Genomic DNA, 110,758 nt, shown 5'->3' with positions numbered 1-110,758 from the left:
ACAAAAGGAATATTTAGCCGAATATGGAACATCCCTTTCCGGCCTGATGGCCGTCCACAACATGGATCCGGCGGAATTTCTGGATTATGTTCATGATGTTGACCTGACTGCCTTGGAACCTGACCCGGCTCTTAGAGCAGCGATTGAAAACCTCCCTGGCAAAAAGTGGATTTTCACCAATGGCTCGCGCGGCCACGCAAAAAATATCGCGACTCATCTAAATCTGTTTGATTTGTTCGACGGTCATTTCGGCATTGATGATGTCGACTATATCCCCAAACCCAAACGCAGTCCCTTTATCAAATTCTGTGATTTTTTCGAAATTGACCCCAAAAAGGCGATCTTTTTCGAAGACAGCGTAAGAAACCTCGAAGTTCCAAAACATATGGGCATGACCACTGTCCTTGTCTCGTCTGACGCCGATTGGTCACATGAGCCCGAAGACGTGCGGCCCGCCGGACAGACCACGAAAGCCAAATGGGTCGACTACACAACGAATGACCTGCCGGGATGGCTGGCTGAAAATACAAACCTCAGCCGGCAAGAAGCCGGACTTGAAACCAAATAAATCGTCCCCATTTTAAAAGTATGAAGGATAAAACCAAACCGGCTATTGCCCTTAATCTGAACGCGGTGAACTGTCCGAAATGTTCCACGCGCCAACCTCAAATGCGTTTTCCACGCAATTTCCGCCAGTTTTTCTTTGGCGGATGGACATGTGAGCGTTGCCATACAGAGATGGACCGCTTTGGACGGGTTATTTTTTAGCCCCTTCCCTTTCAGCCCCACATCTTGACCTCAGCCGCAGGCGCGCTTACCTTTAGCCCATGGCTATAAGACCTATTTTGACCGTCCCGAACCCGATCTTGAAACAGGTTTCCGAACCTGTTGAAAAGGTGACGGATGAAACACGCGCTCTCATGGATGACATGCTGGAGACGATGTATGACGCGCCCGGCATCGGCCTCGCCGCCGTACAGATCGGCGTTCCGGTAAATGTTATCGTAATGGATCTGGCGCGTGACGGCGAAGAGCCGCAGCCGCAATACTTCGTAAACCCCGAAATCTTGGAAGATGTCGAAGACGTTCAGCCCTATGATGAGGGTTGTTTGTCTGTGCCAGATATTTTTGACACAGTGGAGCGGGCGGAACGGGTTAAAATTACCTATCTGGATTATAACGGCGAGAGGGTCACCGAATGGGCCGAGGGGCTTTATGCAGTCTGTATCCAGCATGAAATGGATCACCTCAAAGGCATTGTCTTTATTGATTACCTCTCACGCTTAAAGCGTGACCGCGCCGTCAAGAAAGTGATGAAAGCCGAGAAGCTGAAAGCGGCGGGCTAGTCTTATATCTTGTCATTCCGCTTAAGGCTGATATGCCGCAGCAGCCGAATGACAGAAAAACGAGACGAATTTATTCATGACCCTCAATGTTGTATTTATGGGCACGCCAGATTTTGCCGTGCCGTCTCTCGCCGAATTGCTTTCCAACGGATTTAATGTCGTGCGGGTTTATACTCAGCCGCCGCGCAAATCAGGCCGTGGACAAAAGCTGACGAAATCCCCCGTTCACCAATTTGCAGAGCTGATGGGCGTTCCGGTCGAAACGCCGGAAAGCTTCCGAAAACCCTCTGTCATCGACGGCCTGGAAGCCCTCAACGCAGATGTGGCCTGCGTCGTCGCTTATGGCCAAATTCTCCCACAGCGCGCGCTTGATGCGCCAAAAGAGGGATGCCTCAACCTCCACGGTTCTTTACTCCCCCGATGGCGAGGCGCTGCCCCTGTGCAGCGCGCGATAATGGCCGGCGACGCCCAGACCGGCGTCCAGATCATGGAAATGGAAAAAGGGCTGGATACGGGCGATATTCTCCTCTCGGAAACTGTTGATATTCTGCCCAGTGATACCGCAGGCAGTTTGTCTGAACGTCTTTCGCGCACGGGGGCCGGTCTATGGCCCCGCGCTCTGGCGGCGCTCTCCAGAGGCGGCCTGACGCCGAGTCCTCAGCAGGGCGAACCCACCTATGCCCATAAGATTGACAAGGCCGAAGCCCGCCTCGATTGGACTCAGCCTGCAAAAACGTTAGACTGCCATATTCGCGGCTTGGCACCTTTTCCGGGTGCGTGGTGCGAAGTGGATGGCGAAAGACTAAAGATACACCTCGCCGAACCGGCCGAAGGAGACGGTGAGGCCGGAGAAATTCTGGACGACGCCGCGCTTATTGCCTGCGGGGACGGGGCTCTAAGACTGAAAACAGTTCAGCCTGCCGGAAAGCCGAAAATGTCGGCAGAAGATTTTTTGAGAGGCACAACGATCAAGGAAGGGACAATTTTGATCTAAGGAGAGAGGCTATGGCGCTCAAGCGTGAAGACATTCAATATCGCGGACACCGCATAATTGCGAATAAAACGGGGGCCATGGTTTACCCTGACAAACAGGGAATAGAGGGGAATTCTCTGGAAAATGCTCTCGAAGAAGCCCGGGAATGGGTCGACACCAAATATCAGGCCCGTCACAAAGACCGGCGCAAACCTCATATCGGAACGGTGGATGACTACGCCGAAGCTTTTGGCGCTATTTCCCTCGGCGCACATGAGCAGGCCATGCTCAAAGCACATCGAAACGCGCCGGAGCGTAAACTGACCGCACCGGAGCTTGCCAAAGCCGCTGGATGGGACGGCGCCGGACCGGCCAATATACATTACGGCAATTTGGGCCGGAAGGTCGCAGAGTATTTGGGCCTGAATCTGACCGAAGAGGATGACAGACCGTGGACCGAAGCCCTCGCGGACTATCATGAAGAAACGAGCGAATGGCACCTTTATGAAGAGGCGGCTGAAGCACTGGACCGTTTAAATCTCAGCTAGGGTCTGGACACAGCTTCATAATCAAATACTGCCCGTTAAATGCCGAGATATAAACTTACCATAGAATATGACGGGGCGCCGTATCAGGGCTGGCAGTGGCAGGACCATGGTCCGTCCGTTCAGGGCGCAATCGAAGCCGCCGGAGCTAAGCTCAACTCCGCCCCTGTGACCGTTTACGGGTCTGGTAGAACGGATAGCGGCGTTCACGCTCTCGCCCAGATAGCTCATATGGATCTGGATAAGGATATTCGATCTGACAAAGTGCGCGACGCGCTTAATTTTCACCTCGGCGAACATCCTATCAGTATTCTGGATGCCGAACGGGTGGAGAGCGAATGGCATGCCCGATTTGACGCAATCGAACGGCGTTATCTCTACCGAATTGTTGATCGTCGTCCGCGTTTGGCGCTGGATCGGGGCCGCGTCTGGCGAATTCCCGTAAGGCTTGATGTCGATGCCATGAACGACGCCGCACAGGTCCTGATCGGCAAACATGATTTCTCAACTTTTCGCGACACGCAATGTCAGGCGAAAAGCCCGATAAAGACTCTCGACGAAATCACGGTTTTACGAGCGGCACATGAAATTCACTGCCATTTCCGGGCGAGATCTTTCCTCCACAAACAGGTGCGAAGTTTAGTGGGCTCACTCGTCGAAGTGGGTCTCGATAAGTGGGACGCAGAAGACATGCAGGCCGCCCTGGACGCGCGGGACAGATGCGAATGCGGCCCTGTCGCCCCGCCAGACGGGCTTTATCTGACGCAGGTTATTTATTAGCCAAATTGTGACACGCCTGTGAGCAATAGACTTAAACCCGTCACCGTAATCAAACAGGCGGCCAGGGTCGCGGCGCCCCAATCAAAACCGCCAATACGCTGCGCCAGCCGAATATCGATAAAAAGCAGACCTATATAAGCCGCAAACGCCACGCCATAAGCCGCCGGAAGCGGTAACAAATTAATTTTAAACAGGACAAAACCCAACAGGACGAAACCGGCGAGAAAGAAAACGCACCAATGCCTCACAATTGTCCAAGCCCGAAAACGGTCTTGTTTGTCAAAAACCATAGCAAGAATATAGGCTAAGGCTGAAAAACTTAAGAGATATACCAAACCAATAATAAGCACAGGCGCAAGCTGGATCGAGGGCGCCGTCACGCCAAGCATTTCGGCCCGCCCTTCACTCGAAATTTTTGCGATAAAATAAAACCCGGGAAGAATGACGATTTGGGAGAAAAACGAATATCTCAATCCACGCCGTGACAGATCAAAATAGCGTTCCCAATTCGGAAGACGGCCTATCGCCGCCATAACGCCAATCAAATAGGAAAACTGGCGCATTAAATGAGCTTTCGAATAATCATGACTATGATTTAAAAGACTATGAGCCAGACGCAAGGCAAGTCATAAGAATAATGGGAAACTGACGGCTATATTACCGCAAGCGTAATTTTAGACTAACGTTAGGAACCATAAGCAGAAAAATCATTACACGCCGTAAAACTCTCGGTACCAATTGACGAAATTCGCAATGCCTTCCTGCAGACCCACTTTTGGTTCAAACTCAAAATCCCGTTTGGCGGCGCGAATATCGGCATAGGTTGAGGTTACGTCGCCTTTTTGTTGCTCTTTTACCGCCGTCTGGGCTTTGACGCCGCAGGCCGCTTCCACTGCGCCGACCAGATCCATCAGACGGTTCGGGCGGGAATTTCCGAGATTATATATTTTATGGAGAGCTTCTCCCGAGGGAGGGCTGGCCAGCAATTTGGGAAGAATTGAAACAATATCGTCTACATAGGTGAAATCGCGGCGCATGATATCCGGGGCGAAAAGCGTAATCGGCTCGCCGGCCAAAATCTTTTTGGTAAAGATAAAATAGGCCATATCCGGGCGGCCCCACGGGCCGTAAACCGTGAAAAATCTGAGACCTGTCTGCGGAATTTTATAAAGCTGCGCATAACTCTCGGCGAGCATCTCTCCGCCCAGTTTCGTGGCCGCATAGAGAGAGGCCGGGCGCCGGACGATATCACTTTCGGAAAACGGGCCGCCTTCCCTTTCCCCATAAACGGAAGAAGAACTGGCATAAGCGACATGTTCAAGACTGTCTGAATGACGCGCATATTCAAGGATATTCAAATGCCCCATCACATTGGAGGCGACATAAGCGCGGGGGTTTTCAAGACTGTAGCGCACGCCGGCCTGCGCCGCCAAATTCAGAATATGCGTGATTTTCGTATTACCCAGAGCTTTCTCAAGAGCGCCTTCCTGGGCAATGTCGAGTTTAAAAAACCGGAACCCTTTTTGAGCTTCAAGATGGGCCAAGCGGGCTTTCTTCAAATTCACATCGTAATAATCGTTCAGGTCATCAACACCGACAACCTCATGCCCTTCAGACAACAGAATTTGCGCCGAATGATATCCGATAAATCCGGCCGCGCCTGTTAATAAAACTCTCATGTCCTTCCTGTAGACGCTTCGTCACAGGGAAGAAAGTTAAAGCTGAAAATCAGGTTACGCGGCGCCAGTCATTATGAATTTTTCTTTAAAAAATAGTGCTGACCGACTGAAGTCTTGGTGCATCGATGCGGCGCTGCCTTATTGGGCGGATAGAGCGCGTTTTCCGGATGGGTCATGGGTGGAACACCTGCATCTGGACGGAAGCCCGGATAGAGATGCAGAGCGCCGGTGGCGCATATTGGCGCGGCAGGTTTATGTTTACTCAACAGCGACGCGGCTCGGATGGTATGACGGCGAAGACATTGCTCGCAGCACCTATCAGGCCATGCGTGACAAGGGGCTCAGTCTCATGATGGATGACGGTTATGTTCACCGCATTCTCCCCGACGGCACAATCTCCAATGATATGCGGGATTTTTATGATCATGCCTTTTACCTTTTGGCCAGCGCCTCGCTTTACCACCTGACAGAGGAAGAAAATTATCTTTTCGACGCCTATGACATCCGCACTTTTGTGGATCGCCGACTCTCCGCCGAAACCGGGGGATGGTTTGAATCTCTCCCTTTGAACTCAAAGCATTTAAGACGTCAAAATCCGCATATGCATTGGTTTGAGGCCAATATGGCCCTGTATAGAGCCAGTCGAGACGAAACCGACCTCGCCCCTGCACGCGCGGTTTATAAACTTTTCAAAGACAGATTCTTCGACCGAAAAACACACCGCATTCGAGAATATTTTCAAACTGACTGGGATATTGCGCCCGCCCCTAAAGGCGATACGGCAGAGCCCGGGCATTCGGCGGAATGGGTCTGGCTTTTAGGGGAATATACAAAGCTCTCAGGGGTGGAAACCTTTGACGACGCCGCAAAACTTTACGATACGCTTCATTACCAGCGAAGCCCGTTTTTAAACGATGAAGAAAACCATTCAGGCGAGGTCCGGCGCGAAACCAAACGTCTCTGGGTCCAGACAGAAGCAATCAAAGCGCATCTTTCCATGGCGGAATTAGGCGTGCCGGGAGCCGCCGAAAGCGCGTCCGCCCTGATAAGCGGATTATTTGAAACCTATCTTAAGCCTGATGGGAGCTGGGCCGATCAGTTAAATGCCTGCGGGGCAAATATTGCCAAAACCATTCCCGTCAGTACTTTCTATCATATTTTGGGGATGACGGCTGAAGCCAAGCGGGTTAGTCAGTTATAGACCTGATTTAATTCAGAACCTCAATTTTAAATCGGGAAATATCCATTTCGCGTTGCTCGCCTTCTTCATCCGGCCAGACCCCAAAATAATCCAGATCGGGTTCGTCATTGGGCAGAGGCGGCGTAAATGTGAAGCTGAAATCCTGAAACTCCGGCGTCAATTCAAAGCTTTGCCAGCCGCTATCACCCGGCCCTGCCGTAAAATAGCCCATTTTGAAGGTCTCCACCGGATTGGCGCTGCCTTGCCGCGCCGTAAGCGTCATACGGAGGTTTTTTCCGGCAAAAACCCGTTCGTAATCCGATCCTAATGGGGCAAAGACGCCAGCGGATGGAGGCGCGGCAGAGCGCGCCAAATGCGCCGACGCGGTAACAAAAGCCAGTTCACGGGATGTTTCTCCCACAAAAGAGACGGTTGTCCCCGGAGACGCCTCTATCAGGGCCAGATCATCGCCTTGGGCAATGTATCCTTGTGTACGAATGTCAATGTCTGTGAGGCTCTCACGGCAGCTGGGCAGCATGGCAATAGTTACAATAACCACGGTGAGCAAAGCGATCAGTGGATAGAAAAATCGGTCCCGTATCATGTCTTGTCTAAAGCGTGGAATGAGCCGCCGTGCAAGTGCCTTGCAGTAAAAATTACCGCGCACCAGGCTAACCGCAATTTAAAGAGACCTGATTGGAAATTTATGATTAAATAAGTGTGAACCTTAATCTGGAGGCTATAATGCGTTCCTTTTTCCTAATTTCAGCCTTTCTGTTGACGGCTTGCGCCGGTCCTGCCTTGGCCGCGGATCACCCTCATAAGAAAACCTCAGAGGAAAGTGAGAGCGAAAATTCGGACTTTGCCAGAAAACTCAAAGAGCGTCTGTCGGCCTATGATATGATAGAAACCGAAGCCGGAGACAACAAAACATCCGAAAAACAGGTACGTGTTTATAAATTCAAATCGGGCGATGAGATGCGCGAAAAATCCAGAGAACTGGAAGAGATGATCGTCGAGTCCGGTGTTTTGTCCAATCTTGCGGATATGATGGCAGACTTCGCCGAAGATATAGAAGTCGAGAAAAGCGAAAATAGTTTCTCTTTCCATTTTGACGGAGACACGGTCGGAGAAGTCCGCCGCGACGAAGAAGACCGCGTTGTCTTGAAATCTATGGATAAGGAAATGACTGTTGAAAAAGAAACCTATGTGGAAAACGGTAAAACCAGGACCCGTATCGTTATCGACATGGAGGGCGACGGATCGGACGTGGATCTGGATGATGTGCTGACGAAGGAATACCCCTAGATCAAGAACAATACGGCGCGTTCGTCGGCCCGTTCAACGAGGGCGCGCTCCAACATATCGGTCAGCTCCAAGCTGAAACGCTCCGCTGCCGCATCGTCCCAGGCTTTGGACACAGCTCTTATCAAATCAGGGCGCTGCCTCTTGGCCGCCGCTCTGACGCGGGCATCGGTCAATATTTGCCGCGCGACGACAGGGAGCTTGGATTTACGCATTTTCCCGGAAATCGCCTTTCGGCCAAAGAGGTAGCCACCGCCCAACAGGGCTCCTCCGACAATTATACCGACTGGATTTACGAACAGGGCTGCGAACAAATTTACTTTGGCCAGAAGCGCGCTGATCAGGAGGGCGCTCACCCCTGTCCCGACCAGCGCTGTATCGGACTCGAGGGACGCCATTCCGGGGGCAGAGACGGATAAGCCTTCCAAATGACGGGACACGTGCTCACTCCCGTCGAGACTCAGTACCATGGCGGGCAAGCCGTGCGCGCGGCAAAGCGGGTCGGTATGGGCTTCAATATCGCGCTGTAGATTGGCAAACCAACTATCAATAATGGGCCGAAGACTTTCCTGGGCCTTGTCCGATTCCAGCCAGGCTTTGACTTTCTCTTCCAAGACGTCTTCGACCTCGTCCAATGACTTTACGGCTCCGCTGCGCCATTCCTGGAAAGCCGGCAGAATACAGTCTTCGATCATGGCATCGACCAGAACCGGCGCAATTAATCCGCCAAGAGATCGCGCTTTTTCCTGAGCCCGTAATGTTACCTCGCCGTCCTCTGCCAGCAGACCCGCCGTTTCCATTTTGAAATTTGCATGTAAATATTCAAACCTGCCCAGCCAGGCTAGACCTCGCGCAATGGCAAATTCCGGTTCTGCCCCGCGAATAACACGCGCTTTGGGGAAGGCTTTCTGCGTGGCCGGAAGCACTAAAGGCAATCGCGACGCCCCGCCTGTGAGCAGAACTGTATTCGGCGCCCGGCCGCCCAGTGTCTCTATCGTTTCTTTGAGAGCGTAATCAAACGCGTCTTTCCAGCTAAACCCATTAAGGGCGTCCAGAGGCGTTTCCAGAATTTTCTTCGCGTCTTTTTTGTCTATACGAATTTCAAAAAAGACACGCTTTCCGGCGGGAAGGCGTTTAATCATTTCAACCGGAATATCATCACCGGTAAAATAGGCTTCCTTCGCCTGGCGGCACCAGTAAGTCAGAATAGCCTTGTAATGCGGGAAAGCCTCGATCAGCTTTTCGATCTCTTTTTTGGATTTTTGACGCTCAAGATTGAGCTTGAAAATCTCATCATCCAAGAGGCCCGACCCCAATTCATTGTGGCCCACATCATCGGCGTCGAGATCACGGCAATAGGTAAAGTCTGTCGTCGAAGAACCAATATCAATAATCAGAACCGATGCACGGGTATCTTCTATGGAGACATAACCCTGTTCCAGTGCCGTCATCAAAGCCGCGCGGCTTTCGGGGACAATACGAACGGTTTTCAATCCCGCCTGTTCAAAGACATTGCGGTATGCCTCCCGGGTCTGCGTGTCCCATCCAGACGGGCACCCGATCACAAAACGGCTGTTTTTCGGCCCGCGTATGGTCTTTTCCTCAGACAGTCCGTCTATCAAAGCCTGGGTGAAATAAGTGATCGGCTCCGCCGTTTTGGCGTCAAGGTGGCGGCTTTTGAATTTCAGCCAGACCTCAGGCTTGTGCGCCGCGAAGGAAAGGCTGAGCGCATCGGCTCCGATCTTGATGTCTTTGCCGTCTTTGGCTACGGCAGTCACAAAACTGCGCTGACCGCGATATTCCAGAATTTCCGGCTCCCGCACGGTCGCGCCGTAAGCCCGGCCCAGTGCGGTTTCGCCGTGCCCCAGATCAAAGCCGATAAATTCCTCATCGGTTTGAAGACGTGTCTTAGGAGCCTTACTCATTTTCGTACCCAGACTGTCCCACGCCGCAAAAGACGGCCCTCCTGTCCGACCAGAGCCGGAGCCGCCATTTCCAAGGCGGGGTCGCCTTCATTGACGATCAAAGCCGGCATTTCATCAAACATATGAGACGTTGACTTTGTATAATCCACTGTCTCGATACCCGCAGACGCCAAGACGCTTTTCATTTCTTTATCCACGAGCTGCAGAGCGTAATTGCCGTCAGAAGCGGCCCCGGCTTCCAAGAGGTTCTGCAGAACAGCCATTAATGACGGATCGTCGCGCCAATGGGATTGCCGTTCTGTCTGCACCATACGGGCCAGAATATGATCTGCTGTGGCGAGCGCGTCGCTGATCTGATTGATAAACCCGGCGCTGTCCGTTCGGATGAAGGCTTCGGCGCGCATGTTTTTGCCTTCTGGCGATGGCAGGGCTTTGGGCTTTGGCATAAAGGGCAAGCGAGAAAAAAAGCTAAGTTTGAATGTTGAAAGCGCATGCAGGCCCGCCAAGCTGAGCGATGTAATTACGACCAGGCCAACTCCCTGAACGAGACCCGCTGTAAACAGGCCCGCCGCCGCGATATAGAACAGACCCGGCCGCCAATCTTTCCACCCGTCAAAAAGCCCGGATTTTGGAGCTGTTTCGACAAGAGTCACATCGGCATGGGTCGCGCGGTCCAAAACCCCCGCTCCGGATTTAATAATTTCCAAAAGCCATAATCCTGCCTTTTGAACCTGAGGGTCAGTCACGCTGCGCGTAAAGCTTAGCCCCGTACGGTCAAGCGCCCGCCGGGTCTCTCCGACAACCTGAGACGGAGATAAATCCTTATTCAGTGTCTGACGCAGGCTTTGACGCTCCTGCGCAAAATGATGCGCAAGCGACGGCGGGGGAATGAGAGACTTTGTTTCCATTAATTTTATTATGTCGTGTTGGCTCGGGTCAGAGTCAAGCCATGGACACGGCTTCTCTCTTTCTGCCCTCGGAACCAGATGCCAAAATGAGCGTAAATTAAATTGAGTTGGTATTGTTACCTAAAACCTCATTTCTTATAACCCTATCGAGACTTGTCATGAGCCAGACGCCTCCTGCTGAAACTCAAATTCAGATCAATATTCTGAACGACATCACTCAGACAATGATCGACAGCTATAATGGTTATAAAACCTGTTTGCAGGACTTTCAGAACGACAATGCTCTTTACGTCCGTTTTACCGAGCGGGCCAATAGCCGCTCTCAAATAATTTCTGAATTCCAGAGCGCGGTGGAAGAACTGGGCGGGGAGCCGAAAACTGAAGGGTCTATTTCAGGGGCAGCGCATCGAGGGTTGATAAAATTCACCACACTCTTTCAAGACGACGCGAAGGCTGCTTGTCAGGCCATTGATGACGGAGAAGCTTTTCTGGCAGAGAAAATTAAAGAGGCCCTGAGAACACCTGAATTACTTCCGCGCACAGAAACCTTACTCAACAAAGCCCTGAAAGGCGCTCAGCAAGGCGAGCTATTTGCAAATGTTTTGGAAAGCTCTCTCTAAGATCAATACCTTAAACCTTATTGTCTGGCCGAGATAGCTTAGTAGAGAAAAAAGTGGCTCTGCCAGAACGAGAATTCCCCCGAAGACTGACATTCTGACAGAGCCTTTTCAGAGCCGTCTCGCTCTCCCGTAAGGGGGCGGTCCGACGCACTCTGAATGTAATAGATCATCAAAATTCGTTTTGTGATCTACTCCCCCTCCAAGAGGACTATGTTCATAATTACCCAAGGTAAGATGAATAAGATATGAATATTACAATTCCGACAGGTCAGCACAAGGGCGGATTCTATAATAATCACGAAACACGCTCACAAAAATTTGCGCTTACAATTATTCGGTTTTGTGGTTTACTCTGAGAAGGAGAGAGACATGAAAACATTTCTGAACATACTCGCTTGGTTGGCCGCGCTTTTTATAAGCGTTATTTTTCTGGACTCGCTACGTTTCAAATTTACGGAGCACCCGACGCCAGAGCATATTTTTACAACACTTCGGGACTGGTCTGGCATTGGACTCTTTTTCCCAGCCGGACCGTGGATAATTGGTGTAGCTGAAGCGTTAGCGGCCCTCTGTTTAATTGTTCTTCCGGCCATCTTCCTTTTGACCAAGAAACAGGGCTCTGCTCGTAACACTCAAATGTTCGGCGCCTTGATTGCGATTGGCGTCATGAGCGGAGCCATCATCTTTCACCTTTTCACTCCGCTGGGCATTTCTACGCCGACGGAATGGATCGATGGAGAGCCTGCCGCCTTTTCGCCTGCTCTCTTTATTTCCGCCTGCGTAAGCTGGCTTTGCGCCGCCTTCCTCCTTGTTTTTCGAGGGAAGCAAAGGCCCTAAACTCCGTAAAACAAAAAAGCCCCGCTTTAACGGCGGGACTTTATCTAAATAAATAACATCATATCTGTTACAATCCGCTCATTTAGATGATGCAAATACAGCAGCGGTGGACAAGTTTATGAAGCCTTTAAACTACCTCGTGCAAGAAGCAAAATCGTAGAGGGGCGGCTGCTTTCCGATGAGGTTCTTGTCTTCTTCGTTTGATTGCGTACATGCTAACTGACAGGTATTTACACGAACTTTTTCCTGAAAACCCAAATCTGCGGTGATTTGCCATTGCCAGACCGTTGTTGATTTAGTTTTAAATTCATTCTCGGTCGTACATTTGTTTTCGTTGCTTTTTTGACTAGATGTGCTGTTGCTGATGGCATTGGAAAGTGCGGTTGATACGCCAGCCGTCATCGTAACATCACCACTTGGTCCTCCGGGGATAGCATATCCAGCACTTACACTGGACTCGATTGAAGCTCCCACATCTTTTGTTTTCGTACTTTCTGTTCCGCTCCCGAGATCCACAGAAGACGTGACTTCAGAGCCACATTTTTGAGTATTGCTACAGCCAATCACCCAGCGCCCTTCAGGCTTGGCCAAGACGTTTGACGATTGCGTTTCCTCATAATCCTTTCGAGTCACGGTGCGAGAATTCGTCCAGTTACTATCATCATTATCCAACCAAATATTGTCGAATCCAAACCGATAAAAATCGCCCGTTATGGTTTTCTTACCATCGAGCCATGCTTGTGTTTGCGGGAATGTGGGAGTTCCTTTTTCTAAAGTCGGCCCAACCACATAAGCGAAGGAGACTTGCCACCCGTCATTTCCTTCCAGGGACAAGGTGATATCCTTGATCCGGCCAATTGTTTTGTCCGTCGAGATTTTATACCAACGTCCATCACCTTTTTCGAAATCATCGTAATCGCCACTGCTGTCGAGTTCAATTTTAGCAGTATCATCCCCCATACCGTGTAACTGGATAAATACATCACCATCTGTATCGGCATCATTGTCCGTTCCGGTTTTGAGATGGACATAATAATCAACGGTTGCCGCGAAAGCGCTGGCAGGCATAATTACTGCTAAGGCAGTGAAACTCGCTAAGGCTAGCTTTATGCTGTTTCCAATTGTGATAGATTTTCTTAGATTCAAATTCATAATTTACCCCGTATTCGGTTGCTAAAACAACTTATTACTCACCTTAATAAAAAATTTTGGTGACTCATTTCTCAAGACGATTTCTTGAACTGTTACATTACTGAACGAAACAATATGAACACAAGATGAAAAAAATTTATTTTCGAAAATAGATTCTCTTGAAACCAATTAAGCCATCTTAGATGGGTTAGACTTAACCAAAAAAGGCCCTCTCAGAGGCCTTTTGAATTCTATATTTTCTATTTTCATAAAGCCTTCGACACACTGCCGTGAAAACAGCTAAAATAAATTTCTTCCGTCAATGTTAAACATCAAAGTGCTGAATTTAACATCTAGAGAGAAATCTATTCCGCCGCCTCGGCGTTATCAGCCGGAGGCGTCCACCGTAAAACCGGATTTCGCGCCGCTCTGGTTTCATCGAGTCGGCGCATCGGCGCATAGACAGGCGCTTGTTTGAAGCTCTCCGCCTCCCCGGCTTTCGCTCGTTCCACCAGAGACCGCATAGACTGGATGAAGCGGTCTAATTCGCCTTTGGACTCAGACTCAGTTGGCTCGATGAGCATCGCGCCGTGAACGACGAGCGGGAAATACATCGTCATCGGGTGATAGCCCTCGTCAATCATTGCCTTGGCAAAGTCGAGCGTATCAACACCTGTGTCTTTGAGGAAGCGATCATCAAAGAGCGCTTCATGCATGCAGGTGCCTTCGAACGCGACGGTCATCACATCCGCAAGGGAGGCTTGGATATAATTGGCGTTCAGGACAGCGTCTTCCGTTGCCTGTTTCAATCCGTCCGAGCCGTGGCTCATCATATAGGTCAGGGCGCGTGTATACATGCCCATCTGGCCGTGAAAGGCGCACATACGTCCAAAGCTAGCTGCGGCGTCTCCGCCTTCATGTTCGACCAATTTCAAGCCTTCGCCGTCTTTGACGACAAATGGTAGAGGCGCGAAATCCTTCAACGCTTCAGATAAAACAGTCGGGCCGGACCCTGGACCGCCACCGCCGTGAGGCGTTGAAAACGTCTTGTGCAGATTAATGTGCATCGCGTCGACGCCGAGATCGCCTGGGCGAACACGCCCGACGAGAGCGTTGAAATTTGCGCCGTCGCAATAGAAATATCCGCCTGCCGCATGGATGAGGTCCGCAATTTCGACGATGTCACGTTCAAACAGACCACATGTATTTGGATTGGTCAGCATGATACCGGCAACATCATCGCTTTTTTCAAGCTTCTCGCGAAGCGCGTCCATATTGACGCGGCCGTCCCCCGACGCCGGAATTTCATCCACGGTAAACCCGCACTGCACGGCCGTTGCCGGGTTCGTTCCATGGGCGCTTTCCGGCACCAACACGCGGCGGCGTTGTGACTGACCATCGGCGTCGAGACGTGCGCGGATGGCCATCATACCGCAAAGTTCGCCATGCGCCCCGGCTTTCGGGGTCAGGGCCACGGCCGGCATATTGCAGAGCGTCATGAGCCAATGCGATAATTGCTCCATAAGCTCCAAAGCGCCTTGCACTGTACTGATGGGCTGCAAAGGGTGCACATCCGCAAAACCCGGCATACGCGCGACTTTTTCATTCAGACGCGGATTATGTTTCATGGTGCAGGAGCCCAGCGGGTAAATACCCAGATCAATCGCATAGTTCTTTTGACTCAGGCGCACATAATGGCGCATGGTTTCCGGCTCTGACAGGCCGGGCAAACCGATTTCGCCTTTGCGCTCATGTCCGCCAAGACGAGAGGCGCGGCCTTTAGGTTCAGGCAGGTCAATGCCTGTACGGCGCGGCGTACCGACTTCGAAAATCAGCTTCACGGCCTGTTCCAGACCTTTGGAGCCGGAGACCGTGTCAGGGCGGTTCATATTCGCCGCAACGGGCGTTGTGGGGCGACCTTCGTTTTTCATGACAAGACCTCCTTCAAAGCTGCTTCAAAGGCATGGATATCCTCTTCACTAGAAGTCTCCGTAGCGCAGACGAGGAGCAAATCTTCATTGCCTTCCGTCAGACGCGACACAGGAACGCCGCCCAGCACGCCTTTTTCAGCGAGCGCTTCGACCACTTCCGCGGCGGGTTTATTTAATTTGACCGTAAACTCGTTAAAGAAAGTTTCGTTCATGACTTCCGCGCCGTTTATTCCGTCGATCACGTCGGCAAGATGGCAGGCGGCTTCATGATTGAGCGCCGCCAGACGTTTCAGTCCGGCATCGCCGAGCAAGCTCATATGGATGGTGAACGCCAGACAGCAAAGTCCGGAATTGGTGCAGATATTTGACGTCGCTTTTTCGCGGCGGATATGCTGCTCCCGCGTAGAGAGCGTCAGCACAAATCCGCGTTCGCCATTGGCATCCACGGTTTCGCCGCAAAGACGACCCGGCATTTGCCGCACAAGCTTTTTTGTACAAGCAAACAGCCCGACATGCGGCCCGCCAAAATTAAGGCCTACGCCGAGGCCCTGCCCTTCACCCACAACAATATCCGCGCCTTGCTCGCCCGGAGATTTAATTGCGCCGAGGGCAACAGGTTCCGTGAAGACGGCAATTAGAAGGGCCTTATGTTTATGTGCTTTTTCAGCGATTGGAGCGAGGTCGATGATTTCGCCAAACACATTGGGGGATTGTACGACAACGCAGGCTGTATCGTCATTGATATGGTCAATAACATGATCGTCACGGCCGGGGCGACAATCGCGCTCGTCAATCTGAATGTCGAGCGTTGAGGCCAAAGTCTGGGTCGCGGCGGCGTAATGCGGGTGCAGACCGGGCGCGAGGATAGCTCTGGATTTACGCGTCACGCGTTTGGCCATGACCACCGCTTCGGCGCAGGCTGTCGAGCCATCATACATGGAGGCGTTGGCGACATCCATGCCGGTCAGGAGCGCGACTTGTGTCTGGAATTCGAACAGGGACTGAAGTGTGCCCTGGCTGATTTCCGGCTGGTAAGGCGTATAGGCCGTCAAAAATTCTGAGCGCTGTATCAGATGGTCCACGGTTGCAGGTATATGGTGCTTATACGCTCCAGCCCCGCAGAAAAATGGCACGGACCCGGCTGACACCGATTTCGCCGAGAGCTTCGCCATATGGCGTTCAACCGCTTGTTCAGACTGATGCTTCGGAAGATCGACAAGTGATTTAAGACGCGCCTTTTCTGGCACATCCTGAAACAGCTCATCAATGGACTCGGCGCCAATGACGTCGAGCATCGCGGCTCGGTCATTTTCATTTAATGGCAAATAACGCATTTAATTATCCTCATTGTCGTGTTCGACATCATTACTTTTGGAATTCTTTCGGCCCGAATTTGCAGCGCCCAGAGCGACGCCTACTGCGACGCCAACGGAGAGCCAAAGGGCGAGATTGTCTGTTGCCACTCCAATGGCCGTGCCTATCCCAATGCCAATAGCGAGAGTGGCTCCAAAATTCGATCCACCAGCCATCTAGTTTCTTTCATCCTCGTCGTAATCGACTTCTGAAGTTCCGCGGCCTGGCCTTCCGGTAATCATCTTGCGCGAAAGATAAGCCACAAGAATGAACAGGCCGATGGTAATAATCCAGAATATCGGGTTTGTAACGCTCATGGCTTATGTTCCATTTTTATCTTTATAGTTTTGAAGCAGGGGCCGGATCACCAGAACCCACAGTAGTAATACGACGAGACATAAGCCCATGATGGCAAATAAAGGCAGGTTCATTAGAGTTGTCCTTTTTGCCCATGTAACCCGAGAACGAAATCCTACAGGCTTTCGCAGTAAGCTTTATATTTTGTTTCATCCATCAAGCCGTCCAATTCAGACGCGTCTTTGATTTTCAGCTTGAGGAACCAGCCGTCTCCATCCGGCGATGCATTGACGGTTTCGGGCGCGGCTTCTAGCGTTTCATTAACTTCCGTCACCTCGCCGCTAACGGGCGCGTAAACTTCGGACGCGGCTTTTACGGATTCGACCACGGCGGCTTCATCCCCTTTTTCCATCTCCGCGCCGATTTCCGGAAGCTCGACGAAAACAACGTCGCCAAGTTGTTTCGTGGCATAGGCGGAAATCCCGATTGTGGCGATCTCGCCGTCCACTTTAATCCATTCGTGATCTTCGGTGTATTTTACTGACATGGCTAGTTTCCTCTGAAGTAATTATGCGGCGCGAAAGGCAGTTTCACGACCGTGGCAGGGCGGGGTTTTCCCCGGACAAGAAGCTGAACGGGCGTGCCCGCTTTGAAAAATTTCCGGGCGACATAGCCCATCGCGACCGGGCCATCGACTGTGGGGCCATAGCCGCCGCTGGTGATTTCGCCGATCGTGTTTCCGTCCATATCCTGGACTTCGGTGTGCTCCCGGGCCGGGGCCTTACCGTCCGGCTTAATTCCGACCAGACGTTTCGTGGACTTATCCGCCAGATCAGAGGCGACGCGCTCCGCGCCGAGATAGCCGGCGTCCGCGCTGCGGCGGTGTTTTTGCACGGACCAGATTAATCCGGCTTCGATCGGAGACACGCTTGTATCTATATCATGTCCGTAAAGGCAGAGCCCCGCCTCGAGACGCAGGCTATCGCGCGCGCCAAGGCCGATAGGCTCAACATCGTCATAACTTAGCAACTCCTCGACCAAACGCACCATATCGTCATGTTTCGCGGAAATTTCATATCCGTCTTCGCCCGTATAGCCGGAACGGGACACATGCGCCCAGACGGGGGCGCCCAATGTGCCTTTCAGCTCCAGATCGGTATGCGTCATGAAAGTCAGTTTTTCGACGTCCGGCGCAAGACAGGCCAGAACATGAGCGGCGCGTGGACCTTGCAAGGCAATCAAAGAAAGTGTGTCGTCCTTGACGGAGACCTTCACATTGTCCGGCATATGTTTTTCGAGATGGGCATAATCCGCATCCTTGCAGCCGGCATTGACGACTAGATAAAGCACATGGTCATAGCCCTCCATTCCGAGGCGGGAGATCATCAAATCATCCAGAATGCCGCCGTCTTCGTTCAGAAACTGGGAATAGCGCTGCTGTCCGGGCTCAAGGCTCTGAATATCGGCAGGCACAAGTTTTTCGAGAGCCTTTGCGGCCGTCTCGAAATTTTTGTCCTCCGGCGTCAGGAAAACCTGCCCCATATGGGAGACATCAAACAATCCGGCCTTTTCCCGCGTATGGAGATGCTCGCCTTTGACGCCGAGCGGATACTGGACAGGCATATCATAGCCGGCAAAAGGGACCATTTTGGCGCCGAGATCGACATGCTGGCTGTGAAGCGCTGTTTTTTTGAGCTCGCTCATAAGTCACACTTTCGTAGCGCGGATAAACCGCAGGAAGTGCCACCTGCTGTCTCTTTGGGCCTGAGAGATTGACGACAATTGTTCATACAAACAATCAGCGCTTACTCCGTCGGCGGGGCCTCTCACCATGCCCCCTAGAGGGCGGCCCGCTTTCCAGCGTATTGACGTCCAAACGGTCCGTTGACCTGAGCGTTTCCGGGGCGGTTGCGCCTTCGGTGGCGGCCCCTTTTTTGTAAGGGTTTTTCCGCACTCTCCCATCTGGACGGGATGGCCGTTACATGTGCGATTTTACCGATTGAGTCAATCAGAAGCTATCAGATTGACGTGTAGGAATTCTGTTAAACCTTCTGTGCTAATCCCTGTGCGAACCTGCAAAATAGAGGATAAAAAATGTCCGGTAAGTCCAAAGAAGAAATCGCCTTCGAACTTGTGTCCAAACTCAAGGGCGTCGGCGTGTGGGGGGAAAACAATATGGGGCAGATTCTGGATATGTATGCAGAATGTCTGGAAGCCACCTCTGGTCTGCGGAACAAAAAAGCTGCGGCGCCGCAGACCGGAGCCCAAAATCCGGTGAGGCAGCCTGCCCCGCCTCAATTCGCGCCGCAACAACAGCCGCAGAGTGCGGCCTCGGCGCAGCCCCTTCATCAACACGCCCAACAGGCTGCGCCCTACAATACGCTAAACGCCCCTCAGCGTTAAACGCACTCATCCTTACATTCGCTCGGGCGTCTCGATTCCCAAAATCGTGAGTCCCTTTTCGAGCTGACGCAAGGTGAGTTCCGCCAGAGCCAGTCGAGAGGCTTTGACCTCTTCCGGAATGTCTTCGGCAAGTATGGGGCAGTCTGAATAAAACCGCGAAAAACTTTGCGCGACGCGGTAAATATGATCGCAGAGAATATGCGGGGCATATTTCTCCGCTGAACTTGCGACAGCTCTTCCAAAGGCATCCAATGACAAAAGAAGCTGCGCCTCTTTCGGATCCGAGATTTTTATTTTGCCGGGAGACACATCTTCATCCTTGGCGCGGCGAAGAATGGATTTGATGCGAACGGCCGCGTAAAGCAGGTATGGGCCAGTCTTGCCTTCAAATGAGGTGAAGCGCTCCGGATCAAAGACATAATTGGTCAGACGCTGATTTTGAAGATCCGCAAATTTCAGCGCAGCCAATCCCACTTTTCGGGCAATTTCGCGTCTTTCAGACGCTTCGTAATCTGCCCCGATACCGGATTCCTCCAGCCTGTCTGCGGCAGCCTCATTCATGATTTTCAGCAAATCCTCGAGACGTAAAACGCCGCCTTCGCGCGTTTTAAACGGTTTCCCATCCTTGCCGTTCATTGTGCCAAATCCGGCGTGGTAAAGCTGATCCCGTTTATACCACTCGGCTTTTACGGCGGCCCGGAAAACCTGCTCAAAATGGAGCGCCTGACGCTGATCCACGACATAAATTATCAAGTCAGGGTCAATCTCGTTTTTTCGGTCCACTAAGGTCGCCAGATCTGTCGTATGGTAAAGGACAGCGCCTGAACTCGCCAAAAGCATAACAGGCGGGACGTCTTTGGTTTCATCTTCTTCCTCGACGCGAATAATCAGGGCGCCGTCATCATCTTCGGCAATATTCTTACGGCGAAATTCTTCAATCATTTCCGGAATGAGATGATCCACGCAGGCTTCGCCGTTCCAGAGATCGAACTCCACACCCAAATCGCCATATCCGACTTTCAGCGCCGCCACCGAGACGTCGATAAAGTGATGAAGCAAGGCCATATATCCTGCCCGTCCGGCCTGAAGTTCCGCCGTCGCGAGTCGGGAGCGCTCCATACGCGCTTCATCATTTTTCGCCGCATTACTGGCCTGCGGGTAAAGCCGAGCAAGATCGTCCATGGTCACAGGGGAGTCTTCCGGAAAATCCTCGAGTTTGTCTTCGTCAAAATAGGGGAGATCCGGCTCCTCGCTTTCCAACTCGGAAATCAGATGCCCCATTTGCAGGCCCCAATCGCCCATATGGACATCGCCGATCACCTTATGACCCAAAGCACGGTAAAGTCGTTTAATGGCCTCGCCAATGACGGCGGAGCGAAGATGGCCGACATGCATCGGCTTGGCGACATTCGCGCCGCCATAATCGACCACAATCGTTCGCGGCTCGACCTGCTCAATGCCTAAATGCTCACTGCCGGACAAGTCTCTCGCCCGTTTGGACAGAGCCTCTTCTGTGGGGGCAATATTGATAAATCCTGGTCCGCCAATTTCAATTGACTTGACGGCGTCATGCTTTTTCACGGCATCGGCAACGGACTGCGCAATATCACGCGGATTGACTTTTTCGCCTTGTTTTTTGGCCTGCCCCGCCGCCGCCATGGCGCCGTTGCACTGAAAAGGCGCCAAATCAGGTCGGTCCGACTCTCTCACTGCCCCTAGGTCAGGTGAAAATCCCAAATCCGAAAAGGCGTTTTGGAAAGCCTCTTCCAGACTCTGTAAAATAGAAGACATGAGCGTGTTTATTCTTGGCCAGCAGAAAGTCTGAAACGGCGCCCTTCGGCGTTAAAGGCGCGTTGAGCCTCCGTCAGCTCAAATCCGATCACGATTTCAAAGTTAAGCCCTGACGTCGTGGGGGTTGCTCGCGGGATAATGATTTCTTCGACCTCTTCGACAACCCGGACGCGGTCCTGCCCAGCCGGGAAGGTCACCTGCATGGGAAAGACTTCCTTATTGATCACATCGACATTTTTACGGGTCACGGCGACGAAATATTCATAAGTGGCGGTATTCTGGCTCGCGGCAGGACCCCGGCCAAGGTCAAAAGTAATTTCGAGATTGGCGTCAATCGGTTCAGCATTATAATAACGGCACAGGCTGCGTACGCTGTGAACCTCCCCGGTAAAACCGACATTTTCGAAACGTTGCTCGTCATCACGAAACTCCACGATTCGGGCGGCCTCATAAAGCGCGAATGCCCGGGGGCAGGGTCCGGCATTTTGTTTCGTGGCTGCGTCGCCGATATTCAGGGCGTCTGCTGTACTTTTACAGGCGTTCAGTCCGAACGCTGAACCGGCCCCAATAAGTAATGTCAAAATAACGGTCTGAAAACGCATAATAATAATCCCATTAGACGGCCTTCAAAAAGACCCCATTCGCTCCCTATATATAAGGGTAACGGGCGGTGGCGATATCTCCTCCGCTCTGCTAAGGCAGGTCATAGACAGATAAGCGCCTTGCCGCAACGTCAAGATGACAGCAAGCCCATTGCGTGAGGAGAAATTAATGTCCGATATTACGGCTCCGATAGAAAAGCCCCCCTCGGCGACGCTGGGTAATGAGGGCCGCTTGCACAAAACCGTTCTGCTCGCCGCGCCGCGCGGTTTTTGTGCCGGCGTGGACCGGGCCATTCAGATTGTTGAAAAATCCATCGAAACCTTTGGCGCGCCGGTCTATGTGCGCCATGAAATCGTTCACAACCGGCATGTCGTTGACCGTCTGTCAGAACTCGGCGCTGTTTTTGTGGAAGAGTTGGATGAATGCCCTGATGACCGCCCGGTTGTGTTTTCCGCTCACGGCGTTCCAAAATCGGTACCCCGCGCGGCCGAAGCGCGGAATTTGAATTTTCTGGACGCTACCTGCCCCCTTGTTTCCAAAGTCCATGTCGAAGCTGAGCGTCATGCCAAGAACGGACGTCATATCCTTTTGATTGGTCATAAGGGCCACCCCGAAGTTATCGGCACGATGGGGCAGCTCCCGGAAGGCGATATTTCCTTAATCGAAACAGAAGAAGATGCCTGGAGTTTTTCTCCAAAAGATCCTGAAAATCTCGCCCTTGTCACTCAGACGACTTTGAGTGTGGATGATACCGCCGGGCTTATCGCAATTTTGCAGGAGCGTTTCCCGTCTATTGCTCTACCTTTCAAAGAAGATATCTGTTACGCCACAACCAATCGCCAAGCGGCCATCAAGGCCATTGCCGAGAAATGCGACCTCCTCTTGGTCATCGGGTCCAATACGTCTTCCAATTCCAAACGGCTTGTCGAAGTCGGCGCAAAAGCCGGATCAGACGAAGCCCTGCTCATCTCAGATGCGAACAGTCTTGACTGGAACCGGATTAAAAAAGCGCAAACGATTGGATTATCTGCGGGGGCGAGCGCGCCGGAATATCTAATCGACGGCGTCTTGGCGGCACTGCGCTCCCGATATGACGTGACCGTCAAAGAGGTCGAGGTAACGAAAGAAAAAGTTATTTTCCGCCTGCCCCGTCAGCTCTTGAGCGCCTAATTTGCCCCGCAAAAGTAAAAAGCTGGAAGCCGGCGCACTTGAGGGCGCGCTTGTTATCTATACTGACGGCGCCTGCTCCGGCAATCCGGGTCCGGGCGGCTGGGGAGCGGTAATGTATCACGGCAGCCGCTCCAAAGAATTGTTTGGCGGTGAAAAGGAAACCACGAATAACCGTATGGAACTTATGGGCGCGATCAAGGCCCTGGAAGCTGTGAAGCCCGGGTTTAAAGGTCCGGTGGTCCTGTTCACGGATTCCACCTATGTCCTTAAGGGCATCACAGAGTGGATTCATGGCTGGAAAAAACGTGACTGGAAAAAAGGCGATAAAAAGCCGGTCGTGAATAAAGACCTCTGGCAACGCCTCGACGCCCTCAACGCCTCCCGCGACGTTCGGTGGGAGTGGGTCAAGGGCCACGCTGGAGATATTGGCAATGAGATGGCCGACGAATTGGCGCGCCGGGGCATACCAAAATAAGTCAGGCCAACTCTATATCTATCTTGAGCGTATCTTGATTATTTCCTGTTTCCCCGGAATAAAAATCATCTCCGGCAGAGCACTTTCCTAAAACTAGCCCTTTAGAGCCTCAAGCATATGTTCGGCAGAGCTAACTTTAAACTCGCCCGGCCCTTCGACAAAGAGATGCTCGACCACGCCGTCATTAACGACCATGGCGTAACGTTGCGACCGAAGGCCCATTCCAAAACCGGACCCATCCATTGTCAGGCCGATATCCTTGGCAAAATCGCCGTTCCCATCCGCGAGCATCTGGATATCTTCTCCAATTTCCTGTTGCTCGCCCCATGCCCCCATAACGAAAATATCATTCACCGATGTACAAGCGATGGTGTCTATACCGGCCGATTTCAATTCCTCGGCTTTCTGCACGAAACCCGGCAGGTGTTTTGCCGAGCAGGTTGGGGTGAAGGCGCCAGGCACCGCAAACAAGGCAACACGTTTGCCGGCAAAAACTTCATCCGTTGTTTTCGGGGCAGGCCCTTCTTCTCCGAATGTCATGAAGCTGGCTTGCGGAAGTTTTTCACCGGTTTTGATTGTCATCTTGTCTCTCTCAATTTTGATTGTCTCTATGTTTGATATGGGGCGCTCACATTGTTTTGACAAGACAGGTTGAAACGAAAACCCTTTCTGCCCATTTAATCTTCATGAGCAAATCAAAAAAATCCGATTCTACCCCCCTCAACCCTGGAAAAAAGAGTGAGGCAAAGACAGACGAGAAGAAAAATGTCGCCTACATGTCAGGTCGGTTTCTATTGGCTACCCCGGCAATGGGCGACCCCCGGTTCAAGAACACTCTCATTTATGTCTGTTCTCACGACGCACACGGCGCGATGGGCATTATTGTCAATAAATCGAAAGGCGGACTTCTGATATCCGACCTGCTCGAGCAGATTGGCGTCGAAGGGGACGTTCGCGTGGCCGACACGCCCGTCTTGAATGGCGGCCCTGTCGATATTGATCGCGGGTTTGTGCTGCATTCCTCGGATTATCATAAAGACGAGACCAGCCTGAAATTATCCGACACGCTGACTTTAACATCGACCAAAGATGTCTTGGAAGCACTTGTCAGTGATGAAGCCCCGGAAAAAGCCATGCTCGCCATTGGTTATTGCGGATGGGGCGAAGGACAGCTCGAGTCTGAAATCATGCAAAATGGCTGGCTGGTCGTCGACGCGGATGAAACCATGATATTTGGCGAAGACCTGGACACAAAACGCAAAAAAGCCTTCGACGCGCTCGGCGTCTCCCCCGAAACGCTCTCTTTTCTGGGCGGCACAGCTTAAAAAAGCTGCTTTAATCAGAACTGAGCTTGGCGAAGATAATATGATCCCGCCAGGTTTTATCGATTTTTAAATAGCCTCTGGCCGTGCCTTCACGCTCGAAATTTTGTGACTCCAGGACTGTGATAGAGGCCGCATTTTCAGGCTGCACCGCCGCCTCTATCCTGTGTAGCCCCAAAGTTTCAAACCCGAATTGGGTGACCGCACTGACAGCCGCCCGTGCAAATCCCTGTTTTGTAAATCTCTCTGCCACCCAATAGCCCAAGCGCGCCGATTGAGAACTGCCGCGCTCAATATGGGTGAGGTTACAGGCTCCGATTAAGGTTTCCTGCGCGCCGTAATAAAGGTGAAAGGGATAAGCCTGTCCATTTTGCACCAGCTTTTTATATTTCGAAAGCTGCGTTCGATAAGTCACGCGGCTCAGCACAGAGTCCGACCAACCCGGCTCCCATGGACTTAGCCATTCCTTGTTATCCTTGCGTAAAATGGACCAGGTCTCAAAATCAGCCCAGCGCGGATGACGCAGGGTGAGAGGGCCGCCAGCCGCATGAGCCTTTAAAACAGTATGTATCGTGGCATTTGCCATGACCGTCTCACCTCATTCAAAGTCTGGTTACTGAAACTTCAGCCGACCTGCCCGTTTATGCAGCAGAAGATAAATAATGATGAAAATGATCGCGAATGACCACCAGGTCAGCATGTAATCAAAATGATTATTGGCAATTTTCGGACGGCGGACAGGTAAATCATCGGCGCTCTCCGAAGGCTCTACATCTATGTAATATCCTTCAATCACTTGCCCCGGCAGCCCGTCATACCAATCGCCTGTCTGATTAAAATGAAAATACCGATTCGTGTCTGCATTGGCTTTGGATTTGACCCAGCCTTCGACGCGGCCCATGTCATATGTTTTACGAACATAGCCTGTATAATTATTTCTCTCTGAAACGAACGGAAGCTCTGCTTGATTCTCTTTCTGATCGGCATTTAGTGTTTCCGTTTTAGCCAGAATTGTCAGCGCCCCTTGTGACAGGGGTTCGACGATATCCCAATAAATACCGCCTTGTTGGGATTTATAGAGATGAAACTCAGGACCGCCTTCGACCGTGCTGGCCTCGAATTGGATGCGGCGAAAATCGATGGGGTCGCCGGCTTGGATCGCCGCATTTAAATCCGATAGCGATCTTAGAGGCGGGGCCGTCACGGAGGCGTCTACCTCTGAGAGCAGGGCCGTTTTCCACTGCAAACGCTGATATTGCCAAATCCCAAGCGAGATTAATATGGCGACGCTGATCGCCAAAATAACCGTGAGAACCGGCATGGGTCTGAAAACAAGCTTGGCCATTATTGCCTCGCGTCCTGATCGCGTCTTATCTTGGCATTCCGAAACTCACGCGCTTTGTTTGCCCAAGCCAGATTAAACATAACGCCCCGCAGAAGCCGGAGTAAAAACAGGCAGACTAGAATAATTATCGGGATCCATATTGTTAGGGTCAGCCAGGTCGGTGCGTTGGTGATAAGCTGAAACGCCAGAGCCATCGGAATAATAAAAATACCGACAATAAAAATGACAAAGACTGTAGGGCCGTCTCCGGCGTCTTCATCCCTGAAATCCGCGCCGCAGGCCTCGCACCCATTCGAGAACTTTAAAAAGCCATTGAAAAGCTGGCCCTCTCCGCAGTCCGGGCACCGGCCTTTTAGGCCGGAGCTGACGGGAGGGGGTCTTCGGGCCATTCAGAAATCCGTCCTGAGACGGGCGTTAAGCGCCCGTCGCAAAGACAATGTAAACGAAAGCAAAGAGGAAGAGCCAAACAACATCGACAAAATGCCAGTACCAAGCCGCGGCTTCGAGGCCGAAATGTTTGTCAGACCGCAATCCGCCCTTCATGAGGCGGCCCCAGCAGACAAGCAGGAAGATCGCGCCGATCAGAACGTGCAGACCATGAAAGCCTGTAGCGAGGAAGAAAGCGGAGCCATAAGCCGTATTGGCAAGCCAAGGCGCAATGCCTTCGCCGCGCTCATGGAAGAGCTCTGCATATTCGAAGCCTTGTACACCGATAAAGAGGAAACCCAGGGCGCAGGTCAGGAACAGCCCCCATTTCGCGCCTTTGCGGTCGCCGTGAACCAAAGCGTGGTGAGCCCAGGTTACGGTTGTGCCGGAGAGCAATAGGATAAGCGTGTTCATCAAAGGCAGGTGCCATGGATCAACAGAGGTCACGCCGGGAGCCATATTGGTCGCATATTCTGCCGCGTTGGGAAGAACATCCGTATTCCAAGACGCGCGGAATTTGTGGAACAATCCTGTCTCAAAGAACATCCAGAACCAGCCGACAAAGAACATGGCTTCCTGCATGATAAACATAATCATACCGTAACGAAGACCGATATCGACAACAGGTGTGTGATCACCGGCGGCGGATTCGCGGGCAACGTCCCGCCACCAGCCGAACATGACAAAGGCGGCGAACAAGGAACCAATAAGAAGGATGATCCAACCGCCGGAAACGGAGCCGTCCCCGGTCAAAGTGGACGTCCAGGTATCAAGGCCCTTCGCAAAGAAGAACTCCATCATATTATTGTCGCCCGTGCGCGGCACGAGTCCGGCAAAAAAGACAACCATGCCGGTGCCCCAGATGAGGGCGGCGAGTCCAGACAGGAAAGGCCAAGGGCTGGGAGGAATAAGGTGATAGTCGTGTTCGACGGCGTGTCCGGCCATTTTAAAATCCCTTTTGGGTCAGTCTGTCGGCCGCTTTAGAAGCGGACCTGATTTTCAATTTACAGCCTATAGCCAAGCCCGCCTCACAAAACAATATCAATCCTGTCGCAGGCAGGTCCCGCATGAGACTTAATTCAGTGTTTTTTCGGCGTTTGATCCGGTGGTTTGCGTATCGAGTTGGGCTGTGGCGTCTGATTCAAAAAATGTATAGCTCAAGGTGATTTCTTTCACCTCATCCATTCGCTTATCTTCATCCAATTGAGGATCAATAAAAAACAGAACGGGCAGCGGAAGTTCTTCGCCTGGTTCGACGCGTTGTTCGGTAAAACAGAAACAATCCGTTTTCACGAAAAACGGCCCGGCTTTGATCGGCGTGACATTAAAATTGGCAACACCAATAATCGGCTCTGTACCTGTATTCTTAACGGTATAATAAGCCAGACCGGACTGACCGAGCTGGACGTCCATCTCTTTTTGCTGGGGCTTGAAAACCCAGGGCAAATTATCCGCCACATTTGAATCGAATTTGATCGTAACTTTGCGGTCAATGACCTCGGACAGGTTTTCCTCGGCTTGCTGCGTCGTCCCGCCATAGCCCGTGATCTTGCAGAACGTATTATAGATTTTCGACGAAGACATTCCCAAAGCCAGCATGCCAAAGCCGACCGCGATTAAAATCAGGAGCGTCTTTTTGTTCGAATTCATGCCTATGCGGCTCCGCGGGTTATCATCGTCACAAAAACAAATATCATAAATGCCACCAAGGCGACGGCGATGCCTATATTACGACGTCCGCGCGCCTTTAGCTCTGCGGCATTTGGTTCCACGAATTCTTTGGGTTTGTCGCGATACTCGGTCATAGGGCATACCCTCTCAATAATCCTTCGGCGGCAAGTACGCCAAAGATAGCAAAAAGATAGAGGATTGAATAAGCAAAGAGGTTTCGCGCCGCTCTATCGCCCTTCTGCACCTCGTAAAGAGACGCCTCATCAGAGGCTTCTTCCCGCTCTCCGGCGCGTGATCGCCACACTTTAAAGGCCAGAGCAAGGAACCCGGCATTCAGGCCGATAGCCGCCACGGCGTAGAAAGCGCCGCCAAGCCCTGTGAAAATAGGCGCCAGACAAACGGCAAAGAGAATTAGCGCATACACAAAAATTTGAAGACGCGTGCTTTTCGCGCCGGCAATATTCGGCATCATCGGTATCCCCACCCGTCCGTAATCGCCGGTCTTGTAGAGTGCGAGCGCCCAAAAATGCGGCGGCGTCCACATGAAAATTATCATAAAAAGAATGATGCTATTGAGCGTAATGGACCCCGTTACGGCGGCATACCCAATCATGGGAGGAAAAGCCCCGGCCGCGCCGCCAATGACGATATTTTGCGGCGTGCTGCGCTTGAGCCACATTGTGTAGATAACCAGATAAAAGAATATCGTGAAGGCGAGTAGCGCCGCCGCCTGCCAATTCGCGGCAATATAGAGCATCCAGGTCGCGGCGACGGACACAATAATGCCGAAGCCAAGCGCATTTCTCGGGCTCATTTTCCCTTGCGGCAAAGGGCGTTTTTTCGTGCGGGACATTTGCGCATCTATATCGGCGTCATACCACATATTCAGCGCGCCTGAGGCCCCAGCCCCGGCGGCAATACAGATGATGGAGGCAATGGCTTTCCAGACCGGCATAACGCCTGGCGCGCAGACCAATCCGGCCCAGGCCGTAAACACCACAAGGCTCATCACGCGCGGTTTCATCAGCGCAAAATAGTCGCGCGGCTCGGCAAGACTCATCCCGGCCGGTTGCGATACCGGAAGATACTCTTCTGCCTCTGTTACTGTGCTGACCTCGGTCATCTTCGCCCTTGTGCTTACGCAGCCATTAACTGAGCCCCCATATCCCCTATAGCGGCGCCCACGACAAGCGCGACTCTCATAACAAGAAAAAAAGCCGCAGTCTCAAAAGACCGCGGCTTTTATAAATTGGGAGACTAAACGCTCTTAATGCATCTTCTCCGGGTCATGCTCGGCCGGATCATCTTCAATGCGCGGAAGCGTATTGAATTGGTGATATGGCGGCGGAGAGGACAATGTCCATTCCAGCGTCGTCGCGCCTTCGCCCCAATAATTTTCACCGACCTTACGGCGAACAATAAAAGCCTCAATCAGCATAAGGAAGAAGAAGCCAACACCGGCAAGCGTAATAAGCGCGCCAATTGTGGAAACCTGATTCCAGAGAGCAAACTCTTCGGGGTAATCCACGTAACGACGCGGCATCCCGTTCAAGCCGAGGAAATGCTGCGGGAAGAAGATCACGTTCACGCCGATAAAGAAGAGCCAGAAATGCGCCGCAGCGATGAATTTATTGTACATCACACCGAACATTTTCCCGAACCAGTAATAGAAGCCGGCAAAAATACCAAAGACGGCGCCCATAGACAGAACGTAGTGGAAGTGAGCGACAACATAATATGTATCATGAAGATATGTATCGACCCCCGCATTGGCGAGAACCACACCGGTCACGCCGCCAATTACGAAGAGAAAGATAAAAGCCAAAGCCCACTGCATCGGGATGGTGAACCGGATAGAACCGCCCCACATCGTCGCTAGCCATGAGAAGATTTTGACGCCGGTCGGAACCGCAATCACGAGGGTCGCCGCGAGGAAGTAAGCTTTCAAATTTACGTCCATGCCGATTGTGTACATGTGGTGAGCCCACACAACGAAGCCGACGACGCCAATCGCAACCATCGCATAGGCCATACCAAGATAACCAAAGATAGGTTTCTTGGAGAAGGTCGACACAATGTGAGACACGATACCGAAGGCCGGCAGGATCATGATGTAAACCTCAGGGTGTCCGAAGAACCAGAACAAATGCTGGAACATTTGCGGATCGCCGCCGCGAGCCGGATCAAAGAAACCCGTGCCGCCGTCAATCCGGTCCGTGAACAACATGAACAAGGCGGCCGCCAGGACCGGCAAAGCCAAGAGCAGAAGGAAGGCCGTTACGAGCACGGACCACGCAAATAAAGGCATTTTGTGCATGGTCATACCCGGCGCGCGCATGTTCAAAATAGTCGTGATAAAGTTGATCGCGCCAAAGATAGACGAGAAGCCCGCCGCTAAAAGGCCGATGATGATAAAGTCAAAGGACGGCCCCGGAGAGCCGGTTGTCGAGAGCGGCGGATACATAACCCAGGCCCCGCCGAACCCGTCGCCGCTGGCCGATCCCGGCACAACGAAACTGACCAACAGACAGATAAGTGCTGTCGGCAGAAGCCAGAAAGACAAGTTATTCATACGCGGGAAGGCCATATCCGGCGCGCCGATCATAATTGGTACGAACCAGTTCCCGAACCCGCCAATCAAGGCGGGCATGACCATGAAGAAGATCATGATAAGACCATGCATGGACACGAACACAAGATATTGATGCTCGTTCGTAAAGAACTGGATGCCGGGCTCGCCGAGCTCCATCCGCATCATAAAGGACAAAAAGCCCCCGATGAGGCCGGAGATAATCCCGAATATCAGGTAAAGCGTCCCGATATCCTTATGGTTGGTCGAGTAGAACCAACGTGCAAAAAAGCTCGGCTTATCGTCGCCGTAAGACCCTGTGTCATTGCCACTAATCGCAACCATGATGTCTTTCCTTCGTTTCTAACGTCTTTTGCGTCAGTTAATTAATCGCGAGCGGCGAGTGTGGCCGCACCTGTTGTACTGGCTGTCGTTTCAGCGACCGCTTCGGTGAAGCTCCCGCCATTGGAGACCCATTGGTTAAAGTCGGCCTTGCTGACCGCCAAAACCTCAATCGGCATTTTATAATGGCGAATACCGCAAATCTCGGAACACTGACCGTAATAAGTGCCTTCTTCGTAGATTTCGAACCAGGTCTCATTCACCAATCCAGGGACGGCGTCCATTTTAACGCCAAAGCTTGGAACGGCCCAGCTATGCATATTATTCACTGACGTCACCAAAACCTTCACTTTCGTTCCGATGGGAACCACGAGAGGCGCGTCAGTCGCCAGAAGGTAAGGCACGCCCTCTTCGCGCGCCTGAACTTCTTCAATCGGGTTGGAAATAATTTCGTCAATATCTTCATAATCCGGATAGCTATATTGCCAGTTCCAGGTATTGCCGACGACTTTGACCGTCATTTCGGTCTCAGGCAGACGATCCTGATAATAAAGGAGCTGCATACTCGGCACAACCATAATCAAAAGAAGAATAACCGGAGCTATCGTCCAGATAATCTCGATCATCGTATTGTGAGAGGTTTTGGACGGAACAGGGTTCGCTTTTTCGCGGAAGCGGATCATGATGTAGAGCATCAGGATCATTACCAAAGCAACAATAGCGCAGATAATTATGAAAACGAGGCGATGCACGTCCAGCAGTTGATCCATAACGGGTGTAGCAGCTTCTTGGAACCAAAACCCGTCCTGTGACGGTCTGCCAAGCGCGTCTTGCGCCTGAGCCGCGAAAGCGCTCAGTCCTGCTAAGGCCGTTCCGCCTGTAATTGCTTTTAAAAACCGCATCTGGTCCTCTTTAACACTGTATCGGGATGTGTAATCCGATCGACATCATATTTCATAAAGGCAACAGCGCCAAAAGTCGTGAACAGACTTCGGCACCTATTGTCGCATTTGGGCGGTTGTCTATCCTGACAGAGCGCTTAGATAAAGAGGGAATAGCCACAGAAAGCTCCGTAAATGTCAGATTTTGTCTTTGAAGACAGTGAATTGAACGCCGCAACCGCCCAGACCTTGCTCGATGACACTCTTCGAGGGGCCGATGACGGCGAATTATTTGTCGAGCGCTCCGCCTCAGAATCGCTCACTTTTGATGATGGGCGGCTGAAAAATGCCAGTTTCGACACGTCGCGGGGGTTCGGCCTGCGATGCGTCGCCGGAGACACGTCCGGTTTTGCTCAAGGGACCGAGATGAGTCCTGGGGCGCTGGCCCGCGCGGCCAAAGCCGTCAATATGGCCAAACAGGGATATGACGGTACATTGTCAGAGCCGCCGCAGCGCACCAATAACAAACTCTATCCGGATGTAGACCCTGTGGCCGATCCGGGATTTGGCGTCAAAGTCAGCCTGCTAGAGGAAATTGATGCTTTTTGCCGGGCGCTGGATCCGTCCGTGGTGCAAGTCACCGCGACCCTCTCCGGCAATCGCCGCGCCATCGCTATTTTGCGCGGCGATGGAGAACGCTATGACGATATTCGCCCTCTTGTCCGGCTGAATATTTCCATCGTGGCCGAAAAAGACGGTCGCCGCGAAAGCGGCTATGCCGGCGCCGGCGGACGCGAAGCCTATGACGGATATGTCAAACCTGAGTTCTGGAAACCGCTGGCAAAAGAGGCGCTGCGTCAGGCGAAGGTCAATTTGGGCTCGGTTCCCGCCCCGGCGGGACAGATGGATGTGGTGCTCGGCCCGGGCTGGCCTGGCATCTTGCTACATGAAGCTATGGGCCACGGCCTTGAGGGCGATTTTATCCGAAAAGGCACAAGCGCCTTTGCCGGGATGATGGGCCAGCGCGTCGCCGCGCCGGGCGTCACCATTGTCGATGACGGCACGATTAAAGGCCGCCGCGGCTCTCTGACCATTGACGATGAAGGGACGCCGACCTCGCGCACCGTTTTGATCGAAGACGGTATCTTGAAAGGTTTCATGCAGGACCGGATGAACGCGCGCCTGATGGGCGTGAAGGCAACCGGAAATGGGCGCCGCGAAAGTTTTGCTCACTCGCCCATGCCGCGTATGACCAACACCTATATGCTCGGCGGTAAAAAGGATCCGGACGAAATGCTCTCTGAGTTGAAAGACGGAATTTACGCGACCAATTTTGGCGGCGGGCAGGTTGATATCACCAGCGGTAAATTCGTCTTCCAATGCACAGAAGCTTACCGCGTGAAAAATGGTAAAATCGGCGAGGCGCTGAAGGGCGTCACCCTGATCGGCGACGGTCCCAGCGTGCTCAAACAAATTCGCCATGTCGGAAATGACATGGCGCTCGATCCGGGCATAGGTGTCTGCGGCAAGGCCGGGCAAGGCGTGCCCGTCGGCGTGGGCCAACCCAGCCTTTACGTCGAGAACTTAACGGTCGGCGGAAGTGCGGCCTAAGATTATATTGCAACCTTTACAGAGCGGCTGACGTTACTATTAAAATTAATAAGTGGGGTCTTCATGTCAACTTTTGCAATTTATCTTATCGGCTTTATCGTGTTTATTGGCGGTCTGGCGATCGGCGCTTTTCTGCTGGGCGTACCGCCCGTCTGGATCGCCGTTGGCGCACTCGTTCTGATAGGCCTGGGTATTTTCTCAGGTGTCGGCAAAACCCGTCACCGCGATGACGGCTGATCAAGGCAGCGCGCTTAGCACCTCCAAAGCCGGAGCCGCGAGCGCCTGAACCTGTTCATTTCCGCTATTTACGGCATTGATGTAAATCGCATTGGCGAACGCCTTTGTGTTGTGCAGCTTCGCCAGCCCTTTTTGTGACTGATAGACGTCGCTCCAATCTTTAAAAGGCGCCGGGTCAGACAGTTCCTGCATCCAGGCCGCCCAGTCCTGTTCATTAAAAGCGCCTTTTAGCGCCAAATATAATATTGGCCTCGCCAAACGCTCGGGTTCTCCATAAATGTAAAAATGCGTCTCATTAGGATTTATCTGCGACCTTACGGCGTCTCTTATTTGTTTTTGCTGCGGCGCGTTTAAAGCCTCATTCAAAGAGAGCTGCATCAGCAAGTCTGCCGCATGCGCGACGCCGTGCCTCCAGCCGATATTTGCGTCATATCCGCGATAGTCTTCTATACCTCGAATGTAATCTGTCGCAGCGTCGAGAAGTTGCTGTCTCTCCTCCGGCGTGAGAGTTTCCTTTAAACGGTCCTGGCGAGCCAGCTCCGCCAGAACCAAGGCGGCAAATGGTTTTTTAACGCCGTAGACCGCTTCCGTCTCGGACGACAGATTTTCTATAAGCCTGGTTCTCAAACTCTGAAGCGTCGCGTCGGATAGACGGTCCCTTCTCAAAAAATTGACGTAGCCTTCATAGGCAAATTTATCTCGCAGATCAGGGTCGGGATCTGAAAGGCAGGGCAACATCTCCAACGCTATTTGATCCGCCTGCTCAGGTTCTTTGAAGTGATACTCCGCCTGCCGCAGCGCCATCAGCCCGTTTTTGTCATACCCTTCAATGCGGCAAGTGTCCGGCGACGGCTCGGCCGCAATGTCGTTATGAATAAATATTGCAGCCGACAACAATGAAATGCTGACAATGAAATTACGACCCCAGAATAGCGACATAATTAATCCCTTTTAAAAAGAGACTTATAGCTGATATATATTTTCGGCAAATAAAAAGCCCGCTCAATTGAGCGGGCTTTTTTTGATGGATCTTAAGAAGATTTATTTTTTCTTTTCTTCTTCTGTATGGACGCCAGCAGCGGCAGGCTCGCCGATCATAGACTGACCTGCTAGGCTGCCATCAACATCATCATCTTTCAAAGTATCCAAATGCATCATGCGTTTGATAATTGGCGATACAATAAAGACAAAAATCCCGAATCCGATCGCATAATACCCCATGGTTTGATACCCTGAAATATAATCCGCTTTGAGACCAGTTTCGGCAACTTCCTGAGCAATAATTGCTGATAGAGCATTCCCGCCTGCAGAACCAAGGAACCAAGTTCCCATCATCAATCCGACCATAGATGGTACTGACAATCGGGTCATAGCGGAGAGTCCGACGGGAGACAAACAAAGTTCACCAGTAGTGTGTAAGAGATAAATAAGGAATACAAATATTACCGGGGTCAGGTCGCCAGTTGTTGCGCCCCAGACAAGGACCAAATAACCCAACCCTACCTGAACAATACCAAGCCCGAATTTGGCTGGAGCCGAAGGATCCATTCCTCGCTTTCCAAGCCAAACCCAAAGCGCAGCAAAGACCGGACCAAATAAGAGAATGAAGCCAGCATTAACTGATTGGAACATGGAGGCCGGAACGTCCCAACCGAGCATATTCCGATTTACGTGCTCATCCGTGAATAAGTTCAGGGAGGAGGAAGCTTGTTCAAACAGCGACCAAAACACCACTTGCACCAGAATAAGAAAAACAGCCGCAAAAATACGGTTTCTTGGTTCCTTTGGAAGCGTAATTACGGATCGCAGAATAATGTAGATGAAAGTTAAAGCGCCTGTAATGGCGAGCAGTGTATTCACCGTACCTTGATATCGGACTAATTGCCAGCACACGAGAACCATTACCGCCGTTCCGATATAGATCAGAGTTTGTGGTGACATCCCTGCGAAAACTGGAGTTTTCAATTTTGCTAAATCAGCGGGTTCGCCCGCTCCTCTAAGGTCGTTTTTACCCCAGACAAAAACGACGAGACCGAGAAGCATGCCGACCCCGGCGGCACCGAACCCCCAAGCCCAGCCATAAGTCTGCCCCAAGAAACCGGCAATCAGTGAGCCAAGGAACGCCCCCATATTAATCCCGACATAGAAAATCGTGTAGGCAGAATCCCGTCGGACATCTGTTTTGGGATACAGCTCCCCAACCATTGTGGAAATATTGGCTTTTAGGAAGCCTACCCCCGCGATGATAAAAGCAAGTGACAGGTAAAATATATTAAGAATGAATGGGTCTGCCGTTCCACCTTCTGGAACAGGGCTGCCTTCAAAAGCCATACCAAAATGCCCTATCACCAGTAATGTCGCCCCCAACATAACTGCACGTCTCGCCCCTAAAAACTGATCGGCAAGCATTCCTCCGATAACAGGCGTGATATAAACCAATGTAATGTAAGCCCCTAAAATGCCTAGTGCATCTCCACGCTCAAAAAGAAAATGCTGAGTTAGATAAAAAATTAACAATCCGCGCATTCCATAATAAGAAAAACGCTCCCACATTTCTGCAAAAAACAAAACGAAGAGTCCCCTAGGGTGACCCAGTATGGTTTTCTCTTCTCCATACATCTCTAATTTTGATGCCATTATATAAAACTCCCCTTTCGAGCTTATTTTTGTTGCCCGCCCCTCAGAGTAAGCAAATTCAGCCTTTGCTTTGGCACAAAGATTTTGGAGGCGCAAACCTCTGTTTTATGGATTACAGTGGGTTAAGAGGTAAAATTTACCAAAGCGAGGTCTTTTTTAGGGTTGAGGCATGGGGGATACCCGCTTAAGGCGAAGAAAAACATAAATAGGTTGGGGCTTTATTTTGCGACTTTTCGCGCATTTACTATTATCTGGAACTGCCCTCTGGGCCGGGGCGGCTTATGGGCAGACGCCATTGCCAGAAGAGGACGACAGTCCAGAGATATCGTCTACCCCGGCAGAAAGCGTTATAGAAGGCAACTCCGGAACCGCTCCGCAAGTTTACACCCCGGATTATTTCGAGAAATTCAACCCCAATACGGCCCGCGATATGGTGGCCCGCCTTCCCGGTTTCACCTTACAGGGCGGAGAAGGCTCAGAACGCGGCTTTGGCCAGGCCTCTCTGAATATTCTCATCAATGGCCGCCGGCCCTCGTCAAAATCCTCCGACGCCAGCGAAATTTTGCGGCGCATTCCGGCCGATACGGTGACTCGAATAGAGATAGTCGATGGCGCCTCTCTTGATATTCCCGGACTGTCCGGACAAGTCGCCAATATCATCGCCACCTCCGGCACATTGTCCGGAAGCTGGCGCTATTCTGCCCGATTCGAGGAAGGGACAGAACCTCAATTGCTCGAAGGATCCCTCAATTTATCCGGGAAAAAGGGTCAACTTGAATATGTTCTGGGTCTGTCACTTGAACAGTTCACCTTTACGGAAAATGGGCCTGAGCAATATTTTAATGGAAGCGGGACACTGATCGAGGATCGGATTGAAGACGGGGCCTTTCAAAATCAGGAACCGGAACTTGACCTGAATCTGACTTATAATCGTTTAAATGGAGATGTCGCCAATCTAAATCTCGCCGGATCCCTTCAAAACCTGAATAGCGGCCTCAATGAGTTTTTTGAAGCCGTAACCCCTGAAGGGACTTCGGGACAGTCCCGGAGCAATACGGGCGAGGATGAATATAAGTATGAAATCGGCGGCGATTATTCAACTGATCTCTCCCTATTTGGCACGGACGGACGGTTAAAACTTATCGGTCTCCATAATCTGGATAATTCGGATATCAGTAGCGTTTTCGAATTTCAGAGGTTTGGCGCTCCGCTCAGGACAACCCGTTTCTTGCGGGAAGATGTCACAACCGAATATATCGCCCGCGGAGAATATACGTGGAAGACAGGGGAAAAAAGAGACTGGACAGCCTCTCTCGAAGGCGCCTTCAACAAACTGGACAGCGAGACAGCACTTTTGATTAATGATCGTCCGGCCATCCCGGATGATGTGCAAGTCGAGGAAAAACGAATTCAAGCGAACGTCACTCAAAGCTGGGGCGTCAGTGAAGACCTCAATCTTCAAGCCTCATTGGGGGCCGAATATTCCGAAATACATGTTGTAAGTGAAGCCCCGCCTGCCCGCACCTTTTTTCGACCTAAAGGCTTTCTAAGCGCCTCCTACACAGCGTCTCCCCGCTATACGTGGCGGGCGAAAATCGAAAGAACGGTCGGGCAGTTGAATTTCAACACATTTGTTTCAACCGTCAACTTGTCTGAAAATACGGAAAATGAAGGAAATGATAATATAGTACCGGATCAGAGATGGCGGGCAGAACTGGCTCTCGAACGCAAGGATGATAAAGGCCTTTCCGGCACGCTTCGCGGCTTTATTGATTTCGTCGAAGACCCCATAGACCGAATTATCATTAGCCGCGCTGACGACGGCACCGTGCTTGACGGTCCGGGTAATTTGGACTCAGCGCTTGTTTATGGCGCCAATGCCAATCTGACCTGGCTGCTAGATGATTTTGGTCTGAAAGGCATGCGCCTTGAAGGATTTGGGTCTGTCACCGATAGTGAAATCGAAGACCCTTTAACAAATGCAGACAGGGCAATTAATTCGACAGTTCTTTGGCTGTATTCGCTTGAATTACGACAGGATGTTCCAAATTCGCCTTATGCCTGGGAAGCTGCCATTGAGCAGGGACGTCAAAGCCCGGTCTTTCGATTTTCGGATATTTTTGATACGCGCTTTATCCGCCCGGAATCCCGCCTCTCCCTTATCCATAAAGACCTTTTCGGAATGCAGTGGACGCTGGACCTGACCAATATTTTTGACTTCAAAGCGCAGCAAGAACGTTTGATATTTTCTCCGAACCGAAATGGCGATGTCATACAGAGACGGTTTTTCAGCCGACAGCGCGGTCAACGCATTTCGATTTCTGTAACGGATACGTTTTAATCGCCTCAAATTCTTAATTTATTTAACATAAATTACGCTGATTTAATTAAACACCATTAGCAATGACTACACACGTAGTCTAAATGGGTTCCTCAATGTTATAAGGGACTTCATATGCGGCGATATTTTTCCGTCTGCGCCTACGCTTTATCTGCCGCGTCACTCAGTCTGGCCTCCGTTTGCTATGCGCAAGACGCTTTGACTCAAGAGGCCCAAGCCGCCGATAGTTATCCAAGAAGTTATTTCGATCAATACGCCCCGGCAACCGCCTTTGAAATGATTGTTCGCATCCCTGGGTTTAATTTATCGGGTGCAAATTTTGGTCGGGGTCTGGGACAGGGCGGCGCCAATGTACTGATTAATGGAGAACGTCTGACAGGTAAAACGGATGTCGGGGCGCAGCTATCGCGCATTGGAGCCGCTAATGTTATCCAAATTAATATTGTCGACGGAGCCGCTCTAAAAATTCCGGGTCTCTCAGGCCAGGTCGCCAATATCATCACAAAATCAACCGGTATATCGGGCACGTTTGAATGGACGCCGGAATTTCGGCCGCGCCAGGAACCAAACTGGTTTCGAGGCGCTGCGACGCTTTCGGGGGAAACAGGCAATTTATCTTACACATTGGGCGTCAGAAATAATGCCTTTCGCCAGGGGACTTACGGACTTGAAACCCTTACGGCGGCTGATGGAACTGTGTTCGAACTCAGAGATGAGCAAAGCAGAGACTATGGAGATCAGCCAGGATTTACGGCTGATTTAAACTGGACGCCCAAGCCGGGTCATATTGGCAATCTGAATCTGGAATATAATGAGTCTAATTATATCGGGACTGAAAACTCATTCCGAAACGCGGTAACGGCAAGCGGAGAAACGCTCGATACTCAGTTCAGGGCAACAGAAGACGAATGGAATGCCTCCGCCGGAGCGGATTACGAATTTCCCCTTCCACTCTTTGGGGCAAAAGGTAAATTCAAGACGATCGGATATTTCCGATTTGAGAATTCGCCGACATTATCTCAATTTGAAGGCTTTGAAGGTCCCCGCCGTATCTTTGGCTCTCGTTTCGTACAAGACGCTGATGAAGGCGAAGCTATTTTACGATCCGAATATTCGTGGACACCAAAAACCGGCAGGGACTGGCAATTCGGGCTAGAGGGCGCTTTCAATTATCTTGATATCACTTCCGCCCTGGCCCTTGTTGAAGGGGAGAATTATGTCGAAGCGCCTCTGACTGACGCAACATCGCGTGTTGAAGAACAACGGGCCGAAACGACGCTAACTCATAGCCGCACTCTTTCGCCCAAATGGGACATACAAGCCTCTATCGGCGTTGAATATTCAGAAATTTCTCAAACAGGCGTCAGCCTCCCGAATGAAATCATACGAGATTTTATTCGTCCCAAAGGATTTTTGAGTGTCACTTACAAACCGAACGACGGAAAATTATGGCGCGCAAAATTAGACCGTCAGGTCGGACAACTCAGCTTTTTTGATTTCATTTCTTCTGTGAGCGTAATCGATGATTTGGACCGGGCGGGGAATGTGAATTTAGTACCGGCCCAAACCTGGCGGGCCGAGCTTGCATATGAGCGAGATTTTGGACAGGGTAATACATGGAACACAACCCTTGACGGCAGTCTTATCTCTGATTTGGTTGATCGCATTCCCGTAGGGGTCGATGGAGATGCAGTCGGAAATATTGATACTGCCTATACTTATGCCCTGCACAGCGACGTAACTTTAAAGGGTGAGAAATGGAATTTTGATGGAACCGAACTCAATTTAGGGTTTGGCTTACATTTTTCCCATGTCGATGACCCGCTGGAGGACTTTGACAGGCGGTTAAACGGAGACAGTCGTTGGCACTGGAACGTCGGATTTCGCCACGACATACCAAACACGGACTATGCTTATGGGTTTGATTTCAATCAGCAAAGAAATGCCCCCGTTTATCGACTAAGGACGGTACAGCAATTCACATTCAAAGGGCCGTTTGCCGCTCTTTTCGTCGAGCATAAAGATATTGCAGGCCTGAAGCTGAACTTCCAGCTCAGCAATTTGTTTGAAAGCAGTGATGACTTCGACAGAATTTTCTATACGCAACGACGCGATATAGGCAGAATTGATTTTACGGAGAGCCGAGAGCGCGAATTTGGAATGATATTACGCGCCCGGTTAAGCGGGACTTTCTAGGCCTGGAAATAGCTAGAAAATGCATTCTTTATATGTACGGGTGATATCGCCATCCCACGCCCCGTTGAACAAGTCGATGAGACGATCGGCATTACTTTGCCCCGTCATCGCCATACGGTCCAGTTCCTGCAGGAAAACGGTTTCGTTTTCACCGTGAGAATTCATTTTCGCGCGGGCATTCAGGCCAGCTCGAGAGATTTCGAGAATATCCTTGGCCATTTCCTGAAAAGTCTTCCCGCGAATTTCAGTTTGAAATCCCTGTTTCGGTACATCGACGCGCATTTGCTGGCGCTCCTGCTGCGTCCAGTCTTTGACATAATCCCAAGCCGCATCGAGCGCAGAGTTATTATATAGTAGGCCGACCCAGAAAGCCGGAAGCGCGCAGAGTTCATCCCACGGCCCTGTATCCGCCCCGCGCATTTCAAGGAATTGCTTCAATCGCACTTCAGGGAAAATAGTCGAAAGATGATCTTCGAAATCTGATAAGGTCGCCACTTCGCCCGGCACTACGTCCAAAGTCCCGTCAAGAAAATCACGGAATGATTTCCCGGCGGCATTTAGATATTCGCCGTTCCGATAGACAAAATACATCGGCACATCGAGCGCGTAATCGACATATTGTTCATAGCCGAACCCTTCGTCAAAAACGAACGGCAACATGCCGGTGCGGTCTTTATCGGTATTGAGCCAGACGCGGGAGCGGTAGGATTTATACCCGTTCAGCTTGCCCTCCTTGAAAGGGGAATTGGCAAATAGCGCTGTGGCCAGAGGCTGTAACGCCAGACTAACCCGGAATTTTTTGACCATGTCGGATTCAGAGGAAAAGTCGAGATTGGTCTGAACCGTGCAGGTACGAAACATCATTTCGCGTCCATGCGTATCCACTTTCTGCATGTAATCGCGCATAATCTGATAACGCCCTTTAGGCATGATCGGCACATCTTCGAGTTTCGTATCCGGCCGGAAACCGAGCGACAGAAAGCCCGCGCCGATTTCGTCTGCAACTTCTTTGACCTCGCGTAGGTGACGGGTCACCTCGGCGCAGGTCTGATGGACATGTTCCAGCGGCGCTCCGGAAAGCTCCAATTGTCCGCCGGGCTCTAGCGAAACAGACCCGCCATCGCGTTTGAGAGCAATTAACTTGCCCTTTTCTTCTACAGGCTGCCAATCAAAACGCTGCAGCCCCTCTAGCATGGCCTTAATTGAACAGGGCCCGTCATAAGGGAGGGGCAAAAGCTTGGCGTTACAAAATCCAATCTTTTCATGTTCCGTTCCGATGCGCCAATCCTCAATCGGCTTCTCACCTTTGGCGAGATAATCGATCATTTGCGCTTTATTACGTAAAGGCACTGTCGTCTTACCGGAACTGGGTGCGGCCATGGGGAGTCCTGATGTCATCCGTCAAAATATCTTGCCCCCTTACCCCCTCCCTCACTCTTGAACAAGGCTACAGAGGAGCCGTGTCCTCACTTTAATTTGATGACCCGCCTCAAACTGTAAAACTTTGTGATGAGCTGCCGCCGTAATATGGCTTTGCCGCCGCCGCGCATTTTCCTTATGACCCTTGAAAAAAGGAGCCCGGAAATGGCCATTGATTTTATTGACTTGAAAGCACAGCAAGCTCGCCTACGCCCGCAAATAGACAGCGCCATTGCCGCTGTTCTGGATCACGGCCAATATATTCTAGGGCCTGAGGTCAAACAATTCGAATCGGAATTGGCGCATTTTGGCCAGGCGGAACACGCCATGGGCTGCGCGAATGGAACTGACGCCTTGCTACTGCCCATGATGGCGTGGGGCATGCCGCGCGGCGTCGCCGTATTCTGCCCAAGTTTTACCTATTGCGCGACGGTCGAAGTCATCGCGCTTCTCGGCGGCGTGCCAATCTTTGTCGATATTGATCGCGAGACGTATAATATGTGTCCGGACAGCTTGCGGCAGGCGATTGAGGGAGTGAAAGCCGAAGGCAAATATACACCTTGGGGAGTCATCTCGGTCGATCTGTTCGGACAATCTGCGGATTATGACCGTCTCACTCCGATTGTGCGCGAGCACGGGCTGAAATTCATCGCCGACAGCGCTCAGGCCTTTGGCACGACCCTGAACGGCAAACAGCCGCTTCATTACGCCGATATCGCGACAACCAGCTTTTTCCCGGCCAAACCGCTTGGGTGTTACGGCGATGGCGGCGCTATTCTGACGAATGACGCCGAACATTTACGCATTATGCGCAGCGTTCACATGCACGGCTCTGGCCGCGACAAATATGATAATGTGCGGATTGGGCTGAACTCCCGACTGGATTCCATTCAGGCGGCGATTCTCTCCCAGAAGCTTTCCATATTCGAGGAAGAGATATCGCTGCGCAACGACGTGGCAAAACGGTATATTGACGGGTTGAAAAGTAACACACTTCGCGTCCCCTCCGTCCTGGACGGCGTCGTCTCCACTTGGGCTCAATTTACTGTCGAGGTGCCCGATCCGGACGCTCTCGGTGCGGCCTTGCGCGAAAAAGGCATTCCGACGGCCCGGTATTATCCAAAGCCCGTTCATAAACAGACCGCCTATCAGGACTACCCCATCGGGGCGGGCGGACTGGCCAATACGGAAGACGCCATGAGCCAGGTTATCGCTCTGCCCATGCACCCTTATCTGGAAGAGGACGTTCAGGACAGGATTATCGAAGAAATCAAATCAGCTTTATAGAATGAAGCTATAAGTAAAATCCCAACTGCCCCCAAACCGGTTTTCGACCTGAATGACGCCTGTTCCGGCGCTGAGAGAGGTTTTGCCGACATCTCCTGTAGTTCCGGTCAGTACAACGGAGCCTTTATTCGTAATACCGGAGCCTTTGGCAAGCGTGACCAATCCAAGCGATCCGCCTGTGTCATAGGCAAATATCCCGCTATGATGGGATTGCGGAAAACCCACCGTACTTGTCATCATGATCGCTATAAGGCCGCCTGAAGTGGGTGTCGGGATTTCGGCCATTTCGTCCTCGGCAATTGTAACAATTCCGCTCCGCAGTAAAGGCGTGAAAATACCGGGTTGAACAGGTTCGCTGCGCAGGGTTTCCTGCCAGCTCCCATCTGGCTGCCGCATCTTGAAAGACAGGGCGTCATTTCCCGCCAGTCCGATTTCGGCCGATCCCGCAAAATCGGTTTGAAAGGTCAGACTGGCCGTATCAGCCGGAGCCTGACGATTGATCTTCATCTGATGATCGGAGCCCTCGTGATTGAACAGACTTGCAGGAGAGGAAACGGCCAACCGGTTCGTACTGTCCGCCGCCGCCCCGACTCCCAAGAGATCAAGATTTTGAAAGGAAGGTTCTGCCGCAGCTTTCTGCCAATCCTCAGCCTGTTTCACGTAAATGGCCTGATCCTCTTCGTTCCAGATCAGCGTCCCGATGGGCGCAGCGTAAAATTCCCAGATACCATTTTGCCAGGCCGCAATCTCCCCTGCGTGGCCGGTCCATGCCTCCGTCGGCACATCAGACAGGGCGAAACGCTCTCCTTCTTCAGCGTCCTCGGGCGGGTCGGATAAGTTCGCGCCCCGCACTGTGATGTTGATGACCATATCGAGTTTTTGGAACGCCGTGTTGACGGTGATATGTTTCTGCGCTTGAGCGGGCGCAATAAAGGGCAAGGCAAGGTTTTGAGTCGGCATAACTGTCTCCGTTTCTTTTACGGAAAGACTAAACCCGTTTTGGTAACCGGGACTCCGGTTTTGAAACCGTCAAATCTTTCAGGCTTTTAGACGAACATAACCATGGATATATTTATTCGAGATGCGCGTTCCAGTCGCCTTGCACCGCCTGCCACAGACTCAGCAGAGACAGCGCCGCCGTATCCGCACGTAAGATGCGCGGGCCCAGGCTCACCACCGTAACATTTCTATGAGCCCGCAACGCCTCCCGTTCGTCCTCGATAAAACCGCCTTCCGGGCCAATTAAAAGCGTCACCGGCGCAGGCACGCCTTTCAAAGCCTCCAGAGCCGGAGCCGCTTCTCCGGCCTCGTCAGCAAAAACAATATGGCGTTCCAATTGCTGTCCCAGCCAGTCGAGGAGTTTTTCCGGCTTTGAAAGAGCCGGAATATCCAGTCTTTCGGTTTGCTCCGCCGCCTCGATGATTTGCGTGCGGGCTTTATCGAGATTGAGTTTCGGAAATTGCGTGCGCGCTGTCAGGACAGGCTCGAAACGGGTCACACCCAGCTCCGTGGCCTTTTCAAAGATAAAAGCCGTGCGGTGGCGTTTTACAGGCGCAAAGGCCAAAGTGACATCCGGCAGGGCAGTAGGCGCGCGGAGCTGTTTTGATAAATCGATTTCGGCGTTGCGCTTGGAAAGGGCTGACAATCTCCCGAGCCACTCCCCGTCGCGGCCGTTAAATAACCTCACTTCATCGCCTTCATTCATCCGAAGAACAGTCGCCAGATAATGAACCTGTTCCTTGGGGAGGGAAACAGACTCACCCGCTTTTAACGGACCCTCGAAAAACAGTCGTTTCAAAGTATAATTTGCTCGCATGGGATTGTCATAACGGATGAAGGGACGGTAAGCACGGAGAATGTCACTTTACAAAAATATTCCTGTCATTCCGCACGCAGGCAAAGCCGGAGATGCGGAAGGTCGAAAGGGGAAGAGCCAATCGCCCTTGGGCTTACAATCTCTCGGCCTTCCGCATCCGCGCCCTACGGGCTTGTGCGGAATGACAGGAAATAATTAAATGACCGAACCCACCCATATCGCTGACTCTTCCAAAACCCATTGGGTCAATCGGGCGCCGCTTTCCATCCGTCCTTATCTCCAGCTTTCACGACTGGATCGTCCTGTGGGCTACTGGCTGCTCACTTTGCCGGGATGGATAGGTCTGTCCTTTGCGACACTGTCCCATGGATTTGCATGGAGCGATTTGACCTGGGCCGCGCTGATCCTGATCGGCGCTATTGCCATGCGGGGGGCGGGTTGCACCTATAATGATATTGTCGATCAGGATCTGGATGCGAAGGTCGAGCGCACAGCGCTTCGCCCCTTGCCCGCCAAAACCATCACGACAAAGCAGGCCTGGATTTGGGTCTTTGCGCAATGTTTTGTCGGGCTTATTGTATTGCTCTGCGTGCCCAGGCTCGCGCAGATAATTGCGCTTTGCTCCATCCCCCTTGTCGCCGCCTACCCCTTCATGAAACGCATAACCTGGTGGCCGCAGGTCTGGCTCGGCCTGACTTTCAACTGGGCCGTTCTGGTCGCTTACGCCGCCAAGACGGGTGAGATAAGCTTCCCGCTCCTAATCCTTTATGCGGGGCTGATTTTCTGGACGATAGGCTATGACACGATCTATGCCTGTCAGGACATTGAGGATGACGCCATGATCGGAGTGAAAAGTTCTGCAAGGGGCTTTGGCAAAAAAGTCAGACTAGCTGTCAGCATATGCTATGCTATGCTGTTTCTGTTATTAATGATTTCCATCTCAATAGCGCTGCCCACTGGGCAGACTAATTCCTTCAGCTTTGTCGCACTTTTAATATCTATACCCTTCGTCGTTCATTTAATTTGGCAAGTTTCAAATTTTAGCCTCTCGGAAGACAGTTTATATTTGAAGTTATTTAAATCAAATCTTTGGGCTGGACTTATCCTCGCCGTTTCCCTCGCCTTAGGTTCGGTCTTACTGAGCTACACAGCATAACCCTCACTAAAGCGTGATGGAAACTTCATCCCCGCCCTGCGCGTATAGTCTTATGTAGGAAAGACATATTTACAGGAGGTCTTCCATGTTAAACAATAAGTTAGACAATAAATTAAATCGCCGTACCTTAGGCCTTGCCGGGGCGGCTTTCGCCCTTTCTGCCTGCACAGGAAATTCCACGGCCAGTGAAGTGCCGACTGGACCAATGCCCGACGCACAAGACATGCCGGAGGGCGGCGCGGATAACACAACGGAGGCAAATATGAGTAATGAAAAATGGGCTAATCTGTCCGAGTCAGAATGGAAAGATCGGCTGACCGCCGAGGAATTTGACATTCTTCGAAAGGAAGGGACTGAGAGATCCTTTTCACACGAGTTCAATGATGTTGCCCCGGGCGGTACATTCGTTTGCGCAGGGTGCGCCTTGCCGCTATTTGAATATGAAACAAAATTTGATTCCGGCACAGGCTGGCCAAGTTTCTACACTCATATTGACGGCGCGGTAGAAACTAAAAAAGACTTTAAACTGGTCTTCCCCCGCACGGAGTATCATTGCGCCCGCTGCGGCGGTCATCAAGGCCACGTCTTCAAAGACGGCCCAGAGCCAACAGGTCTGCGTTATTGCAATAATGGCCTGGCACTGGATTACGTCGAAAAGGCATAAATTAACGCTATAGTTATTTAGAGTTGAGTCTTTTTATTTCTCCTATATGTGAATGCATATAGGAGAAATTATGTTTTATCGTCTGTCAAAATTATTGGTCATGTGGTTTTTGGCGAGTTTCTTCGCATTATCAGCATCAGCCCAAAATGCGAATTCAAACGTCTCTACCCCCTTAAATTGGCAGAGCTATTTCTTCACAATGACCTTTAGCGGGTTTCCTGTTAAACCAGACATGCAGAATAAGGCCTTTCCCGGTGAAACCATTTATGTCGTTTCAGATAAGGTGGGAGACACCGCCTTAACCTGCGTAATGAATAAATTTCGGGCCACTGTAGAAGTGAAACCAACTGATTTCGAAGGTATTGTCACAGGTTCAAAGACATCCCGACGCGCGCATGCTCGGGAAGTGGATTTTTATGTTAACGAAGAAAAAGTAGCGGACGGAAAATGGACATATGTCCCTAAACTGAAAATTATTCTATCTTCAAAAAAATCAGATTCCCTGCGACTATACAATGCGGCAATACGCGGTGATAAAGTAGATCTCAAAGTCAGCGGGATATCCAAGGTGGAACTCAGTCTTCCTGAACCGAATGAGCACTTCATAAACTTTGGCGGAGCTTGCGGAATAGGACCGAATGCGCGCTAAAGGTGATTCCAACTCCAAATCGAAGCCGCCACTTATAAAATTATGGTTAATATTGCCTTAAACCCCAACCAAATTTCATGAAATTTCATACTTGCCAAATCACTTTTCGTGCGTAGGTATAAGTTATCGATTGCCGTTCCATGGTGGAGCCGCGTTTATGAAAGGAGGTGTGATTTGTTTATCTATTTTGAGGGGTCTGCCCGAAGCTGTTAGATCAGCCCTTTCGTAAAAGCGAAATCTGGGTAATTAAGCTATCTATTAATGAAACCGGCATGGCGTCCGGTGAGACCCAAACTTCAAAAGAGAGCCCCTTCATACTGTGAAGGGGCTTTTCTTTTTGCGTGTCTGTCTGTGACAGACGGACCACTTCAGACTGTGAAGAGGCTTTTCTTTTACCTACCCCACAAGGCCGTAGCCAATCAGTCCCACTGCAAAGCCTAGCAAGCCGCCATAGGCCGGGAAAAGACCACAATCCTCATCATGGCTTTCCGGTATAATATCTTCAAAGACCAGATAGAGAATTCCGCCCGCACAAAAGGTCGTTATCATTCCGAGAGACAGGTCATTGGATTCATAGACGAACAACCCAAGCATGGCCGCCGCCATTCCGACAAAGGGGGAGAGTGCCATCAGGGGCACGGCCAATTTTCCGGCCTTTTTACTGCCCATTTGCATGTCGCGAAACGCGTTGAATCCTTCGGGCAAGTTTTGAGCTCCAATTATAACCGCCAAAAAGACGGCCTGCTCAAACTCCATAGAGATGACAGCCCCGAGGACGATTGCTTCCGGCACAAAGTCGAGCATCAAAGCCAGCAATTGACCGATCGGCGTATTGCGTTTTTTCAGCCACCAGGAAAGCCCCATAAAAACAAGGCCGCCAATCAGAAACGTTGCGGTCGCGAGCCAGAGCGGTTGGGACTCTACGCCGTGAGGCACAAGAACCAATCCAATGGCCCCGATCAAAGCGCCGCCCCCAAAGGCAATTATCCCGTGACGCAGGGGCGCGCCTATAAATTCGATTCGCTCTTTATTCAGCCATCCGATAATTGCGCCGAGCGTCGCGGCCAATCCGGCCAGTCCGGAGAGAAGAATAGCGCTAAGGATAAAATCTGTTTCCATTTTGACCGCTCTTCTTATGTCCTCTAATCTCTTCGAACTATTCCCACCTGTCTGACTTTACAGACTTTTCCTGTTAAGGACATTCACAATATGGCCATTGCCCGCACAGTTGACCGCCGATTATTCTTTGTTCTTGACCGGGTTCATACGCGTTTGTCTCAACAGGCCGATGCCGTCCTGGCGAAAGGGTCGGCTTTGGGCCGGTCTCAGGCGCTCGTGCTCGTCTTTCTCGGCTATAATGATAATTGCCGGATGAGCGATCTGGCCGAAGGCACAGGTCGCAATAATGCGGCGATTTCCGGTCTGGTCGAACGGATGGAAAGCGCCGGATTGGTGGAGCGCCGTCCGTCCTATGGCGATCGCCGGGTCAAGACGGTGGCGCTTACGGCTCAGGGCTGGTCCAAGCGTGAGGAGGTCATGAATGATTTTCGGGATTTCAATACGCAACTGACCAAAGGACTTGATGACGCGGAAATAGAGGCTGTCTTCAAATTCCTGCGGCTTGCGCCCAATCAGTCAAAGTTATCTTAGTTTATTTTAAAATAGTCCAAAGCTCACCTTAGAAAGGCCATAATCAGCGGCTCTAAAGATTAAATTGGCAGCGCGAGGGAACCAGACAACTCAACCAGTCGTTTATTTTCTGAACAAACGTCAATTTAATGAGAGGAGCCATTCAGTGACACATTCAAATCACAATCTGTTATCAAGAATGGGAATGGCTTTCTGTTTGTCACTCGGTATCGTGACCGCAATAGGCGCAAATGCTCAGCTCAAGCCAGCTCCAATGAAAGCGGATTCGGCGGAAATAGACTCCAAAACCTACATCCTCCCCAAAGAGAGCTCCGCGGCAGTTTTAGCTGCAACGGCCATCACGCCCGCGCGCGATCTTGTCACTCAGGAAAGTGACCGCACGTTGACGAATAATTGCGTCGAGGGCGGCTATGATAAAGAAGAATGTCTCTGCGCCACGCAAATTTTGAAATACGAACTCTCGGTTCGCGATTATGATGCCGCAGCGCTTATTTTTGCGCTGGAGTCTGACCCGGACTCTACCGATGAAAACCTAAATCGGGAAGAGCCAAAAGCCGAGCTTTACAAAAAAGGATATTCGGTTGCGGAATTAGCCGATCTGGATCGGATGACCCGTGATTTGATGGATGGTCCTGATTTTACCTATCGATGCCAGACAGCGGCGGCTTATTACACGCCAAAACCTGAAGCCTAAACAGGCGACTATACCGCATTCATTTAAACGCATGGATTCTCTTGGCCGAGCAGGGTATGAGCGGATATGGCAAAGAAAAAATCCGCAAAGAAAAAGTCCAGACAAAACGCCAACCAAGCCGTCCAAGTGGACATCGTCTCTGATGTGGTCTGCCCCTGGTGCTGGCTTGGCTACCGCCTTTTTGACAAAGCCCGAAAGCAATTTGGCTCTCCCGTTCAATTAAGCTGGCGGCCTTACATGCTCGACCCAACCGTGCCGATAGAAGGCGCAGACTATAAAGCCTATATGAAAAACAAATTTGGCGATGGCCCGAATGACAAGTTCAAGGCCATGCGGGACATGCTGGAAGAAAAAGGTCCCTCTGTAGGAATTGACTTCAAGTTCGACAACATTTCCAGACGGCCTAATACACTTAATGCCCATAGACTCATCAAATGGGCTCAGAACAATGAAGACGCCGGAACGGAAACATCTGAAAAGCTTTTCGAAGCTTTCTTCACTGAAGGCGAAGATATTGACGATATCTCTGTATTAACTCGCATCGCCGGAGAAGTTGGGCTGGATACGGATCTCACGCAAACCCTTTTAGAAGGCGAACAGGACGTCAAAGCCGTACAGGAAGAGATTATGTTTTTCCGCGGCTTGGGCATTTCGGGCGTTCCGACCTTTATCTATAATGGACAATTCGCCGTCCAAGGCGCACAAGATCCCGACGTGCATCTGGACGCAATGAAAAAAGCGGCCGAAATAGGCGTAGAGGAATAGACTTCATCAATCTGAATTTAGGGGAATTTCATGACACTGTTTCAAATCGTAGCGCTTTATATTGCGCTTCATCTTATTCTGGCGCCGGTTTTGATGTTTCGCGTCGGACAAATCCGAATGAAAGAAAAGGTCAGCCTCGGGGACGGGGGAAATGCGCTTCTAAATGCCCGAATAAGGGCTCATGGAAATTACATCGAAACAGCGCCCTTGGCCCTCCTCGGATTATTGGCGCTTGCCATGCTGAACGCTCCGGCGCTTTTGCTTCATTTGTTCGGGGCGGCCTTTCTTATAGGACGATTATTCCACGCGCATGGCATGGCGCAGCCAGGGGCAACGGGTCGGGGCCGCGGCGTCGGGGCTATCCTGACCCTGCTCACCTATGTCGGCACAGCCTTGTGTCTTCTTTATTTCATTTTCACATCTGATTATATTTAAGGCAGGTGAGCTCAAACTGCCTTCCCTTGCACTTAGAAGGTGTTACTTTTCCTAAGACCTGATAACAGGCCCGGATGAAGACACCCTCACCCAAAACCGTTTCCGAAGCTCCTATCAGCGTCGAAGGACTTGCCCCGACACTGGACGCGCTCCTGTCCTATGCCAAACAGGCCGGGGCAGAGCAATGCGACGCCGTCGCAACCCATGGCCGGTCACTTTCTGTCGCTGTACGCGAAAGAGAGCTGGAAGATGTAGACAGCAGTGAAGGCCGCGATGTCGGCCTCCGCGTCATTATTGACGGGCGTCAGGCCTGTGTCTCCAGCTCGGACATGTCGGATATGTCGCTCAAAATGTTGGCCGAACGCGCTGTGGCGATGGCCAGGCTCGCGCCGCGGGATCCTTATTGCGGTCTGGCGAGCAAGACCTTACTCGCCGACCCCAAAGCCGAACCAGACCTCCAGCTTTTTGATCCGACCCTCCGCACCCCTGAAATTTTGAAAACCCGCGCGCTCGAAGTCGAAGACGCCGCTTTGTCTGTAAAAGGCGTCACCCAGGCCGAGGGCGCGAGCGCAAGCTGGGCCAGTTCCGCCATTTATTTCGCGACATCTGAAGGATTCGGATCCGGCTGGCAGTCTTCCCGCCACGGCCTGTCCGTCAGCGCGATAGCCGGAAAAAACGGTTCCATGGAACGGGATTTTGACTATGACGGCACGCGCTGGCTCGAAGATTTACGCGCGCCGTCCGACATCGGCAAGGGCGCGGGCGAGCGGGTTATCGCCCGTCTCGGCAGCCGTAAGATAAAATCCGCCCAACTCCCTGTCATATTCGAAGAACGTTTGGCGGGCTCTCTGATTTCTGCTTTTCTCGGCGCGATTAATGGCAGCGCGATTGCGCGCGGCGTGTCGTTTCTGAAAGATCGTATGGGAGAGAGTGTTTTCGGGGATCAGATTCAAATTATTGATGACCCATTGATTATTCGCGGCCAAGGCTCCCGGCCCTGGGACGGCGAAGGACTTCCTGTGCAAAAGCGGAATTTGATAGAAAACGGGATTTTACAGACGTGGCTTCTCAATCTGTCCGCCGCGCAGCAATTAGGTTTGGAAACGACCGCCCATGCCACGCGCGGTATCGGGTCGCCTCCGGGTATCAGCGCGACCAATAGCTATCTTGCGCCCGGACAGAAAACGCCGGAAGACCTTATGCAGGACATGGGCGAAGGTCTTTTAATTACGGAAATGTTCGGGCCTTCCCTGAATTCCAACACCGGGGATTATTCGGTCGGCGTTGCCGGGGTTAAAATCGAAAATGGACAACGGGCTTTTCCCGTCTCCGAGATTACAATCGCGGGAAATTTAAATGAAGTTTTCAAGACCATGATACCGGCCAATGATATTAAATTTGACGGCGCAACCAATGCGCCGAGCCTCCTGGTAGAAGGATTAACGGTTGCCGGCGCATGACGACATATGTTTTCCTCTGAGTGAAGAGCGCGCCCTGATAGAGCGCGTGGTCCGCGAGGCGGGTCAAATTGCAAAAGACGCCTTTGAGGCGGATGAGGCTGTTGTCTGGGACAAGGTAAAAGGCCATCCCGTGACGGACGCCGATATCGCCGTAAATGATTATCTTCAAACACATCTTCGTAAAGCCCGGCCAGGTTATGGCTGGCTATCGGAGGAAACCAAGGATGATCTTTCCCGCCATGCCTGCCAGCGCACATTTGTTGTCGACCCGATTGACGGCACCCGCGCCTTTATTGAGCGGACGCCAAATTTTGTCGTCTCCGTGGCGATTATCGAAGACGGTCAGCCCATTGTCGGCGCCGTTTTCAATCCTTTGAAGGATGAATTTTACTCGGCGCAAAAAGGCAACGGGGCAACTTTAAACGGAGAGCCTGTTTCATGCTCAGGCCGCCAGGAGCTTGAAGGCGCAGAAATGGTGGGATATCCGCGCAAATTTCGGCGCCTTGGATTTCCTGTCATGCGCGTGCGGATTTCCAATTCCATGGCTTACCGTATGGTCATGGTGGCCAGCGGTAAGGCCGATTGCACGGTGGCCTTCACGCCTAAATCCGATTGGGACATTGCCGCAGCCGCTTTAATCGCCTCTGAATCCGGCGCCATCACCACTAACCTTCGGGGCGACATCCCCAACTTTGACAAGGACAGCACATCCGGCTTTGGCATCATTTGTGCTGGCCCCAAACTCCATGCTTTGTTATTGGAGCGGGTGAAACCCCTGCTTGCGCAATTTGACGCCAGCGAGGATAAGCAGCGTGACTTCAAGGAAATGGGAACGAAAATGTCTGATCGCGAAATGAAATCTATCCAGCTTTTACACATCGTCATGGGCGGCGAACTGGTTGACCCCATGCGCACTGAATTCAAAGATTTGAAGAAGGTGGATTTTGTCGGCGCCTATGCAAGTTTCGATGAAGCTCAAAAAGCCTGGAGAGCTGCGGCGCAGCGCACGGTCGACAGTGCCCACACCCGTTATTTTATCCTTCACGCCCACGATTTGCTTGATCCGGATGGCGACGGAATCATTGGCTAGGCGCTCTATCCCAAAATGAAAATCTCTCCCGAACAGGCAACGGACAGGCAGCGCCTGTCGCGTCTCTGGCGGGACTATATATGGCCGCAAAAAGGAAAGCTCTTTGCGGCCATTTTTTTTATGGCGCTTCTGGCCGGAGCGACCGCCGCCTATACCTGGGTAGTCAGCCTGATTATTGATCAGGCTGGTCAGATGGACGAAAGCCCGGACGCATTGGAGGCCGCCAAACGCTACGCGCTAATTATTCTACCCTTTTTAATTATTATTCCCTTTGTCTCAGGGGTTTCCAATTATCTCCAGCGAATTTTGACCAACGCCATTGCGCTGAACGCGGTCGGGAAAATGCAAAAACAGATGTTCGCCAGCGCGCACGGCGCCGATTACGCCGCCTTTTCGCGGGAGCCGACGGGCAATCTGATTTCCAAATTTACCAATGACGTAACGGTCGTCTCCAACGCGACCATTCGTGTATTGGGTAATGTCATAAAAGACGTGCTGACCGTGGCCTTAACCATTGGGGCGATGCTGTGGCAGAACTGGCAGCTCTCACTCGTCATGACGATTTTTCTCCTCGCCTTCTGGCCCATCATTGCCATTTCGAAAAAAATGCGCGGCAATGCCCGGGACGTACAGGAACATGTCGGGCGGATAACGTCTGAACTCAAAGAAAGTTTTGGCGGGGCGAGAATGGTCAAAGCCTATGGTCTGGAAGCGTCCGAAACTGAAAGGCTAGGCCGGTCTTTTGACGAACGCATTCGTCTTTTCCTGCGACTGGTGACGCAACAGGCCCGCGTCGATCCCATACTTGAAGTCCTCGGCGGTATGGCTCTGGCCGGCGTCGTGATTTTCGGCGCCTTTCAGGTCAATTCAGGACAAAATACAGCCGGATCCATCGGGGCAATTATTACCGGCATCGCCATTCTCTCTCCTCGGCTTCGCGCGCTCGGCACTCTGAACAACGTCCTGCAAGAAGGGCTTTCGGCCGTGTCGCGAATTTTTGGCGTGATTGATACGCAGGCGACCATCCTTGACGCGCCAGAGGCAAAAGACCTCGGAAAAGCGAAGGGGCGAATTAAATTAAACTCTGTCAGCTTTGCCTATGAAGACGGGACGCAGGCCCTTAGCGATGTCACAATCAACGCAGAGCCAGGCCAGACCATCGCCCTCGTCGGCGCGTCGGGAGGCGGAAAGTCGACCATCATTAATCTCATCCCGCGTCTTTATGAGGTGAGCAAGGGCTCCGTCGAAATAGATGGGCAGGATATCCGGCATCTCACACTCGGCTCCCTGCGCCGAAACATAGCGCTCGTCAGCCAGAGCGTGACGCTATTTGACGACAGCGTCGCCGCCAATATCGGACTTGGCGATCAGAGCGCCGATCGCGACGCTATAATTCGCGCCGCCAAACACGCCGATGCCCATGACTTTATTTCCGCTTTGCCCAAGGGGTATGACACCCGGCTGGGCGAGGACGGACTCAGCCTGTCCGGCGGGCAGAGGCAGCGCCTGTCCATTGCCCGCGCTATTTTGCGCGACGCGCCTATCCTCTTGCTCGACGAGGCAACATCGGCCCTCGACTCTGACTCCGAGGCCAAGGTGCAGGCGGCTTTGGAGCGGCTGGAAGTCGGACGCACGACAATCGTTATCGCGCACCGCCTCTCGACCGTGCAAAAGGCCGACCGTATTTATGTCCTGGAAAAGGGCCGTATTTTGGAAAGCGGAACGCATAAATCATTAAGCCAAAAAAAAGACGGGACCTATGCCCGTCTTTTAGCGCTTCAATTACGGGCCTAGGATTTGGCCCTGTCGTTCGTCCTTAGACTTTCTTGAATTTCAGCGTCATTCGGTTGGACTCGCCGATCGCTTCCATTTCGGATCGTAATTCCGGCTGATCTGCCGACACACCCAAAGTCGGAGGCAGTCTCCACACACCCTCCTCGTCCGTCGGTATATCCTGAGGGTTTTCGTTGATGTCGCTCTCCTCGACCAATTCGAAACCGGCGGCTTCCATAATTTCGATCAGATCGGATTTCTTCAGATATCCATTATTTCCATCCGCCCAATCATCCGGCATGTCTTCCCGCGCCTGATGTTGAACAACCCCGACAATCCCGCCGGGTTTTAACAGGGCATAACTATCGGCAAGAGCCTGAGTCAGATATCCACCTTCGTCCTCGAACCGGGCGAGATTGTGCAGGGCGCGAATGAACAAAACCGCATCAACCGTACCGTCGAGCTCTGTGTCCCGATTGCCAAACGCAAAGGCGTCAACAGAAGCGTCTTCGTCAATGCGCCAGCCATTGGCCGTCTCGGTCCAGGTCGCCGGCCAGGTTTTCTTGTTTTCCAGAAACGCTTCATCGGCAAAACCGCCAAATTCCGGCCACATGTCCAAAGAATAATCGACGCCGATAACCTCGCCCTCTTCGCCCAGATAAGGCAGAAGGATTTTGGTATACCATCCGCCGCCGGGCAGAGCTTCGGCCACGCGCATTCCGGGTTCGATATCAAAAAACATCAGGGTTTCTTTTGGGTGGCGATAAGGATAACGCGCCTTTGTGGCCTCATCCTGAGCGGCTAAGACGGATTCGAGTTTCGCCTCGGAACTCACGGCTTGGGCTTCCGTCGTCTCGCCCGAAGCTAACGACGTAGAGGTGTCGCCTCCATTATTGCCGCCGCAAGCGCCTAAGAGCGCGGCCGCAACCCCTGCCAGTAAAATTGTTTTAAAATGCATATCTGTCTCCCCTTAATGCAATTTTCAGGTAAGTATCAGGCTTCTTCCGGCCAGCTATCTTTACCTGGTTGATGAAATTCGCCGTATTTTCTGTATTTGATGAGATAGGACGGCACGATCGCTTCGATAGTTTCCGGCTTTATGCCCAAATCGGCAAAGCCCTGGACGTCTTGGCCGACCACATTGTCATTTTTGAGGTTTTCCACCTGATCGCGTGTTAGGAACGGCTCCAGAAACGGCATTGCCCCTACCATTTCACCGCCAAACCCCATCATATTTGCAGCAAACCATGGTACGGGAACCAGCAAACGCTTCTTCCCGATTGTCTCCAGCATAAACTGCATCAGTTCTTTGAAAGAATAAATTTCCGGCCCGCCGAGTTCATAGGTTTGCGCGCTGGCTTCGGCTTCAACTCGCCGGGCAATCGCGTCTGCGACATCCGCTACATAGACAGGTTGGAACTTTGTTTTTCCGCCGCCTATCAGAGGCAGAGCGGGAGAGAGCTGCGCCATGGACGCAAATCTGTTGAAGAATTCATCTTCATTCCCGAAAATAATAGAGGGACGTACAATATCAACGGTCGGGACATGCTCGCGCACAATCTCTTCGCCTTCGCCCTTGGTGCGGGCATACTCACTTTGACTGTCTTTATCGGCTCCGATAGCCGAGACATGAACAAAATTCGTAATACCTTCTGCGGCGACCGCCTTGGCGAGAGTCTCTGCGCCGCGCACATGTAGCGCCTCAAAGCTTTGCTGACCCGCTTCATACAGAACAGCGACAAGATTGATAACGGCATCAGAGCCTTCTACCGCGCGCTGAACGGATTTCTCAAATCTGAGATTGGCCTGCACGAGCTGTACCTGGCCGACATTGCCGATAACTCTCAGATCCATACCAATATGAGGGCGTCGCATAGGCACACGCACGCGGTAGCCCTTTGCCACCAGAGCGCGCACGACATGTTTGCCGAGAAAGCCTGAGCCGCCGAAAACTGTTACCAAACCGTTTTTCATGTCTCACCTGAAAATCACTATTAAAGACGCGGGAGGAATAGTCCCTCTTGCCGCCTGTGTCTATGAAATTGCTCTGATTTCAGCAATCAAACCCTCGCTAGCCAGCTCAATCAGATCCAGAACCTTATCAAAGCCTTTCGCCCCGCCATAATAGGGATCCGGGACGTTGCGATCTAAAACGCCCTCAGCAAATTCGAGAAATAGTCGCGGCGGCGTTCTGGCGTCTGCCGGCTTGATGCGGCGCAGATGGGACAGATTATAACTGTCCATCGCCAGAATATAATCAAATCTGTCAAAATCTTCGCCGCTCACACGGCGGGAAGTCTGGCCCTCGAAACTATAGCCCCGGGCCGTGCCGGCTTTGACGCTTCGCGGATCGGCCGCTTCGCCGTCATGCGCGCCGGAGGTTCCGGCGCTGTCTATTTCTATGTCCAGACCCGCCTCGGCGGCTTTTTGTCGGAACACCGCTTCCGCCGTCGGGGAGCGACAAATATTCCCAAGACATATGAACAGGACAGAGGGCATAAGGGTTTATGTCAAAACTAAATCATATTGTCATCCTCACAGGGGCCGGAATTAGCGCAGAGAGCGGAATTGACACATTCAGGTCGGAAGGCGGCCTATGGGAACAATACCCCATAGAGCAGGTTGCCACGCCCGAAGGCTTTGCGGCAGATCCGGCGCTGGTTCACAATTTTTACAATATGCGCCGCGCGGCGCTCAAGACAGTCAAACCAAATGCGGCCCATATCGCTCTGGCAAAGCTGGAGAAAGGATTGCACGCGCGCGGCGGATCCCTCACAATTATTACGCAAAATGTCGATAATCTGCATGAACAGGGCGGCGCGGAAAACGTCATTCACATGCACGGAATACTCACCTCTCTGCTGTGTCAATTTTGCGGGCATAGATGGGAGTCCCATGAGGACACGTCTCCAAATGATAGCTGCATTGCCTGTCAACGTAGATCCGGGCCGCGCCCCGATATCGTCTGGTTTGGCGAGATGCCCTATGAGCTGGACCGCATTGACCAGGTCATGAGCCAGGCCGATCTCTTTGTTTCTATCGGGACAAGCGGCGCCGTCTATCCGGCCGCCGGGCTGGTCAGCGAGGCGCGGCGACGGGGAACCAAAACACTCGAATTAAATCTCGAAGAAAGTCAGGGTTCTTATCTTTTCGACGAGAGCCGTCTGGGCAAAGCCGGAGACATAGTGCCAAAATGGGTGGCGGAAGTTTTGGCGGCTTAGCCGCTATTCAAAAAAAAGCCCGGCGCGGGGGCCGGGCTTTAAGTTGGTAGCATCGGGGAAAAAAGATGCCTGAAATCTGATTACCGTCTGGGCGGCGTTTAGCCAAAGCAAATGCGCCCAGACTTCTCGCGTCGCCTTTCCATGATGCCTTTTTAGAGTGTTATTTCTACATTTGTTGAGTTTCTGTGCTTGAGATAAGCCAAGAGCGTGAAATTCAGCAAAGGTCAAAATTCTGTCACATCAGAACCAGTTTTTTGGGGCGGTATCGGACTGGACTCTTGCGGAGTCCCAAAACTCGCCAAGGAGGCACTCTCTGCGCCGCATTCCTGTGCAGGCAGGCCAAATTTCACTGAAACGTCTTGAAATGACTCACTGAATTTCATTTTTGGCCGGCATAAGGCGTTATCGTTAATCCTTACAGGAGTCTCTGATGTTTGTGTGCCTCGTTATTCTCTCGGGCTTGATTTACAACTAGCCAGAACGCCTTCATGACGTTTAAACGTCGATTTTTGTTTTCCGCGCCCGTCAATTTGATAGGGTAAAGACTTATTTCGACCTGAAAGACGCTGATGGTTCATATCTATATTGACGCCGATGCCTGTCCCGTGCGCGAAGAGTGTTATAAAGTCGCGCGGCGCCATCAGGTGCCGGTCACCATTGTCAGCAATTCATTCCTACGCGTCCCGCGCGAACCGGGATTCAAATTCGCCGCTGTGTCCGACGACTTTGATGCGGCAGATGATTATATAGCTGAGCGGGCCGAAGCGAACGCCATAATAATCACATCAGACATCCTCTTGGCCGAGCGGTGTCTGAAAGCCGGCGCGCAGGTTCTCGCGCCGAACGGAAAACTCTTTACCATGGATACGATTGGCGGGCAGCTCGCAACGCGGGCAATCCTGGCCGATTTACGCGCCGGAGCGGAAATGCCGACCCTTGGCGGCCCGCCGCCTTTTACAGATCGGGACCGATCCCGTTTTTTGGAAACACTTCACCTCTGGCTTACAAAACTGTCCTCTGCCGACAATTGACTTGAGACCCATCATGCCTATGGTGCGCGCGATTTTAACCCCCTCTATTGGCCCCTTTACTGGACATTGATATGAACGCTGATGAACTGAAAACCGCCATCGAATCTGCCTGGGAAGAACGGGCGAGCCTCTCCCCGCTAACCACAGGGCTTCGCCGCGAAGCCATAGAGACGGCTATTATGGGATTGGATTCAGGAGAATTCCGCGTGGCTTCTCGCGGTGAGGATGGCAATTGGGTCGTTCATCAATGGCTTAAAAAAGCGGTGCTGCTGGGCTTCAGACTCGAAGGCAATGTTGTCATGACAGGCGGCCCGGCAAGCGGGAACTGGTTTGATAAAGTGCCGTCCAAATTTACGGGCTGGACGGAAACCGAATTTAAAAAAGCGGGCTTTCGCGCGGTGCCGCCCTGCGCGGTGCGCCGCGGCGCCTATATCGCGCCCGGGGCCGTTCTTATGCCGTCTTACGTTAATCTCGGCGCACATGTCGGCGAAGGCACGATGGTGGATACATGGGCCAGTGTCGGCTCTTGCGCTCAGGTCGGTAAAGATTGCCATATAAGCGCCGGGACAGGTATTGGCGGCGTTTTGGAGCCGCTTCAGGCCAACCCGACCATCATTGAGGATAACTGTTTTATTGGCGCGCGATCCGAAGTGGTTGAAGGCGTAATTGTTCGGGAAGGTTCTGTCTTGGCAATGGGCGTGTTTATCTCGCAGTCCACTAAAATATATAACCGGAATACCGGCGAAATCAGCTATGGCGAGGTTCCGGCCTATTCCGTTGTGGTTCCCGGCACTTTACCTTCCAAGGATGGAAGTCACAGTCTCGACTGCGCTGTGATCGTGAAAACCGTGGATGCCAAGACCCGATCCAAAACAGGTGTCAACGAATTGCTTCGCGATTAAGCCCTTTTGCTCGAATTACTTAAATGAAAAAGGCTCCGATTGGGGCCTTGTAATATGTCTGATACGTCAATTTCTAGAAGCGGGTTTTAACCCCGGCGCCCGCAACTGTATAAAGCGGTTCGACATATCGACCATCAGGCATTTTGGCAGAACGATAATAATTATATTTCTTATATTCGATTTCCTGAGCTTCCTGTTCCGATCTGTCGGGCAGGCCAATATAAACTCGGCTATTCGGGGCGACTTCATATTTAAAAGCGGCCTGATTATCGGTCCTGACAACAGAAGGTTCTTTCAAGGTCTCGATCGGTTCAATTCTGATCTTTCTGTCTGACTTATCGAGATCAATCGTTTCCAGTTTTTCTGTTTCCTGATGAGAAAGAAATGTTGAGGAGGCGTCAGTTTTTACATATTTCCAGACACGTTGCTGTCCCTCTTTGACGACGAGCTTGTTCTCATCATCTGCGAAAGCTGCCGCGCTGCCGGAAAGGGCAAAGGCGGAGGCGAGTAGACATGTCATTAAGTGCGTTTTCATACCTAAATTACGCCGGGTTATCCGAAACGTTCCTTTTAACGCTGTGGAACTACATTTTTCCCTGCCCGTTGATGTAGTGAGTAAATAAGGAGTAGTTATGACGGATAAGACATCAAAAGATAAAAATCGGAAAGTTGAAAACCCGACTGAATCGGAACTCAAAGCTGAAAAAGACCTCAAAGGGAAACTGAAACAGGCTGATTTTCCTGAAATGAAGCATCAGGCTGACGCGGCTCTTGGGGAAGAAGAGGAGTAAACCGCTGATATTTCAGTAATTTCTAGGCCGATATGCGGACTGAACAAATTAGTGTGTTTTTTTCGGAACTTTTTCGGCGCGGCAGGAGTTACGCTCACATATTTACAACGCGCTATAATCCCTCCCCTTGATATTAGCGCCTTTTGACCCGGTGACTGTTCCCCTTCTCAGTCCCCGGGTCTTTTCGTTTTAGGGGCCGTCACGTCCAGAGTTTTTTCTATGAAATCGTATCTATATGCTTTTTTCGCCCTGTTACTTGTTTCCTGTGGGAGCTCTGGACAAAATGATGTCGGGGAAATCAATAATGACCTGACAGGAAATGAAATCAAGATCGATTCCTTTGAAGATGAAAAAGTGTCCGGCATCACCTGTCACATAGCCCATTTTGACCGCAGCGTTATTGATAGGCTCAGAAAAGGATCTTGGTTTGAAAACCCTTCTAATGGATCTATTAATTGTGAACAAACCGGCCCGATTGTAATTGGCGATATTGACCGCGGAAAGAGCGGCGAAACTCTGGTAAAGCAAAAACAGGCTTTGTGGTTCAAAACATTAAGCGTTCGCCGCGTTTACGATGCGGAAGCAGACACTCTTATCTATCTCATTTACTCCAAAGAAGTCGTGGAAGGCTCCGCCAAAATGAGTTTGAGCACAGTGTCGCTTTACGGCCGCGACGTGACCTGGAAAGAGTAATCTCGTAAATATAAGCGGAGAGATTTCACCTGCCAATAAAAACCCGCCTCGTAAGGCGGGTAGTCTAACGATTTCAGCGACTTTCCTAAGAAGCCTTTTTAAAAGAGGCTCCACCTTTAAGACGCCACTTTTAAGACGCGAGAGGAAGCTCAAAATTCTGGTTATGGGCGACTTTGGCCTCTTTAGCCGCGAAGCCACGATCTTTCAGTGACTGCTCGGCCTGGGCCTCTTTCCGCCAATCGAATATTGTCGCCAGGGCGCTGCCGGACGGGCAATACCAACGCTTTACAGATGGATCCCAACGGGCGCCGAGCCGTTTGGCCAGCTCACGATCCTTGTAACTTACATTCAAATACTTCTTGGTCATAACACCACCTCGCGTTCCATAATTAGAACATATCAAGAACAAACTCCTTAGGCAAGGAATTTATTCATAGTCTAAAGATGGGTATGATCGTCAGAAAATCAAATGCTTTCCAGATTAAGCAAGGCGGCATTCCCGCCTGACGCCGTTGTATTCACGCTCAGGGATTTTTCCGTCATAAACCGCAGGAGATAGTTCGGTCCCCCGGCTTTGAAGCCTGTTCCGGACAGTCCCTGCCCTCCGAACGGTTGCGAGCCCACAATAGCGCCTACCATATTCCGGTTCACATAAACATTTCCGACCAAAGCCCGTTTCGCGAGCATTTTCCAGCGGTTCTCAATTCGTGTATGAATCCCGAAAGTCAGGCCGTAACCTGTTGAGAATACCTCTTCGAGCGTTTTGGAGACTTCTTTGGCCTTGAACCGGACGACATGCAGGATAGGCCCGAAATGTTCTTTTTCGAGATCGTTTATGGAGTCGATTTCAAACATGTGCGGAACAACAAAGGTGCCTTCCGCCGGGGTTTTCGGATAGGGAGAGGCGTGCCACGGGCGGCCCGAAGCCTTCATTTTTTCGATATGATCATTGAGCGCGTTTTGCGCTTTCTCGTCAATAACGGGCCCGACATCCGTACTCAGAGATTCGGTATTTCCAACCACCAGGTCGTCCATCGCACCCTTGATCATTTTAATGACCCGGTCTGCAATATCGGCCTGAACATATAAGACCCGCGTTGCAGAGCAGCGTTGTCCGGCACTAAGAAAGGCCGAACTGATGACATCATCCGTAACTTGTTCGGGCAAGGCCGTTCCGTCCACGATCATACAGTTCTGACCACCTGTCTCGGCGATGAGCGGAATAATCTCGCCTTCTTTATTTGCCAAAGTCTTGTTGATTAATCCGGCCGTATTCGTACCGCCCGTAAAGGCAACGCCGTCCACGCCGTCATGCGCCGTCAGATACCCCCCGATTTTACCGTCTCCGATAATCAGGCTGAGCACCTCTTTCGGCACACCGGCCTCATAGAAAAGCTCGGTTGTTCTTTGGGCAATTCGTGGTGTTTGCTCTGCCGGTTTGGCAAGGACGCAATTCCCGACAACCAGAGCCGCAGCGATCTGTCCTGTGAAAATGGCCAGTGAGAAATTCCAGGGGCTGATGCAGACAAAGGTGCCGCGAGACCCATAGGAAAGTTGATTGGTTTCCCCGACAGGCCCTGGCAGGTCTATCGGCTCGCTCATCATCTTCCGAGCCTGCGCCGCATAATAGCGGCAGAAATCCACGGCTTCGCGAACTTCGTCATTCGCGTCAGACCAGCTTTTTCCCGCTTCCTTGATGAGGATATTCATCAAGTCCGTTTTATGTTTTTCCAAGAGGTCCGCCGTGACGACCAGCATGTCGGCGCGATCTTTGACCGGGCGGGCCTGCCAATCGAAGTAAGCCTTATCCGCTTTTTCAAAGGCCTTATCGATATCCTTTTCCGTGGCATCTTTTGGCGCGTCAGGAATAGCCTTCTCCAGAGCTTTCTCAACTGTCTCCAAATGCGGCTTCCAGGACAAATCTAGGCCGGAGGAATTTTCCCGCTCGGGCAGAAAAATATCTTTCGGGCGTAAAATGGACGTATGCGCAATCGAGTCGAACTCCTTGACACGGGCCACGGGGTCGCGAACCACTTCGGAAATCGGTACATCCGGATCCAGATATTTATTGACGAAGGAGCTGTTCGCGCCGTTTTCCAATAGTCGCCGGACGAGATATGCTAAAAGGTCTTTGTGGCCGCCGACCGGTGCATAAATTCTGACGGGCGGCATATTCTCGTAATGTGATTTCGCTGCGCTATAGACAATATCGCCCATCCCGAAGAGGCGCTGAAATTCGAATTTATCCGCATCATCCCCTGCCATCGCCATAACGGCCGCAATCGTATGGGCATTGTGGGTCGCGAATTGTCCAAAGAAGACGTCGCGGTTTTCCATGATTTGCTGCGCGCACGCCAGATAGGCGACATCCGTGTTCGGTTTGCGGGTAAATACCGGGAAGTCGGGATGATTACCGGCTTGGGCGAGTTTGATTTCCGTATCCCAATAGGCGCCTTTCACCAGACGGATATGGAAGCGTTTCTCTAACTCACGCCCCAGATTTGCAATAAACTCTATGACTTTAGGGGCGCGGCGGCCAAAGGCCTGAATAGCCAGCCCAAATCGCGCTCTCCCGCCGGAATCGAGCTTTCTGGCCACATAATCAAATATCGCCAGAGAAATTTCCAGGCGGTCTGCCTCTTCGGCGTCCAGTGTTATGTCCACGCCCAATTCAACCGCCCGCTTTGCCAGATCAAGAACCAGATCGCCGATTTCAGGAACGGCGCTATTCCAGTGACTGACGTGATAATGAGGAGAAAGAGCGGAGAGCTTGACCGAAATACCCTGCCGGGCCTTGCCTTTGGCAACATCCGCGCCAATGACTTCCAGCGCGTTTTTATAGGCTTCAAGATAGCGTTTGGCATCTTCCTGTGTGCGGGCCGCTTCGCCCAACATGTCAAATGAATAACCCTGTTTGTCGCCAAATCTTTTCCGCCCGTTTTTAATCGCGCGTTTAATCGTTTGGCCCTGCACAAATTCCTGACCCATCATGCGCATAGCGCTCATCACGGCGTTACGAATAACCGGTTCGCCCAGACGGTTTGTCAGTTTGGAGATCACATTTGACGGCGTTACTCTAAACTCCTCCGAAAGGCCCGTGACGCGGCCCGTCAGCAGAAGTCCCCAGGTTGAGGCATTGACCCAGACCGTATCGGCTTTGCCCAAATGTTTTGCCCAGTCATAAGGAGAGAGCTTATCCCCGATCAAAGCGTCGCGGGTTTCCGCGTCCGGCACGCGCAAAAGCGCTTCGGCCAGACACATAAGCGCAATACCCTCTTCATTGCCAAGTCCATATTCGGACATGAAGGCGTCGAGCATGGAGCGATCTTTTTTCCGCTTTCGGGACATTTCCACCATGTCCTCGGCTTCGCGATAAATATCCGCATATTGCGCGTCGCTCAGGTCAATCTTCTCTAAAAGCTCCGTGATAACCTGTTCTTCGGATTTAAATTTGTCCGCGGTTACGGCGTCCAGTCCTTCAGGCCAATAAGAGAATAGTGTCGTCATATATGTTTTCCAAAAATATGTGTGTCGTTAATATAAGATAGAGCTGTATAAGCTGGGGCTGTAAAGCGAAGTCTACAGATAAGCTCTCTTGTTAAATAGCAAGAAAAAGAGAATTTGTTCCAAAATCAGAACATGACACTTGCCTGGAGAAGACGTCCGGAGAAAAACAATTTTAATTTTGTTCTGCAAAATTTAAATACAATACCCAGTTTGGATTGCGCCGGAAAAGCTGAATGAATCTAAAATTACGAGTGAAGCGGAAAGTCTGAATGGTACGGGTGGTCGGAATCGAACCGACACTCCAAAGGAACGGGATTTTGAATCCCGCGCGTCTACCAATTCCGCCACACCCGCTTGTCATTCGGCTCTTTTTATTCCAAGCCCTTGGTAAGGCGCGCAACATAGCTGCGCTTTTTCAATCGTCAACCATTTTGGCCATATACTTGACCTTAATCTCTGCCCTATAGCGCTAGGGCGATGAAAGGTCATTTTGCATTTCTGGATCGGTGGTATGAGTCGACCAAAGCGCTGGCGCGCCACCCTCGCGCCATGCCCGCCTTGGCCGTTGTGTCTTTTGCCGAAAGCTCATTTTTCCCGGTGCCTGTCGATGTCATGGTCATTCCCATGGTGCAGGCCAGCCCTAAGAAATGGTGGAAAATCGCTGGGATAGCGGCGTTTTTCTCGGTTCTGGGCGGCATTTTCGGCTATATGATCGGGTTGATCTTTTTCGAAACTCTGGCCCAGCCTCTGCTGGAAATACTTGGCAAATCCTCTCAAATGCAGGATTTCCGGCAGAATATAAATGAAAACGGCGCCCTCTGGGTGTTTGGGGCCGGGCTGACGCCTTTTCCCTATAAAGTGATCACGATTATGAGCGGCGCGGTGCCGATCAATTTCGGCGTCTTTCTCGGGGCCAGCATATTGGCGCGATGTCTGAGGTTTTTTGCTGTGGCGGGGCTCGTCCGCGCGTTTGGCGGAAAAGCCGAAGAGATTATGAAGAAACATTTCGGCCTGTTTACGATCGGCGTCTTTGTCCTGCTGGCCGCCGCCTGGTTCGGATATAAGGCGTTATCCGGGCATTAGACCGACCACCCTTTCAAATCCGAAAGAGCGAAACGCCCTCTTTCGCTCAGCCCCCGCGTCGGGGCCGATCAGGAAAGCCGTGTCGGGCCGAACGAGCCGCGACTGTTTTTCGATTGGGCCTAAAATGACATCAACTCTCTTGGCAATGGCCGCGCCGCTGTCAATCCATCGAACCGTCTGCCGGGCCGCCCGCTGAAGGTCTTCACGCAATAAGGGGAAATGCGTACAGGCCAGAACCACGGCGTCGATATCAGCGCCTTCGCGGCCTTCAAAAAGAGGCGCAATTTCGCGGCGTATATTCTTTAGATCAGGCGGCTCCCCCGCGAGCTTGCGTTCGGCCATGTCCACGAGATTGACCGACCCTTGCAAGACCACTTGGCAATTTCCGGCAAAACGCTGAATAAGACTATCGACATATTTCCGCCGGACGGTTCCGGGCGTTCCTAGCACGCCAATTGTGCCCGTTCGCGACCAGGCCGCGGCTGGCTTTATCGCCGGAACCACGCCTATGACCGGTATATCGATCTCTGCTCTTATGGCCTCCAGAGCCGTAACAGACGCCGTGTTGCAAGCTATAACAATACAGTCCGGGGACGTCATTTCGGCAAGCGTCGCCAACAAGCCCGGAAGGCGATCCGTCAGTTCCGCTTCCGATTTTTCGCCGTAAGGCCGAAAGGCATCATCGGCCACATAATCCAGCGCCAGATCGGGCAGACGTTTACGTATTTCGCCCACGACGGATAGTCCCCCGACGCCGGAATCAAATATCAGGGCCCGGTGCCTCTCATATGTCTGATGTTCTGAGCGCATTCATCCCTTCCGAGCCTCATTCCGTCCTTTGGCGTGATGTTTTGCGTTGCCGAAGTCAATAAAGTCTTAGCGTGAAAGGGAATGTCAGCGAAAGTGAGTTTATTTTACGGAATATCCAAGGCATAGCGCCCTCATGTCGGCTTCGCCTTTAAAAAATATCTCATACAGGCAATGGCTCTTGCTTCTGATTGTTGGGACGCTGGCCCTGCGCTGGGCCTTGATGATGGCGTCTCCGCTTAATCTGCATGGCGATGAGGCGCAATATTGGGCGTGGTCGCAGGATCTGGATTGGGGGTATTTTTCCAAACCGCCTCTCATTGCCTGGATTATTGCTCTGTTTACGTCCGTTTTCGGACAGGCTGAATGGGCCATCCGGCTGCCTTCCGCCCTGCTGCACAGCCTGACCTGCTGGGTCATCTTCGTTACGGTTCGAAAACCATTTGACGCCAGAACGGGATTTTGGGCTGCGTGTTTTTATCTCCTCATGCCGGGCGTCTGGCTGTCCTCGACTATTATCAGCACGGATGTGCCTCTGCTCCTGTGCTGGGCTCTGGCGCTGAATGCCTGGGTTTATCTGCGGGACGCGCCGAGCTGGCCGAGAGCATTGCAGCTTGGCCTCGCCGTCGGGTTCGGCCTGCTTGCCAAATATGCCATGCTGTTTTTTGTGCCTGTTTTGGGACTTGCGGTTTTGTTTGATGGTAAAACGCGCCAGGCGCTTTTGGGATTTAAGGGATTTGCCGCAGGCGCTTTGGCCGCCGCTCTGTTTCTTCCCAATATAATCTGGAATTTAAATCATGATTTCGCGACTCTGGCGCACACGGCGGAGAATGCGAACCTGTCCGGCCCGCTCCTCAACCCCCTTGAATTGCTGAGCTTCTGGGTCAGTCAGTTAGGCGTCTTTGGCCCCATCGCTTTTCCGGTTTTAATCATTGCCTTATTTAAGTGGAAACAACTTCCGGTCCTTGGGCGCTGGATTGCGGGTCTCGCCATCCTGCCTCTTATCGTTATTTCTCTTGAGGCGCTCTTATCACGCGCCAATGCAAATTGGGCCGCGACGGCCTATATCGCGTCGCCGATTATTGTGGCGCTTTATGCCGCGTCGAGGCCCAAGCTTATGACAGCCTTGAAAATTGGTTTGGCCGGACAAAGCGCGGTTATGATTATCGCCGGCATCGCTTTGATCGTTCCGGTCTGGGCAAATGCGATAGGATTGGCCAATTCAGTCAAGCGATCCCGCGCCTGGCCCGAAACCGTCCGCGCCATCGAGAAAATCTACGCCCAGGGGCATGAGGGAAATGAGTTTAGCGGCGTTGCAACTGATAACCGCCTGATATTCTATGATACGCTTTATTATGGATTAAATGAGACAGCGCCGCTTTCCATGTGGAAGCTCTCGCCCGCGCCCGGCAATCATGCGGAGATGACAAACCCGTTTTCGCGCACAGAAAAGCCCGTCCTTCTCATTACCTATTATAAAGGCCGGGATGACTTATATTATGAGGATTTTGAAAGGCTCGTTCCGCTTGAGCCGATAGATATTGATCTGGGCGGCGGCAAGCGTCGGCAGCTCAATGTTTGGGCGGGATATAGTTACACCCCGCCATCGACAGCCAGATCGCGTTAATCCGTGACGACTTCGCCCCAAAGGTCTTCGAGACGACCATCGCGACCACATCGAGTCCGATAGAATTTATATTTCAGACTGCTCTTTTTGTAGTAATCCTGATGATAGTCTTCGGCCTTGTAAAACTCGCCAAGCTCTTTCACAGGGGTGACAATCGGCGCGTCAAACGGTTTGGTCTGTTTGATATCCGCCAGAGAGGCTTCCGCCGCAGCCTTTTGTTCCGGTGTGGCAAATATCGCCGTGCGGTAGCTATCGCCCTGGTCGCAAAACTGCCCATCGGCATCCGTCGGATCGATCGTTTTCCAGTAATAATCCAGTAATTCGTCATATGAGACGACGGACGGATCATAATAAATCTCGGCCGCCTCGTAATGGCCCGTATTATCATAGGTCACTTCCTCATAAGTCGGATTGACCGTCGTTCCGCCTGTATAACCGGAGACGACTTCGCTCACGCCGTCCAGCTTTTCAAAGTCGGCTTCAACGCACCAGAAACATCCTCCGGCCACAACGGCGGTCTTCACTCCGCCTTCCTGCATGGCATCATCCATTTGAGAGGTTTCCTGGCTCTCCATCGACTCTTGCGTTTCGGACATATCCGTTTGCGCCGCGGTTTCAGTGGGTACAGGCTCTGTCTGAACCTGACTGTCCGCCGCCGAGCAGGCCATAAGCGCTAAAGGGAGCATTAAGGGCGTCATATATAAAGATAATTTTTTCATACTACATTCTCTCATAGCTGGGTGTCACAGGCCAATCACACTGGCGTGACGCAAATTACGGTTTCTTAAGTCTCGGCCGTTTTCGGGGCTAAAAAGAGCCTTTTGGCCAAAAAGCCGCGTTAGGCCTGGCATTCCGGATAGGATGTTTCGCCGATTTTCAACAAAGCCCTTTCGCCTTTCGACCAGAACATGACCATCTGTCCGTTCAGATCCGCCTCATATTTTTCGCCAGAAGCAGAAGGGACCCGGGGCAGGTCATAGGATGTTCCATCCACTTTAAGCCGGATCATATCCTCGCTTTGAACAATCGCCGCATTTGTGTCCCCGCAGCGATAAACCCACATATCGTCATCTTCTGTTTTTTCCTGTGAAACCGTATTTTGCCGCAACAGAATAAGTCCTAAATCGACATCCCCCTCGCCCGGCTGGACAATATTGGCGGTATCCGATGTAAACATAAGGTGGCCATCCCGATCATTTATCATGGCCCGGACGGAATAACGTCCGCGCGGCTCTAATTCATCAGACTCTACATTCAATTCAAAGTCCCACGGGATTTGCTGACCGTCAAATTCCAAGGTCTGTTCGGCCAGTACAGGCGCGGGTCGGTCGGCAATCGAAATGTCCTGGAGCTTGATCTCTGCCACCGCGCCGGGGCTCAAGGCGATGCGTTCACGATAGCCGATCTGGCCCGTAATTTTCAGCGTGTTAGATTGAGACTGCTCAGTTGGGTCTGAGGTGTTTGCCGCCTCCGTGCAGGCGGACAGGCCGCCGAACAGGAGCAATATCGGAAGAGCAGTTTTTAGCAGAGCCATAAGGGTGTCCAAAAGTAAGCCTGAAATTAATCTTATTTAATTTACTTACAACTTTTGAAAATGTTCCCGCTCATAAGGAAAGATTTACCAGATTTTCCACCCCGTATGGAGCGCGGCGATGCCCCCGCTGAAATCCTCATAGGTCACGCGGCTAAATCCGGCCTGTTTTACCATTTCGGCAAATTGCGCCTGTTTGGGGAAACGGCGAATGGATTCGACAAGATATTGATAGCTGTCTCGATCCTCCGCGAGAGCCTGCCCCAGTCTTGGTATGACGGAAAAAGAATAGGCGTCATAAAACTGCCGGAGCCAGCGGGTCGGCGGCGTAGAAAATTCAAGGATGGCCAATCGCCCGCCGGGCTTTAAAACGCGAAAAAACTCCCGCAGCGCCATATCCCTATCGGTGACATTCCGAATGCCAAAAGCAATAGTCACGGCGTCGAATGTCTCGTCCGGAAAGGGCAGGTTTTGCGCGTCGCCGCAGACCCGGGATAAATCCAGTCCTGCATCTTTTTTCGCGTCCACTCCGGCCAAAAGCATTTCCGCATTAATATCGCAAATAATTGCACTTGCCGCCGCCCCGCCGCGGCGGCGCCTGACCTCATCTGCCGCGTGAATAAACCTCCGTGCCAGGTCTCCTGTCCCGCCGGCCACATCCAGCAGGGCCTCGCCTGGCTGCGGATTTAATTTGGTGATGGTCATGTTTTTCCAGACGCGATGTATGCCAAGGCTCATCGCGTCATTCATCAAATCATAATTGCCCGCGACGGAATCAAACACGCCCCGGACGCGAGAGGCTTTCTGGCTCTCGGGAATGTCTTCAAAACCGAAATCGATTGTTTTCTCTGTCATGTATCAAGCTTTATCAGCGGCGCGATGAAACAGCCAGCTATTCCGCCGCGTCCAGAAGACGCCCCGTTTTGGACTTTTCGGCCACCTGGCTTGGTTCGTGATCAAAAGCAGACCGCCCGCCCGTTTTGAAATAGTCCTGATCCTGCTTGAACGCCTTCACCAGAAAATCGAACACGGCCCGGATACGGGTGGATCGGCGCAAATCCTGATGCGCTACCAGATAGAGGTCTTCCGTCGGCGTAATGTCGGGCAGAATTCTCTGCAGGTCTTTGCGGCGGTGTGTGTCCCGTCCGCAAAGAGATTCCATACCGATCCCGTAGCCATGCTCCAGGGCTTCGCCGAACGCCCAGATAGAGTTGGTTTGAAATGTCACGCGCTTAGGCGGGTAGGTGACGTCATCACCGTCCCGTAGCCAGAGCTGCTTTCCGTCCATGATATTGGCCATGATACCGTCATGTTCACCGATCTCGTCGAGACTTCTTGGTTGGCCATTTCGCTTGATATAATCAGAAGAGGCATAGAATCCAAAAGAGACTTTTGCGACTTTACGGCCAATCAAGGAGTTTTGCTCTCCGGGGCTTTCCCAGCGGAGCGCGATGTCGGCCTCGCGTTGGGCCAAATTGAAATCCCGGAAACCGATTCCAAGGTCTATCAGAATATCCGGATGCTCGTCACGAAATCTCTGAATAACGCCCGGAAGCCAGGCCGTTCCGATACCTTCCGTGGCGGAGAGCCGCACAACTCCGGAAAGAGAATCCTCCAATGTGGCAGAGCTACGGTCTATGGCGGCGGCTTCGTCCTGCATGCGCCGAACATGATCGAGCATGGACTGACCAAAACGGGTCGGCACCAGAATGCCGTCTTCGCGGCGCAAGAGAGGTGTTTTGAAGTGATCTTCGAGGGCGCGGATCCGGCGACCAACCGTAGGCTGGCTCATCCCCAGTTTTTTTCCCGCCGCCGTCAGACTTCCAACTTCCGCAACCGCCAATAATATCGGGTAATCAGACCAGTTTTTCATGAATTTTGACTTACAGAAATGAACGCCATAAGTCAATTCCATGCAGATACTTATGATGTAAATTTAGCGTCTGCGGGCAAGGGCAGGAAAGCTTACTCGCAAATTGCCGCAGGACTGTTTAAACTTTGGCAAAAGACAACCTGTTTCCCTATATAGTCCTCATGTCTCATCCGCATGATATTGAAGAGTTTCCCGGAACACGGCGACAGGCTTTTTTGCGCGGAGCTCTGCTGAAATGTCCGCGTTGCGGTGAAGGACGTCTGTTTCAAACCTATCTCAGCCCCGTCTCCCATTGCGAAAACTGCGGCAAGAACTGGACAAAGGTACGCGCTGACCTTGCCCCGGCCTGGGCCGCTATGACGCTTTCCGCCCATGTCATTATTGTGGTTTACCACTTTTTCTTTTTCGATGCGCCGATTGCCAATTGGTTGGCCACATTGATTTTGGTCGGCATAGCCGCTCTTATCAGCCTGCTGACCCTGCCCGTCTTTAAGGGCTTTTTCATGGCGCTTGTCTGGTGGAACCGGATGGAAGAACAGCAGGGATAGTTCTGGTTTGAAAATGGCTTGACGCGCCTGCCGCCGACCCGCATATCCCCTTTACTCATCAAGACCGACCGAGGGACAGGCCCTTTGACGTCGGGGCAACCCAGAAGGTGCCAAATCCTGCGGCGAAAGTCGGAAGATGAGACGAAGAGGCTCCCCGCCCTCGTTTTGCTCCCCTTTTGATTGCAGACTGGCCCGAAAACAGTAGGATTGGGCCTTATGACATCGCAGACGCATCCCATTAAAGACATTACCTTTGATCGCGGCACGGTCAGTCTGGAGCGTGGATGCGATATCCCGAATGACGTGGTGCGTGGACGGCTTTATGGCAATCCGGACGGCCCGCTTTTAATTGTCTTGGGCGGTATTTCAGCGTCCCGCTTTGTTGCTGATGGCGGCCGGCTCAATCGCGGCTGGTGGTCCAAACTCGTGCGCAAAGGCGGGGCGATTAACCTGAATAAATTCCGCGTTCTTGGTATCGATTTTGCCCCCGGCAAGGGCGGGCTGGACTGCCCCGAAACCATTACCACCGCCGATCAGGCCAAACGCATTGTTGACTTGTTAGAGGCTGAAAAGCTCGGTCCGGCAAGGGCCATGATCGGCTCCTCTTATGGCGGTATGTGCTCACTTGTTCTCGCGCAGAACCATCCGGACTGGGTCGAAAACCTCTGTATTATCGGCGCGGCGCACAAACCCTATCCCATCGGGGTGGGCTGGCGCGGTATTCAGCGGCGCGTTGTCAGGCTCGGCCTGGACGCCGGGAAGCCAGAAGCCGGATTGAAGCTCGCCCGCGAACTCGCCATGACGACGTACCGCACACCCGAAGAATTTGCCGACAGATTTGCCCTGACGGAAACAGGCCGCAACCCGTTCAGTTTTGATATCTGCGATTATCTCGGCTCGCGCGGAGATGTTTTCGCGCGGGATATGGACGCCCAGAGATTTCTGGCGCTGTCAGAGTCCATCGATCTCCACCGCGTTGAGCCGGAAAACATTTCGACACCGACATTATTGATGACCGCGATTTCGGATCAGCTCGCCCCCCTGCCGGATATGCGCGAACTCCGCGACCGCCTCGCGGGGCCCAGCGAGCTCTTTACCTTCACCAGCCTTTACGGCCATGATGCCTTCCTGAAAGAATATGACGCGATGAGCCCTCGGCTTGAGGCATTTTGTAAGAATTTGGTTTGATTAAGATAAAGCGAAAATCGATCATGAAAAATAAACCCGACCTCCAAACCCAAATCGTTCAGGCCGAGATCGGCGCAGATCCTGCCTTTCGCTCGGTCGCGCCGCCGCTTTATACTACCTCCACCTATCTCTGGCCGAGCGTGGAGGAAAAAGGGCCCTATGATTACGGGCGGACGAATAATCCCAATCGCGACGGTCTGGCCAGAGCTCTGGCGGCGCTGGAAGGCGGGGCGGCGGCAACGATTACCTCTTCCGGGATGAGCGCGATAGACCTCTGCCTCAATCTGATAAAAGCGGACGAGCTGATTATCGCGCCGCATGATTGTTATGGCGGCACACACCGTCTTTTGACCCATCGCGCCGAGCAGGGCCGTATTCGGGTTCTGTTTATTGATCAATCCGACCCTGACGCCTTGCATGAAGCCCTCGACGAAAAACCCGCTATGGTCTTAATCGAAACGCCGTCCAACCCTCTGATGCGTCTGGTGGATGTCGCCAAAATTGCCAAGCTCTCTAAAGCCTTCGGCGCGATTGTGGTCGCCGATAACACTTTCCTATCGCCCGTGCGTCAGCAGCCTCTGGCGCTTGGATGTGATATCGTCGTTCATTCCACCACCAAATATCTCAATGGTCATAGCGATGTGGTCGGCGGCGCCGTGATTTCCAAAACAGAGCAAAACGGCGAGACGCTGGAATGGTGGGCCAATTGTTCCGGCGTGACGGGGTCCCCTTTTGATAGCTGGCAAACCCTGCGCGGCCTCAGAACCTTATCAGCCCGGATGGATATTCAGGAACGCAACGCCCTAGCCATCGCCAAATTCCTGCAAAAACACAAAGCCGTGAGCAAAGTCTATTACCCCGGCCTCCGCTCCGACCCCGGCCATAAATTGATGAAAACCCAGCAGTCCGGCCCCGGCGCCATGCTCTCTTTCGAAGTTGAAAGCCCGGAACTGGCCGCCAAAATATTGAATAAGATTGAAATCTTTCAACTGGCGGCTTCGCTCGGCGGGGTGGAAAGCCTGATTTGTCAGCCCTCAACCATGACCCATCGCGGCATGGCGAAAGAGGCGCGGCTCAAAGCCGGGGTGACAGATAATCTCTTGCGTTTATCTGTCGGGATGGAGGCGGAATCCGACCTGATTAGGGCCCTAAAGAATTCTTTTGCGTGATATTTCGTAATAATAGAACGTTTATGCGGTTTATAGTCTGATTTCGCAAAGCCGGTAGCAAAATTTTCTCTTGAGGCCAGGTTCACTTTCCCATAAATAATTTACCTAGATTAAGACAGCCTGATTAAAAGGAACATATGACGCCTCGCAACCCTCAGAACGATCCGAAGGTCAAAGTCGCCGCGCAAGGTCTCCGCGTGAACGATCTGCCGTCTGTCGGTCTGCTTCTGCTTGCTCTGGTGGTGGTGCTCCTCATTAGCGGAGTCGCGAGCGGGATTTAGGATAGAACAAATTATCCAGATATCACCCGCTCCGACCAGAGCGGGTTTTTTATTGCTTTGAATTTGTGAATTGAACGAGAATATGACCCAAGAGACTGACATAGAGAAATCCAAGCGAAGCGACGCCATCGTAAAAGGCCCCAGCCGCGCCGCCGCCCGCGCCATGCTCCGGGCTTCCGGTATGGATGATGAGAGTTTTGAAGGCCCGATCATCGCTGTTTTCAACACTTGGACCAATATGGGCCCGTGCAATATGGATCTCGACAAGCTCGCAGTTCCGGTTCGCGCCGGCATTCGCGCGGCCGGCGGTACGCCCGTTGATTTCAATTCCATTGCCGTTTCCGACGGGATAACGATGGGCAGTGAAGGCATGCGCGCCAGTTTGATGTCGCGCGAAGTTATTGCCGATTCCATCGAACTCGCCGTCAAAGGTCACAGCCTTGACGGCGTTATTATTTTGGTGGGGTGCGATAAAACCATTCCGGCCGCCGGCATGGCTCTGGCCCGAATGAACGTTCCGGGCGTCGTGCTTTACGGCGGCTCCATCATGCCCGGACATCACAAAGGCAAGGACCTCTCTGTCCAAGACGTGTTCGAAGCGGTCGGCGCCTGCGCGGCGGGCATCATCGATGATGAGGAATTAAAGGATATCGAAAAAGCGGCCTGCCCCGGCGCCGGCGCGTGCGGCGGACAATTTACCGCCAATTCCATGGCGATGGCGATGACCTTTCTTGGCCTGTCGCCCATGGGTATGAATGATATTCCCGCCGTTGACGAGGACAAGAACAAAGCCGCTTATCGGGCCGGGCAAGTCGTTGTGGACTGCGTGCGTGAAAACCGCCTGCCGCGGGACATGATTACCAATACATCGCTGATGAACGCCGCCATTGCGCTTTCGGCGACGGCCGCCTCTACCAATGCGATTTTGCATTTACTGGCCATTGCCAGCGAAGCGGAAGTCGAGGGGTTCAAGATTGATGCGTTTGATACGATTTCGCGCACCACACCCGTGATTGGCGACCTCAAACCGGGCGGAAAATATATGGCCTATGATCTTCACAAGGCGGGAGGCTCTGCCTTGATCGGGCGTCGACTCGTTCATGACGGACGCATTGAGGACAGCCCGACCGTGACAGGCCGGAGCCTGTTTGAAGAGATTGTCGATGCCCGGGAAACCGAAGGTCAGGACGTCGTTCTCACTTTTGATAATCCGGTGAAATCCCGCGGCGGCTACGGCATACTCTATGGCGATCTCGCGCCCGAAGGTTGCGTGGTCAAACTCGCCGGCCACGGCGCGCTCTTCTTTGAAGGCACTGCAAGAGTTTTCGAATCCGAAGAAGAGTGTTTCGATGTCGTGCAGAATAACGGAATCAAAAAAGGCGACGTTATTATCATCCGAAATGAAGGCCCCGCAGGCGGGCCGGGAATGCGCGAAATGCTCGGCGTCACCGCCGCTCTCGTCGGGCAGGATCTCGCCGATCATGTTGCGTTGATTACGGACGGACGTTTTTCCGGCGCCAGCTACGGCTTTGTGATTGGCCATGTGGCCCCCGAAGCGGCTCATGGCGGGCCCATCGCCTTTGTCCGGAACGGGGACAAAGTCACGATTGATGTCGAGGCGCGAAGCATTAATGTCGAGGCCGATTTAAAGGCCCGGTCAAAAGACTGGACGCCTCCTCCTCCAAAATACCCAAGCGGCGCTTACGCCAAATTCGCACGGCTTGTCGGCTCCGCCTCCAAAGGCGCTGTCACCTCTTTTCCTTTCTCCAATTAATTAAACCGGGATTATAACCATGAGTATCGAAATATTTTACGACAAAGACTGCGACCTTGAAATTATCAAGAAAAAGAAAGTCGCTGTTCTCGGCTTTGGCTCCCAAGGTCATGCCCATGCCTTAAACCTGAAAGATTCCGGCGTGGACGTCGTGGTGGGCCTTCGCCCGGAAAGCGCAACTAATAAAAAAGTCAAAGCGGCGGGCCTTGAAAGCAAAGCCACGGCCGACGCTGTCAAAGGCGCGGATGTCGTCATGATGCTCACCCCGGATGAGTATCAAGCCAAGATTTACCGCGAGGACATTGAGCCCAACATCAAAGAAGGCGCAGCAATCGCGTTCGGTCACGGCTTTGCCATTCATTACGGACAAATCGTTCCCCGCCGCGACCTGGACGTTATCATGGTCGCCCCGAAAGCTCCGGGCCATACGGTTCGGAACGAGTTCAAAAACGGCCGCGGCATTCCAGATCTTATCGCCGTCGCGCAGGACGCCAATGGCGGCGCGGCGATTGAGATCGCCAAGTCCTATGCCTCTGCCATTGGCGGCGGACGGACGGCCATCATCCACACAACGTTCAAGGACGAAACCGAAACCGATTTGTTCGGGGAACAAGCCGTTCTTTGCGGCGGCGCGGTCGAGCTCGTCAAAATGGGCTATGAGACTTTGGTCGAGGGCGGCTATCCTGCCGAGCTGGCCTATTTCGAATGTCTGCACGAATTAAAACTCATCGTCGATCTGATGTATGAGGGGGGCATTGCGAATATGAATTATTCTATCTCGAATAATGCGGAATTCGGGGAATACACCACCGGCGAAGGCGTCATCAATGAGCAGTCGCGCGAAGCGATGCGCAAATGTCTGAAAGACATTCAAGACGGCACATATGCCAAGAACTTCATTCTTGAGGGCGCGATGGGATACCCGTCCATGACGGCCCGCCGCCGCAATATGGAAGCCCATTCCATTGAGCAGGTCGGCGGCAAACTTCGCGAAATGATGCCCTGGATCGGCGCCAACAAAATCGTCGATAAAGATAAGAACTAGTAAACTGTGATCAGTGAGCAGTGATCAGTCAATGATCCAACGCCGCTGATCCCTCATTACTGATCACTGAGACTAAAAACATGACCACAGCCATGCAATTTGACACACAGAGAGCCGAAATTCTTGAAGACCGCGAGCCGAAATCCGGCGCGCAGCTCTTGCTGGAATCGATTGCCGCGCAAGGCGTGGAAACGATTTTCGGCTATCCCGGCGGCGCGATTATGCCAGTTTACGACGTCTTGCCGCGTGTGCCTCAGCTGAGTCATATTCTTTGTCGCCATGAACAGGGGTGCGGCATGGCGGCGATTGGCTATGCGCGCGCCACCGGGCGAACAGGGACGGCTTTCGCGACATCCGGGCCCGGCGCGACCAATCTCGTCACCTCCATTGCCGAAGCTTATCTCGACTCGGTTCCGGTGGTTTTTGTCACCGGTCAGGTCGCGACAAACCTCATCGGCACGGACGCATTTCAGGAAGTCGATATTTTCGGCATCACCCTGCCCATTGTCAAACACAGCTATATCGCCCGCGACCCGGCCGATATTCCGGGCATGGTGGCCGAGGCCTATTTCATCGCAGGCGAAGGCCGCCCCGGCCCTGTTCTGATTGACCTTCCGAAAGACGTCGCCAACGCCCTCACGACAGAGCGCCATCGCTGGCGGCCTTATCCCAAGCAAAAGCCCGAAATGGGAAAAAGCCAAGATATTGCCGCAGCGGAGCAATTAATGCGCGATGCCAAGAAACCGCTTTTCTATATCGGCGGCGGCATCGCCCAAGGTGACGGCGTGCAGGAAATCCGTGATCTGGTAGAGCGCACGCAAATTCCCGTTGTCTCAACCCTGAAGGGGCTGGGATCTCTTCCGAATGACCACCCGAATTATCTGGGAATGCTTGGCATGCACGGCCTTCGCGCCGCAAATTACGCGGTGCAGGAATGTGACCTTTTAATTGTTGCGGGCGCGCGTTTCGATGACCGCGCGACAGGTAAACTGGATACCTTCGCCCCGAACGCCAAAGTCATCCATCTGGATATTGATGTGGCGGAGATAGATAAACTTCGGCGCGTGCAAGTCGGTCTCGATGGCAGTCTCAAGAAAAACCTCGCCGCGCTCGACCCGTTCAAGGACGGCGCCGAGCATGAGGATATCAGCGAGTGGACAAAGCTCTGCTATGACCGCCGCGCGGAACATGCCTGGGATTATAAATCGCCCATCACCAATATGACGACGGGCGGGATTTACGCGCCCAAGCTCCTCCATGATCTTTCCCGCCGCGCAGATGACAGCGCTATAATAACTTGTGATGTGGGGCAGCATCAAATGTGGGTCGCGCAGCATTGTTACTTCGATGACCCGAAAGATCACATCACCTCTGGCGGATTAGGGACGATGGGTTTCGGCCTGCCCGCCGGACTGGGGGCCAAACTCGGCGCGCCGGACAGAACCGTGATTACGGTTTCCGGCGACGGCTCTATCATGATGAACATTCAGGAACTGGCCACGCTCAACCGCTATGGCATACCGCTGAAAATTGTCCTGCTCGATAACTCGGCCCTCGGCATGGTGCGCCAATGGCAGGAAGTCTTTTTCGAGAAAAACTATTCCGAAGTGAATCTGGACGATAATCCGGACTTCGCCGCCGTCGCCAAGGCGTTTCAGATAGACGCCTTCACCATCACCCGCGGCGATGAGGTTGACGCAGGCATTGACCGCCTCCTCTCCACAGACGGCCCCGTCCTCATGCACGTCAAAATCGACACAGCGGAAAATGTCTGGCCGCTCGTCCCTCCCGGGCGAAGCAATGCCGATATGATGGAGCGGTAGGGGTAAGTGGAATTTCTTTTAGATAGACTTCCTGGCTGGCTAGTTTGGCTTGCTGTTCTCGGGGCTGTTGCACTCCCCGGAACCATTGTGAGCTCCATATTTTTTTATGTGCAAAACCGCATTGATAAAGAAACAGAGGCCACTCTTCGTCGAACTAATGAAATTCGTAAAAAGTCAGGCAGACTCAAATAATGACTTTTCAAAATCACATATATCCGCTCATTCCGGCGCGCTGTGAGCAACGCGCGACGTTGCGAGGAAGTACTCTTGGGGTGGAGGCCGGAATCCAGTTTGTGACGGAGCGCCCGTCGCTCTGGATCCCAAATCAAGTTTGGGATGAGCGGAAGAGGGAGGGATAAGATGAAAGCCTTGCGTATTATTTTATTAATATTTGGCTGGATTATTCCGATTGCCGTCATTCTCGGCGCGGGCGTGAATATTTATTCTCAGCTCGCCTTTTCACCGATAGCGGAGTTTTCAGCAAGCCAGAAAATGATGAGAGTTATTTCAATCTTAGCAGGAAATATAAATAATTTGGCTTTATCTCCCCTCTGTTTTTTTGCCGCCTATATTCTTAAAAATCGGGCGGCGTCATGACAGAGCGCAGAATTATAAAGGCACTTTCTTTCTTGGGCTGGGCAACTGTCATTTCCTATCCGATAAGAACTCTCGCAGAAGCGTCTATCCAACATGACTTTAATCAGAAACACAATATCGATGATAAAATCGGATCGATACATAGCTTCTTTTCCTTGTTCGCTTTTATTTTTGATAGCCCAACTGCTTTATCCACTGGCCTGTTCTGTTTCGCCGCCGCTTACTATTTGAAAAAGAAACCCCAAACCCTGAAAGACATTTTTGAGTAAAACCATGGGACGCAAACAAGACATGCTTCGTAAATATTTAATTGCCGTCGGGTTCGGTGCCATTCTCTTTGGAATTATTTTCTTCGTCATGACTATGGTGGCGACGGCGTCGTCAATTGACAGTCTGCAGGCTTATACCGATAGCAGCGCCACATCGACGGAACGGTTTTTCATAATCCTCAATGCCTCGCAAACTTACGGCTTTCAGATGTTTCAGGGTCTGACCCTTGGCGGCATCTGCCTTTATCTCGCGCATCGACTCTCGGAGAATAATGATGGCTGAATTACAACGTGATAAAACCTTCGAACCGTCTGGGATTGAGGGCAAGCTTAAAGCCGTCCTGCATGACGTGCAGGGCACGCTTTTGCGCACGCTCGGCACAATTGAACGGCGCGGGTATGACTATCGCGACGTGCATTGCACACAGCGCGTGGACGGCAGTTTTGATCTGCTTGTCCATGTGGAGGATACGGGCGGCCCGAATGATCTGGACCTGCTCTGCCGACAGCTGGAACGACTGTACAATGTCGTCTCCGCCGAGCGCGTTGGACGACGTACAAGAGCTGAACACGCAGAATAGTCCCCTTCATTAAATAGATAAATCCATGACCGAAACACACGTCAAAATATTCGACACCACCTTACGCGACGGCGAGCAGGCGCCGGGCTTTTCCATGAGCGCTGGCCAAAAACTGCAAATGGCAAAAGCGCTGGAAGCCCTGAATGTCGATGTCATGGAAGCCGGATTCGCCGCCGCCTCCCCCGGTGATTTTGAAGCCGTCAAGACGATAGCCACCGAAGTCAAAGAGTCGGTGGTTTGTTCCCTCTCTCGCTGTAATGAAGGTGATATCCGCGCGTCAGGCGAAGCGATCAAACCCGCCGCGCAGGGCCGCATCCATACTTTCATCGCCACCTCGCCGCTGCACCGCGAATTTAAACTCAAAATGACCAAAGACGAGATTGTCCGGCGCGCTGTCGCCGGGGTGGAGCTCGCCCGAAACTATACAGACGATGTCGAATTTTCCTGCGAGGACGCCATCCGTACGGAACGGGATTATCTCAAACGCGTCGTTGAAGCCGCCATCAAAGCGGGCGCAACAACCATCAATATCCCTGACACGGTCGGATATACCACGCCCGAAGAAATTCAGGATCTGTTCGAATTTCTGGTGACGGACATCGAAGGCGGCGACGGCGTGATATTCTCCGCCCATTGTCATGACGACCTCGGCCTCGCCGTTGCCAATTCTCTCGCGGCCGTACGCGGCGGCGCGCGCCAAGTGGAATGCGCGCTAAACGGCATTGGCGAACGGGCGGGCAATTGCGCGCTCGAAGAGGTCGCTATGGCGCTTCGCACGCGGGCCGATTTCTTTGGTCTTTCCACGCAAATAAAAACCCAGGGGCTTTACGGCGCGTCGAAACTCCTCGCGACGATTACGGGCAATCCCGTCCCGCGCAACAAAGCCATTATCGGCAAGAACGCGTTTGCTCATGAGAGCGGTATTCACCAGCACGGCGTGCTCGCCAATCGCGAAACTTATGAAATCATGAAACCCGAAGATGTCGGGGTCAGCACGGATAATCTCGTGCTCGGCAAACATTCGGGCCGCGCCGCTCTGAAAGACCGCGCGAAAAAGCTCGGTTTTGATCTGGGCGAAAACCAGCTCCAGACCGTTTTTGTCTCGTTTAAAGCCTTGGCCGATGAGAAAAAGGAAGTGTTCGACGCCGATATCGAAGCCATTATTCTTGGCGAAGCCGTGGGCGAAAGCGGGCCTTGGCATATTGACAGCCTCTATGTCTCCGCCGGGTCAGACAACGGCAAGCAGCCTGTCGCCACCGTGCAGCTCCATCATGATGACGGGCGTGAGGAAAAGTGGAGCCAGGAAGCCGCGGGGCCGGTCAATGCCACCTTCCTCGCGATTTCGCACATCACCGGACAACCGCTCCATCTCGACAGTTTTTCGGTGCAATCCGTGTCGGAAGGCGAAGACGCCATGGCGGAGGCCTCGGTTCAAGTTAGCACGGAATTTAACGCCTATCACGGGCGAGGAACGAGTACGGATACCGTTCTCGCCGGGGCGCGGGCCTATCTCGACGTCATCAACCGCATTGAACGGAGAGCCGATCGCCAAAAAGCGATCGCGGCGCAGCATTAGAGGTGACGACATCACTCACTAAAACCTCTTCCCCCGTTTACGGGGGAAGTCCCGCAAAGCGGGGATGGGGGGAGCGTATTTCGCCAACCTCCATTTTATGTAGCTCCCCCCTCCGAGCCGCATGGGCGGCCCACCTCCCCCGTGAACGGGGGAGGAAATCAAGTGGAGACTTTAATGCCTAAAACCCTCTTCGATAAAATCTGGGATCGTCACATTGTCGTGCCGGAGTCTTCGGCCCATCCGGCCACGCTCTATATTGACCTGCATCTTATCCATGAAGTGACAAGCCCGCAGGCCTTTACAGTCTTGCGGGATCGCGGATTAAAAGTCCGCCGTCCGGACCGGACGTTGGCGACCGTGGATCATTCCACACCGACTTTGAAAAACGCCGATGGCTCCCGCCCCTTTGTGACGGAGCAGGCCGAAAAACAGGTTGATATGTTGCTCTCGAATACCAAAGAATACGGCATTGAGACCCACGGCTTCGACTCGGACTATCGCGGGATTGTCCATGTCATGGGGCCGGAGCTGGGTGCCACGCAGCCCGGCATGACGATTGTCTGCGGCGACAGCCATACCTCCACCCACGGCGCGTTCGGGGCCATAGCCTTTGGAATTGGCACAACGCAAGTTGGCCATGTCCTCGCCAATCAATGCCTGCTCATGCGCAAACCGAAAACAATGGCTATTCATGTGAACGGAGACCTCGCGGACGGCGTGAGCGCGAAAGACGTTATTCTCGCCATTATAGCGGAAATTGGCGTCGGCGGCGGCACGGGTTACGCGCTCGAATATCGCGGCTCTGTCTTTGAAGAGATGAGCATGGAGGGGCGCATGACCGTCTGTAATATGTCCATAGAAGCGGGCGCGCGGTGCGGATTAATTGCGCCGGATGAAACGACATTTAATTATTTAAAGGGGCGCAAATTCGCCCCGGATAATTTTGAAGACGCTTGCAAGAACTGGGCGAGCCTCGCTACGGATGACGGCGCGAGCTACGACAAGGAAGTCCACCTTCGCGCCGAAGATATCCGCCCTATGGTCACTTACGGCACCCATCCGGGCATGGCCATGCCCATCGACGGGATGGTTCCCAGCGCCAAAGATGAGGCTGAAGAAAAAGCGCTGGGCTATATGGCTATGACAGCGGGCGGCCCGATAACGGGCGCGAAAGTGGATCGCGTCTTTATCGGCTCTTGCACAAACTCCCGCATGGACGACCTGCGCTCTGCGGCGCGGATCATGAAGGGGCGCAAAGTCGTTGACGGCGTCACCACCATCGTCGTCCCCGGGAGTGAACAGATAAAACTCGAAGCGGAGGCCGAAGGTCTTCACGACATCTTCACGGCGGCCGGCGCGGAATGGCGGGAGCCGGGATGTTCGATGTGCATCGCCATGAACGGCGACAAAGCCCTGCCGGGCGAATTGGTTGTCTCGACCTCCAATCGGAACTTCGCCGGCCGCCAGGGCCCGGGCGCAAGAACGGTTCTCGCCTCCCCTGAAACAGCCGCTGCCGCCGCCGTGACGGGGGTCATTACAGATGCGCGGACCTTGGGAGAGGTGGCATGAGAGATAACCCAATTACCTGCACGAAACTCCCTTCTCCCCATTTATGGGGGGAAGTGGCCGGAGACGAAGTCAAAGGTCGATGGGGGGATACTCTCAGCAGGGTAGAAAATTCGAGACAGGCCCCCCATCCCCTCTTTGAGGGACTTCCCCCCGCAAGCGGGGAGAAGAGGCTATGCCAGGGAAAGCCGTCATGACCTTCGCCCCCCTGACCACCATCACCTCCAAAACTCTCGTTCTTCCGGCGGCGAATATTGATACGGATCAAATCATCCCGGCGCGCTTTTTGACTGTCACCTCTCGCGACGGGCTCGGTGAACATGCCTTTCATGACTGGCGATATAAGGAGGACGGCTCCGAGACGGATCACATTCTTAATACGGACGACGCCAAGCAATGCGAAATTCTGGTCGGCGGTCATAATTTCGGCTGCGGCTCCTCCCGCGAGCATGCCCCCTGGTCGCTCACCGATTACGGCTTTCGCGTCGTTATCAGCTCAGAGATTGCGGATATTTTCCGAGGCAATTCTCTTAAAAACGGGCTGCTGCCGATTGTCATTGATAAGCGCGCCCATGAGTGGCTGCTCGACAACCCCGGAGCGGATGTCACCGTCGATCTGGAAAGCTGCGAAGTCCGTCTGCCGCGCAATGGCGGAACCTATAAATTCGAAATCGACGAGTTTTCGCGGCACTGCCTGATGCAGGGCGTTGACGAAATGGGATATCTGGAAATGCAGGCAGACGCGATCAAAGCGTATGAGACCCGACATGTTTGATTTGTGCCCTCAATCTCTTCTCCCCGCTTGCGGGGGGAAGTCCCCCATAGGGGGGATGGGGGGTCACTCGCAATTTGCACCTGATCTGAAACCCGCCCCCCATCGACCTACGCAAACGCTTAGGCCACTTCCCCCCATAAATGGGGAGAAGAGGTTAACAGGAAAATCCTCATGAATATCAATTTCACCTATATTCCCGGCGACGGGATTGGCCCGGAAGTCGGCGAAGCGGCCATGACCGTTTTGAAAGCGATGGCCGCAAAATTTGACCACTCTCTGGAAGCGGAGTTTCATCTGGTCGGCGGCGCGGCAATTGATGCAAAAGGAAAGCCCCTCCCTGCCGAGACGTTTGACTCCTGCAAACGCACAGGCGCCATTTTACTGGGCGCGGTTGGCGGGCCGAAATGGGATCATCTCAAAGGCGCAGATCGTCCTGAACTCGGATCGCTACTGCCGCTTCGCAAGAAGCTGAATCTTTATGCCAATATCCGCCCCTGCAAACCGTTTCCTCCTCTGATTGACAAAGCTCCGCTGAAACGCGAGCGGCTCGACGGCACCGATTTTGTCGTCATGCGCGAACTCACCGGCGGTATTTATTTCGGCGAGAAAGGCCGCGACGAAGAAGGCGCCTTTGACGTTTGCCGTTATTCCGAAGGGGAAGTCCGCCGCATTGCCATTAAGGCCTTTGACCTGGCCATGACGCGCAAAAAGAAAGTCACCTCCGTCGACAAATCCAATGTGCTGGAAACCTCCCGCCTCTGGCGCGAAACCGTAGTTGAGGTCGCCAAGGACTATCCTGATGTCGAACTCGAACATTTGCTCGTCGATGCCATGACCATGCACATGCTCACCCATGCGCAGGACTTTGACGTCATTCTGACGGAAAATATGTTCGGAGATATTCTGACGGATGAAGCGTCCGTTCTCTGCGGGTCTATGGGCGTTATTCCGTCCGCCTCCCTGTCTGATGGAAAGACAGGCATGTATGAACCTATTCATGGCAGCGCGCCGGATATAGCCGGCCAAGGTAAAGCCAATCCGCTTGCCATGATATTGTCTGCCGCGTGGATGCTCCGCCTGTCTTTCGGTTTGGACAAAGAAGCCGCCGCCATTGAGAGCGCCGTGGAAGCCGCGTTGGAAGCCGGGCAAACCACAGGCGATTTGGGCGGAAAACTTAGCACTTCAGATGTTGGAGACTGGATCGCACAAAATGTCTAAAATCAATCTTCACGACCTCAAAGCCCGTATCGAAGCGGCCAATGTTTACGCGCTGGCCAAACGAACGCCCTGCGAACTTGCGCCAAAACTCAGCTTGGAGCTGGAGCGCAATATCTGGCTGAAACGCGAAGACCTGCAGGATGTTTTCAGTTTTAAGATTCGCGGGGCGACCAACCGGATTGCCGGGCTGACGGATGAGGAGCGCGCCCGCGGCGTCTGCGCGGCCAGCGCCGGAAATCACGCCCAAGGCGTGGCGGCGGCCGGAGCCTATTACAATACAACCGCCGTCATTTTCATGCCGGTCACCACCCCGGCCATTAAAGTCGCGGCTGTTGAAAGTCACGGCGCGGAGACGCGGCTCGTCGGGGATAATTATGACGAAGCGTGCAAAGCGGCTCTGGACTACGCCGAAGAGACAGGGGCGGTTTTTATCCATCCCTTTGACGAAACGGATGTCATTGCCGGGCAAGGCACGGTCGGCCGGGAAATTCTGGAACAGATGCCGCGAACGCCGGAGGCCGTTTATGTCTGTACGGGCGGCGGCGGACTGGTCTCGGGCATCGGCACATGGATAAAATCCGTCTCGCCCAATACCCGTATCATCGCGGTGGAACCCGAAGGCGCGTCGACTCTGGCGACCTCTTTGAAAGAAGGCACGCCGACGCCTCTGGAGAAAGTCGATAGTTTTGCGGACGGGGTCGCCGTGAAACTCATCGGAACGAATACGCTGGAAATTGCCAAAAAGGTCGTGGACGAAGTTATCCTCGTCTCCAATGATGAAATCTGCGCGGCCGTCAAGGATGTGTTCGAAGCCACGCGGACCGTGGTCGAACCTGCAGGCGCCCTTGCCTTGGCAGGACTCATTAAACATGTTCGGGACGGCAAAGCGCCTGATGGCGATTGCGTTGTGACGATTTCGGGCGCGAATGTAAATTTCGATCGGATCGGCCATATGGTGGAGCGGGCCGAGCTCGGCGCCGGCGAGGAAATGCTCTTTGCCGCGGCCATTCCCGAGCGGCCCGGCGCCTTTCTGAATTTCTGCAATGCGATGGGCCGCCGCCCCGTGACGGAATTCAATTACCGTTACGCCGAAAGCGAAACCGCCCATGTTCTGGTCGGCATTAAAACCCGCGATCTGGACGAGCGGGCCAAAGTGATCTCCGACATGGCAAGTCATGATATTACAGTGACGGACTTATCCCAGGACCGCCTCGCCAAACGGCATTTGCGTCATATGGTGGGCGGACGGGCAAGCGCCGATATTCCCGAAGTGCTTTACCGCTTTGAGTTTCCCGAGCGCCCCGGCGCGCTGACGGATTTTTTGATTGCTCTGGACGCCCGCTGGAATATCAGCCTGTTTCATTACCGTAATCACGGCAATTCCACGGGCCATGTGCTCTGCGGATTTCAGGTGCCCAAAGGCGATGTTGACGCCCTTGAGGAAAGCCTCGCCAAGACGGGCTATCCCATGGCGGTGGAGACTGACAGCAAGGCCTATGAGTATTTTTTGAGGGCGTAAGTCACCGACTGTCAAAGAGAGAATGAACCTTTTCTCGCGATCCACGTTTAAGACTTAGTCAGCCTTTAAACGTCAGAGGATAAAAATGATTAAGTTCACACAGGCAGCCTGGCTTGCGCTTGCCCTGCCGCTTATAGCCTGCAGTAATGATGCATCAGAATCTGTTCCTGTGGGTGATGAACCGGTGATTGAAGAGTTAAAGACAGACGATACGGAAACTGATGAAACAGAGAAGGCCGCCTCCACCCCGGAAGAGAGCGAGCCCGAAACAAACGGGTTTCAAAGTGCCTACTCCAATCTTGATCTAGAAAATTGCGACACTATCGAGAGCAGCGCAGAAAGCGCCGGAAAAACCTATCAGTGCGAGGGCTATAAAGATATGGACGTTTTTGTGCGCGACGGGGATGGCCGCTTCACCCTCTCCGCCGGACAGGCTCCTGATTTTTTAGTCCAGCGCCAACCCTTTAATACGCCCGGAGAAAAAGTCGAATGGCGCCTGAAAGACGGGCAGCTTCACGCCCTTATTTACAGACTCAATTTTCAAGACCCTGACTCTGCGGGTACGGAGGGTGATGTTCTAGTGGTTGCGAGTCTGCCTACAAGCGGCCAGAGCGGCTGCGCTCAAGCGCTCGTCAAACCGGGGCCGAACCAGACCAAGGCCGCCAGAAATTATGCCGATATGATCAATGGGAATTCGGACTGCCCGAACGAGCCCGCGATTATTGACGGTAAATAAATAGTCCTTACGAGGCCAAAACGCCGCGTTTCGCCATATAGATAAATTGTCCCGCATCGTTCAGGCGCCGGGTTACCAAACCGCGGTTTTTCAGACAGTTCAAATGCGCAACGCTTTCGCCTACGGCCATAATGCGGTTGCTATCCGTGATTTCGCGGCGGAATAGAACCGAATAAACCTGCGTCGCCAAACGCGGTTTTTCGCAGAACTCCAGCAGACGCTGGAGCGCCTTTTCGTGATGTTCAATCAGCTTGTCCAGACGCTTATGCGCCCCGCGAAAGGGAATGCCGTGGGCCGGACCTATCAGGGCGTCCTTCGGCAATTCCAGTTTCAACCGATGACAGGAGGAAATCCAATCTTCTAATGGATTGCCTTCGGGCTCGGTCGGCCACACACTGACATTGGAGCTGATATTCGGCAGAAGCTGATCTCCGCTCAGGCAAAGATTGAGTTCGGGGCAATAGAGACAGGCATGCTCCGGCGAGTGGCCCGAGCCGATAACCACGCGCCATTCGCGCCCGCCAATCTGGCCCAATTCGCCGTCGACCAAGCGGTCATAGCTCTGCGGCAATTCTGAAATCGCCTTTCCGAAACCGCCAAAACGCTGTTTGTAAAGTTCCAGCTGGGCGTCGGTGAAGCCGGCTTTTTTATAAAACCGTAAACTTTCCGGCGGAGCCGCTTGACCCGTATCCGCCGCCATCAATCGGCAGAGAAAATATTCCCCACGTGTCATCAAAAGCGGCGCGCCGAATTCGCGGCACATCCATCCGGCGAGGCCGGTGTGATCCGGATGTAAATGCGTGCAAATAACCCGGTTAACCGGACGGTCGCCCATCAGCTCACGGAAATGCTTGCGCCAGATTTCCTTGCTGTCGCGATTGCCAATCCCCGTATCGACAACAACCCAGCCATCGCCGTCTCGAAGGGCCCAGAGGTTGATGTGATCCAGCCCGGCCATCGGCAGAGCGAATCGAAGCCAGAAAATACCATCGGCAATTTCGCGTACGTCACCCGGCTGAGGCGTCTCATCCGTAATAAACTCAAGTTTGGGAAGAGGCGAGCGATCCGGCACCATGGATTGGTCGGCAGGTTGTTTCACAGCAGATCTTGTCATAGCCCATCATACGCCAAACAGGATCAAAAGCCACATGACATTGCGCATAGTCTACATGTTTCAATGAAAGCTGACGCTATATTGGCTTGTAAAAAAGGTAGAAGAGAATGTGCCTCTGACCACACGGGGCGCAATGGTGGCCAGAGGCGAAGGTTGAAAACAAAAAAGTTTTCACCTCGACCTCTATATGGCGGGCTCTTGAAAATGTCACGTCATAAAAACGTGATTTACTGTGAACTTCTATAGTTCCTGGGGATTAGTCCGCCCACTTCGTCACTTTGGCCTTCATATCCGGGCGGTTTCGCGGCGTCGCAGCCATATCCGGCGTGCCAATATAAACAAATCCGGCGAGTCGTTCATCCTCGGACAGACCCAAGGCTTTGATAACGGCTTTGTCATAGGCATACCATTCGGTGAGCCATTGCGCGCCAAAGCCATGCGCCTGTGCTGCGAGGCAAAGATTGAAGCAAACGGCTCCGGCGGACAGCTCCTGCTCCCATTGCGGGGTGCCGCGCGGGCAATCCACCGGAGAGGAAATGACGGCAATAACAACAGGCGCGCGTAGAAACCGTTCGCCCTCAAATATCGCCCGGTCTTCGGGCATGTCAGGATTATTGCGGATAAAAGCAGAGGCAATATGACGCCCGAACCGCGCGCGGGCCTCTCCCGTGAAGGAAACAAAGCGCCAGGGCTCCAATTTGCGGTGGTCCGGCACGCGCGCCGCAATCTCGAGCATTTTGCCGAGCTGCTCCTCCGTCGGACCCGGGTCTTTCATGACCTTGGCCAGATTAGAGCGGCGGGTTTCAAGAAACGCAATCACGTCCGAGTTTTTGGAAGGAAGCGGAAATGTTTCAATTGAGTCTGTCATTTTTCAGGCCTGAGTTTAAGGTAAGGGATGGTTACGCTTTCATCGGATATATCACCCGAACTCGCCTCTGTCATAAAAAGCTATCCCGCGGCAGCTCAAACCTATGCCCTGAACATTCGAAACCTCATTCATGATATTGCCTCCGAAGATCCGAAAATCGGTCAAATTACGGAAACATTGAAATGGGGAGAGCCGGCCTTTCTGACGTCCAAACCCAAAAGCGGCACAACGCTTCGCTTTGATTGGAAAGAGAGCCGGCCGGATAAAATCGGTCTGTTTGTTCACTGCAATACGGCGCTCATCCAGACATTTCGGGATATGTTTGGCAGCGCCCTGGAGTTTGAGGGTAACCGGGCCATTTGGCTTGACCTGAAAGCCCCGCCCCCTGAAGATATTCTGACAGTTTGCATTGGTAAAATTCTTACCTACCATTTGAATAAAGGGTCATCATGACATCAGAAAACACAATGTCCCATGAAGACAAGCTTGCGGATCTGGGGCTGAGTCTGCCCGAGGCGGCGTCGCCTGTGGCAAATTACGTGCCTTTCGTCATCAGCGGCAATCTCGTCTTCATCTCGGGCCAAATTTCCAAAGTCGGAGATGACGCGATAGGCGGGCGTCTCGGCGAAGATCTCACAGTGGAAAAAGGACAGGAAGCCGCGCGTCTCTCTGCGCTAAACCTCATTACCCAGATGAAAGCCGCTTGCGGGGGAGACCTCTCCCGGGTCAAGCGCATCGTCAAACTCGGCGGATTTGTTCAAGCAGCGGCAAATGCCACACAAGCCGATATCCCTAAAATCATTAATGGCTGCTCCGATTTGATGGTGGACGTCTTTGGCGACGCCGGACGCCACGCCCGTTTCGCGGTCAGCGCGCCGAGCCTGCCGCTGGATGTCGCCGTGGAAATTGACGCGGTGGTAGAGATAGATAATTAGGGGGCAGTTATCAGCCGCAGTAAGCAGAGATAATTATGAGCTGCTCACTGCTCACTGATCTCTTAATCAAGGCGCGCTGACTTTCAGCTTTGCCGCCTGATCCAGTTCAAAGGCGCTATGCAGGGCCCGGACAGCGAGCTCTGTATATTCCGCGTCAATCAGGACAGAGATTTTAATCTCTGACGTGGCGATAACTTTGACATTGATATTACGCTTGGCCAGAGCTTCGAACATTGTTTGCGCCACGCCGGTGTGAGAGCGCATTCCAATGCCGACGACAGAGACTTTCGTGACATCGGAGTCGGATTTAACGCCCTCAAACCCGATTGTGTCCTTGGACTTTTCCAGCGCCGCCAGAGCTTTCTCAAGATCCCGCTTACCCACCGTATAGGTCAGGTTCGCGGCCCGGTCACTTTTGGAGATGCCCTGAACAATCATGTCCACGATCACATTGGCTTCGGCCATCGCCTTACAGACTTTGGCCACCATGCCGGGTTGATCCTTCAGGCGCAGCAAGGTGATTTGCGCTTCATCGCGTGAATAGGCCACGCCGCTGACTACTCGTTCTTCCATGGTTTCGTCCTCATGACAGACTAGGGTTCCGGGGTTTTCCTCACCCTCTGCGGCCATACTGGTCAGCACACGGATCGGAAGGTTGTAATTCATAGCCAGTTCGACAGACCGGGTCTGCAAAACTTTCGCGCCGAGGCTGGCCAGTTCAAGCATTTCTTCAAAGGCAATTCGGTTGAGACGCCGCGCGTCTTTAGCAATTCGGGGGTCGGTTGTATAAATGCCGTCCACATCGGTATAGATGTCGCATCGGTCTGCCTTCAGCGCGACTGCCAGAGCAACGGCCGAAGTATCGGATCCGCCGCGTCCTAAAGTCGAAATCCGTCTTTGTTCATTCACGCCCTGAAATCCGGCCACTACCGCAATATTGCCGTCCGCCAGAGACGGCCCAATGGCAGAGCTTTCGATCTCGGCAATCCGCGCCATGGAATGGGCCATGTCCGTACGCAGCGGAATTTGCCATCCGAGCCAGCTTCGCGCGCGAAGCCCCCGGCGGCGCAAGGCAATGGCGAGAAGTCCGGAGGTTACTTGTTCTCCGCTCGCAACAATCGAATCATATTCATCCTCAATCGCCTCGCCCCATTTTTTCCCGTCCGGACCGGCATCGGCGTCCAGCTCATCCACCAGAGCGACTAAGCGGTTCGTTTCTCCGCTCATCGCCGACACGACGACCGCGACTTCGTTACCGCCTTTGGCCTCTTTCTCGACAAGAGAGGCGACATGCCGGATACGTTCCAGATTGGCGACAGATGTGCCGCCGAATTTCATGACAATACGGGCCATTGGATATTTCGCATTAAACCTTGTTTTAAATCAGCGGCGTTGTGGCGCGGATGCGCCCTTTTTTCAACTCAAATCAGCGAAATTATTCCGGCTTAAGGGCTGTTTTCTGCTTTTTCAGGCAAGTTTTTCTAATTCTTCGGGTCAAAATGGGTTAAATTGTTTCAGACTTCGGCAAACACTCATTCAAGGTTCAAAAATTGATATCCCGAAAAGCGCTTCTTTTACGCCTCGCCCTTATTTGCAGTCTCTATTTCGGCCTTTTATATTTTGGCGGGATCTGGGGATGGCGTCTGCTTTACCCCATTCGATTATTTGTGACGTTTTTGCATGAATTCGGTCATGCTTTTGGCGCGCTCATAAGCGGCGGGTCTGTCGAATATATCCGGATCAACCCGGATAGCGGCGGCGCAACAGTAACGCGCGGCGGCTCACAGGCTCTGATTATATCAGGGGGATATCTCGGGAGCGTCTTCTTCGGAAACATTCTGGTTTTTATCGGGGCTGCAAAACCCAAATGGGTCAAACCGACTTTGGGCGTTATTATGACCATATTGGCCTTCTCCGGCCTCATCTGGTTCAATTCCGTTTTTACCTTTCTAACTCTGGCGGCCTTCGCCGCTTTTCTGTATTTTGCAGGGTTCAAAACGCGCTATGGACGGGACTGCCTGCTTGTGCTGGGCGTACTGAGCCTTCTTTATATTCTACAAGACACAGCCCATGGTCCGTCCTCTGACTTGCAGGCCTTTGAGATGGAAATCGGGCTTTTTCCGGCCGGGGTCTGGATGATCTTATGGCTTAGCCTTGCTCTGATACTCGCCGCGGTTAACCTCAAAGTCCTCATGCGCTCGCCCAGGCCGCCGGAGAGAAATTGAAACCAACCACTATTATACGGCGTTTACCAAATAAGCCCGAAATTAATTCAGGACTTATTTGCATTGGAAATGATATGTCCAAGATAAAAAATTTAACGGCCGCAGGCGCTTTAATTCTCTCTATCGCTTTGGCTGGCTGCAATAATAATTCCGACCCCGTGCCTGACCCGATGGAGCCGCAAGCAGCGGGAAAAACCGAAATGGCAGCTCCCATAGTAGGCTGAACGGATAGATTAAATCCCTACACTTTTGAAAGACGCGCCGCGCGCCTTTCATATGCGGAACGCGGCCGTCCAAAGCCTTTCTCCCCAAGCTTAGTCCCAAAATTGTCCTTGATGGAGGGGTTTTCATAGTCGCTGTATAAATTGCCCTATCAAAAGCAATCTTCCGCAAGCGGTTATTTATGAGTTTAACTATTCCCGTTTCAGATCTATCGCCGGAAAAATATAATTGATTAGAATTTCGTTTGTCTCTGATGACTGATTATAATTTCCGGCTGTCAGGACGAGAATTGTTTCCCCTTCCTTCAGCAAAACAACCTTCTGTCCGCCATTGCCGCTAAGCTGCGGCGTTTGAATTTCCTGGCCGTTAAAATTCACATATCTTTTCCAGAACAGATAGCCATAAGGCGTATCGCCAATGCGGGATTGCTCTGCCTTCAGGGCTTTAACCCACTCTGAAGACACGATTTGCCGCCCCTTCCATTCGCCGTTCTGCGCGATAAGGACTCCTATTTTCAAAAAGTCCCGAGAACGGAGCCAGGCTTGCGTATAATTATTAATATTGGATCGATCCGGACGAAAGTCCCATTCATACGCCCCGAAGCCGAGCGGTTGGAATAAGTTTTCATCCGCAAAGTCACGCAAAGGCTGACCGGATGCTTTCTCGACCAGACGGCCCAGAATAGCCGAATTGGCGGAGCAGTAATATCCAACCTTTCCCGGTTCATTTTGCATCGGCAGATCAAGACCAAATTTTACCCAGTCCTCGGAATAAATCATTTTACTTTCATTTCCGGGGCTGTCGCCGTCCCAGTCATTACAGTCGAGACCGGAGGACATGGACAAAAGATCCCCAATAGTCATCGCCTGTTTTCGAGGATCCATATTTTCCAAATCATAGTCGTCAAAATAAGTCAGGATGGGCGTCTCTGCGGACGGGATATAGCCTTTATCAATCGCAATTCCGACCAGTAGGGCTTTTAAGGTTTTCGTCGCGGAGCGAAGTTGATGCGGCTTATCCTGATGATGTTCATAAAAATATTCTTCGAAGACCAAATCCCCTTTGTCATAGAGGAGCACGCTATGCGTATTAGGGTATTGCCCGGCGTAAATAGCCTCCGTCAGATCAGAGAGGTTGACCCGTAACTCAGAGCCCTCTTCAAGAGCTCTTACAGACAAACCGTTTTCCTCCTCCGTCGGGGCTTGATATTGATAAGGGCCTGTCTTGTCTTCAGGACGGACCGTCCAGATAGTCGCGGGAAGTTTTTCCTCTGCGTCAATTAATTTGAATATTTTCGGGTCCGCTTCGGCGGAGGGGCCTTCCCTATAGCCTATGATCTGACCCTTTGCGTCCCGTACAAATTCAACGGGTATGTCCCCCGCATTCAGAAAGACATCCTTGCTCTCAGGTCTAAGCGGATAGCGCGCTCCGTTTATATCGGCATAAAGTAATTCGCGATCCGGCCCGGCAGCGATAATCAGTGTGGTATCATTCTCATATTCGTAAAGACCTTCATATTCGGCCAGAGGCTTGGCCGCGACCTCTGATATTTTAGTGTCCGAAGCTTTGGAATCCCGCAGCGGCGCCTCCACAGAGCAGGCGCCGAGCAAGATAGCCGCAGTGAATGAAGTCCAAATTTTCATAAAACATCCCCTTTCCATCGTTCATATATTGAGAGATTCAAATTTAAAGAGCGAAAATGAAGGTCCCGGGGTTTTATTTTGCCAAAGCCGTCTGCGTCAGAACGGCTCTTCCCCCAAACCTATTTTGGCCTTAAACGTAGCCACCATATGGCCTATTCCGAAAAAGCTCCCGAACATCTTTCTTCTGTCTCTGTTGATCCGATGGAGATGGACAGTTTCTCGCGCATGGCGGCGGATTGGTGGGATCCAGACGGCCCGTTCAAACCGCTCCATATCATGAACGGAGCGCGGCTTGGATTTATTCGCGATACGCTTTGCGAGCATTTTCACCGCGACCCGGAGGCGGCCGAGCCGCTCAAGGGGCTGCGTCTTCTGGATATTGGGTGCGGCGGCGGACTACTTTGCGAGCCGATGGTGCGGATGGGCGCGGACGTCACGGGCGTAGACGCGCTGGAGAAGACCCTGAAAACGGCCAAGACCCATGCCGAACAGGTCGGCGTAGACGTTAATTATATTCACGGCACAGTCGAGCAGCTTATTGAGAGCGGCGAAAAGCCTTTTGACGGCGTTCTGAATATGGAAGTGATAGAACATGTCGTCAGCCCCGGTGATTTCATCGCCGATTGCGCGAAAATGGTGCGGCCCGGCGGTCTGATGATTACCTCGACGATCAACCGCAGCTTCAAAGCCTTTGCCTTTGCGATTGTCGGCGCAGAGTATATTTTACGCTGGCTTCCACGCGGAACGCATCAATATGAAAAGCTGGTCAAACCCCGCGAGATGCAACGATATCTAAGTGACGCTGGGCTGACGCCGGAGCCCTCCATCGGAATGTCCTTAAATCCTCTTTCCAATAACTGGAAGTTTACAGATGATTTGGGGATAAATTATGTGACTGTGGGTAAGTTTATTCATTAATGTTTTATTAACTAATTCGTTTAATTAAGCGCAAACTTTCAACGTCGCAATTAAGTCATTTTTCTCAATGATTATAATAACCTAATAGGTTAACGCGCGTTAACCATCTTGACACATAGTTAATGGAACCGAATGACTCTGGTAAGCATTATCCTGTGTATAAGTCTGTGAAAGGACGAGGTTATGGAACACAGAAAAATAAAGACAGCCCCTATTTGCGCTTTTAAATCCCTTCAGGCCCCGATTTTATGCGGTCAGACCTTGAACGATGTAAAAACGCTTGAACGCTCCATTTTGGAATTCGGGCTCATCTCGCCTCTTATTGTGTCGGCTGCAAACAACCGCCTCGTTATTATAGAAGGCAAGAAACGTTTTGCCGCGATCAAACGTCTGGCCTTTTCGGGAAATCTCCCCCGCAGTCTTGTAAATATTCCCTATATCCTGACAGAAGAAGCCAAAGAGATGGACTTTCACACAGCTTCGGTGCTGTCAGGCCGCGATTTGTACCAAGCCGTGATGACCCTGAAAAACAAGGCTGTCGATATTGAGGAGATTGCCGCCCGGCTTTATCTGGATCGCCGCTCCATCGTTGAAATGATCAGCCTGTCTCGATTGTCAGAAAAGATGCGCCAGAGCTTTTTCGCCGGAACGATTTCATTTGACCAGGCGCTGGCCTTTACGGCTCTGCCCGATACAAAGGCGCAGGAAGCGCTTCTGTTTGAGCTCGGCCCTTTTGCCAAGCCCCGGGTCATTCTGGAAACAATCAGAGAGAAAAACACCCGCGTGAAAGAAAAACCGGCTGAAGACCTAGAAACGAATATACTGGTTCTACCGGTGCCGCAGAACAGTTTTCTTGAAAACAGCTATACGGATTACGCGCATATTTCCTCTCAACGGGCCGCCTAATTCAGCTTTTTAGTCTCAACTTTACCCTCTTCCGGGACGCAGGCATCGGGCAGAGGCGCAATACCGACCCCCTCTTCGGCGAGTTCTGAGGCTTCGCGCGGCGAGGCTTTCCCGTATATACCGCGGCTTTCTTTTTCCCCGTAATGCATGGCCCGGGCCTCGTCCGCGAATTTATCGCCGACATTTTCGCAGTTCTTGCGAATTTCTGCTTTGACGGCCTCGGCCATTTTCCTAGCGTCCGCGCTCATGACGGACAAAGCCTTCTGCTCCGTTTCTCGCCTTTGCTCTTTTTTCCGCGACGTCGACACATTCGGCGCCATAATCGCTTTTTTCACCTGGGACGTTGCGCAGACCGCGCAGCACAGTAAGCCGTCTTTTTCCTGCCGGTCATAATCAGACGAATTGGAAAACCACGCCTCAAAGACGTGTTCGTTTTCGCATATGAGGTCATAACGGATCATATATCTAATTTAAGTTCGGCGGGGCGGCTTTCCAAGGTTTATCGGAAGAAGGGCTTAAAAGGGCCGTGTATCCGCCCAGGCCGGGATACGCTTTCGCGCTTTACTCACCTGGGATAAATCAATTTCGGCCACCACGTGACCCGGGCGGTCATGGTCAAGCTCGGCAACTATCTCTCCCCAGGGGTCGATGACTTTGGAATGGCCCCAGGTCAGCCGGCCATCCTCATGCGAGCCGCCCTGCGCCGCCGCCAGAACAAAACTGCCCGTTTCAATCGCCCGCGCCCGCAAGAGAATATCCCAATGCGCGCGTCCGGTCGGCACGGTGAAAGCGGCTGGTATCGTGACTATTTCGGCGCCGTCCTGCGCGTAATGGCGGTAAAGCGCCGGAAACCGCAGATCGTAACAGATGGACAAGCCGATTTTCGTCTGGCCCACCGCCGTCATGACGGGGCCTTCCCCGGCTGTATAGGTTGAGGATTCGCGGTAACTTTCCGTATCCGAGACCTGCGCGTCGAATAGGTGGATTTTATCGTAACGCGCCTTGATGACCCCGTCCGGGGTGAAGTGAAAGGCGCGGTTGGCAATCTTGTCGCCTTCTTTGAGCGCCATGGATCCAATCAGGAGGTCAAGGCCCAGTTCCTTGGCCAGATCGGCAAAGGCCCGGACCGCGGGTTCGTCCTCCTGCGGGGATATTTTGGACAGCAGGTCCTCTTTGTCTTTCTGAACCAGATGGGTCATTTCCGGCGTCGCAATCAGTGTCGCGCCATCCGCCGCCGCGGCGCGGATAAGCCGTGACGTTTCCGCGATATTCTCGCGGACCGTTATTCCCGAGCAAAGCTGAACGAGACCCACTTTCATAAATCAGACCGCCGGCATCAAGCCGTCAAGAGCGGATCCAGCCCGCCCTTTTCGTCCAGAGCGTAAAGGTCGTCACAGCCCCCAATATGTTTGTCGTCAATAAAGATTTGCGGGAACGTATTGGCGCCGCCGGAGCGCTCGCGCATCTCGGCCCGTTTATTCGCGTTCATGGAGGCCGGGATCGTTATGACGTCCGCGCCCTTTCGTTTCAAAAGGGCTTTGGCCCGAATACAAAAAGGGCATCCCATTTTCGAATACATTTCAACTTTTGCCATCAAAAGCGTTCCTTTGTTGCGAGCCTTTTCGGCTCCGCTGATCTCTAATCACGCGGGCGAGACATAGAGCGTCCACACGGTTTGCGCCAGAGCGTAACAGCACTGAGGCGCAGGCGTCTAGGGTCGCCCCCGTCGTCATCACATCATCGATCAGGACGATATTTGCGCCTTGAAGCCGCTCTTTGCCCGCCTCTTTCACGGCAAAAGCGCCCTGCACATTGCGTTTTCGACCCGAAGCCGACTGCCCGCCTTGAGACGCGGTGGCCCGAATCCGGCGAAGAGCGTCCGGTTCAAATGACGCATTTGTAATGCGGGCAAGCGCGCGTCCCAGCAGGGTCGATTGATTATAGCGCCGTTTAATGCGCCGCGTTCGGTGCAGAGGCACCGGCACGATCAAATTCGCCTCGGGCAGGACCCCCCGTCCGGCCCGCCGGAGCTGGGCGGCAAAACGCGGCAGATTTTCCGTCCTGCCGCCATGTTTGAAGGAGAGAATCATATCCCGGGACGCGTCGTTATAGGCAAAGGCGGCGCGGGCAGAGGTAAAGCGCGGCGGCCTCGCCAGACACCCGGCGCAAAGCGCCCCTTCACCGACATCATATTCAAACGGAAAGCCGCATATATGGCAGCAAGGCTCATCCAGATAGTCAATGCCGTCCCAATTCCTGTCCCTTTTTATGAACGGATCTTGCGGCGGCAAAATAATATCCAGTCCCGCCTGCGCGGCCCCCCTTGCGGCAGATTGCACCGCCCTGAACGCTTCCCTTTTGCCCATGATCCCCTCATATACAGCTCATGGAAGAAACGAAAGTCCCGCAGATTTTTGATGAAAAGGCTCAATCTTGCGCGCGCAGGCGCGCTCAATCGCGTATGGAAAGAAATGGCCCGTCCTTTCTGCTCATCCGCGCGGCAGAGGACGCCGCCTCGCGCATTGCCGATATCAACCGCCAATTTGAACGCGGCGTCATTCTCTCCCCCGTCGATATGCGGGAGACTATCCTTTCCGATCTGCCCCCGGATCGTCAGCCGACAACTTTGGACTGGCAGGGGACACTGGACGCCGTAAGCGGCGAGTATGACCTCATCATCAGCCTTTTGGAATTACAGACCGAAAACGACCTGCCCGGAGCATTGCTGCGCTTACGGAAGCATTTGAAAGCCGACGGATTTTTCACGGCCGCGCTTTTTGGCGGCGAGAGCCTCTCTGATTTACGGCAAACCCTCTATACCGTGGATAGCGCCGTGTTTGGCGGGGCGACAGCGCGGGTCTATCCGATGATAGACCATCACCAGGCCGCCGCCCTTCTAGGCCGCGCCGGGCTCAACCTGCCTGTCGTCGACAAGGATCGGATCAAGGTGAGCTATGGCAGATTGCAAACTTTGGTGAGCGATCTGCGCGATCTCGGCCTGACCAATACGCTGACGGCCCGCCACACAGCAATGCTCCCGAAAGGCTATTTGGACGCCGTGGAAGCCGCCTACCCCAAAAACGAAGAGGGGCAGCACCCCGCCCAATTCGAAATCCTCTGGCTCACAGGCTGGAGCCCGCATGAGAGCCAGCAAAAACCCCTCAAACCGGGAAGTGCAAAAATGCGCCTCGCCTACGCGCTAGGGACGGAGGAGAAGAAGGTTTAGGCACTCTGACCTCTAAACAATTTCCCTGTCATTCCGCACGGAGTGAAGCGCAGATGCGGAAGTTCGAGAATTTGTAATACCATGTGTCGGCACAAGACGAACGGTCATCCTGTATATTTTCGACCTTCCGCGTCTACGCGCGGAATGACAAGTTAAACGTCGAGTTAGGAAGTTATATTACTCAAAATCATCCGCGCGATAATCCCGACTTCCATGCAGGATGCGTTCAATCCGGACAGTGTCAGCTTGGATCGTGTAAAAAATTATATAGTCTTTAAAGGGAAGACTCCGAATGCCCTCCATTATTTCGGGTCGGGCGATATACCCTTCGGGCGCGCTCATAACATCCTCACAGTGATCCAGTATCTGCCCGATAAACCTATCGGCGTTCACAGGACTATCCTCGGCTATGTAATCCTGAATGACCTCAAGATCGGATATAGCTAATCGCGAATATTCGAGGCGCATTTTTACGATTTGCGGCGCTTGGCAAAATGCTGTCGTACTTCGTCGCTTGGGATGCCGGGACCGCTCTTAACGCCGTCCATGACAGCCGATTTAAGAGCTTCCAGTTTTATCGCGCGTTGTTGCTCGCGATCCTCAATCGCCCGTAATCCTTCCCGCAAAATTTCGCTCTTGGAATTATATCGCCCCTCTTTGATGAGCTGACTCATAAAATCTTCGAAATGAGAGCCGAGGGCGTAACTACTGGGCATAATATATCTCCGGATATGTTATGATAATTATTATCATGCTTTCAGTTTCGAAGCAACATTCTAGGGGAGTGGGAGTGGATGAAAACCTTAAAAAATCCTTTTTCCCCGCTCATCCCGCCGAAGGGCGGGACACATTATGAGCATGAATTTTTTGAATTGAAACATTCGAGCAAGGTCCGAGTAGTGTAACCTCTAGTATTGCTGAAGGTTTAGGCTAAAAGTGATTTCCTTTACAGAATCGCTCTCTTTTAGCGCTTTCGCGAAGTCCGGTATTAAGAAAATTCGACTTGAAAACGAATTATAAAATTCTGCAAACCTAGCTTCGGGTAAATTATAACCATCGAATTGAATTAAAATTTTCTTATTTCGAGTTTCTGGAAACTTTCTCGCCAATCCTCCCTCAATCAAGTTATCTACGCAATTATAAAGACGGTCTTGAACGCGATATAACTCTTGGTTGATATCTTCCCAAGGCCCACTCTCTACTAAAACAATACGCCAAGTTTCAGGGTCTTCAGTTCTTACTACAAAATCTACAACTACACTATTCAAATCAAAAATCACTTTTCTCCCAAAACTAAACCGCAAACCGTTTCCCGTGCGGCAATCTATCCGCCAATTCCTGCGCCAGCTCCACATCCGCTTCGACCAGATCCAGTTCGACAATTTGGCTGGGATAGAGCCATTTAATGCCTTGTCCCTCTTTTGGCATCGCAAAACCATCCCATTGGCGGCAGAGATAGAGCGGCATAAAAAGGTGGAAATCCGGATAGGCATAAGAGGTGAAAGAGAAAGGCTGAAGACAGCTTTCGCAAGGCTCCAGTCCCAATTCCTCGCGCAGTTCGCGGTTGACCGCCTGCTCCGGGGTTTCGCCGTCTTCGACCTTGCCGCCGGGAAATTCCCATTGTCCGGCATGGGGTTTTCCGGCTGGGCGGCGCGTTATCAAAACGCGTCCATCCGCATCTATCATCGCGGCCGCCGCCACGTAAATGACGGGGCGCTTATTTGGTGTTTCTAACATTTAATTAGCTTCTGTAATCGGCGTTGATGTCGATATAGCCATGGGTCAAATCGCAGCTATAAACTTCCGCTTCCCCGTCGCCGAGGCCCAAATCCACACGAATATCTATTTCCGCTTCTTTCATATAGGCCGCGCCTTGCGCCTCTGTATAATCCGGCGCCGCTTCGCCGCGTTCGGCCAAGAGGTGCGGCCCCATCCAGATGGAAAGTTTGTCGCGTTCGGCCGGCTCCCCCGCTTTTCCGACCGCCATGACGATGCGCCCCCAATTGGCGTCCTGTCCGGCAATTGCGGTTTTCACGAGCGGGGAATTGGCGATACTCATCGCGATTTTTTTGGCGGATTTATCTGACGCCGCGCCAGAGACATGGACGGTGACAAATTTGGTCAGCCCTTCTCCGTCCTTGACGATTTGCAGGGCCAGATCCTTCATCACGGCATGAAGCGCCTGTTTAAATCCGGTCAGGCACGGTTCATTTGCGTCTTCGCAGATCGCATTTCCCGCCTGTCCGCTGGCCAGCAAAAGAAGCGTGTCAGAGGTGGAGGTGTCGCTATCGACCGTAATCGAATTAAAACTTGTCTCCACCAGCTCCGAAAGCAGGGCCTGCAAGGCAGATTTAGAGATAGCGGCGTCCGTGGCTATATAGGCGAGCATCGTGGCCATATCCGGCGCGATCATGCCCGAGCCTTTGGCGATGCCGTTTATCGTGACTTTTGTGCCTTTGATCTCTGCCGTCGCCGTGGCGCCTTTGGCGTGGGTGTCCGTTGTCATGATCGCTTTGGCGGCGTCCCCCCACCCATCGGCGCGTAAGTTTTTATGTATTTCGGGAAATTTATCGACAAGTTTTGACGCGTCCAAAGGCACGCCGATAACGCCCGTCGAGGCGAGCTGGATAGCATCTGCGTCCACGCCGAACACACCCGCTGCGCCTTTGGCCGTTTCGGTCACGGCATCGCGGCTTTTTTGCCCGCCAAAGACATTGGCCGTTCCGGAATTGACGATCACCAGACGCGGCCCTTCTGTGTCTTTCGTCAGGGCCTGGCGTGACCAATCCACCGGCGCGCCGGGGCAGAGATTTTTGGTAAAGACCCCGGCCAGAGCCGTCCCGGCGTCGGCGCGCAAAACCCAGAGATCCGTCCGCCCCTGATAACGCACGCCGGCTTCCGCCGTCGCCATGGTAAAGCCTTTGAGAGGCGGCAAAGCGGGAAATGATTTGGGCGCAAAGGGAGAAAGAGTATATTTAGCCATCGTCTGAAGTCGTCTCTTCTTCTATGCCGATTTCTTCTTCACCGCCGCCCTCAGTCTCTTCCGGTAAAACCAGGCTATCTTCGGGAGCACGCGAGTAGAAAGTTTCAATTTCACTCTTGCGCCGCAGCTCCTGCAACAGGGATTGAATAGCGTCAAATGTCATGAATTTCACAATATTGGGGCGCAGCTCTTCAAAGCTTTGTTGTTGAGAGCCCCGGCGGTTCTGGACTTCGGCAATATGCCATCCCTGAGAGGTCTGAAAAGGCTCCGTCCGCTCCCCCACAGGCGTGGCAAAAACTTTGCGGGTAAATTCGAGATTGAGCATGTCGCGGGTAAACCAGCCCAAATCGCCGCCCTGCTCCCGGCTGCCGGCGTCAATGCTGACAGAGCGGGCCAGCTCGGCAAAACCCTGTCCTTCGGCCAGAGCGGTTTGCGCGGCCAAAGCCGAGGCTTCATCGCTGAGCAGGATATGACGGGCGCGGATTTCGTCGCCGCGATTGGCCAGCTCTGCCTGCTGGTCATACATACGGCGAATAGTGTTATCATTTACGGTTTCCTTGAGGTGCTCCTCCACCAGAATATTGCCGAGAATACGCTCTCTGGCTGCGGCCAGACGCCGCTTATTCTCAGGCGTATTGTCCAGCCCGCGCCGCAGGGCCGCCTGAGACAGCAGACGTTGATCAATGAGCTCTTCCAAGAGCTGCTGAAACACCGGATCGGTTTGCTCCAGAGTCTCGCCGGGCGCCAGATTGCCTTTTTCAAGGGCGAGCCGCTCGACATCCATGCGGTAAATCGAGCTATCGCCGACCTTGGCCACTTCCACGCGTCCCAGACGGGCGCTCTCGGCCTTCTCGGCCACATTTTCACGCACGGCTTCATCCTGGCAGCCCCCTATTATAACGCCGAGAGAGACAATCAGGAGGAAGAGAAATCGGGACATAGTAGGGTCTTTCAATCTTGTTTCTGCTTGTTTCCGTCTCGTTTTTGCGAGGCAGGGCTTTCTACAGCGGTAAAAGCGGGTTTGATGCAGGATAACTGGCCGCGTTTATTGACTTACCAAGGGAGGCTTCCTAAGTCGACACAAAGAATGACCGGGCCTTTGAATAGTCTCTGCGGAAAGCCGCCCCGACTTTTCCCGACCCCCGTACTAAATCAGGAATTTTCATGTTAGGCATCGCCAAAAAGATTTTCGGGACTGAAAACGACCGAACGATCAAAAAACTGCGTCCCCTCGTAGAAAAGATCAACGCCCTTGAGCCGCAATTCGAAGCGATGACCGATGAAGAGCTCAAGGCCCAGACGCAAGTTTACAAATCTCGTCTGGCAGAGGAGGGCGAGACTCTGGATGATCTCCTGCCGGAAGCCTTTGCCACGGTTCGCGAAGCGGCCAAGCGCACGCTCGGACAGCGCCATTACGATGTGCAGCTGATTGGCGGCATCACGCTGCATCGCGGCGAAGTCGCGGAAATGCGCACCGGCGAAGGGAAAACCCTCGTCTCCACCCTCGCCGCCTATCTCAACGCTCTCACCGGCAAAGGCGTACACATCGTCACCGTCAACGACTATCTGGCCAAACGCGACGCTGAATGGATGGGGCAGATTTACGGCTTTCTCGGCCTGACCGTGGACTGTATCAATAATTACGAAGCTTACGGCAATCAGCGTAAAGCCGCCTATAATTGCGATATCACCTATGGCACGAATAACGAATTCGGCTTTGATTATCTGCGCGACAATATGAAGTTCTCTGTCGAGGAAATGGCGCAGCGCGGCCATGTCTACACTATCATCGACGAAATCGACTCCATTCTGATTGACGAAGCCCGGACGCCGCTGATTATCTCCGGCCCGACTGATGACAAGTCAGAGCTTTACCGCACAATTGACGGCATTATCCCGCTCATCGACGAAGCGGGCTATGATGTGGACGAAAAGGCCCGCACCGCCACCTTTAACGAAGAAGGCAATGAACAGATCGAAGAGCTTCTGGATGAGCGCGGCCTGTTCGAGGGCGAGAGCCTCTATGACGTCGAAAACGTCACCGTGGTTCACCATATCAACCAAGCGCTGAAAGCCCATAAGCTCTATGTCCGCGACAAAGACTATATTGTCAAAAAGGATGAAGTGGTTCTGATTGACGAATTTACCGGCCGGATGATGGAGGGCCGCCGCCTCTCCGATGGCCTCCATCAGGCGATTGAAGCCAAGGAAAAGGTCGATATCAAACCGGAAAACGTCACCATGGCGTCGGTCACCTTGCAGAATTATTTCCGTCTTTACGACAAACTCTCCGGCATGACCGGGACCGCCGAAACCGAAGCCGGCGAATTTGCCGAGACTTACGGCCTTGAAGTGCTGGTTATTCCGACCAACCGCCCCATTCAGCGGATCGACGATGAAGACGTGATCTACCGCACGGAGCAGGAAAAGTTCAAAGCCATTGTCGATGATATCGAGGAGAAATCCGCCAAGGGCCAACCCATTCTTGTCGGCACCGTCTCCATTGAAAAATCAGAGCGCCTGTCGGAATATCTGACCCAGCGCGACGTGCCGCACCGGGTGCTCAATGCCCGCTTCCATGATCAGGAAGCCTCTATTGTGGCGCAGGCCGGCGTGCCCGGCGCGGTCACGATTGCGACCAATATGGCCGGTCGCGGGACCGATATTCAGCTGGGCGGCAATCTGGAAATGCGCGCCCATCAGGAAATTCCCGAGACCGCAACGGAAGACGAGCGCAAAGAACAGGAAGCCAAAATCAAGGCCGAAATCGCCGAGCTCAAGGAAAAGGCACTCGAAGCCGGCGGTCTTTACGTCCTCGGGACAGAGCGCCATGAAAGCCGCCGGATTGACAATCAGCTTCGCGGCCGGACAGGGCGTCAGGGCGATCCCGGCCGGTCCAAATTCTATCTCTCCACCGAAGACGACCTGATGCGGATTTTCGGCGGAGACCGACTGAAATCCATGATGGCCACAATGAAGTTTGAAGAGGGCGAACACCTCACCAATCGCTTCATGTCCAAGGCGGTGGAACGCGCGCAAGTGCGGGTCGAGCAACGCAATTTCGACATCCGGAAAAACCTGCTGAAATATGATGACGTCATGAACGATCAGCGCCGGACGATTTTCGAACAGCGCATGGAATTCATGACCGATGATGACGTTTCAGATGTCATCGAGGACTTCCGTCACCAGCTCGCCGAGGATCTGATTGCCACCCATATCCCGAAAAAGGCTTACGCCGAACAATGGGACGTCAAGGGCCTGCATGAGGCCACCAAAGACGCCATCATGATGGACATCCCGTTTGACAAATGGGCCCAGGAAGAAGGCATTGCCGATGAGGAAATGCTGACCCGTCTGAAAAAGGCCGGGGATGACGCCTTTACGCAGCTCTCAAACGGTTTGGAAGAATCCGAACTCCTGCGCGCGCAAAAGCAGATCCTTCTGCAGGTCATCGACAAGAACTGGCGTGAACATCTGCAGCAGCTCGACAGCTTGAAATCCGTGATCGGCATGCGCGCCTATGGCCAGCGAGACCCGCTCAATGAATATAAGTCAGAGGCCTTTACCCTGTTTGACAGCTTGCTGACGAGCCTCCGCGAAGACGTGACCAAAGCGATGATGAACCTGCTTTTGAACGTTCAGATGCAAAGACAGCAACGGGCGCAACAAGAGCAAAAGGCCGCGACGCAAAAGGCCGCGCAAAACGCCTCGCAAGAACTGAAAAACGAAGGCGGTCAGGCCCAGACGACCCGGCGCGCCCGTTCCCCCATGGATATGGTCGGCGCGGCCGCCGCGCCCAAACCGGCGTCTCAATCGGCAGGCTCAGAACCCGCTCAGAACCCGCCGGTCGAAGGCCAGCTCACGCAAGAGCAGCTGCAAGGCGTCAGCCGAAACTCGCCCTGCCCCTGCGGCTCCGGCAAGAAATTCAAACACTGCCACGGCAAATTCTGAGACGAGCATTTAAAGAATTAAATAAAAGCCGCCTTCATTCGAGGGCGGCTTTTTTATTTGAGGCAATATCCCCAAAAGCAGTCCTTAGCTCAGTGTCTTAGTTTAGGCGAAATTAAGCCGCTCAGGATGAGTCGCTAGGGCGTTATATATTTCATTGCGAATATAGCTCGTCGGGAAACTGACTTGTCTTTTGATTCCGCATAGACGCTGATCTCATCAACAAAAGCTTTATTCTGAATGCGAGGTATCAACTGGCAAAACCTTCTAAAATCGCGCCATGCTACTGATCTAATTCGTCCTATTATTAGCGTCCTAAGAATCTGTTTTTCTTTCTCGGAGAGTTCACACTTCTTAATTTTTTGAACTATCATTTCTTTTGCATAGCCAGAATTATTATAGATTGGGTCTATTTCCAAATATTGGAAAATAAAATCACGGGCATCCGCCCAATTTGCGATGTCAGAATTCCTTATTTGTTCAAGCCAATCATCTATGGAAGAGTGATAGCTGCGATATTCATTCGCTGCTCTAATCCACTTTTCACGTAACGAAGGCGACTTATCACGATGCTTTACAGTTTCATAAATTGCTCCATGAAGTCGATTAACCTCTTTTTCGTGGCGTAAAATGGAATCTTTATAATTCGGCATACCTCATTTTACCCCATTTGCCTTAAAATTGGCTTTAATGAAAACAAACGAGCGTTTTACCTTGGGCGTTTTAAGTCGGTCGCAAAACGTAGTACATCCCCTTAGCGGACATGAACTTATATTTGCGATTTAACGGGCGGCCCGATTTTTGATACCAAAAATGACAAGCGCTATGAGCACTGACAGAACGGCCCAGGCAATCGCGATTGCGATGCTTAAAGGCATTATTGTATATAGGAGGGACGGCCCGTTTCCTGTTCGAAATTCCAAATAGAAAGTGCAAACGACTAGCGCCAATTCTAAAGCGGCTATTCCCCACATAAAAACAGGCTGAAAGACCTCAATGAACTGCGCTTGGAAATCTTGCTGATCAGCCATGAACAAATCCATACCACGGGATTATTATTTTTCAATGCCTCAAAAATTCCCTAAAGAGACGTTAGCTTGCAGTTCTGAACCGCTCAAGGAAGAACACTCAAAATTTTAACTCGCCCCCGAGGCAGAGGCCATGCGAAACCATTACTATCAATCAAAAGGTCTGCTTTTCAGCTCCGATACGACCACCTCTTCCAGTGGCGGAGATTGGAATATTTCTGCAATGGATTTCGTTTGAGAGGAAATAACATGCTCGGTCATTAAATGATAACGGTTATACAAACCGCTTTTCGCCTGGCTTCGATTCATGATCGGGTGGTCTTCTTTGAAGAGCTTAAGGTTCTTTTTAAAATTGAAGTCTCCAGCTTTTGCTATTAAGTCGGCATATCCTTCAACTAACCAAGTTGGAGAGCTAATACTAACTGTTCGCCCGAAGTGCCTAGACTGGAATACATGAATAACTTCATGTGCAACAAAATAGGATAAAGGACGCGCCTGAGCCTCCGCGAGAGTGCCATACGGAGGGATTAACTGATTGTTAGCTGCAACAACTTCACGGAGAAATATATTTCTTGTGAAAAATGTGTCTGCAAACCCTCCTACTGACGTACTCCGAGTGAAAATCTGTAACCGCCATGGATTATTACACACGAAAATGCGTAATGGAATATTCTTGTCGTAGAGTTCAGATGTTTCCAATCGCCGAACTGCATCATCAAGAACGTCGTTCCAACCAGGCTCAATAGGTCGATCCGACCAGACCGTGAATTGTTTATATTCAATTTTGTGAGCAAACACCACTGTTGGGTTCGCTAACAACGCCAAGTAGACGGCAATAGTAAGAAACCCAATTATAAAGATATATTTTAGTAGTTTCATTATGGACACTGTTGCACTGCAAGCCAATAAAGCAACCTGGTTTTTAACGCCTTAAGCTGCCAATGTGAACACCCGGTCAGCGTCTTAAAATCGCTCCATTAAAAACACTCGCTATTGTCCGCGCCCTCATTGCTGACCCTCGTCTTTACAAATGCCTAAATTATGCCTGATAATAAATGATCCGCATTTATCTTCGCCCTAACCCACTGAGTTTTCTGACAAAATAAAAACCCCGTCCCCACCCGCCGAAACCGGTCTATATTTAAGATGTTGTTATTGACGGGGCGTTGCCCTGGCTCTGACAATTTTGATTGGACCGGAAATCGATACTCAATCGATTTCTGTTTCGGTCATACCAAAATTGTTCCGGACACACGGACAGGCGGGCTAGCGTGGCGTGTTGGTGTATCGGACGGTGGGACTGAGAGGCCCTTGCGACGG

General features: G+C 52.4%; 118 protein-coding genes, 1 tRNA gene and 2 riboswitches (1 of these 121 cut by a window edge). Of the genes, 60 read left to right on the top strand and 59 right to left on the bottom strand.

Annotated elements, in window-relative coordinates:
• The 5 genes from ACN0IC_RS00595 to truA all read left to right on the top strand — a co-directional run.
• On the top strand, window positions 1–568 hold the 3' portion of the coding sequence (locus tag ACN0IC_RS00595) for a pyrimidine 5'-nucleotidase (protein WP_416876804.1). It extends 164 nt beyond the left edge of the window; the window shows 568 of its 732 coding nt (coding positions 165–732); the start codon falls outside the window, past its left edge; it ends in the stop codon at window positions 566–568.
• Between the two features lie 259 nt (window positions 569–827).
• The gene (gene def, locus ACN0IC_RS00590) at window positions 828–1,346 is read left to right on the top strand and encodes a peptide deformylase (RefSeq protein ID WP_416876803.1); all 519 of its coding nucleotides are present in this window, start codon (window positions 828–830) and stop codon (window positions 1,344–1,346) included.
• Between the two features lie 76 nt (window positions 1,347–1,422).
• On the top strand, window positions 1,423–2,340 hold the full coding sequence (gene fmt, locus ACN0IC_RS00585; protein ID WP_416876802.1) for a methionyl-tRNA formyltransferase: 918 nt from the start codon (window positions 1,423–1,425) through the stop codon (window positions 2,338–2,340).
• Between the two features lie 11 nt (window positions 2,341–2,351).
• Entirely contained in the window at window positions 2,352–2,867 is a 516-nt protein-coding gene (locus tag ACN0IC_RS00580) for a hypothetical protein (protein ID WP_416876801.1), read from the top strand.
• A gap of 39 nt (window positions 2,868–2,906) precedes the next feature.
• On the top strand, window positions 2,907–3,644 hold the full coding sequence (gene truA / locus ACN0IC_RS00575; RefSeq protein WP_416876800.1) for a tRNA pseudouridine(38-40) synthase TruA: 738 nt from the start codon (window positions 2,907–2,909) through the stop codon (window positions 3,642–3,644).
• Here truA and ACN0IC_RS00570 read toward each other — a convergent pair.
• A complete protein-coding gene (locus ACN0IC_RS00570) occupies window positions 3,641–4,207 on the bottom strand; it encodes a hypothetical protein (RefSeq protein WP_416876799.1) in 567 nt (188 codons plus the stop codon). The two genes, truA and ACN0IC_RS00570, sit on opposite strands and share 4 nt — an antisense overlap.
• 147 nt (window positions 4,208–4,354) lie before the next feature.
• Window positions 4,355–5,323 (bottom strand): NAD-dependent epimerase/dehydratase family protein, encoded by a 969-nt coding sequence (locus ACN0IC_RS00565; protein WP_416876798.1) that lies wholly within the window; start codon window positions 5,321–5,323, stop codon window positions 4,355–4,357.
• A 73-nt stretch (window positions 5,324–5,396) separates the two neighbouring features.
• Here ACN0IC_RS00565 and ACN0IC_RS00560 point away from each other — a divergent pair, with 73 nt between their 5' ends.
• Window positions 5,397–6,524 carry an AGE family epimerase/isomerase gene (locus ACN0IC_RS00560; RefSeq protein WP_416876797.1) on the top strand — a complete coding sequence of 376 codons (1,128 nt, stop codon included), beginning with the start codon at window positions 5,397–5,399 and terminating at the stop codon, window positions 6,522–6,524.
• 7 nt (window positions 6,525–6,531) lie between these two features.
• Here ACN0IC_RS00560 and ACN0IC_RS00555 read toward each other — a convergent pair whose 3' ends face one another.
• On the bottom strand, window positions 6,532–7,107 hold the full coding sequence (locus ACN0IC_RS00555; protein WP_416876796.1) for a hypothetical protein: 576 nt from the start codon (window positions 7,105–7,107) through the stop codon (window positions 6,532–6,534).
• Window positions 7,108–7,247: 140 nt separating this feature from the next.
• Between ACN0IC_RS00555 and ACN0IC_RS00550 the strand changes: the two genes are divergently transcribed.
• The gene (locus ACN0IC_RS00550) at window positions 7,248–7,811 is read left to right on the top strand and encodes a hypothetical protein (RefSeq protein ID WP_416876795.1); all 564 of its coding nucleotides are present in this window, start codon (window positions 7,248–7,250) and stop codon (window positions 7,809–7,811) included.
• Here the strand turns inward: ACN0IC_RS00550 and ACN0IC_RS00545 are convergent.
• Together ACN0IC_RS00545 and ACN0IC_RS00540 are read right to left on the bottom strand one after the other, a co-directional pair.
• The gene (locus ACN0IC_RS00545; RefSeq protein ID WP_416876794.1) at window positions 7,808–9,733 is read right to left on the bottom strand and encodes an Hsp70 family protein; all 1,926 of its coding nucleotides are present in this window, start codon (window positions 9,731–9,733) and stop codon (window positions 7,808–7,810) included. The two genes, ACN0IC_RS00550 and ACN0IC_RS00545, sit on opposite strands and share 4 nt — an antisense overlap.
• Window positions 9,730–10,641: a hypothetical protein gene (locus tag ACN0IC_RS00540; protein ID WP_416876793.1), complete on the bottom strand. Its 912-nt coding sequence runs from the start codon at window positions 10,639–10,641 to the stop codon at window positions 9,730–9,732. The genes ACN0IC_RS00545 and ACN0IC_RS00540 overlap by 4 nt, the downstream gene beginning before the upstream one ends.
• 158 nt (window positions 10,642–10,799) lie before the next feature.
• Here ACN0IC_RS00540 and ACN0IC_RS00535 point away from each other — a divergent pair, with 158 nt between their 5' ends.
• Window positions 10,800–11,261, top strand: a complete 462-nt coding sequence (locus tag ACN0IC_RS00535; protein ID WP_416876792.1) for a PA2169 family four-helix-bundle protein — start codon at window positions 10,800–10,802, stop codon at window positions 11,259–11,261.
• Window positions 11,262–11,630: 369 nt separating this feature from the next.
• The gene (locus ACN0IC_RS00530; protein WP_416876791.1) at window positions 11,631–12,098 is read left to right on the top strand and encodes a hypothetical protein; all 468 of its coding nucleotides are present in this window, start codon (window positions 11,631–11,633) and stop codon (window positions 12,096–12,098) included.
• A 132-nt stretch (window positions 12,099–12,230) separates the two neighbouring features.
• On the opposite strand, the gene ACN0IC_RS00525 is transcribed toward ACN0IC_RS00530, so the two are convergent.
• The 7 genes from ACN0IC_RS00525 to gcvT all read right to left on the bottom strand — a co-directional run bounded on the left by ACN0IC_RS00525 (window position 12,231) and on the right by gcvT (window position 18,514).
• Entirely contained in the window at window positions 12,231–13,250 is a 1,020-nt protein-coding gene (locus tag ACN0IC_RS00525) for a PLAT/LH2 domain-containing protein (protein ID WP_416876790.1), read from the bottom strand.
• 344 nt (window positions 13,251–13,594) lie between these two features.
• Window positions 13,595–15,160 (bottom strand): aminomethyl-transferring glycine dehydrogenase subunit GcvPB, encoded by a 1,566-nt coding sequence (gene gcvPB / locus ACN0IC_RS00520; RefSeq protein WP_416876789.1) that lies wholly within the window; start codon window positions 15,158–15,160, stop codon window positions 13,595–13,597.
• The gene (gcvPA, locus tag ACN0IC_RS00515; protein WP_416876788.1) at window positions 15,157–16,494 is read right to left on the bottom strand and encodes an aminomethyl-transferring glycine dehydrogenase subunit GcvPA; all 1,338 of its coding nucleotides are present in this window, start codon (window positions 16,492–16,494) and stop codon (window positions 15,157–15,159) included. The genes gcvPB and gcvPA overlap by 4 nt, the downstream gene beginning before the upstream one ends.
• The gene (locus tag ACN0IC_RS00510) at window positions 16,495–16,689 is read right to left on the bottom strand and encodes a hypothetical protein (RefSeq protein WP_416876787.1); all 195 of its coding nucleotides are present in this window, start codon (window positions 16,687–16,689) and stop codon (window positions 16,495–16,497) included.
• Window positions 16,690–16,830 (bottom strand): hypothetical protein, encoded by a 141-nt coding sequence (locus ACN0IC_RS00505; protein WP_416876786.1) that lies wholly within the window; start codon window positions 16,828–16,830, stop codon window positions 16,690–16,692. It lies immediately after the preceding gene.
• Between the two features lie 155 nt (window positions 16,831–16,985).
• Window positions 16,986–17,357 (bottom strand): glycine cleavage system protein GcvH, encoded by a 372-nt coding sequence (gene gcvH, locus ACN0IC_RS00500; protein WP_416876785.1) that lies wholly within the window; start codon window positions 17,355–17,357, stop codon window positions 16,986–16,988.
• A 2-nt stretch (window positions 17,358–17,359) separates the two neighbouring features.
• Entirely contained in the window at window positions 17,360–18,514 is a 1,155-nt protein-coding gene (gcvT, locus tag ACN0IC_RS00495; protein WP_416876784.1) for a glycine cleavage system aminomethyltransferase GcvT, read from the bottom strand.
• A 163-nt stretch (window positions 18,515–18,677) separates the two neighbouring features.
• A riboswitch (glycine riboswitch) is annotated at window positions 18,678–18,781 on the bottom strand.
• Window positions 18,782–18,904: 123 nt separating this feature from the next.
• On the opposite strand from gcvT, the gene ACN0IC_RS00490 reads away from it, so the two are divergent.
• A complete protein-coding gene (locus ACN0IC_RS00490; RefSeq protein WP_416876783.1) occupies window positions 18,905–19,213 on the top strand; it encodes a hypothetical protein in 309 nt (102 codons plus the stop codon).
• 12 nt (window positions 19,214–19,225) lie between these two features.
• Here the strand turns inward: ACN0IC_RS00490 and argS are convergent, their stop codons facing one another.
• Complete coding sequence (gene argS, locus ACN0IC_RS00485; protein ID WP_416876782.1) at window positions 19,226–21,004, bottom strand: arginine--tRNA ligase; 1,779 nt, start codon at window positions 21,002–21,004, stop codon at window positions 19,226–19,228.
• Window positions 21,005–21,012: 8 nt separating this feature from the next.
• Entirely contained in the window at window positions 21,013–21,606 is a 594-nt protein-coding gene (locus ACN0IC_RS00480; protein WP_416876781.1) for a hypothetical protein, read from the bottom strand.
• Between the two features lie 169 nt (window positions 21,607–21,775).
• On the opposite strand from ACN0IC_RS00480, the gene ispH reads away from it, so the two are divergent.
• Both ispH and rnhA read left to right on the top strand, forming a co-directional pair.
• Window positions 21,776–22,777: a 4-hydroxy-3-methylbut-2-enyl diphosphate reductase gene (ispH, locus tag ACN0IC_RS00475; protein ID WP_416876780.1), complete on the top strand. Its 1,002-nt coding sequence runs from the start codon at window positions 21,776–21,778 to the stop codon at window positions 22,775–22,777.
• Window position 22,778: 1 nt separating this feature from the next.
• Complete coding sequence (gene rnhA, locus ACN0IC_RS00470) at window positions 22,779–23,252, top strand: ribonuclease HI (RefSeq protein ID WP_416876779.1); 474 nt, start codon at window positions 22,779–22,781, stop codon at window positions 23,250–23,252.
• A 93-nt stretch (window positions 23,253–23,345) separates the two neighbouring features.
• Here rnhA and ACN0IC_RS00465 read toward each other — a convergent pair whose 3' ends face one another.
• Window positions 23,346–23,834, bottom strand: coding sequence for a peroxiredoxin (locus ACN0IC_RS00465; RefSeq protein WP_416876778.1), 489 nt, complete (start codon window positions 23,832–23,834; stop codon window positions 23,346–23,348).
• A gap of 104 nt (window positions 23,835–23,938) precedes the next feature.
• Here ACN0IC_RS00465 and ACN0IC_RS00460 point away from each other — a divergent pair, with 104 nt between their 5' ends.
• Complete coding sequence (locus tag ACN0IC_RS00460) at window positions 23,939–24,577, top strand: YqgE/AlgH family protein (RefSeq protein WP_416876777.1); 639 nt, start codon at window positions 23,939–23,941, stop codon at window positions 24,575–24,577.
• A gap of 10 nt (window positions 24,578–24,587) precedes the next feature.
• Here the strand turns inward: ACN0IC_RS00460 and ACN0IC_RS00455 are convergent, their stop codons facing one another.
• The 9 genes from ACN0IC_RS00455 to coxB form a co-directional block, all read right to left on the bottom strand.
• On the bottom strand, window positions 24,588–25,160 hold the full coding sequence (locus ACN0IC_RS00455) for a GNAT family N-acetyltransferase (RefSeq protein ID WP_416876776.1): 573 nt from the start codon (window positions 25,158–25,160) through the stop codon (window positions 24,588–24,590).
• A gap of 27 nt (window positions 25,161–25,187) precedes the next feature.
• Window positions 25,188–25,919: an SURF1 family cytochrome oxidase biogenesis protein gene (locus ACN0IC_RS00450; protein ID WP_416876775.1), complete on the bottom strand. Its 732-nt coding sequence runs from the start codon at window positions 25,917–25,919 to the stop codon at window positions 25,188–25,190.
• Window positions 25,919–26,308, bottom strand: a complete 390-nt coding sequence (locus ACN0IC_RS00445; RefSeq protein ID WP_416876774.1) for a DUF983 domain-containing protein — start codon at window positions 26,306–26,308, stop codon at window positions 25,919–25,921. The genes ACN0IC_RS00450 and ACN0IC_RS00445 overlap by 1 nt, the downstream gene beginning before the upstream one ends.
• Before the next feature lie 25 nt (window positions 26,309–26,333).
• Complete coding sequence (locus ACN0IC_RS00440; RefSeq protein WP_416876773.1) at window positions 26,334–27,290, bottom strand: cytochrome c oxidase subunit 3; 957 nt, start codon at window positions 27,288–27,290, stop codon at window positions 26,334–26,336.
• 129 nt (window positions 27,291–27,419) lie between these two features.
• Window positions 27,420–27,995 carry a cytochrome c oxidase assembly protein gene (locus ACN0IC_RS00435; protein ID WP_416876772.1) on the bottom strand — a complete coding sequence of 192 codons (576 nt, stop codon included), beginning with the start codon at window positions 27,993–27,995 and terminating at the stop codon, window positions 27,420–27,422.
• 2 nt (window positions 27,996–27,997) lie between these two features.
• Window positions 27,998–28,150, bottom strand: a complete 153-nt coding sequence (locus ACN0IC_RS00430; RefSeq protein ID WP_416876771.1) for a hypothetical protein — start codon at window positions 28,148–28,150, stop codon at window positions 27,998–28,000.
• On the bottom strand, window positions 28,147–29,139 hold the full coding sequence (cyoE, locus tag ACN0IC_RS00425; RefSeq protein WP_416876770.1) for a heme o synthase: 993 nt from the start codon (window positions 29,137–29,139) through the stop codon (window positions 28,147–28,149). The genes ACN0IC_RS00430 and cyoE overlap by 4 nt, the downstream gene beginning before the upstream one ends.
• A 144-nt stretch (window positions 29,140–29,283) precedes the next feature.
• Complete coding sequence (gene ctaD, locus ACN0IC_RS00420; protein WP_416876769.1) at window positions 29,284–30,930, bottom strand: cytochrome c oxidase subunit I; 1,647 nt, start codon at window positions 30,928–30,930, stop codon at window positions 29,284–29,286.
• Between the two features lie 41 nt (window positions 30,931–30,971).
• The gene (gene coxB, locus ACN0IC_RS00415; RefSeq protein ID WP_416876768.1) at window positions 30,972–31,829 is read right to left on the bottom strand and encodes a cytochrome c oxidase subunit II; all 858 of its coding nucleotides are present in this window, start codon (window positions 31,827–31,829) and stop codon (window positions 30,972–30,974) included.
• Window positions 31,830–32,003: 174 nt separating this feature from the next.
• Here coxB and tldD point away from each other — a divergent pair, with 174 nt between their 5' ends.
• Window positions 32,004–33,419 (top strand): metalloprotease TldD, encoded by a 1,416-nt coding sequence (gene tldD / locus ACN0IC_RS00410; protein WP_416876767.1) that lies wholly within the window; start codon window positions 32,004–32,006, stop codon window positions 33,417–33,419.
• 63 nt (window positions 33,420–33,482) lie between these two features.
• Complete coding sequence (locus ACN0IC_RS00405) at window positions 33,483–33,656, top strand: hypothetical protein (RefSeq protein WP_416876766.1); 174 nt, start codon at window positions 33,483–33,485, stop codon at window positions 33,654–33,656.
• Here ACN0IC_RS00405 and ACN0IC_RS00400 read toward each other — a convergent pair whose 3' ends face one another.
• Entirely contained in the window at window positions 33,657–34,595 is a 939-nt protein-coding gene (locus tag ACN0IC_RS00400; RefSeq protein WP_416876765.1) for a DUF2785 domain-containing protein, read from the bottom strand. It lies immediately after the preceding gene.
• Between the two features lie 102 nt (window positions 34,596–34,697).
• On the bottom strand, window positions 34,698–36,293 hold the full coding sequence (locus ACN0IC_RS00395) for a peptide MFS transporter (protein ID WP_416876764.1): 1,596 nt from the start codon (window positions 36,291–36,293) through the stop codon (window positions 34,698–34,700).
• A gap of 223 nt (window positions 36,294–36,516) precedes the next feature.
• On the opposite strand from ACN0IC_RS00395, the gene ACN0IC_RS00390 reads away from it, so the two are divergent.
• Together ACN0IC_RS00390 and ACN0IC_RS00385 are read left to right on the top strand one after the other, a co-directional pair.
• Window positions 36,517–38,634, top strand: coding sequence for a TonB-dependent receptor plug domain-containing protein (locus ACN0IC_RS00390; RefSeq protein ID WP_416876763.1), 2,118 nt, complete (start codon window positions 36,517–36,519; stop codon window positions 38,632–38,634).
• A 114-nt stretch (window positions 38,635–38,748) separates the two neighbouring features.
• The gene (locus tag ACN0IC_RS00385) at window positions 38,749–40,830 is read left to right on the top strand and encodes a TonB-dependent receptor plug domain-containing protein (protein ID WP_416876762.1); all 2,082 of its coding nucleotides are present in this window, start codon (window positions 38,749–38,751) and stop codon (window positions 40,828–40,830) included.
• Window positions 40,831–40,842: 12 nt separating this feature from the next.
• On the opposite strand, the gene ACN0IC_RS00380 is transcribed toward ACN0IC_RS00385, so the two are convergent.
• Window positions 40,843–42,210 (bottom strand): glutamate--cysteine ligase, encoded by a 1,368-nt coding sequence (locus ACN0IC_RS00380; RefSeq protein WP_416876761.1) that lies wholly within the window; start codon window positions 42,208–42,210, stop codon window positions 40,843–40,845.
• A gap of 204 nt (window positions 42,211–42,414) precedes the next feature.
• Here ACN0IC_RS00380 and ACN0IC_RS00375 point away from each other — a divergent pair, with 204 nt between their 5' ends.
• Window positions 42,415–43,536 (top strand): DegT/DnrJ/EryC1/StrS family aminotransferase, encoded by a 1,122-nt coding sequence (locus ACN0IC_RS00375; RefSeq protein WP_416876760.1) that lies wholly within the window; start codon window positions 42,415–42,417, stop codon window positions 43,534–43,536.
• Here ACN0IC_RS00375 and ACN0IC_RS00370 read toward each other — a convergent pair.
• Together ACN0IC_RS00370 and ACN0IC_RS00365 are read right to left on the bottom strand one after the other, a co-directional pair.
• Entirely contained in the window at window positions 43,531–44,496 is a 966-nt protein-coding gene (locus tag ACN0IC_RS00370) for a DUF2793 domain-containing protein (RefSeq protein ID WP_416876759.1), read from the bottom strand. The two genes, ACN0IC_RS00375 and ACN0IC_RS00370, sit on opposite strands and share 6 nt — an antisense overlap.
• A gap of 112 nt (window positions 44,497–44,608) precedes the next feature.
• On the bottom strand, window positions 44,609–45,352 hold the full coding sequence (locus ACN0IC_RS00365) for a 16S rRNA (uracil(1498)-N(3))-methyltransferase (protein WP_416876758.1): 744 nt from the start codon (window positions 45,350–45,352) through the stop codon (window positions 44,609–44,611).
• Between the two features lie 199 nt (window positions 45,353–45,551).
• On the opposite strand from ACN0IC_RS00365, the gene ubiA reads away from it, so the two are divergent.
• The 3 genes from ubiA (at window position 45,552) to ACN0IC_RS00350 (ending at window position 47,821) form a co-directional block, all read left to right on the top strand.
• Complete coding sequence (gene ubiA, locus ACN0IC_RS00360; protein ID WP_416876757.1) at window positions 45,552–46,508, top strand: 4-hydroxybenzoate octaprenyltransferase; 957 nt, start codon at window positions 45,552–45,554, stop codon at window positions 46,506–46,508.
• 223 nt (window positions 46,509–46,731) lie between these two features.
• Window positions 46,732–47,172 (top strand): peptide-methionine (R)-S-oxide reductase MsrB, encoded by a 441-nt coding sequence (gene msrB / locus ACN0IC_RS00355; RefSeq protein WP_416877057.1) that lies wholly within the window; start codon window positions 46,732–46,734, stop codon window positions 47,170–47,172.
• 52 nt (window positions 47,173–47,224) lie between these two features.
• Complete coding sequence (locus ACN0IC_RS00350) at window positions 47,225–47,821, top strand: hypothetical protein (protein ID WP_416876756.1); 597 nt, start codon at window positions 47,225–47,227, stop codon at window positions 47,819–47,821.
• Window positions 47,822–48,217: 396 nt separating this feature from the next.
• Here the strand turns inward: ACN0IC_RS00350 and ACN0IC_RS00345 are convergent, their stop codons facing one another.
• A complete protein-coding gene (locus ACN0IC_RS00345) occupies window positions 48,218–48,940 on the bottom strand; it encodes a ZIP family metal transporter (protein ID WP_416876755.1) in 723 nt (240 codons plus the stop codon).
• Window positions 48,941–49,030: 90 nt separating this feature from the next.
• On the opposite strand from ACN0IC_RS00345, the gene ACN0IC_RS00340 reads away from it, so the two are divergent.
• From ACN0IC_RS00340 to ACN0IC_RS00310, 7 genes are all read left to right on the top strand, one after another.
• Window positions 49,031–49,471, top strand: a complete 441-nt coding sequence (locus ACN0IC_RS00340) for a MarR family winged helix-turn-helix transcriptional regulator (RefSeq protein WP_416876754.1) — start codon at window positions 49,031–49,033, stop codon at window positions 49,469–49,471.
• Between the two features lie 145 nt (window positions 49,472–49,616).
• Window positions 49,617–50,165, top strand: a complete 549-nt coding sequence (locus ACN0IC_RS00335) for a hypothetical protein (protein ID WP_416876753.1) — start codon at window positions 49,617–49,619, stop codon at window positions 50,163–50,165.
• 66 nt (window positions 50,166–50,231) lie between these two features.
• Window positions 50,232–50,930, top strand: a complete 699-nt coding sequence (locus ACN0IC_RS00330) for a DsbA family oxidoreductase (RefSeq protein WP_416876752.1) — start codon at window positions 50,232–50,234, stop codon at window positions 50,928–50,930.
• A gap of 30 nt (window positions 50,931–50,960) precedes the next feature.
• The gene (locus tag ACN0IC_RS00325; RefSeq protein ID WP_416876751.1) at window positions 50,961–51,365 is read left to right on the top strand and encodes an MAPEG family protein; all 405 of its coding nucleotides are present in this window, start codon (window positions 50,961–50,963) and stop codon (window positions 51,363–51,365) included.
• A gap of 74 nt (window positions 51,366–51,439) precedes the next feature.
• Window positions 51,440–52,825, top strand: coding sequence for a TldD/PmbA family protein (locus tag ACN0IC_RS00320; RefSeq protein WP_416876750.1), 1,386 nt, complete (start codon window positions 51,440–51,442; stop codon window positions 52,823–52,825).
• Window positions 52,812–53,915: an inositol monophosphatase family protein gene (locus ACN0IC_RS00315; RefSeq protein ID WP_416876749.1), complete on the top strand. Its 1,104-nt coding sequence runs from the start codon at window positions 52,812–52,814 to the stop codon at window positions 53,913–53,915. The genes ACN0IC_RS00320 and ACN0IC_RS00315 overlap by 14 nt, the downstream gene beginning before the upstream one ends.
• Before the next feature lie 15 nt (window positions 53,916–53,930).
• Window positions 53,931–55,709, top strand: a complete 1,779-nt coding sequence (locus ACN0IC_RS00310; protein WP_416876748.1) for an ABC transporter ATP-binding protein — start codon at window positions 53,931–53,933, stop codon at window positions 55,707–55,709.
• Window positions 55,710–55,731: 22 nt separating this feature from the next.
• On the opposite strand, the gene ACN0IC_RS00305 is transcribed toward ACN0IC_RS00310, so the two are convergent.
• Genes ACN0IC_RS00305 through ACN0IC_RS00295 form a run of 3 tightly spaced genes read right to left on the bottom strand, consistent with a single transcriptional unit; the run spans window position 55,732 to window position 58,187 of the window.
• On the bottom strand, window positions 55,732–56,646 hold the full coding sequence (locus ACN0IC_RS00305; RefSeq protein WP_416876747.1) for a class I SAM-dependent methyltransferase: 915 nt from the start codon (window positions 56,644–56,646) through the stop codon (window positions 55,732–55,734).
• Between the two features lie 35 nt (window positions 56,647–56,681).
• On the bottom strand, window positions 56,682–57,662 hold the full coding sequence (locus ACN0IC_RS00300) for a complex I NDUFA9 subunit family protein (RefSeq protein WP_416876746.1): 981 nt from the start codon (window positions 57,660–57,662) through the stop codon (window positions 56,682–56,684).
• 60 nt (window positions 57,663–57,722) lie between these two features.
• Window positions 57,723–58,187, bottom strand: a complete 465-nt coding sequence (locus ACN0IC_RS00295) for a low molecular weight protein-tyrosine-phosphatase (RefSeq protein WP_416876745.1) — start codon at window positions 58,185–58,187, stop codon at window positions 57,723–57,725.
• An 8-nt stretch (window positions 58,188–58,195) separates the two neighbouring features.
• Between ACN0IC_RS00295 and ACN0IC_RS00290 the strand changes: the two genes are divergently transcribed.
• From ACN0IC_RS00290 to dapD, 3 genes are all read left to right on the top strand, one after another.
• Complete coding sequence (locus ACN0IC_RS00290) at window positions 58,196–58,909, top strand: NAD-dependent deacylase (RefSeq protein ID WP_416876744.1); 714 nt, start codon at window positions 58,196–58,198, stop codon at window positions 58,907–58,909.
• 569 nt (window positions 58,910–59,478) lie between these two features.
• On the top strand, window positions 59,479–59,940 hold the full coding sequence (locus ACN0IC_RS00285) for a YaiI/YqxD family protein (RefSeq protein ID WP_416876743.1): 462 nt from the start codon (window positions 59,479–59,481) through the stop codon (window positions 59,938–59,940).
• A 71-nt stretch (window positions 59,941–60,011) separates the two neighbouring features.
• Window positions 60,012–60,842, top strand: coding sequence for a 2,3,4,5-tetrahydropyridine-2,6-dicarboxylate N-succinyltransferase (gene dapD / locus ACN0IC_RS00280; RefSeq protein WP_416876742.1), 831 nt, complete (start codon window positions 60,012–60,014; stop codon window positions 60,840–60,842).
• A 73-nt stretch (window positions 60,843–60,915) separates the two neighbouring features.
• Here dapD and ACN0IC_RS00275 read toward each other — a convergent pair whose 3' ends face one another.
• On the bottom strand, window positions 60,916–61,362 hold the full coding sequence (locus ACN0IC_RS00275) for a hypothetical protein (protein WP_416876741.1): 447 nt from the start codon (window positions 61,360–61,362) through the stop codon (window positions 60,916–60,918).
• 112 nt (window positions 61,363–61,474) lie between these two features.
• Between ACN0IC_RS00275 and ACN0IC_RS00270 the strand changes: the two genes are divergently transcribed.
• Window positions 61,475–61,633, top strand: a complete 159-nt coding sequence (locus ACN0IC_RS00270; protein ID WP_416876740.1) for a hypothetical protein — start codon at window positions 61,475–61,477, stop codon at window positions 61,631–61,633.
• 219 nt (window positions 61,634–61,852) lie between these two features.
• A complete protein-coding gene (locus tag ACN0IC_RS00265) occupies window positions 61,853–62,326 on the top strand; it encodes a CreA family protein (RefSeq protein ID WP_416876739.1) in 474 nt (157 codons plus the stop codon).
• 130 nt (window positions 62,327–62,456) lie between these two features.
• Here ACN0IC_RS00265 and ACN0IC_RS00260 read toward each other — a convergent pair whose 3' ends face one another.
• The 3 genes from ACN0IC_RS00260 to ACN0IC_RS00250 all read right to left on the bottom strand — a co-directional run bounded on the left by ACN0IC_RS00260 (window position 62,457) and on the right by ACN0IC_RS00250 (window position 66,187).
• Window positions 62,457–62,693 (bottom strand): DUF5710 domain-containing protein, encoded by a 237-nt coding sequence (locus ACN0IC_RS00260; protein WP_416876738.1) that lies wholly within the window; start codon window positions 62,691–62,693, stop codon window positions 62,457–62,459.
• Window positions 62,694–62,791: 98 nt separating this feature from the next.
• Window positions 62,792–65,833, bottom strand: coding sequence for an L-glutamate gamma-semialdehyde dehydrogenase (locus ACN0IC_RS00255; protein ID WP_416876737.1), 3,042 nt, complete (start codon window positions 65,831–65,833; stop codon window positions 62,792–62,794).
• A 270-nt stretch (window positions 65,834–66,103) separates the two neighbouring features.
• A tRNA-Leu gene (locus ACN0IC_RS00250) sits at window positions 66,104–66,187 on the bottom strand.
• A 123-nt stretch (window positions 66,188–66,310) separates the two neighbouring features.
• Between ACN0IC_RS00250 and ACN0IC_RS00245 the strand changes: the two genes are divergently transcribed.
• A complete protein-coding gene (locus ACN0IC_RS00245; protein ID WP_416876736.1) occupies window positions 66,311–66,916 on the top strand; it encodes a YqaA family protein in 606 nt (201 codons plus the stop codon).
• Here the strand turns inward: ACN0IC_RS00245 and murI are convergent.
• Entirely contained in the window at window positions 66,902–67,726 is an 825-nt protein-coding gene (gene murI, locus ACN0IC_RS00240; RefSeq protein ID WP_416876735.1) for a glutamate racemase, read from the bottom strand. The genes ACN0IC_RS00245 and murI overlap by 15 nt on opposite strands.
• Window positions 67,727–67,859: 133 nt before the next feature.
• On the opposite strand from murI, the gene ACN0IC_RS00235 reads away from it, so the two are divergent.
• Entirely contained in the window at window positions 67,860–69,350 is a 1,491-nt protein-coding gene (locus ACN0IC_RS00235; protein WP_416876734.1) for an ArnT family glycosyltransferase, read from the top strand.
• Here ACN0IC_RS00235 and msrA read toward each other — a convergent pair.
• The 4 genes from msrA to ACN0IC_RS00215 form a co-directional block, all read right to left on the bottom strand.
• Complete coding sequence (msrA, locus tag ACN0IC_RS00230; protein ID WP_416876733.1) at window positions 69,347–70,069, bottom strand: peptide-methionine (S)-S-oxide reductase MsrA; 723 nt, start codon at window positions 70,067–70,069, stop codon at window positions 69,347–69,349. The genes ACN0IC_RS00235 and msrA overlap by 4 nt on opposite strands.
• A 119-nt stretch (window positions 70,070–70,188) precedes the next feature.
• Complete coding sequence (locus ACN0IC_RS00225) at window positions 70,189–70,884, bottom strand: YbaY family lipoprotein (RefSeq protein ID WP_416876732.1); 696 nt, start codon at window positions 70,882–70,884, stop codon at window positions 70,189–70,191.
• An 84-nt stretch (window positions 70,885–70,968) separates the two neighbouring features.
• The gene (gene ubiE, locus ACN0IC_RS00220; RefSeq protein ID WP_416876731.1) at window positions 70,969–71,736 is read right to left on the bottom strand and encodes a bifunctional demethylmenaquinone methyltransferase/2-methoxy-6-polyprenyl-1,4-benzoquinol methylase UbiE; all 768 of its coding nucleotides are present in this window, start codon (window positions 71,734–71,736) and stop codon (window positions 70,969–70,971) included.
• Between the two features lie 37 nt (window positions 71,737–71,773).
• Complete coding sequence (locus ACN0IC_RS00215) at window positions 71,774–72,754, bottom strand: LysR family transcriptional regulator (RefSeq protein WP_416876730.1); 981 nt, start codon at window positions 72,752–72,754, stop codon at window positions 71,774–71,776.
• Window positions 72,755–72,879: 125 nt separating this feature from the next.
• Here ACN0IC_RS00215 and ACN0IC_RS00210 point away from each other — a divergent pair, with 125 nt between their 5' ends.
• From ACN0IC_RS00210 to ACN0IC_RS00130, 17 genes are all read left to right on the top strand, one after another.
• Window positions 72,880–73,302, top strand: a complete 423-nt coding sequence (locus ACN0IC_RS00210) for a DUF983 domain-containing protein (protein WP_416876729.1) — start codon at window positions 72,880–72,882, stop codon at window positions 73,300–73,302.
• A 52-nt stretch (window positions 73,303–73,354) separates the two neighbouring features.
• Window positions 73,355–73,445, top strand: a riboswitch (SAM riboswitch).
• A gap of 73 nt (window positions 73,446–73,518) precedes the next feature.
• A complete protein-coding gene (gene metX, locus ACN0IC_RS00205; protein ID WP_416876728.1) occupies window positions 73,519–74,490 on the top strand; it encodes a homoserine O-succinyltransferase MetX in 972 nt (323 codons plus the stop codon).
• Window positions 74,491–74,513: 23 nt separating this feature from the next.
• Window positions 74,514–75,659: a cystathionine gamma-synthase gene (gene metB / locus ACN0IC_RS00200; RefSeq protein ID WP_416876727.1), complete on the top strand. Its 1,146-nt coding sequence runs from the start codon at window positions 74,514–74,516 to the stop codon at window positions 75,657–75,659.
• Window positions 75,660–75,796: 137 nt separating this feature from the next.
• Window positions 75,797–75,940: a hypothetical protein gene (locus ACN0IC_RS00195; protein WP_416876726.1), complete on the top strand. Its 144-nt coding sequence runs from the start codon at window positions 75,797–75,799 to the stop codon at window positions 75,938–75,940.
• A gap of 82 nt (window positions 75,941–76,022) precedes the next feature.
• Window positions 76,023–77,714: a dihydroxy-acid dehydratase gene (gene ilvD, locus ACN0IC_RS00190; protein ID WP_416876725.1), complete on the top strand. Its 1,692-nt coding sequence runs from the start codon at window positions 76,023–76,025 to the stop codon at window positions 77,712–77,714.
• A gap of 25 nt (window positions 77,715–77,739) precedes the next feature.
• Window positions 77,740–78,759 carry a ketol-acid reductoisomerase gene (ilvC, locus tag ACN0IC_RS00185; protein WP_416877056.1) on the top strand — a complete coding sequence of 340 codons (1,020 nt, stop codon included), beginning with the start codon at window positions 77,740–77,742 and terminating at the stop codon, window positions 78,757–78,759.
• Window positions 78,760–78,839: 80 nt separating this feature from the next.
• Window positions 78,840–80,582 (top strand): acetolactate synthase 2 catalytic subunit, encoded by a 1,743-nt coding sequence (gene ilvG / locus ACN0IC_RS00180; protein WP_416876724.1) that lies wholly within the window; start codon window positions 78,840–78,842, stop codon window positions 80,580–80,582.
• A gap of 360 nt (window positions 80,583–80,942) precedes the next feature.
• Window positions 80,943–81,179, top strand: coding sequence for a hypothetical protein (locus ACN0IC_RS00175; protein WP_416876723.1), 237 nt, complete (start codon window positions 80,943–80,945; stop codon window positions 81,177–81,179).
• Window positions 81,176–81,448, top strand: a complete 273-nt coding sequence (locus tag ACN0IC_RS00170) for a hypothetical protein (RefSeq protein WP_416876722.1) — start codon at window positions 81,176–81,178, stop codon at window positions 81,446–81,448. Before ACN0IC_RS00175 ends, ACN0IC_RS00170 begins: the two co-directional genes overlap by 4 nt.
• 4 nt (window positions 81,449–81,452) lie before the next feature.
• Complete coding sequence (locus ACN0IC_RS00165) at window positions 81,453–81,731, top strand: hypothetical protein (protein WP_416876721.1); 279 nt, start codon at window positions 81,453–81,455, stop codon at window positions 81,729–81,731.
• Complete coding sequence (locus tag ACN0IC_RS00160; RefSeq protein ID WP_416876720.1) at window positions 81,724–82,029, top strand: ACT domain-containing protein; 306 nt, start codon at window positions 81,724–81,726, stop codon at window positions 82,027–82,029. Before ACN0IC_RS00165 ends, ACN0IC_RS00160 begins: the two co-directional genes overlap by 8 nt.
• A 25-nt stretch (window positions 82,030–82,054) precedes the next feature.
• Window positions 82,055–83,605: a 2-isopropylmalate synthase gene (locus tag ACN0IC_RS00155; RefSeq protein ID WP_416876719.1), complete on the top strand. Its 1,551-nt coding sequence runs from the start codon at window positions 82,055–82,057 to the stop codon at window positions 83,603–83,605.
• A 174-nt stretch (window positions 83,606–83,779) separates the two neighbouring features.
• On the top strand, window positions 83,780–85,174 hold the full coding sequence (leuC, locus tag ACN0IC_RS00150; RefSeq protein WP_416876718.1) for a 3-isopropylmalate dehydratase large subunit: 1,395 nt from the start codon (window positions 83,780–83,782) through the stop codon (window positions 85,172–85,174).
• 190 nt (window positions 85,175–85,364) lie between these two features.
• Window positions 85,365–85,946, top strand: a complete 582-nt coding sequence (gene leuD / locus ACN0IC_RS00145) for a 3-isopropylmalate dehydratase small subunit (RefSeq protein ID WP_416876717.1) — start codon at window positions 85,365–85,367, stop codon at window positions 85,944–85,946.
• Between the two features lie 171 nt (window positions 85,947–86,117).
• On the top strand, window positions 86,118–87,164 hold the full coding sequence (gene leuB / locus ACN0IC_RS00140; RefSeq protein ID WP_416876716.1) for a 3-isopropylmalate dehydrogenase: 1,047 nt from the start codon (window positions 86,118–86,120) through the stop codon (window positions 87,162–87,164).
• Window positions 87,157–88,683 (top strand): threonine ammonia-lyase, biosynthetic, encoded by a 1,527-nt coding sequence (gene ilvA / locus ACN0IC_RS00135; RefSeq protein WP_416876715.1) that lies wholly within the window; start codon window positions 87,157–87,159, stop codon window positions 88,681–88,683. Before leuB ends, ilvA begins: the two co-directional genes overlap by 8 nt.
• 85 nt (window positions 88,684–88,768) lie before the next feature.
• Window positions 88,769–89,419: a hypothetical protein gene (locus ACN0IC_RS00130; protein ID WP_416876714.1), complete on the top strand. Its 651-nt coding sequence runs from the start codon at window positions 88,769–88,771 to the stop codon at window positions 89,417–89,419.
• A gap of 7 nt (window positions 89,420–89,426) precedes the next feature.
• Here ACN0IC_RS00130 and ACN0IC_RS00125 read toward each other — a convergent pair whose 3' ends face one another.
• Both ACN0IC_RS00125 and ACN0IC_RS00120 read right to left on the bottom strand, forming a co-directional pair.
• A complete protein-coding gene (locus ACN0IC_RS00125) occupies window positions 89,427–90,533 on the bottom strand; it encodes an MBL fold metallo-hydrolase (RefSeq protein WP_416876713.1) in 1,107 nt (368 codons plus the stop codon).
• A gap of 256 nt (window positions 90,534–90,789) precedes the next feature.
• Window positions 90,790–91,401 (bottom strand): nitroreductase, encoded by a 612-nt coding sequence (locus tag ACN0IC_RS00120; protein ID WP_416876712.1) that lies wholly within the window; start codon window positions 91,399–91,401, stop codon window positions 90,790–90,792.
• Between the two features lie 27 nt (window positions 91,402–91,428).
• Here ACN0IC_RS00120 and ACN0IC_RS00115 point away from each other — a divergent pair, with 27 nt between their 5' ends.
• Window positions 91,429–91,854, top strand: a complete 426-nt coding sequence (locus ACN0IC_RS00115) for a DUF1801 domain-containing protein (RefSeq protein ID WP_416876711.1) — start codon at window positions 91,429–91,431, stop codon at window positions 91,852–91,854.
• The gene (locus ACN0IC_RS00110; RefSeq protein WP_416876710.1) at window positions 91,851–92,336 is read left to right on the top strand and encodes a RidA family protein; all 486 of its coding nucleotides are present in this window, start codon (window positions 91,851–91,853) and stop codon (window positions 92,334–92,336) included. Before ACN0IC_RS00115 ends, ACN0IC_RS00110 begins: the two co-directional genes overlap by 4 nt.
• A 66-nt stretch (window positions 92,337–92,402) precedes the next feature.
• Here the strand turns inward: ACN0IC_RS00110 and ACN0IC_RS00105 are convergent, their stop codons facing one another.
• Window positions 92,403–93,689, bottom strand: a complete 1,287-nt coding sequence (locus ACN0IC_RS00105; RefSeq protein WP_416876709.1) for an aspartate kinase — start codon at window positions 93,687–93,689, stop codon at window positions 92,403–92,405.
• A 197-nt stretch (window positions 93,690–93,886) separates the two neighbouring features.
• Between ACN0IC_RS00105 and ACN0IC_RS00100 the strand changes: the two genes are divergently transcribed.
• Both ACN0IC_RS00100 and ACN0IC_RS00095 read left to right on the top strand, forming a co-directional pair.
• Window positions 93,887–94,561, top strand: a complete 675-nt coding sequence (locus ACN0IC_RS00100) for a M50 family metallopeptidase (protein WP_416876708.1) — start codon at window positions 93,887–93,889, stop codon at window positions 94,559–94,561.
• Between the two features lie 74 nt (window positions 94,562–94,635).
• Complete coding sequence (locus ACN0IC_RS00095; protein ID WP_416876707.1) at window positions 94,636–94,785, top strand: hypothetical protein; 150 nt, start codon at window positions 94,636–94,638, stop codon at window positions 94,783–94,785.
• Between the two features lie 189 nt (window positions 94,786–94,974).
• Here the strand turns inward: ACN0IC_RS00095 and ACN0IC_RS00090 are convergent, their stop codons facing one another.
• Window positions 94,975–96,426 (bottom strand): serine hydrolase domain-containing protein, encoded by a 1,452-nt coding sequence (locus ACN0IC_RS00090; RefSeq protein WP_416876706.1) that lies wholly within the window; start codon window positions 96,424–96,426, stop codon window positions 94,975–94,977.
• Between the two features lie 147 nt (window positions 96,427–96,573).
• Here ACN0IC_RS00090 and ubiG point away from each other — a divergent pair, with 147 nt between their 5' ends.
• On the top strand, window positions 96,574–97,344 hold the full coding sequence (gene ubiG, locus ACN0IC_RS00085) for a bifunctional 2-polyprenyl-6-hydroxyphenol methylase/3-demethylubiquinol 3-O-methyltransferase UbiG (protein ID WP_416877055.1): 771 nt from the start codon (window positions 96,574–96,576) through the stop codon (window positions 97,342–97,344).
• Window positions 97,345–97,527: 183 nt separating this feature from the next.
• Entirely contained in the window at window positions 97,528–98,250 is a 723-nt protein-coding gene (locus tag ACN0IC_RS00080) for a ParB/RepB/Spo0J family partition protein (RefSeq protein ID WP_416876705.1), read from the top strand.
• On the opposite strand, the gene ACN0IC_RS00075 is transcribed toward ACN0IC_RS00080, so the two are convergent.
• From ACN0IC_RS00075 to ACN0IC_RS00060, 4 genes are read right to left on the bottom strand one after another with little or no spacing between them, the layout of a single operon-like run.
• Window positions 98,247–98,711: a DUF1178 family protein gene (locus tag ACN0IC_RS00075; protein ID WP_416876704.1), complete on the bottom strand. Its 465-nt coding sequence runs from the start codon at window positions 98,709–98,711 to the stop codon at window positions 98,247–98,249. The genes ACN0IC_RS00080 and ACN0IC_RS00075 overlap by 4 nt on opposite strands.
• Window positions 98,712–98,765: 54 nt before the next feature.
• Window positions 98,766–99,569 (bottom strand): carbon-nitrogen hydrolase family protein, encoded by an 804-nt coding sequence (locus ACN0IC_RS00070; protein WP_416876703.1) that lies wholly within the window; start codon window positions 99,567–99,569, stop codon window positions 98,766–98,768.
• 17 nt (window positions 99,570–99,586) lie between these two features.
• Window positions 99,587–99,844, bottom strand: coding sequence for a glutaredoxin 3 (grxC, locus tag ACN0IC_RS00065; RefSeq protein ID WP_416876702.1), 258 nt, complete (start codon window positions 99,842–99,844; stop codon window positions 99,587–99,589).
• Window positions 99,831–100,616, bottom strand: a complete 786-nt coding sequence (locus ACN0IC_RS00060; RefSeq protein ID WP_416876701.1) for a ComF family protein — start codon at window positions 100,614–100,616, stop codon at window positions 99,831–99,833. Before ACN0IC_RS00060 ends, grxC begins: the two co-directional genes overlap by 14 nt.
• 20 nt (window positions 100,617–100,636) lie before the next feature.
• Between ACN0IC_RS00060 and ACN0IC_RS00055 the strand changes: the two genes are divergently transcribed.
• A complete protein-coding gene (locus tag ACN0IC_RS00055) occupies window positions 100,637–101,476 on the top strand; it encodes an SAM-dependent methyltransferase (RefSeq protein ID WP_416876700.1) in 840 nt (279 codons plus the stop codon).
• 177 nt (window positions 101,477–101,653) lie between these two features.
• Here ACN0IC_RS00055 and ACN0IC_RS00050 read toward each other — a convergent pair whose 3' ends face one another.
• The 6 genes from ACN0IC_RS00050 to ACN0IC_RS00025 form a co-directional block, all read right to left on the bottom strand.
• Window positions 101,654–101,944 carry a type II toxin-antitoxin system RelE/ParE family toxin gene (locus tag ACN0IC_RS00050; protein WP_416876699.1) on the bottom strand — a complete coding sequence of 97 codons (291 nt, stop codon included), beginning with the start codon at window positions 101,942–101,944 and terminating at the stop codon, window positions 101,654–101,656.
• Between the two features lie 2 nt (window positions 101,945–101,946).
• On the bottom strand, window positions 101,947–102,192 hold the full coding sequence (locus tag ACN0IC_RS00045; protein WP_416876698.1) for a type II toxin-antitoxin system ParD family antitoxin: 246 nt from the start codon (window positions 102,190–102,192) through the stop codon (window positions 101,947–101,949).
• Window positions 102,193–102,384: 192 nt separating this feature from the next.
• The gene (locus ACN0IC_RS00040) at window positions 102,385–102,756 is read right to left on the bottom strand and encodes a hypothetical protein (RefSeq protein WP_416876697.1); all 372 of its coding nucleotides are present in this window, start codon (window positions 102,754–102,756) and stop codon (window positions 102,385–102,387) included.
• Between the two features lie 13 nt (window positions 102,757–102,769).
• Window positions 102,770–103,213: an 8-oxo-dGTP diphosphatase MutT gene (gene mutT / locus ACN0IC_RS00035; RefSeq protein WP_416876696.1), complete on the bottom strand. Its 444-nt coding sequence runs from the start codon at window positions 103,211–103,213 to the stop codon at window positions 102,770–102,772.
• A 4-nt stretch (window positions 103,214–103,217) separates the two neighbouring features.
• Window positions 103,218–104,459 (bottom strand): bifunctional glutamate N-acetyltransferase/amino-acid acetyltransferase ArgJ, encoded by a 1,242-nt coding sequence (gene argJ / locus ACN0IC_RS00030; protein ID WP_416876695.1) that lies wholly within the window; start codon window positions 104,457–104,459, stop codon window positions 103,218–103,220.
• Window positions 104,452–105,399, bottom strand: a complete 948-nt coding sequence (locus ACN0IC_RS00025; protein WP_416876694.1) for a peptidylprolyl isomerase — start codon at window positions 105,397–105,399, stop codon at window positions 104,452–104,454. The genes argJ and ACN0IC_RS00025 overlap by 8 nt, the downstream gene beginning before the upstream one ends.
• A gap of 224 nt (window positions 105,400–105,623) precedes the next feature.
• On the opposite strand from ACN0IC_RS00025, the gene secA reads away from it, so the two are divergent.
• The gene (gene secA / locus ACN0IC_RS00020; protein ID WP_416876693.1) at window positions 105,624–108,413 is read left to right on the top strand and encodes a preprotein translocase subunit SecA; all 2,790 of its coding nucleotides are present in this window, start codon (window positions 105,624–105,626) and stop codon (window positions 108,411–108,413) included.
• A 134-nt stretch (window positions 108,414–108,547) separates the two neighbouring features.
• Here secA and ACN0IC_RS00015 read toward each other — a convergent pair whose 3' ends face one another.
• From ACN0IC_RS00015 to ACN0IC_RS00005, 3 genes are all read right to left on the bottom strand, one after another.
• Window positions 108,548–109,063, bottom strand: a complete 516-nt coding sequence (locus ACN0IC_RS00015) for a hypothetical protein (protein WP_416876692.1) — start codon at window positions 109,061–109,063, stop codon at window positions 108,548–108,550.
• A gap of 129 nt (window positions 109,064–109,192) precedes the next feature.
• Window positions 109,193–109,441 carry a hypothetical protein gene (locus ACN0IC_RS00010; protein WP_416876691.1) on the bottom strand — a complete coding sequence of 83 codons (249 nt, stop codon included), beginning with the start codon at window positions 109,439–109,441 and terminating at the stop codon, window positions 109,193–109,195.
• Between the two features lie 147 nt (window positions 109,442–109,588).
• Complete coding sequence (locus ACN0IC_RS00005) at window positions 109,589–110,317, bottom strand: hypothetical protein (protein WP_416876690.1); 729 nt, start codon at window positions 110,315–110,317, stop codon at window positions 109,589–109,591.
• Window positions 110,318–110,758 lie beyond the last annotated feature (441 nt).

It is taken from the genome of Litorimonas sp., from assembly GCA_029936425.1.
Taxonomy (GTDB): Bacteria; Pseudomonadota; Alphaproteobacteria; order Caulobacterales; family Maricaulaceae; genus Litorimonas.
Note: the sequence above shows the minus strand (reverse complement) of the source record. Positions and strands in the feature narration are given on the sequence as shown.

Excerpts from the sequence above, each read along its gene's own strand:
- ACN0IC_RS00195 (WP_416876726.1), top strand. The coding sequence starts at position 75,797 with ATGACGCCTCGCAACCCTCAGAACGATCCGAAGGTCAAAGTCGCCGCG.
- ACN0IC_RS00255 (WP_416876737.1), bottom strand. The coding sequence starts at position 65,833 with ATGACGACACTATTCTCTTATTGGCCTGAAGGACTGGACGCCGTAACC.
- gcvPB (WP_416876789.1), bottom strand. The coding sequence starts at position 15,160 with ATGAAAAACGAAGGTCGCCCCACAACGCCCGTTGCGGCGAATATGAAC.
- ACN0IC_RS00505 (WP_416876786.1), bottom strand. The coding sequence starts at position 16,830 with ATGAGCGTTACAAACCCGATATTCTGGATTATTACCATCGGCCTGTTC.
- ACN0IC_RS00320 (WP_416876750.1), top strand. The coding sequence starts at position 51,440 with ATGAAGACACCCTCACCCAAAACCGTTTCCGAAGCTCCTATCAGCGTC.
- ACN0IC_RS00055 (WP_416876700.1), top strand. The coding sequence starts at position 100,637 with ATGGAAGAAACGAAAGTCCCGCAGATTTTTGATGAAAAGGCTCAATCT.
- ACN0IC_RS00125 (WP_416876713.1), bottom strand. The coding sequence starts at position 90,533 with ATGACAAGATCTGCTGTGAAACAACCTGCCGACCAATCCATGGTGCCG.
- ACN0IC_RS00480 (WP_416876781.1), bottom strand. The coding sequence starts at position 21,606 with ATGCGTTTTCAGACCGTTATTTTGACATTACTTATTGGGGCCGGTTCA.
- ACN0IC_RS00535 (WP_416876792.1), top strand. The coding sequence starts at position 10,800 with ATGAGCCAGACGCCTCCTGCTGAAACTCAAATTCAGATCAATATTCTG.
- ACN0IC_RS00025 (WP_416876694.1), bottom strand. The coding sequence starts at position 105,399 with ATGTCCCGATTTCTCTTCCTCCTGATTGTCTCTCTCGGCGTTATAATA.
- def (WP_416876803.1), top strand. The coding sequence starts at position 828 with ATGGCTATAAGACCTATTTTGACCGTCCCGAACCCGATCTTGAAACAG.
- ACN0IC_RS00165 (WP_416876721.1), top strand. The coding sequence starts at position 81,453 with ATGGGACGCAAACAAGACATGCTTCGTAAATATTTAATTGCCGTCGGG.
- ACN0IC_RS00310 (WP_416876748.1), top strand. The coding sequence starts at position 53,931 with ATGAAAATCTCTCCCGAACAGGCAACGGACAGGCAGCGCCTGTCGCGT.
- cyoE (WP_416876770.1), bottom strand. The coding sequence starts at position 29,139 with ATGACCGAGGTCAGCACAGTAACAGAGGCAGAAGAGTATCTTCCGGTA.
- ACN0IC_RS00555 (WP_416876796.1), bottom strand. The coding sequence starts at position 7,107 with ATGATACGGGACCGATTTTTCTATCCACTGATCGCTTTGCTCACCGTG.
- msrB (WP_416877057.1), top strand. The coding sequence starts at position 46,732 with ATGCCGGAGGGCGGCGCGGATAACACAACGGAGGCAAATATGAGTAAT.
- gcvT (WP_416876784.1), bottom strand. The coding sequence starts at position 18,514 with ATGAGCGAGCTCAAAAAAACAGCGCTTCACAGCCAGCATGTCGATCTC.
- ACN0IC_RS00175 (WP_416876723.1), top strand. The coding sequence starts at position 80,943 with ATGAAAGCCTTGCGTATTATTTTATTAATATTTGGCTGGATTATTCCG.
- ACN0IC_RS00455 (WP_416876776.1), bottom strand. The coding sequence starts at position 25,160 with ATGGCAAATGCCACGATACATACTGTTTTAAAGGCTCATGCGGCTGGC.
- ACN0IC_RS00155 (WP_416876719.1), top strand. The coding sequence starts at position 82,055 with ATGACCGAAACACACGTCAAAATATTCGACACCACCTTACGCGACGGC.
- gcvPA (WP_416876788.1), bottom strand. The coding sequence starts at position 16,494 with ATGCGTTATTTGCCATTAAATGAAAATGACCGAGCCGCGATGCTCGAC.
- ACN0IC_RS00465 (WP_416876778.1), bottom strand. The coding sequence starts at position 23,834 with ATGACAATCAAAACCGGTGAAAAACTTCCGCAAGCCAGCTTCATGACA.
- grxC (WP_416876702.1), bottom strand. The coding sequence starts at position 99,844 with ATGGCAAAAGTTGAAATGTATTCGAAAATGGGATGCCCTTTTTGTATT.
- ACN0IC_RS00265 (WP_416876739.1), top strand. The coding sequence starts at position 61,853 with ATGAAATCGTATCTATATGCTTTTTTCGCCCTGTTACTTGTTTCCTGT.
- ACN0IC_RS00160 (WP_416876720.1), top strand. The coding sequence starts at position 81,724 with ATGGCTGAATTACAACGTGATAAAACCTTCGAACCGTCTGGGATTGAG.
- ACN0IC_RS00510 (WP_416876787.1), bottom strand. The coding sequence starts at position 16,689 with ATGGCTGGTGGATCGAATTTTGGAGCCACTCTCGCTATTGGCATTGGG.
- ACN0IC_RS00430 (WP_416876771.1), bottom strand. The coding sequence starts at position 28,150 with ATGACCGAGTATCGCGACAAACCCAAAGAATTCGTGGAACCAAATGCC.
- ubiE (WP_416876731.1), bottom strand. The coding sequence starts at position 71,736 with ATGACAGAGAAAACAATCGATTTCGGTTTTGAAGACATTCCCGAGAGC.
- ilvD (WP_416876725.1), top strand. The coding sequence starts at position 76,023 with ATGACCCAAGAGACTGACATAGAGAAATCCAAGCGAAGCGACGCCATC.
- metX (WP_416876728.1), top strand. The coding sequence starts at position 73,519 with ATGACATCGCAGACGCATCCCATTAAAGACATTACCTTTGATCGCGGC.
- leuD (WP_416876717.1), top strand. The coding sequence starts at position 85,365 with ATGACCTTCGCCCCCCTGACCACCATCACCTCCAAAACTCTCGTTCTT.
- ACN0IC_RS00050 (WP_416876699.1), bottom strand. The coding sequence starts at position 101,944 with ATGCGCCTCGAATATTCGCGATTAGCTATATCCGATCTTGAGGTCATT.
- ACN0IC_RS00075 (WP_416876704.1), bottom strand. The coding sequence starts at position 98,711 with ATGATCCGTTATGACCTCATATGCGAAAACGAACACGTCTTTGAGGCG.
- ACN0IC_RS00215 (WP_416876730.1), bottom strand. The coding sequence starts at position 72,754 with ATGAAAAACTGGTCTGATTACCCGATATTATTGGCGGTTGCGGAAGTT.
- ACN0IC_RS00235 (WP_416876734.1), top strand. The coding sequence starts at position 67,860 with ATGTCGGCTTCGCCTTTAAAAAATATCTCATACAGGCAATGGCTCTTG.
- msrA (WP_416876733.1), bottom strand. The coding sequence starts at position 70,069 with ATGAAAAAATTATCTTTATATATGACGCCCTTAATGCTCCCTTTAGCG.
- ACN0IC_RS00580 (WP_416876801.1), top strand. The coding sequence starts at position 2,352 with ATGGCGCTCAAGCGTGAAGACATTCAATATCGCGGACACCGCATAATT.
- ACN0IC_RS00445 (WP_416876774.1), bottom strand. The coding sequence starts at position 26,308 with ATGGCCCGAAGACCCCCTCCCGTCAGCTCCGGCCTAAAAGGCCGGTGC.
- ispH (WP_416876780.1), top strand. The coding sequence starts at position 21,776 with ATGTCCGATATTACGGCTCCGATAGAAAAGCCCCCCTCGGCGACGCTG.
- ACN0IC_RS00225 (WP_416876732.1), bottom strand. The coding sequence starts at position 70,884 with ATGGCTCTGCTAAAAACTGCTCTTCCGATATTGCTCCTGTTCGGCGGC.
- ACN0IC_RS00010 (WP_416876691.1), bottom strand. The coding sequence starts at position 109,441 with ATGGCTGATCAGCAAGATTTCCAAGCGCAGTTCATTGAGGTCTTTCAG.
- ACN0IC_RS00435 (WP_416876772.1), bottom strand. The coding sequence starts at position 27,995 with ATGAATTCGAACAAAAAGACGCTCCTGATTTTAATCGCGGTCGGCTTT.
- ACN0IC_RS00005 (WP_416876690.1), bottom strand. The coding sequence starts at position 110,317 with ATGAAACTACTAAAATATATCTTTATAATTGGGTTTCTTACTATTGCC.
- ACN0IC_RS00015 (WP_416876692.1), bottom strand. The coding sequence starts at position 109,063 with ATGCCGAATTATAAAGATTCCATTTTACGCCACGAAAAAGAGGTTAAT.
- ACN0IC_RS00090 (WP_416876706.1), bottom strand. The coding sequence starts at position 96,426 with ATGAAAATTTGGACTTCATTCACTGCGGCTATCTTGCTCGGCGCCTGC.
- ACN0IC_RS00260 (WP_416876738.1), bottom strand. The coding sequence starts at position 62,693 with ATGACCAAGAAGTATTTGAATGTAAGTTACAAGGATCGTGAGCTGGCC.
- ACN0IC_RS00490 (WP_416876783.1), top strand. The coding sequence starts at position 18,905 with ATGTCCGGTAAGTCCAAAGAAGAAATCGCCTTCGAACTTGTGTCCAAA.
- ACN0IC_RS00275 (WP_416876741.1), bottom strand. The coding sequence starts at position 61,362 with ATGACATGTCTACTCGCCTCCGCCTTTGCCCTTTCCGGCAGCGCGGCA.
- ctaD (WP_416876769.1), bottom strand. The coding sequence starts at position 30,930 with ATGGTTGCGATTAGTGGCAATGACACAGGGTCTTACGGCGACGATAAG.
- ACN0IC_RS00375 (WP_416876760.1), top strand. The coding sequence starts at position 42,415 with ATGGCCATTGATTTTATTGACTTGAAAGCACAGCAAGCTCGCCTACGC.
- ACN0IC_RS00295 (WP_416876745.1), bottom strand. The coding sequence starts at position 58,187 with ATGCCCTCTGTCCTGTTCATATGTCTTGGGAATATTTGTCGCTCCCCG.
- ACN0IC_RS00565 (WP_416876798.1), bottom strand. The coding sequence starts at position 5,323 with ATGAGAGTTTTATTAACAGGCGCGGCCGGATTTATCGGATATCATTCG.
- ACN0IC_RS00325 (WP_416876751.1), top strand. The coding sequence starts at position 50,961 with ATGACACTGTTTCAAATCGTAGCGCTTTATATTGCGCTTCATCTTATT.
- ACN0IC_RS00270 (WP_416876740.1), top strand. The coding sequence starts at position 61,475 with ATGACGGATAAGACATCAAAAGATAAAAATCGGAAAGTTGAAAACCCG.
- ACN0IC_RS00550 (WP_416876795.1), top strand. The coding sequence starts at position 7,248 with ATGCGTTCCTTTTTCCTAATTTCAGCCTTTCTGTTGACGGCTTGCGCC.
- ACN0IC_RS00405 (WP_416876766.1), top strand. The coding sequence starts at position 33,483 with ATGTCAACTTTTGCAATTTATCTTATCGGCTTTATCGTGTTTATTGGC.
- ACN0IC_RS00350 (WP_416876756.1), top strand. The coding sequence starts at position 47,225 with ATGCATATAGGAGAAATTATGTTTTATCGTCTGTCAAAATTATTGGTC.
- ACN0IC_RS00045 (WP_416876698.1), bottom strand. The coding sequence starts at position 102,192 with ATGCCCAGTAGTTACGCCCTCGGCTCTCATTTCGAAGATTTTATGAGT.
- ACN0IC_RS00450 (WP_416876775.1), bottom strand. The coding sequence starts at position 25,919 with ATGGCCAAGCTTGTTTTCAGACCCATGCCGGTTCTCACGGTTATTTTG.
- ACN0IC_RS00440 (WP_416876773.1), bottom strand. The coding sequence starts at position 27,290 with ATGGCCGGACACGCCGTCGAACACGACTATCACCTTATTCCTCCCAGC.
- truA (WP_416876800.1), top strand. The coding sequence starts at position 2,907 with ATGCCGAGATATAAACTTACCATAGAATATGACGGGGCGCCGTATCAG.
- ACN0IC_RS00105 (WP_416876709.1), bottom strand. The coding sequence starts at position 93,689 with ATGGCCCGTATTGTCATGAAATTCGGCGGCACATCTGTCGCCAATCTG.
- ubiA (WP_416876757.1), top strand. The coding sequence starts at position 45,552 with ATGACCGAACCCACCCATATCGCTGACTCTTCCAAAACCCATTGGGTC.
- ACN0IC_RS00395 (WP_416876764.1), bottom strand. The coding sequence starts at position 36,293 with ATGGCATCAAAATTAGAGATGTATGGAGAAGAGAAAACCATACTGGGT.
- fmt (WP_416876802.1), top strand. The coding sequence starts at position 1,423 with ATGACCCTCAATGTTGTATTTATGGGCACGCCAGATTTTGCCGTGCCG.
- mutT (WP_416876696.1), bottom strand. The coding sequence starts at position 103,213 with ATGTTAGAAACACCAAATAAGCGCCCCGTCATTTACGTGGCGGCGGCC.
- ACN0IC_RS00330 (WP_416876752.1), top strand. The coding sequence starts at position 50,232 with ATGGCAAAGAAAAAATCCGCAAAGAAAAAGTCCAGACAAAACGCCAAC.
- ACN0IC_RS00110 (WP_416876710.1), top strand. The coding sequence starts at position 91,851 with ATGACATCAGAAAACACAATGTCCCATGAAGACAAGCTTGCGGATCTG.
- ilvG (WP_416876724.1), top strand. The coding sequence starts at position 78,840 with ATGACCACAGCCATGCAATTTGACACACAGAGAGCCGAAATTCTTGAA.
- ACN0IC_RS00290 (WP_416876744.1), top strand. The coding sequence starts at position 58,196 with ATGTCAAAACTAAATCATATTGTCATCCTCACAGGGGCCGGAATTAGC.
- secA (WP_416876693.1), top strand. The coding sequence starts at position 105,624 with ATGTTAGGCATCGCCAAAAAGATTTTCGGGACTGAAAACGACCGAACG.
- gcvH (WP_416876785.1), bottom strand. The coding sequence starts at position 17,357 with ATGTCAGTAAAATACACCGAAGATCACGAATGGATTAAAGTGGACGGC.
- ACN0IC_RS00305 (WP_416876747.1), bottom strand. The coding sequence starts at position 56,646 with ATGCATTTTAAAACAATTTTACTGGCAGGGGTTGCGGCCGCGCTCTTA.
- ACN0IC_RS00545 (WP_416876794.1), bottom strand. The coding sequence starts at position 9,733 with ATGAGTAAGGCTCCTAAGACACGTCTTCAAACCGATGAGGAATTTATC.
- ACN0IC_RS00385 (WP_416876762.1), top strand. The coding sequence starts at position 38,749 with ATGCGGCGATATTTTTCCGTCTGCGCCTACGCTTTATCTGCCGCGTCA.
- ACN0IC_RS00400 (WP_416876765.1), bottom strand. The coding sequence starts at position 34,595 with ATGTCGCTATTCTGGGGTCGTAATTTCATTGTCAGCATTTCATTGTTG.
- murI (WP_416876735.1), bottom strand. The coding sequence starts at position 67,726 with ATGCGCTCAGAACATCAGACATATGAGAGGCACCGGGCCCTGATATTT.
- coxB (WP_416876768.1), bottom strand. The coding sequence starts at position 31,829 with ATGCGGTTTTTAAAAGCAATTACAGGCGGAACGGCCTTAGCAGGACTG.
- ACN0IC_RS00380 (WP_416876761.1), bottom strand. The coding sequence starts at position 42,210 with ATGGCCGCACCCAGTTCCGGTAAGACGACAGTGCCTTTACGTAATAAA.
- leuC (WP_416876718.1), top strand. The coding sequence starts at position 83,780 with ATGCCTAAAACCCTCTTCGATAAAATCTGGGATCGTCACATTGTCGTG.
- ACN0IC_RS00570 (WP_416876799.1), bottom strand. The coding sequence starts at position 4,207 with ATGCGCCAGTTTTCCTATTTGATTGGCGTTATGGCGGCGATAGGCCGT.
- ACN0IC_RS00130 (WP_416876714.1), top strand. The coding sequence starts at position 88,769 with ATGATTAAGTTCACACAGGCAGCCTGGCTTGCGCTTGCCCTGCCGCTT.
- ACN0IC_RS00345 (WP_416876755.1), bottom strand. The coding sequence starts at position 48,940 with ATGGAAACAGATTTTATCCTTAGCGCTATTCTTCTCTCCGGACTGGCC.
- ACN0IC_RS00245 (WP_416876736.1), top strand. The coding sequence starts at position 66,311 with ATGAAAGGTCATTTTGCATTTCTGGATCGGTGGTATGAGTCGACCAAA.
- ACN0IC_RS00340 (WP_416876754.1), top strand. The coding sequence starts at position 49,031 with ATGGCCATTGCCCGCACAGTTGACCGCCGATTATTCTTTGTTCTTGAC.
- argS (WP_416876782.1), bottom strand. The coding sequence starts at position 21,004 with ATGTCTTCTATTTTACAGAGTCTGGAAGAGGCTTTCCAAAACGCCTTT.
- ACN0IC_RS00095 (WP_416876707.1), top strand. The coding sequence starts at position 94,636 with ATGTCCAAGATAAAAAATTTAACGGCCGCAGGCGCTTTAATTCTCTCT.
- ACN0IC_RS00540 (WP_416876793.1), bottom strand. The coding sequence starts at position 10,641 with ATGGAAACAAAGTCTCTCATTCCCCCGCCGTCGCTTGCGCATCATTTT.
- ACN0IC_RS00070 (WP_416876703.1), bottom strand. The coding sequence starts at position 99,569 with ATGAAAGTGGGTCTCGTTCAGCTTTGCTCGGGAATAACGGTCCGCGAG.
- ilvA (WP_416876715.1), top strand. The coding sequence starts at position 87,157 with ATGTCTAAAATCAATCTTCACGACCTCAAAGCCCGTATCGAAGCGGCC.
- tldD (WP_416876767.1), top strand. The coding sequence starts at position 32,004 with ATGTCAGATTTTGTCTTTGAAGACAGTGAATTGAACGCCGCAACCGCC.
- argJ (WP_416876695.1), bottom strand. The coding sequence starts at position 104,459 with ATGGCTAAATATACTCTTTCTCCCTTTGCGCCCAAATCATTTCCCGCT.
- ACN0IC_RS00370 (WP_416876759.1), bottom strand. The coding sequence starts at position 44,496 with ATGCCGACTCAAAACCTTGCCTTGCCCTTTATTGCGCCCGCTCAAGCG.
- ubiG (WP_416877055.1), top strand. The coding sequence starts at position 96,574 with ATGGCCTATTCCGAAAAAGCTCCCGAACATCTTTCTTCTGTCTCTGTT.
- leuB (WP_416876716.1), top strand. The coding sequence starts at position 86,118 with ATGAATATCAATTTCACCTATATTCCCGGCGACGGGATTGGCCCGGAA.
- ACN0IC_RS00080 (WP_416876705.1), top strand. The coding sequence starts at position 97,528 with ATGGAACACAGAAAAATAAAGACAGCCCCTATTTGCGCTTTTAAATCC.
- ACN0IC_RS00560 (WP_416876797.1), top strand. The coding sequence starts at position 5,397 with ATGAATTTTTCTTTAAAAAATAGTGCTGACCGACTGAAGTCTTGGTGC.
- dapD (WP_416876742.1), top strand. The coding sequence starts at position 60,012 with ATGAACGCTGATGAACTGAAAACCGCCATCGAATCTGCCTGGGAAGAA.
- ACN0IC_RS00170 (WP_416876722.1), top strand. The coding sequence starts at position 81,176 with ATGACAGAGCGCAGAATTATAAAGGCACTTTCTTTCTTGGGCTGGGCA.
- ACN0IC_RS00285 (WP_416876743.1), top strand. The coding sequence starts at position 59,479 with ATGGTTCATATCTATATTGACGCCGATGCCTGTCCCGTGCGCGAAGAG.
- ACN0IC_RS00115 (WP_416876711.1), top strand. The coding sequence starts at position 91,429 with ATGGTTACGCTTTCATCGGATATATCACCCGAACTCGCCTCTGTCATA.
- metB (WP_416876727.1), top strand. The coding sequence starts at position 74,514 with ATGAAAAATAAACCCGACCTCCAAACCCAAATCGTTCAGGCCGAGATC.
- ACN0IC_RS00530 (WP_416876791.1), top strand. The coding sequence starts at position 11,631 with ATGAAAACATTTCTGAACATACTCGCTTGGTTGGCCGCGCTTTTTATA.
- ACN0IC_RS00525 (WP_416876790.1), bottom strand. The coding sequence starts at position 13,250 with ATGAATTTGAATCTAAGAAAATCTATCACAATTGGAAACAGCATAAAG.
- ACN0IC_RS00300 (WP_416876746.1), bottom strand. The coding sequence starts at position 57,662 with ATGAAAAACGGTTTGGTAACAGTTTTCGGCGGCTCAGGCTTTCTCGGC.
- ACN0IC_RS00365 (WP_416876758.1), bottom strand. The coding sequence starts at position 45,352 with ATGCGAGCAAATTATACTTTGAAACGACTGTTTTTCGAGGGTCCGTTA.
- ACN0IC_RS00120 (WP_416876712.1), bottom strand. The coding sequence starts at position 91,401 with ATGACAGACTCAATTGAAACATTTCCGCTTCCTTCCAAAAACTCGGAC.
- ACN0IC_RS00060 (WP_416876701.1), bottom strand. The coding sequence starts at position 100,616 with ATGGGCAAAAGGGAAGCGTTCAGGGCGGTGCAATCTGCCGCAAGGGGG.
- ACN0IC_RS00460 (WP_416876777.1), top strand. The coding sequence starts at position 23,939 with ATGAGCAAATCAAAAAAATCCGATTCTACCCCCCTCAACCCTGGAAAA.